General features: G+C 59.5%; 92 protein-coding genes, 1 tRNA gene and 2 pseudogenes (1 of these 95 running past the window's edge). 40 read left to right on the forward strand and 55 right to left on the reverse strand.

Annotated elements, in window-relative coordinates:
• From HDE80_RS16220 to HDE80_RS16245, 6 genes and pseudogenes are all read right to left on the reverse strand, one after another.
• Window positions 1-212 (reverse strand): annotated as a pseudogene (locus tag HDE80_RS16220) (hypothetical protein); the annotation flags it as partial.
• A gap of 1,090 nt (window positions 213-1,302) precedes the next feature.
• Window positions 1,303-1,389, reverse strand: a tRNA-Leu gene (locus tag HDE80_RS16225).
• 96 nt (window positions 1,390-1,485) lie between these two features.
• Complete coding sequence (locus tag HDE80_RS16230) at window positions 1,486-2,733, reverse strand: TraB/GumN family protein (RefSeq protein ID WP_184672643.1); 1,248 nt, start codon at window positions 2,731-2,733, stop codon at window positions 1,486-1,488.
• A gap of 80 nt (window positions 2,734-2,813) precedes the next feature.
• Complete coding sequence (locus HDE80_RS16235; protein ID WP_184672645.1) at window positions 2,814-3,704, reverse strand: carbon-nitrogen hydrolase; 891 nt, start codon at window positions 3,702-3,704, stop codon at window positions 2,814-2,816.
• 120 nt (window positions 3,705-3,824) lie between these two features.
• On the reverse strand, window positions 3,825-4,859 hold the full coding sequence (locus HDE80_RS16240; RefSeq protein ID WP_184672646.1) for an agmatine deiminase family protein: 1,035 nt from the start codon (window positions 4,857-4,859) through the stop codon (window positions 3,825-3,827).
• A gap of 131 nt (window positions 4,860-4,990) precedes the next feature.
• A complete protein-coding gene (locus tag HDE80_RS16245; RefSeq protein ID WP_184672648.1) occupies window positions 4,991-5,359 on the reverse strand; it encodes a hypothetical protein in 369 nt (122 codons plus the stop codon).
• A gap of 317 nt (window positions 5,360-5,676) precedes the next feature.
• On the opposite strand from HDE80_RS16245, the gene abc-f reads away from it, so the two are divergent.
• The 5 genes from abc-f (at window position 5,677) to asnB (ending at window position 12,866) form a co-directional block, all read left to right on the forward strand.
• Window positions 5,677-7,596 carry a ribosomal protection-like ABC-F family protein gene (gene abc-f, locus HDE80_RS16250; protein ID WP_184672650.1) on the forward strand — a complete coding sequence of 640 codons (1,920 nt, stop codon included), beginning with the start codon at window positions 5,677-5,679 and terminating at the stop codon, window positions 7,594-7,596.
• 9 nt (window positions 7,597-7,605) lie between these two features.
• Window positions 7,606-8,538, forward strand: a complete 933-nt coding sequence (locus tag HDE80_RS16255) for a phosphoglycerate mutase (protein ID WP_184672651.1) — start codon at window positions 7,606-7,608, stop codon at window positions 8,536-8,538.
• Window positions 8,499-10,319 (forward strand): single-stranded-DNA-specific exonuclease RecJ, encoded by a 1,821-nt coding sequence (gene recJ / locus HDE80_RS16260; RefSeq protein ID WP_184672652.1) that lies wholly within the window; start codon window positions 8,499-8,501, stop codon window positions 10,317-10,319. Before HDE80_RS16255 ends, recJ begins: the two co-directional genes overlap by 40 nt.
• Window positions 10,320-10,409: 90 nt before the next feature.
• Window positions 10,410-10,787 carry an STAS/SEC14 domain-containing protein gene (locus HDE80_RS16265; protein ID WP_184604165.1) on the forward strand — a complete coding sequence of 126 codons (378 nt, stop codon included), beginning with the start codon at window positions 10,410-10,412 and terminating at the stop codon, window positions 10,785-10,787.
• A 396-nt stretch (window positions 10,788-11,183) separates the two neighbouring features.
• Complete coding sequence (gene asnB, locus HDE80_RS16270; RefSeq protein ID WP_184672653.1) at window positions 11,184-12,866, forward strand: asparagine synthase B; 1,683 nt, start codon at window positions 11,184-11,186, stop codon at window positions 12,864-12,866.
• A gap of 145 nt (window positions 12,867-13,011) precedes the next feature.
• Here the strand turns inward: asnB and HDE80_RS16275 are convergent, their stop codons facing one another.
• Both HDE80_RS16275 and HDE80_RS16280 read right to left on the reverse strand, forming a co-directional pair.
• Complete coding sequence (locus tag HDE80_RS16275) at window positions 13,012-14,808, reverse strand: IlvD/Edd family dehydratase (protein ID WP_184672654.1); 1,797 nt, start codon at window positions 14,806-14,808, stop codon at window positions 13,012-13,014.
• Window positions 14,809-14,826: 18 nt separating this feature from the next.
• The gene (locus tag HDE80_RS16280) at window positions 14,827-15,972 is read right to left on the reverse strand and encodes an aldose epimerase family protein (protein WP_184672655.1); all 1,146 of its coding nucleotides are present in this window, start codon (window positions 15,970-15,972) and stop codon (window positions 14,827-14,829) included.
• Window positions 15,973-16,489: 517 nt separating this feature from the next.
• On the opposite strand from HDE80_RS16280, the gene chvE reads away from it, so the two are divergent.
• The 3 genes from chvE (at window position 16,490) to mmsB (ending at window position 20,319) form a co-directional block, all read left to right on the forward strand.
• Entirely contained in the window at window positions 16,490-17,479 is a 990-nt protein-coding gene (gene chvE / locus HDE80_RS16285; protein ID WP_304625918.1) for a multiple monosaccharide ABC transporter substrate-binding protein, read from the forward strand.
• Between the two features lie 94 nt (window positions 17,480-17,573).
• A complete protein-coding gene (mmsA, locus tag HDE80_RS16290; RefSeq protein WP_184604298.1) occupies window positions 17,574-19,127 on the forward strand; it encodes a multiple monosaccharide ABC transporter ATP-binding protein in 1,554 nt (517 codons plus the stop codon).
• Window positions 19,114-20,319: a multiple monosaccharide ABC transporter permease gene (mmsB, locus tag HDE80_RS16295; protein ID WP_345776469.1), complete on the forward strand. Its 1,206-nt coding sequence runs from the start codon at window positions 19,114-19,116 to the stop codon at window positions 20,317-20,319. The genes mmsA and mmsB overlap by 14 nt, the downstream gene beginning before the upstream one ends.
• Window positions 20,320-20,343: 24 nt before the next feature.
• On the opposite strand, the gene HDE80_RS16300 is transcribed toward mmsB, so the two are convergent.
• Window positions 20,344-21,093, reverse strand: coding sequence for a FadR/GntR family transcriptional regulator (locus HDE80_RS16300; protein ID WP_184604300.1), 750 nt, complete (start codon window positions 21,091-21,093; stop codon window positions 20,344-20,346).
• A 126-nt stretch (window positions 21,094-21,219) separates the two neighbouring features.
• Here HDE80_RS16300 and HDE80_RS16305 point away from each other — a divergent pair, with 126 nt between their 5' ends.
• The 6 genes from HDE80_RS16305 to lysS all read left to right on the forward strand — a co-directional run bounded on the left by HDE80_RS16305 (window position 21,220) and on the right by lysS (window position 28,028).
• Window positions 21,220-22,779, forward strand: coding sequence for an aldehyde dehydrogenase (NADP(+)) (locus HDE80_RS16305; RefSeq protein WP_184672656.1), 1,560 nt, complete (start codon window positions 21,220-21,222; stop codon window positions 22,777-22,779).
• 78 nt (window positions 22,780-22,857) lie between these two features.
• The gene (gene araD1 / locus HDE80_RS16310) at window positions 22,858-23,850 is read left to right on the forward strand and encodes an AraD1 family protein (RefSeq protein WP_184672658.1); all 993 of its coding nucleotides are present in this window, start codon (window positions 22,858-22,860) and stop codon (window positions 23,848-23,850) included.
• 2 nt (window positions 23,851-23,852) lie between these two features.
• On the forward strand, window positions 23,853-24,779 hold the full coding sequence (locus tag HDE80_RS16315; protein WP_184672660.1) for a Gfo/Idh/MocA family oxidoreductase: 927 nt from the start codon (window positions 23,853-23,855) through the stop codon (window positions 24,777-24,779).
• A 157-nt stretch (window positions 24,780-24,936) separates the two neighbouring features.
• A protein-coding gene (gene prfB, locus HDE80_RS16320) for a peptide chain release factor 2 (protein ID WP_184672662.1) occupies window positions 24,937-26,062 on the forward strand; the annotation gives its coding sequence in 2 pieces (ribosomal slippage) (window positions 24,937-25,011 and window positions 25,013-26,062; 1,125 coding nt in all).
• A 46-nt stretch (window positions 26,063-26,108) separates the two neighbouring features.
• Entirely contained in the window at window positions 26,109-26,402 is a 294-nt protein-coding gene (locus HDE80_RS16325) for a hypothetical protein (protein ID WP_184672664.1), read from the forward strand.
• Between the two features lie 108 nt (window positions 26,403-26,510).
• The gene (gene lysS / locus HDE80_RS16330; RefSeq protein ID WP_184672666.1) at window positions 26,511-28,028 is read left to right on the forward strand and encodes a lysine--tRNA ligase; all 1,518 of its coding nucleotides are present in this window, start codon (window positions 26,511-26,513) and stop codon (window positions 28,026-28,028) included.
• A 94-nt stretch (window positions 28,029-28,122) separates the two neighbouring features.
• On the opposite strand, the gene HDE80_RS16335 is transcribed toward lysS, so the two are convergent.
• Window positions 28,123-29,250, reverse strand: coding sequence for an acyltransferase (locus tag HDE80_RS16335; protein WP_184672668.1), 1,128 nt, complete (start codon window positions 29,248-29,250; stop codon window positions 28,123-28,125).
• Window positions 29,251-29,350: 100 nt separating this feature from the next.
• Between HDE80_RS16335 and HDE80_RS16340 the strand changes: the two genes are divergently transcribed.
• The 5 genes from HDE80_RS16340 (at window position 29,351) to zipA (ending at window position 36,197) form a co-directional block, all read left to right on the forward strand.
• A complete protein-coding gene (locus tag HDE80_RS16340) occupies window positions 29,351-29,650 on the forward strand; it encodes a YciI family protein (RefSeq protein WP_184672670.1) in 300 nt (99 codons plus the stop codon).
• Window positions 29,647-29,910 carry a BolA family protein gene (locus HDE80_RS22235; RefSeq protein WP_184672672.1) on the forward strand — a complete coding sequence of 88 codons (264 nt, stop codon included), beginning with the start codon at window positions 29,647-29,649 and terminating at the stop codon, window positions 29,908-29,910. Before HDE80_RS16340 ends, HDE80_RS22235 begins: the two co-directional genes overlap by 4 nt.
• 9 nt (window positions 29,911-29,919) lie before the next feature.
• Entirely contained in the window at window positions 29,920-31,542 is a 1,623-nt protein-coding gene (locus tag HDE80_RS16350) for a hypothetical protein (RefSeq protein WP_184672674.1), read from the forward strand.
• Between the two features lie 157 nt (window positions 31,543-31,699).
• A complete protein-coding gene (gene smc, locus HDE80_RS16355) occupies window positions 31,700-35,200 on the forward strand; it encodes a chromosome segregation protein SMC (RefSeq protein WP_184672676.1) in 3,501 nt (1,166 codons plus the stop codon).
• Window positions 35,201-35,210: 10 nt separating this feature from the next.
• Window positions 35,211-36,197: a cell division protein ZipA gene (zipA, locus tag HDE80_RS16360; protein ID WP_184672678.1), complete on the forward strand. Its 987-nt coding sequence runs from the start codon at window positions 35,211-35,213 to the stop codon at window positions 36,195-36,197.
• Between the two features lie 35 nt (window positions 36,198-36,232).
• Here zipA and HDE80_RS16365 read toward each other — a convergent pair whose 3' ends face one another.
• Window positions 36,233-39,493 carry a PAS domain S-box protein gene (locus tag HDE80_RS16365; protein WP_184672680.1) on the reverse strand — a complete coding sequence of 1,087 codons (3,261 nt, stop codon included), beginning with the start codon at window positions 39,491-39,493 and terminating at the stop codon, window positions 36,233-36,235.
• Window positions 39,494-39,759: 266 nt separating this feature from the next.
• Here HDE80_RS16365 and HDE80_RS16370 point away from each other — a divergent pair, with 266 nt between their 5' ends.
• On the forward strand, window positions 39,760-40,488 hold the full coding sequence (locus HDE80_RS16370; RefSeq protein WP_184672682.1) for a YoaK family protein: 729 nt from the start codon (window positions 39,760-39,762) through the stop codon (window positions 40,486-40,488).
• 31 nt (window positions 40,489-40,519) lie between these two features.
• Here HDE80_RS16370 and HDE80_RS16375 read toward each other — a convergent pair whose 3' ends face one another.
• Window positions 40,520-41,587, reverse strand: coding sequence for an aldose epimerase family protein (locus HDE80_RS16375; protein ID WP_184672684.1), 1,068 nt, complete (start codon window positions 41,585-41,587; stop codon window positions 40,520-40,522).
• Complete coding sequence (locus HDE80_RS16380) at window positions 41,584-42,795, reverse strand: DNA-binding transcriptional regulator (protein WP_184672686.1); 1,212 nt, start codon at window positions 42,793-42,795, stop codon at window positions 41,584-41,586. Before HDE80_RS16380 ends, HDE80_RS16375 begins: the two co-directional genes overlap by 4 nt.
• 275 nt (window positions 42,796-43,070) lie before the next feature.
• On the opposite strand from HDE80_RS16380, the gene xylA reads away from it, so the two are divergent.
• The 6 genes from xylA (at window position 43,071) to HDE80_RS16410 (ending at window position 51,238) form a co-directional block, all read left to right on the forward strand.
• The gene (gene xylA, locus HDE80_RS16385; protein ID WP_184672688.1) at window positions 43,071-44,387 is read left to right on the forward strand and encodes a xylose isomerase; all 1,317 of its coding nucleotides are present in this window, start codon (window positions 43,071-43,073) and stop codon (window positions 44,385-44,387) included.
• A 42-nt stretch (window positions 44,388-44,429) separates the two neighbouring features.
• Window positions 44,430-45,932: a xylulokinase gene (xylB, locus tag HDE80_RS16390; protein WP_184672690.1), complete on the forward strand. Its 1,503-nt coding sequence runs from the start codon at window positions 44,430-44,432 to the stop codon at window positions 45,930-45,932.
• Window positions 45,933-45,961: 29 nt separating this feature from the next.
• On the forward strand, window positions 45,962-46,981 hold the full coding sequence (xylF, locus tag HDE80_RS16395) for a D-xylose ABC transporter substrate-binding protein (protein WP_184672692.1): 1,020 nt from the start codon (window positions 45,962-45,964) through the stop codon (window positions 46,979-46,981).
• A gap of 119 nt (window positions 46,982-47,100) precedes the next feature.
• Window positions 47,101-48,636 (forward strand): xylose ABC transporter ATP-binding protein, encoded by a 1,536-nt coding sequence (locus tag HDE80_RS16400; RefSeq protein WP_184604199.1) that lies wholly within the window; start codon window positions 47,101-47,103, stop codon window positions 48,634-48,636.
• A 91-nt stretch (window positions 48,637-48,727) separates the two neighbouring features.
• Window positions 48,728-49,870: a sugar ABC transporter permease gene (locus HDE80_RS16405; protein WP_184604201.1), complete on the forward strand. Its 1,143-nt coding sequence runs from the start codon at window positions 48,728-48,730 to the stop codon at window positions 49,868-49,870.
• Between the two features lie 306 nt (window positions 49,871-50,176).
• Window positions 50,177-51,238, forward strand: coding sequence for a tetratricopeptide repeat protein (locus tag HDE80_RS16410; RefSeq protein WP_184672694.1), 1,062 nt, complete (start codon window positions 50,177-50,179; stop codon window positions 51,236-51,238).
• Window positions 51,239-51,416: 178 nt separating this feature from the next.
• On the opposite strand, the gene rbsB is transcribed toward HDE80_RS16410, so the two are convergent.
• The 14 genes from rbsB to HDE80_RS16480 form a co-directional block, all read right to left on the reverse strand.
• Window positions 51,417-52,367: a ribose ABC transporter substrate-binding protein RbsB gene (gene rbsB / locus HDE80_RS16415; RefSeq protein WP_184672696.1), complete on the reverse strand. Its 951-nt coding sequence runs from the start codon at window positions 52,365-52,367 to the stop codon at window positions 51,417-51,419.
• A gap of 80 nt (window positions 52,368-52,447) precedes the next feature.
• Window positions 52,448-53,392, reverse strand: a complete 945-nt coding sequence (locus HDE80_RS16420) for a ribose ABC transporter permease (RefSeq protein WP_184672698.1) — start codon at window positions 53,390-53,392, stop codon at window positions 52,448-52,450.
• Window positions 53,393-53,412: 20 nt separating this feature from the next.
• Window positions 53,413-54,921 (reverse strand): sugar ABC transporter ATP-binding protein, encoded by a 1,509-nt coding sequence (locus HDE80_RS16425; RefSeq protein ID WP_255483867.1) that lies wholly within the window; start codon window positions 54,919-54,921, stop codon window positions 53,413-53,415.
• Window positions 54,918-55,316: a D-ribose pyranase gene (gene rbsD / locus HDE80_RS16430; RefSeq protein ID WP_184672700.1), complete on the reverse strand. Its 399-nt coding sequence runs from the start codon at window positions 55,314-55,316 to the stop codon at window positions 54,918-54,920. The genes HDE80_RS16425 and rbsD overlap by 4 nt, the downstream gene beginning before the upstream one ends.
• Entirely contained in the window at window positions 55,313-56,206 is an 894-nt protein-coding gene (gene rbsK / locus HDE80_RS16435) for a ribokinase (protein ID WP_184672702.1), read from the reverse strand. The genes rbsD and rbsK overlap by 4 nt, the downstream gene beginning before the upstream one ends.
• A 230-nt stretch (window positions 56,207-56,436) precedes the next feature.
• Window positions 56,437-57,765: a carbohydrate porin gene (locus HDE80_RS16440; RefSeq protein ID WP_184672704.1), complete on the reverse strand. Its 1,329-nt coding sequence runs from the start codon at window positions 57,763-57,765 to the stop codon at window positions 56,437-56,439.
• Between the two features lie 245 nt (window positions 57,766-58,010).
• On the reverse strand, window positions 58,011-59,534 hold the full coding sequence (locus HDE80_RS16445) for a CoA-acylating methylmalonate-semialdehyde dehydrogenase (protein ID WP_184672706.1): 1,524 nt from the start codon (window positions 59,532-59,534) through the stop codon (window positions 58,011-58,013).
• A gap of 60 nt (window positions 59,535-59,594) precedes the next feature.
• On the reverse strand, window positions 59,595-60,392 hold the full coding sequence (gene iolB, locus HDE80_RS16450; RefSeq protein ID WP_184672708.1) for a 5-deoxy-glucuronate isomerase: 798 nt from the start codon (window positions 60,390-60,392) through the stop codon (window positions 59,595-59,597).
• A complete protein-coding gene (gene iolE, locus HDE80_RS16455; RefSeq protein WP_184672709.1) occupies window positions 60,389-61,300 on the reverse strand; it encodes a myo-inosose-2 dehydratase in 912 nt (303 codons plus the stop codon). The genes iolB and iolE overlap by 4 nt, the downstream gene beginning before the upstream one ends.
• Window positions 61,293-63,200 (reverse strand): 3D-(3,5/4)-trihydroxycyclohexane-1,2-dione acylhydrolase (decyclizing), encoded by a 1,908-nt coding sequence (gene iolD / locus HDE80_RS16460; RefSeq protein ID WP_184672711.1) that lies wholly within the window; start codon window positions 63,198-63,200, stop codon window positions 61,293-61,295. The genes iolE and iolD overlap by 8 nt, the downstream gene beginning before the upstream one ends.
• A complete protein-coding gene (gene iolC / locus HDE80_RS16465; RefSeq protein ID WP_184672713.1) occupies window positions 63,197-65,170 on the reverse strand; it encodes a 5-dehydro-2-deoxygluconokinase in 1,974 nt (657 codons plus the stop codon). The genes iolD and iolC overlap by 4 nt, the downstream gene beginning before the upstream one ends.
• 52 nt (window positions 65,171-65,222) lie before the next feature.
• On the reverse strand, window positions 65,223-66,029 hold the full coding sequence (locus HDE80_RS16470) for an ATP-binding cassette domain-containing protein (RefSeq protein ID WP_221437664.1): 807 nt from the start codon (window positions 66,027-66,029) through the stop codon (window positions 65,223-65,225).
• 22 nt (window positions 66,030-66,051) lie between these two features.
• Entirely contained in the window at window positions 66,052-67,248 is a 1,197-nt protein-coding gene (locus HDE80_RS16475) for an ABC transporter permease (RefSeq protein ID WP_221437665.1), read from the reverse strand.
• Between the two features lie 84 nt (window positions 67,249-67,332).
• Window positions 67,333-68,376: a sugar ABC transporter substrate-binding protein gene (locus HDE80_RS16480; RefSeq protein ID WP_184672717.1), complete on the reverse strand. Its 1,044-nt coding sequence runs from the start codon at window positions 68,374-68,376 to the stop codon at window positions 67,333-67,335.
• 172 nt (window positions 68,377-68,548) lie between these two features.
• Between HDE80_RS16480 and HDE80_RS16485 the strand changes: the two genes are divergently transcribed.
• The 3 genes from HDE80_RS16485 to HDE80_RS16495 all read left to right on the forward strand — a co-directional run bounded on the left by HDE80_RS16485 (window position 68,549) and on the right by HDE80_RS16495 (window position 71,637).
• Window positions 68,549-69,475 carry a MurR/RpiR family transcriptional regulator gene (locus HDE80_RS16485; protein WP_255483868.1) on the forward strand — a complete coding sequence of 309 codons (927 nt, stop codon included), beginning with the start codon at window positions 68,549-68,551 and terminating at the stop codon, window positions 69,473-69,475.
• Window positions 69,468-70,460: an inositol 2-dehydrogenase gene (gene iolG / locus HDE80_RS16490; protein ID WP_184672719.1), complete on the forward strand. Its 993-nt coding sequence runs from the start codon at window positions 69,468-69,470 to the stop codon at window positions 70,458-70,460. The genes HDE80_RS16485 and iolG overlap by 8 nt, the downstream gene beginning before the upstream one ends.
• Window positions 70,461-70,614: 154 nt before the next feature.
• Complete coding sequence (locus HDE80_RS16495) at window positions 70,615-71,637, forward strand: Gfo/Idh/MocA family oxidoreductase (RefSeq protein WP_184672721.1); 1,023 nt, start codon at window positions 70,615-70,617, stop codon at window positions 71,635-71,637.
• Window positions 71,638-71,690: 53 nt separating this feature from the next.
• On the opposite strand, the gene HDE80_RS16500 is transcribed toward HDE80_RS16495, so the two are convergent.
• The 13 genes from HDE80_RS16500 to HDE80_RS16560 form a co-directional block, all read right to left on the reverse strand.
• Window positions 71,691-73,268: a DUF5597 domain-containing protein gene (locus HDE80_RS16500; protein WP_255483869.1), complete on the reverse strand. Its 1,578-nt coding sequence runs from the start codon at window positions 73,266-73,268 to the stop codon at window positions 71,691-71,693.
• 75 nt (window positions 73,269-73,343) lie between these two features.
• Window positions 73,344-76,226: a TonB-dependent receptor gene (locus HDE80_RS16505; RefSeq protein ID WP_184672725.1), complete on the reverse strand. Its 2,883-nt coding sequence runs from the start codon at window positions 76,224-76,226 to the stop codon at window positions 73,344-73,346.
• A 277-nt stretch (window positions 76,227-76,503) separates the two neighbouring features.
• On the reverse strand, window positions 76,504-78,411 hold the full coding sequence (locus HDE80_RS16510; protein WP_184672727.1) for a glycoside hydrolase family 127 protein: 1,908 nt from the start codon (window positions 78,409-78,411) through the stop codon (window positions 76,504-76,506).
• 445 nt (window positions 78,412-78,856) lie between these two features.
• Window positions 78,857-81,226 (reverse strand): twin-arginine translocation signal domain-containing protein, encoded by a 2,370-nt coding sequence (locus HDE80_RS16515; protein ID WP_184672729.1) that lies wholly within the window; start codon window positions 81,224-81,226, stop codon window positions 78,857-78,859.
• A 303-nt stretch (window positions 81,227-81,529) separates the two neighbouring features.
• A complete protein-coding gene (locus HDE80_RS16520) occupies window positions 81,530-83,101 on the reverse strand; it encodes an APC family permease (RefSeq protein ID WP_184672731.1) in 1,572 nt (523 codons plus the stop codon).
• A 33-nt stretch (window positions 83,102-83,134) separates the two neighbouring features.
• The gene (locus tag HDE80_RS16525) at window positions 83,135-84,898 is read right to left on the reverse strand and encodes a DUF885 family protein (RefSeq protein ID WP_255483890.1); all 1,764 of its coding nucleotides are present in this window, start codon (window positions 84,896-84,898) and stop codon (window positions 83,135-83,137) included.
• Between the two features lie 220 nt (window positions 84,899-85,118).
• Window positions 85,119-86,345 (reverse strand): Xaa-Pro peptidase family protein, encoded by a 1,227-nt coding sequence (locus HDE80_RS16530; RefSeq protein WP_184672732.1) that lies wholly within the window; start codon window positions 86,343-86,345, stop codon window positions 85,119-85,121.
• A complete protein-coding gene (locus HDE80_RS16535) occupies window positions 86,342-87,937 on the reverse strand; it encodes an aldehyde dehydrogenase family protein (protein WP_184672734.1) in 1,596 nt (531 codons plus the stop codon). The genes HDE80_RS16530 and HDE80_RS16535 overlap by 4 nt, the downstream gene beginning before the upstream one ends.
• 1 nt (window position 87,938) lies before the next feature.
• Complete coding sequence (locus HDE80_RS16540) at window positions 87,939-88,841, reverse strand: dihydrodipicolinate synthase family protein (protein ID WP_184672736.1); 903 nt, start codon at window positions 88,839-88,841, stop codon at window positions 87,939-87,941.
• A gap of 10 nt (window positions 88,842-88,851) precedes the next feature.
• Window positions 88,852-90,135, reverse strand: a complete 1,284-nt coding sequence (locus tag HDE80_RS16545; RefSeq protein ID WP_184672738.1) for an FAD/NAD(P)-binding oxidoreductase — start codon at window positions 90,133-90,135, stop codon at window positions 88,852-88,854.
• Window positions 90,128-90,376, reverse strand: a complete 249-nt coding sequence (locus HDE80_RS16550) for a (2Fe-2S)-binding protein (RefSeq protein ID WP_184604252.1) — start codon at window positions 90,374-90,376, stop codon at window positions 90,128-90,130. The genes HDE80_RS16545 and HDE80_RS16550 overlap by 8 nt, the downstream gene beginning before the upstream one ends.
• Window positions 90,373-91,488 (reverse strand): FAD-dependent oxidoreductase, encoded by a 1,116-nt coding sequence (locus HDE80_RS16555; RefSeq protein ID WP_221437681.1) that lies wholly within the window; start codon window positions 91,486-91,488, stop codon window positions 90,373-90,375. The genes HDE80_RS16550 and HDE80_RS16555 overlap by 4 nt, the downstream gene beginning before the upstream one ends.
• A complete protein-coding gene (locus HDE80_RS16560) occupies window positions 91,467-92,408 on the reverse strand; it encodes a 4-hydroxyproline epimerase (RefSeq protein WP_184672742.1) in 942 nt (313 codons plus the stop codon). The genes HDE80_RS16555 and HDE80_RS16560 overlap by 22 nt, the downstream gene beginning before the upstream one ends.
• Window positions 92,409-92,619: 211 nt before the next feature.
• Here HDE80_RS16560 and HDE80_RS16565 point away from each other — a divergent pair, with 211 nt between their 5' ends.
• On the forward strand, window positions 92,620-93,366 hold the full coding sequence (locus HDE80_RS16565) for an AraC family transcriptional regulator (RefSeq protein ID WP_184672958.1): 747 nt from the start codon (window positions 92,620-92,622) through the stop codon (window positions 93,364-93,366).
• A 198-nt stretch (window positions 93,367-93,564) separates the two neighbouring features.
• Here the strand turns inward: HDE80_RS16565 and HDE80_RS16570 are convergent, their stop codons facing one another.
• Window positions 93,565-94,974 (reverse strand): serine hydrolase domain-containing protein, encoded by a 1,410-nt coding sequence (locus HDE80_RS16570; protein ID WP_184672744.1) that lies wholly within the window; start codon window positions 94,972-94,974, stop codon window positions 93,565-93,567.
• Between the two features lie 349 nt (window positions 94,975-95,323).
• Here HDE80_RS16570 and HDE80_RS16575 point away from each other — a divergent pair, with 349 nt between their 5' ends.
• Window positions 95,324-97,963 (forward strand): phospholipase C, phosphocholine-specific, encoded by a 2,640-nt coding sequence (locus HDE80_RS16575; protein WP_184672746.1) that lies wholly within the window; start codon window positions 95,324-95,326, stop codon window positions 97,961-97,963.
• Window positions 97,964-98,125: 162 nt separating this feature from the next.
• Here HDE80_RS16575 and HDE80_RS16580 read toward each other — a convergent pair whose 3' ends face one another.
• The 9 genes from HDE80_RS16580 to HDE80_RS16620 form a co-directional block, all read right to left on the reverse strand.
• A complete protein-coding gene (locus HDE80_RS16580; RefSeq protein WP_184672748.1) occupies window positions 98,126-98,425 on the reverse strand; it encodes a hypothetical protein in 300 nt (99 codons plus the stop codon).
• Between the two features lie 2 nt (window positions 98,426-98,427).
• Entirely contained in the window at window positions 98,428-98,760 is a 333-nt protein-coding gene (locus HDE80_RS16585) for a hypothetical protein (protein WP_184604263.1), read from the reverse strand.
• A gap of 13 nt (window positions 98,761-98,773) precedes the next feature.
• The gene (locus tag HDE80_RS16590; protein WP_184672750.1) at window positions 98,774-99,181 is read right to left on the reverse strand and encodes a hypothetical protein; all 408 of its coding nucleotides are present in this window, start codon (window positions 99,179-99,181) and stop codon (window positions 98,774-98,776) included.
• Between the two features lie 21 nt (window positions 99,182-99,202).
• The gene (locus HDE80_RS16595; RefSeq protein WP_184672752.1) at window positions 99,203-99,385 is read right to left on the reverse strand and encodes a hypothetical protein; all 183 of its coding nucleotides are present in this window, start codon (window positions 99,383-99,385) and stop codon (window positions 99,203-99,205) included.
• A gap of 3 nt (window positions 99,386-99,388) precedes the next feature.
• On the reverse strand, window positions 99,389-99,853 hold the full coding sequence (locus HDE80_RS16600; protein ID WP_184672754.1) for a hypothetical protein: 465 nt from the start codon (window positions 99,851-99,853) through the stop codon (window positions 99,389-99,391).
• Window positions 99,850-100,122: a hypothetical protein gene (locus tag HDE80_RS16605; protein WP_184672756.1), complete on the reverse strand. Its 273-nt coding sequence runs from the start codon at window positions 100,120-100,122 to the stop codon at window positions 99,850-99,852. Before HDE80_RS16605 ends, HDE80_RS16600 begins: the two co-directional genes overlap by 4 nt.
• A 65-nt stretch (window positions 100,123-100,187) precedes the next feature.
• Window positions 100,188-100,817, reverse strand: coding sequence for a DUF2589 domain-containing protein (locus tag HDE80_RS16610; protein ID WP_184672758.1), 630 nt, complete (start codon window positions 100,815-100,817; stop codon window positions 100,188-100,190).
• 78 nt (window positions 100,818-100,895) lie between these two features.
• Window positions 100,896-101,435: a DUF2589 domain-containing protein gene (locus HDE80_RS16615; RefSeq protein WP_184672760.1), complete on the reverse strand. Its 540-nt coding sequence runs from the start codon at window positions 101,433-101,435 to the stop codon at window positions 100,896-100,898.
• A gap of 42 nt (window positions 101,436-101,477) precedes the next feature.
• Window positions 101,478-102,020 (reverse strand): glycosyl hydrolase 108 family protein, encoded by a 543-nt coding sequence (locus HDE80_RS16620; RefSeq protein ID WP_184672762.1) that lies wholly within the window; start codon window positions 102,018-102,020, stop codon window positions 101,478-101,480.
• A gap of 123 nt (window positions 102,021-102,143) precedes the next feature.
• On the opposite strand from HDE80_RS16620, the gene HDE80_RS16625 reads away from it, so the two are divergent.
• Entirely contained in the window at window positions 102,144-102,533 is a 390-nt protein-coding gene (locus HDE80_RS16625) for a hypothetical protein (protein WP_184672764.1), read from the forward strand.
• Between the two features lie 48 nt (window positions 102,534-102,581).
• On the opposite strand, the gene HDE80_RS16630 is transcribed toward HDE80_RS16625, so the two are convergent.
• Both HDE80_RS16630 and HDE80_RS16635 read right to left on the reverse strand, forming a co-directional pair.
• Window positions 102,582-103,235 (reverse strand): response regulator transcription factor, encoded by a 654-nt coding sequence (locus HDE80_RS16630; RefSeq protein ID WP_184672766.1) that lies wholly within the window; start codon window positions 103,233-103,235, stop codon window positions 102,582-102,584.
• Entirely contained in the window at window positions 103,232-103,828 is a 597-nt protein-coding gene (locus HDE80_RS16635; RefSeq protein WP_184672768.1) for an ATP-binding protein, read from the reverse strand. Before HDE80_RS16635 ends, HDE80_RS16630 begins: the two co-directional genes overlap by 4 nt.
• 141 nt (window positions 103,829-103,969) lie before the next feature.
• Here HDE80_RS16635 and HDE80_RS22240 point away from each other — a divergent pair, with 141 nt between their 5' ends.
• The 5 genes and pseudogenes from HDE80_RS22240 to HDE80_RS16655 all read left to right on the forward strand — a co-directional run bounded on the left by HDE80_RS22240 (window position 103,970) and on the right by HDE80_RS16655 (window position 108,904).
• Complete coding sequence (locus HDE80_RS22240) at window positions 103,970-104,095, forward strand: hypothetical protein (protein WP_255483871.1); 126 nt, start codon at window positions 103,970-103,972, stop codon at window positions 104,093-104,095.
• 63 nt (window positions 104,096-104,158) lie between these two features.
• Entirely contained in the window at window positions 104,159-107,461 is a 3,303-nt protein-coding gene (locus tag HDE80_RS16640; protein WP_184672770.1) for a winged helix-turn-helix domain-containing protein, read from the forward strand.
• 5 nt (window positions 107,462-107,466) lie between these two features.
• Complete coding sequence (locus tag HDE80_RS16645; RefSeq protein ID WP_184672772.1) at window positions 107,467-107,850, forward strand: hypothetical protein; 384 nt, start codon at window positions 107,467-107,469, stop codon at window positions 107,848-107,850.
• Window positions 107,851-107,906: 56 nt separating this feature from the next.
• Window positions 107,907-108,131, forward strand: a pseudogene (locus HDE80_RS16650) (transposase); the annotation flags it as partial.
• Window positions 108,132-108,367: 236 nt separating this feature from the next.
• A complete protein-coding gene (locus tag HDE80_RS16655; protein WP_255483872.1) occupies window positions 108,368-108,904 on the forward strand; it encodes an energy transducer TonB in 537 nt (178 codons plus the stop codon).
• 454 nt (window positions 108,905-109,358) lie between these two features.
• Here the strand turns inward: HDE80_RS16655 and HDE80_RS16660 are convergent, their stop codons facing one another.
• A complete protein-coding gene (locus tag HDE80_RS16660) occupies window positions 109,359-110,399 on the reverse strand; it encodes a hypothetical protein (RefSeq protein WP_255483873.1) in 1,041 nt (346 codons plus the stop codon).
• 319 nt (window positions 110,400-110,718) lie between these two features.
• On the opposite strand from HDE80_RS16660, the gene HDE80_RS16665 reads away from it, so the two are divergent.
• Window positions 110,719-112,386 carry a methyl-accepting chemotaxis protein gene (locus HDE80_RS16665; protein WP_184672774.1) on the forward strand — a complete coding sequence of 556 codons (1,668 nt, stop codon included), beginning with the start codon at window positions 110,719-110,721 and terminating at the stop codon, window positions 112,384-112,386.
• A gap of 76 nt (window positions 112,387-112,462) precedes the next feature.
• Here the strand turns inward: HDE80_RS16665 and HDE80_RS16670 are convergent, their stop codons facing one another.
• Complete coding sequence (locus tag HDE80_RS16670) at window positions 112,463-112,747, reverse strand: helix-turn-helix domain-containing protein (protein ID WP_221437666.1); 285 nt, start codon at window positions 112,745-112,747, stop codon at window positions 112,463-112,465.
• Between the two features lie 457 nt (window positions 112,748-113,204).
• On the opposite strand from HDE80_RS16670, the gene HDE80_RS22050 reads away from it, so the two are divergent.
• Window positions 113,205-113,504 carry a glutathione S-transferase C-terminal domain-containing protein gene (locus HDE80_RS22050; protein ID WP_221437667.1) on the forward strand — a complete coding sequence of 100 codons (300 nt, stop codon included), beginning with the start codon at window positions 113,205-113,207 and terminating at the stop codon, window positions 113,502-113,504.
• Window positions 113,505-114,166: 662 nt separating this feature from the next.
• Window positions 114,167-115,213 carry an AraC family transcriptional regulator ligand-binding domain-containing protein gene (locus HDE80_RS16680; protein WP_184672776.1) on the forward strand — a complete coding sequence of 349 codons (1,047 nt, stop codon included), beginning with the start codon at window positions 114,167-114,169 and terminating at the stop codon, window positions 115,211-115,213.
• A gap of 2 nt (window positions 115,214-115,215) precedes the next feature.
• Here the strand turns inward: HDE80_RS16680 and HDE80_RS16685 are convergent, their stop codons facing one another.
• A protein-coding gene (locus tag HDE80_RS16685) for an ATP/GTP-binding protein (protein ID WP_184672778.1) crosses the window boundary here: on the reverse strand, window positions 115,216-115,343 show its end. Its footprint extends 400 nt past the window's final position; only the last 128 of its 528 coding nucleotides appear in the window; its start codon lies off the right edge, out of view — the gene reads right to left on this strand; the stop codon is at window positions 115,216-115,218.

Below are 115,343 nucleotides of genomic sequence, written 5' to 3' on the forward strand. Positions count from 1 at the left end.
AGCCCCATCTGCTCCGCCAGCAATTCCAGGCAGATCGCCACTTCGCCCACGCGAATCTCGGGGATCCATTCCTGCGCCACGTCCGCCGTGCGCGGCTGCGCTATATGCGAAAGGAACTCGGCGTACTCGCGCAGTTTCTGCAGCCGGAGCTGGCTGTCCTCCGGCAGAAAATAACCCATCGTGTCCCGATCATCCGCATCGAACGTCGACATGGCCGCCTCCTGATTCCATCGCAGTGTCCGTCCACGGCATGACGCCGGACGGGAAGTCGGGAGGTTCGAAACCGCTAACAGACGGCGGGCTTATTTCCCTTGCGGGTGTTGTATTAGCCGCCCTCCCGACGCAGGAATTACGTCGGCTTGCACCTGCAAACAGGTACAAAAAACCCACCAGTTTGTCGGAGGTGGGTACCGCTGTTAGGGGAGTTTCGACGCTCCTTGAAATCGAGTCTGCTATCGCAGGTCGGTGGTGTCAACCGCCGCGCGCGATCGACGCAACGGGTACTGACCTACTTACTGCTTACAACACCGACGGTACGGTGTCGCAAGTGGCTAGCTATGGACGTCCATCCACCGACTGGCAGCGCGCCGCCATCATGACGGTCAACTATCAGGACTGACCTTATCCCCGTATTTGTAGTGGCCTAAGTTACAGATAAGGTCAAAAAGTTTTCTGTCTTGACAGTGTGAAATTAATGGGATCAGCATTAGGCGCTCCAAGTCGACTGCCTTTGCGGCTCAGATGAGAGATCACCGTTTAGCCCGAGCAATCTGAGGAACGGACCGTGCGCCCAAGTAATGATCGCGATTCTCGATTTCGCACTCTGTCGAAGATCGGCCTGCTTTGCATGGCCCTTGCTCTAGGATGCTGGAGTATGGATATCGACTTTGGGCTCAAGCCCGTACCACTCCACTTTTTGCGCGGCGCACTTCTCGGCTTCGGCTTTGCCGCTCAAATGCCCGTCTTGTGGCGGCTTCGTCAGCGATCGTAATGCCCATGGGGGATGGTGTTGTAGGAAAAGTGCTACGGCTCAGAGTCAGCGGAAAACGGGACGGGGTAGTTAAGTTCGGAAAAGGGGAAGGAGATAGTTAATTAGTGGCGCAGACCGCAACCTCTCAGGTCGCCATCGCCACCGCCCCCAACATTCAGAGCTGCAGGTTCACTTAACGTCCTCCCGCTTTGAGTAGCAGTCTGCTTTAGAATCCGGCTGTTACTGCCACAAGGTGAATTACGGCCCGTTTCTATAATTGAATTGCGGACCAGTGTTCATGGTGAGAAATACTTGAAAAGCGTGGGTGTTCATGGTGCCCAGAGCGGGGATCGAACCCGCAAGACCGTGAGGTCGAGGGATTTTAAGTCCCTTGCGTCTACCAGTTTCGCCATCTGGGCGGATGTGTGCGAGGCGCTGCGCCGGAGGCCGCAGGCGGTGCGAATCGTAACACGCGTGAAGCGATTAGCCGCGCGTTACTCGATCAATACAAACCCTCAGAGCAGGCTTTTGAAGATATGGATGCCGGCGGTGTATTCGCCGATGATGGTGCCGAGGCTGACCAGAAAGAAATTCAGCAGGGTGCGGGCTACACGGTTTTTCCACCAGCCGCTCCAGTGGCCGATATCGTCGCGCAAGGTGTCGAAGTCGATCACGCGCGGGCGGCGTACCCAGGCCTCGGCCATGGCGCTGATACCGCCGGAAGGGATGCCGGGCCGAAACGGTTTGATCGGCCCGGCGATGAACGCGGCGAGGATGCTCAGCGGGTGACCACCGGCGATCAAGGCACCGAGCGCGGAGAAACCTGCGGTGTAGAGCACCCAGTCACGCAGTGCCTGCGCGCCCAGAGCGGTGTTGCGATGGAACGCATAGCCAATCGCGGCGAACACGGCCAACACCAGAATCAAGGCCACCCATTTCGGCCAGCGTGCCTTCGGTGGCGTGCTGGCGAGATTGGCGACGATGGTCGCGGGGTCGTCCTGCTGCTCGCGTAGCAATCCGGTCAAACCTTTGAGATGGCCTGCGCCGATGACGACCAGTACGCGACGTGGTTCTGCGGTGGCCGTGCGCGCAGCTTCTTCGCGCAGTCGTGCAGCCATGAAGGCATCGCGTTCGCCGATCAGGCTTTGATAAAGCGGCTTGGATTCGCTGGCGAATTCACTGAAGGCACTTTCCAGCAGGTCGCCCTGTTTCAGCTTTTCGATTTCTTCCTGCTCGATCGCCTCGCGCTCGAACACGCTGGCGAGCAGGCCGCCGAGCAAGCCGAAGCGTTGCCAGAAACCAACGCTGTGCCACGCGCGTTTCAGCGTGGTGCCGACTTCGCGATCGACCAGCCACAGCGGCAGTGCACGTTTATCGGCGCCGTCCATCGCGGCCTTCATTTCGGCGCCTGGCTGGATGCCGGACTGGTCGGCCAGACGCTTCTGGAAGGTGGACAGCACCAGGCTGGCGGCGACCATGCCGGCCTTGCCCTGGCGGATCACCTTGAACAGGTCCATCTGCTTGAACGCTTCCGGATCGCGCATGCTTTGCGCGCGGCTGTCGCATAGTTCGATGGCGACGGCGTCGAAGTGCTCGTTTGCCAGCAGCGCATCGACGGCGTCCACACTGACTTTTGATACGTGCGCGGTGCCCAGCACCACGTATTCCACACCGTCGCGCTGCACGCGTTCGATCGGCTGGCCTTGCAGCGCTGGCAATAGAGCGCTGCCGGTTTCGGGAGAGCTGGTTTCGGGAAAACTCATGCGATCAGCGTGCCAGTCGTGGGATTAGGGCAGTCATGGGGATGACGGCGGCAGGGAACAAGCGACGCTGGTGCGTCGCTTCAGTCACGGAAGCGCTTGAGCAGATCGTCATACGCATCGATACGGCGGTCGCGCAGGAACGGCCAGATGCGCCGCACGTGCTCGCTGCGGGCCAGGTCGATATCGGCGATCAGCAGCACGCGACCTTCGGTTTCGGCCTGTGCCAGGAACTCGCCCTGCGGGCCGGCGACAAAGCTGCTGCCCCAGAAGGTGATGCCGGCACCCACGCCCGAGGGGTCGGATTCGTGGCCGGTGCGATTGCACGCCAGCAGCGGCAGGCCATTGGCAACGGCGTGACCACGCTGCACGGTGATCCACGCGTCGCGCTGGCGATCCTTTTCGGCTTGGTCATCGTTGGGATCCCAGCCTATTGCCGTGGGATACAGCAGCAGGTCCGCACCGGCCAGCGCCATCAGGCGCGCGGCTTCGGGATACCACTGATCCCAGCACACCAGCACACCGAGCCGACCGACCGAGGTATTGATCGGCTCGAAGCCGAGATCGCCGGGCGTGAAATAGAATTTTTCGTAGAAGGCCGGATCGTCCGGAATATGCATCTTGCGGTACTTGCCTGCGATCGCCGCCGAGCGATCGAACACCACGGCCGTGTTGTGATACAGGCCGGTGGCGCGTCTCTCGAACAGCGAAGCTACGATCACCAGCTTCAGTTCCGCCGCCAGCTGACCGATCCGCTCGGTGCCGGGGCCGGGAATGCTCTCCGCCTGGTCGAATTCCTCCACCGATTCGCGCTGGCAGAAATACGGCCCGTTGTGCAGCTCCTGCAGCAACACCAGTTCGACGCCTACTGTCGCCGCCTCGCGCAGACCTGCTTCGATCGCATCGAGATTCGCATCGCGGCTGCCGCGATGGGTTTCCTGCAGCAGGGCGACCTTCAGGGTCTTGCGGGTCATGGGCTCAATCCTCGGGCTACAGCTTTTTGAGTGGCTAGCCGTCAAGTTTAGCCGATGCGGAAAATCCCAGGACCTGTTCACATTCTGCCTGCGGACTACGTGGAGAGCGTGAACAGGCTCTCAGGCCAAGCCGGAAGGCAACTGCATGGTGATGCAGTGCAGGCTGCCGTTCTGCCAGATCAGCGGGCGGCAGGGCACCTGCACGATCTCGCGACCGGGATGGGCTGAGCCGACGATGCGGGCGGCTTCATCATCGGCCGGATCGCCGTAGGCCGGTACCAGCACGGCACCGTTGACGATCAGGTAGTTGGCGTACGAGGCAGCGAGCCGGCGGCCTTCATCAAGAATCGGTTGCGCCCACGGCAGCGGATAGAGCTGATACGGACGACCATCGCTGGTGCGCAAGGCGGCCAGTTCGTCGGCCATGCGTTGAAGTTCGTCGTGATGAGGATCGCTGGCATCGTTGCAGGCCTGGAACACGATGCGCGCGCCTGGCGCGAAGCGGGCCAAGGTGTCGATGTGCGCGTCGGTGTCATCGCCTTCGAGGTAGCCGTAATCTAGCCATAGCACGCGCTCGGCGTGCAGGCCGTCGCTCAATATCGCGCTCATTTCCTCGCGCGACTGCTCGGGGTGGCGCTGCACCAGGCAGCGCCAGGTAGTGAGCACGGTACCTTCGCCATCGCTCTCGATCGCACCGCCTTCCAGCGCCCAGTCGATACGTCGATGCGTTGCTTTGCCAAACACGCCGGCCTCGACCAGCCCGGCGACGAGGGCGTCGTCCTGCGTCGAACTGAACTTGCCACCCCAGCCGGTAAAGCGGAAATCGGTGAGCTGATAGCTGTCGTCGCACGCACTCAGGGTGATCGGGCCGGAATCACGCAGCCAGGTGTCGTCGTAAGGCAGTTCGACAAAGCGCACAGGCTTCAGGTCAACGCCATGCTCGCGCAGCAGTGTTTCGACATGCGCGTGCAGGTCCGCATCGGGCACCACGATGATCAGCGGCTGGAAGCGGGTGACGGCTGCCGCCAGCGCGGTATAGGTCGTTTCAACGCTGTCCAGGCGTTCGGCCCAATCAGTGCCAGCGTGTGGCCAGGCGATCAGCACCGCGGACTGCGGCTCCCATTCCGCCGGCAGGCGCAAGGTGTGGTCGGTCATGCGAAGAGTTCTCAAGCGTAGATGGAGAGCAATAGCTTTCCATTGTACGACGGGGGTTTTACAGCCACATACATACGCGGCCTGTGTCGCCACAGGCCGCGTTCCTGGAGGGCCCAATCAATTGACGCTGTTCAGTTGACGGCAGCGGGGTTGGTGTTATTGCCCGCCGGCGTGTTCAGCACCGAGTGGATGACGTGGCTGCGCTCGAAATACACGATGAAGTTGGCGTAGTCCCAACGGTTGATCACCGGATGCTTGCTGCTATCACCGCCGCGTGGCGACAGCTTGCTCTGCGGCGCGCCGTAGGCCTTTTCAACCTGCGCCATGCTCATGCCGCGGCTAGGCAGGTTCATGCCGTTTTCCTGCTGCACGCGATGCACCAGCAGGTTGTCGCCGTGCGTCTGCGTCTGTGGAGCAGCGCTGACACCTGACGAGGCAGCGAAACTGCCGATAGCTGCCAGCACGACGATGACCGGCAAACGGCGGATGAACTTGACCATGGCTCCCCCTATCCCTAACTAAGGCTGTGTACGCACAAGATTTTATGCACGCAAGACTCTATGAAACCAAGACTCTATGAAACATGTTGTAGCAAAACCCGTGATGCCGCGCTACATAGTGGCGAGCACAGTATCGACGACGCCACTTGTGGCAAACATATTTGTAAGTTACGCCATGTCGATGTGGTGCGATTGCGACCGGATCGGCATTCCCTCTCACCTCGGCGCAGCACTCCGATTGGGCGAGAATACCTTGATCCCCGCTATCATGGGCGGCTGCGGGTCACAGCCTGCCCGATTCGGACACCAGCGACACCATGATTGCTTTTCGACACTTTGCCTTGCGCCGCGGCAGCCGTTTGCTGCTTTCCGATATCGATCTGGTGATCCAGACCGGCTGGCGCCTGGGCGTGATCGGCCGCAATGGCTGCGGCAAATCCAGCCTGTTCGCGGCTTTGCAGGGCAAGCTGGACGGCGATGCCGGCCAGTTGGATATCCCGGCCAAGCTGCGGCTGGCCTCGGTGGCGCAGGAAACCCCGGCGCTGCCCGACGCCGCCATCGACTATGTATTGGGCGGCGATGAAGAGCTTGCTGCCGTGCTGCAGGAAGAGAGTGACGCCGCCGAAAGCGGCGATACCGAGGCGATGGCGCGTGCGCATCAGCGTATCGAGGAACTGCATGGTTATGACGGCCGCGCTCGTGCCGGCAAGCTGTTGCACGGCCTGGGCTTTCCGCCGGAAACCCATGAGCGCGCGGTGCAGGAGTTCTCGGGTGGCTGGCGCGTGCGGCTCAATCTGGCGCGGGCACTGATGGCGCCGTCGGAGCTGCTGCTGCTCGACGAGCCCACCAACCATCTCGATCTGGATGCAGTGCTGTGGCTGGAGGAGTGGCTGCGCCGCTATCAGGGTACCTTGCTGATCATTTCGCACGATCGTGAATTTCTCGATGGCGTGATTACCCACACCATGCATCTGCATGACGGTAAGGCAAAGATGTACACCGGCAACTACAGCGCCTTCGAGCGTCTGCGTGCCGAGCAGTTGCGCCAGCAGCAGATCACCCACGAGCGCGAGCAGGCCGAGCGCGCGCACCTGCAATCCTTTGTCGATCGCTTCAAGGCCAAGGCCAGCAAGGCCAAGCAGGCGCAGTCGCGCATGAAACGGTTGGAGAAACTGGCGGGTACCGAGGCAGTACGTGCGGATCGCTCTTTCCATTTTCAGTTCGCCAAACCGGATCGTTTGCCGGACTCGATGCTGCAACTTGAAGAGATCGTCACCGGTTATGCCGACGAGAAGGGCGGCCCGGACAACATCATCCTGGACAACGTGCGCTTTAGCCTGGAAGCGGGTGACCGCATCGGTCTGCTCGGTCCGAACGGTGCGGGTAAATCGACCCTGGTGAAGACGTTGGTCGGCGAACTCGATCCGTTCAGCGGCGAGCGTAAGGCGCACAAGGACCTGAAGATCGGCTACTTCGCCCAGCACACCGTCGAGAGCCTGCGCGAAGGCGCCAGTCCGCTGGAACATCTGATGGACAAGGCGCCGGGCGTGGCGACCCAGGTGATGCGCGATTTCCTCGGCACCTGGAATTTTGCGGGTGATCGCGCGTTCGAGTCGGTGGACGGTTTCTCCGGTGGCGAGCGTGCGCGTTTAGCGCTCGCCCTGATCGCGTGGGACAAGCCCAATCTGCTGCTGCTCGACGAACCGACCAACCATCTCGATCTGGACATGCGCGAGGCACTGGCCGACGCGTTGTCCGACTTCGACGGCGCGCTGGTGCTGGTGTCGCACGATCGCCATTTGCTTGGTCTGGTCTGTGACAGCTTCTGGCGCGTAGCTGACGGTGTGGTGGAAGGCTTCGACGGCGACCTGGACGATTATGCGAAGTGGCTGCGCTCGCGCGGCTCAGCCAATAAGAAGGCGGCCAAGGCTGGCGCGGCAGCCAAGCCGGAAGCGCCGGTGATCAAGATCGAATCGTCGGAAGAGCGTAAGCGCAATCATGCGGCTCAGCGTGAGAACGAAAAAGTTTCGCGGCAGCGTGTGAAAAAGATCGAATCGCGCACCGCCTCTATCGACGCTGAACTGGCAACGCTGGAAACGACGTTGGCCGATCCGGCCACGTATAACGGCCCGACCGGCGAAATGATGCGTCTGGGCCAGCGACAGACCGAATTGCGCAAGGAAAAGGAAGCGCTGGAAACCGAGTGGCTGGAAATCCACGAGCAGTTGGAAGCTTAAGGTGCGGGCATGACAGCGAAGCCGGAGCCAACGGTACATGTGTGGTTACCGGCGCTGCCGCCGGTTAGCTCTGGCGCTGCGCTGCGTGATTTGCGTGATTTGCTGGTTCGCGCCGATCGACTCACCGATGGACGCGCCGGCTATCTGGCCGGCCTGGGCGATTACTTTGTCGGCGCCGATAGCGCGTTGGCCGCTGCTGCTACAACCCGTGATTACATTGCACACGATACTGGTGCATATACTTGGCTGTCCGCCGATCCGGCCTGGGTACAGCCCGAGATGAATGGCGTAAGGCTGCTTGCCTGTGGGCAGCTACAGCTGACAATGGACGAAGCGCTCGCGTTTGCTGAAGCGCTGCGCCCCGCATTTGATGACGCTGGCATTGAACTGAAAATCACCACGCCCGATCGCTGGCATGTGCGTCTGCCATCGAACACGCCGCTGCCAGATTTTGCCGCGCCAGAGCAGGCGCTGGGCGAAGATCTTTCGCAGCACTTGCCGCAGGGTGTTGAGGGTCGCCGCTGGCGCGTGCTGCTCAACGACATCCAGGTGCTGCTGCATCAGCATCCGTTGAACACCGATCGTCGCGCACGTGGGCTCGCACCAGTGAACAGCATTTGGCTATGGGGCGGTGGCTCTTTGCCATCGCCGCTGGCTAGCGAGTTGAATGGCGTGATCAGCGACGACTTACTGCTCACCGCACTGGCGGCACAAGCCGGCATCAAGGTTCTGGCACGAACACCACAAAACGTCGCTGCCGCATCGAATGGATGGCTGATTGATTTACAGGATTTGCCGATCAGAAAAATCGAGTCGGAGTGGCTGGTTATCCTTCAGCCGCTGCTGCGTCGACAATCGGTGCGATTGCATTTCGCCAGCGCCGAACGTTGGCAGAGCCAGCCATGGCATCGCTGGCGCGTGTGGCGGAGGGCAGGGCGTTGATCGTGCCGCAGCTGCGCCGTCGCACCGCCTTGGGAAAGCCCAGCGGTTGGCCTGATTCAGTGCACGCCGTACTGCAACAGGTTTATGCGGCGCGTGGCGTGCTGACACCGGATCAAGTGGAGCATCGACTGGCGCGCATGTTGTCGCCACAAACATTGGGCGGCATGGCGCAGGCGATCGAGATTCTGCTCGAGGCGATTCGTGACGACTGGACCATCGTGATTGCCGGTGACTACGACTGCGATGGCGCCACTGGTACTGCCGTTGCCGTGCGTGGGCTGCGGCTGCTGGGTGCGAAGCGGGTGAGTTATGCAGTGCCGCATCGTTTCATCCACGGCTACGGGCTCAGTGCGGCGCTGGTCGAATCGATGCAGCCGACACCGCAGCTGATCGTCACCGTCGACAACGGCGTGGCCAGCGTGGCTGGCGTGGCGGCGGCCAGAGCGCGCGGTATCAAGGTCATCATTACCGATCACCATCTACCGGGCGAACACTTGCCTGCCGCAGATGCGATGGTCAATCCGAATCTGGTTTACCTTGAAAAGTGCGGGCATGGAAGCCCACCTTGTGATGTTTGCGCGCACGACGCGTCCTTGAATAAAGCCTTCCCGAGCAAAGCATTGGCTGGCGTGGGTGTGATGTTTTACTTGTTGCTGGCTCTGCGTGCGCGGATGTATCCCAGCGATGGCGCTGATCACCAAAACGGTCAACGCCCCGATCTTTCGGTGCTGCTTGATCTGGTCGCCCTGGGTACGGTGGCTGATCTGGTGCCGCTGGATTTCAACAACCGCGTGCTGATCGAAGCGGGGCTCAAGCGTATTCGCAGCGGTCGTGGCTGTGCCGGCATCATTGCGCTAATCGAGTCGGGCAAGCGCAGCATCGCCACGCTTTGCGCCAGTGATCTGGGTTATGTCGTTGGCCCGCGCTTGAATGCAGCCGGTCGGCTGGAAGATATGCGCCTCGGCATCGAGTGCCTGCTTACCGACGATGTAGGGCAGGCGTATCGTTACGCGGAACAGCTGAGCGCGATCAATATGGAGCGCCGTGACCTGCAGGCATCGATGGTGGCTGAGGCCGAACTGATGGCGGCTGGCGCTGCACATACCGATGCGATCGGCGTAACGTTGTTCGAACCGTCCTGGCATGCTGGTGTGGTGGGGCTGGTGGCTTCCAAACTGAAGGATCGATTGCATCGTCCTGTCATCGCTTTTGCGCCTGCCAGCGAAGACAATACCGATGAGTTGCGTGGCTCGGCGCGCTCGATTTCCGGTTTTCATATCCGCGATGCGCTGGCCGCCATCGATGCACGTCACCCGGGTTTGATCGAACGCTTCGGTGGCCATGCGATGGCGGCGGGCCTGAGTCTCAAAACGAGCGACTACCCGCGTTTTGCTGAGGCGTTCGATGCGATTGCGCGCGAACTGATCGATGCCGATCAGCTGCAGGCCGTGCTGCATACCGACGGCGAACTGCCAGTTGGTGCGGCATCGCTGAACCTGGCCCGGCAGCTGCGGCAGGCCGGTCCCTGGGGCCAGGCGTTTCCCGAGCCACTGTTCGACAACGCCTTCGAATGCCAAAGCTGGAAGCTGATGGGCGAGCGTCATCTGCGCCTGCAGTTGCGCGATCCCCGAGATGGCGCCATGCATGACGCGGTGATGTTCAACGCGTATCACGGCACGCCACCGCCGACGCGGTTACGCGCCGTCTACGAACTCACCATCAACGACTGGCAGGGGCGCGAAACGCCGCGGCTGTTGTTGCGACATATCGAAGCGATCTGATCGAAGTGATTGGATCAGGCTGCGCCGTTCACGCCGATTGATCCCGGCTGCTGATAGATTCGTTGCAGGCATTTATACGAGGAGCACGCGATGATCGAACAAATGCAAGGACTGCCTGCCGGTACGCTGGGCTTTCGCGCCATTGGCCAGGTCACGGCCGCCGACTATGAACGCGTGATTGTTCCTGATGTCGAGGCGGCGTTCGCGTTGAATCGCAAATTGCGGCTGATTTATCACATTGGCGAGGACTTCACTGGTTTCGATCCCGGCGCCATGTGGGACGACGCCAAACTCGGCATGCGTCATCTCAGCGGCTGGGATCGCGTGGCGCTGGTCACTGACGTCCCGTGGTTGCGCATGACGGCGACGGCAATGGGCTTTGCCGTTCCGGCAGAATTCCGGCTGTTCGGCAATGCTCAACTCGCCGAGGCCAGAAGCTGGATCAGCGAGCTGCCACGGGGTGAGTAAGCAGGGCAACAACCCAATCAATGCATCGATGGACTTGCGCCGAAGCGCTGTATCTGTTTTAGTCAGGCTATGACTTCAATGACCGCCAGCTTCTTGACCACCGATGTGCTCCCCGCACAGACGGTTGTGCTTGCGGGCAACAACAATAATCGCGCGAATAATAACGCCAACCGTTGGCGGGCCCTCGCGTAGTTCGGATTCCACGAAAGACACGCGAAGAAGGCCCGCCCAGTGCGGGCCTTCTTCGTTATGGCCATGGATGGCCGGTATGCCGGAAATGCAGGAGCAATTTCCGGCCAGCACATGGATGGCCTTATGCCGAAACGCAGGAATAAATCGCCGGGTATCCCGGTTTGTAATTGGAAAGTCTATTCAGACAAACAAAGGGGAAGTGCGATGTGTTCGATTTTTGGAATGTTTGATCTGCAGCCGGGCGATGATCTGGCACAGTTGCGTCGCCAGGCTTTGGAACTCTCGCAACGGCAGCGCCATCGCGGGCCGGACTGGAGCGGCGTATTTGTCGACGCTGGCGCGATCCTGGTGCACGAGCGCCTCGCCATCGTTGACCCAGCCAGCGGTGCGCAACCGCTGCGCTCGCGCGACGGCGCGCTGGCGCTCGCGGTGAACGGCGAGATCTACAACCACCGCGAACTGCGTGCCGGTAGTGATTACGATTTCACCACCGGTTCCGATTGTGAAGTCATCAACGCGATGTACCGCGATGGTGACGAGGATTTCATCAACAAGCTCAACGGCATCTTCGCGTTCGCGCTATGGGACGGTGAAGCGCAGCGCTACCTGATTGCCCGCGACCCGATCGGTGTGTGCCCGCTGTATTGGGGTCACGATACGCATGGCCGTCTGTGCGTGGCCTCTGAGATGAAATCGCTGGTCGGGCTGTGCGCCGATGTCACAGCGTTTCCGCCCGGCCATATCTACGACAGTGTCAGTGGTGAGCTGCGCCAGTACTACGTCAAACCATGGCGCGACTATGCGCATACACAGGGAGAGTCAGTGGAACCGGCCGATCTGAAGCTCGCTTTTGAGCAGGCTGTACATCGCCAGCTGATGACTGATGTGCCCTATGGCGTGCTGCTATCCGGTGGCCTTGATTCGTCACTGGTCGCTGCGTGCGCGGCCCGTTTTGCCCGTGAGCGCATCGAGGACGAGGATCGCAGCGAGGCTTGGTGGCCGCGGCTGCATTCGTTCGCGATCGGCCTGGACGGCTCACCCGATCTGGCCGCGGCGCAGATCGCCGCCGATGCGTTGGGCACCGTGCATCACGGTTTCGTCTACACCTTCTGGGAAGGGTTGGACGCGTTGCCCGAGGTGATTCGTCATATCGAAACGTATGACGTCACTACCATCCGCGCTGCCACACCGATGTATCTGCTGGCGCGTCGCATCAAGGCGATGGGCGTGAAGATGGTGCTATCGGGCGAGGGCTCGGACGAGCTGTTCGGCGGTTACCTGTATTTCCATAAGGCACCGTCAGCTGAGGCGTTCCACGAGGAGACTGTGCGTAAGATCGACGCGCTGCACAGCTACGACTGCCTGCGTGCCAACAAGGCGATGATGGCCTGGGGTGTCGAGGCACGGGTGCCGTTTCTCGATCTGGAGTTCATCGATGTGGCGATGGGCATGGACGCGAAACACAAGATGGTCGATAAGACCGGCGACGGCAAACGCAAGATAGAGAAATCAGTGCTGCGCGAAGCGTTCGAAGGCGCGCTGCCGGAAAAAATTCTTTGGCGCCAGAAAGAGCAGTTCAGCGATGGCGTCGGCTACGGCTGGATCGACGGGCTAAAGGCTCAGGCCGAGCAGGCCGTCAGTGATCGCGAATTTGCCGCTGCAGCAGCGCGTTATCCATTCAATACGCCAGCGACCAAGGAGGCCTATTACTATCGCCGCATCTTCGAGCAGCACTTTCCTGGTGAAGCCTGCGCGGCCACGGTGCCCGGCGGCAAGTCGATCGCCTGTTCGTCACCGGCCGCGCTGGCATGGGACCCTGCCTTTGCCAATGCCGCCGACCCATCCGGGCGCGCCGTGCGCGGCGTGCACAGCGACGCGCTGGCCTGAGCGTTCTGGAGGAGTGCCGAGGCCTGCCTGAAGGCCTCGGCACTCCTCCGCTTGTTTGAGTGTGTCCGATGCGAGCCAACATCAACGGGGTCTGCGGGCTCGCGAACTCATTGGCCATGACTCACGTCAATGCGCCCGCAATCGTCTAATGACTATCCCGCGGCAGTCCCTTCGTCTGCGCGATCTGCTGATAGTTTTCAGCACCTTCGAGAATGGCTCCGGTTTCCATCTGACCGACGATCTTGCGCTGGATTTCCTGCCACGGCGTTTGGGAGGCAGGGTAGGGATAGCCGCCCGCTTCGGTCAGTGCGCGCCGCCGCTCGGCCAGCTCCTCATCACTGATCAGTACGTTGGCGGTGCCCTTGCCGAGGTCGATGCGGACGCGATCACCGGTGCGGATCAGCGCCAGGCCACCCATCACCGCAGCCTCCGGGCTTGCGTTGAGAATCGACGGCGATCCTGAAGTGCCTGACTGGCGGCCGTCGCCAATACACGGCAGGGCGTGCACACCTTCACGAATGAGATAGTTGGGCGGGCGCATGTTCACCACTTCGGCAGAGCCCGGGTATCCGACCGGTCCCGCTCCGCGCATGAAAAGCAGGGTGTCGGTGGTGATTCCAAGCGCGGGGTCGTCGATGCGGTGGTGGTAATCCTCTGGACCGTCGAATACGACGGCCGGGCCCTCGAAGGCTTCGGGGTCCGCCGGGTTATTGAGATAACGTTCGCGAAATTGCGGGCTGATGACGCTGGTCTTCATGATCGCGCTGTCAAACAGATTGCCGCGCAAGACGATGAAGCCGGCGTTTTCTTTCAGCGGGTCGGCAAACGGGCGGATGACGCGTTCGTCCTCGATCGTCGCGTCGCGGCAATTATCGCCGATCGACTTGCCGTTCGCCGTCATGGCGTCCTCGTGAATCAGACCCTGCTTTAGCAGCTCCGCCACGACCGCCGGTACGCCGCCGGCACGATAGAAGTCCTCACCAAGGTACTCGCCCGACGGCTGCAGATTGACCATCAGCGGCACCTTGTGGCCATACGTCTGCCAGTCGTCGATCGCCAGATCCACGCCGATGTGACGGGCGATTGCCGCCAGATGAATCGGCGCATTGGTCGATCCACCGATAGCGGAATTGACCACAATCGCATTCAGGAATGCCTCGCGGGTAAGGATGTCCGAGGGCTTCAAATCCTCGGCGACCATGGCGACGATACGTTTGCCGGTGTAATAGGCGATTTCCTGTCGGTCGCGGTACGGTGCCGGGATCGCCGCCGAGCCTGGCAGCTGCATGCCGAGCGCTTCGGCCAGGCTGTTCATTGTCGTTGCCGTGCCCATCGTGTTGCAGTAGCCGGTCGACGGAGCGGAGGATGCAACCAGTTTGATGAATCCATCCTCATCGATGGCGCCGGTCGCTAACAGCTCGCGTGCTTTCCAGACAATGGTGCCTGAGCCTGTGCGTTCGCCTTTGTGCCAGCCATTGAGCATGGGCCCGACCGAAAGAGCGATGGCAGGGATATTCACCGTGGCCGCCGCCATGAGGCAGGCTGGCGTGGTCTTGTCGCAGCCGATGGTCAGTACGACGCCATCGATGGGATAGCCGTACAGCACCTCAACCAGGGACAGATAGGCAAGGTTGCGGTCGAGGCCGGCGGTGGGACGCTTGCCGGTTTCCTGGATCGGGTGCACCGGGAATTCCAGCACAATCCCGCCCGCTTCGCGTATCCCTTCGCGCACGCGATCGGCAAGCACCAGATGATGGCGATTGCATGGCGAAAGGTCGCTGCCGGTCTGGGCGATGCCGATGATCGGCTTGCCCGAACGCAGTTCTTCCATCGACAGACCGAAGTTGAGGTATCGCTCCAGATAGAGCGCAGTCATGTCGATATTGTCGGGGTTGTCGAACCAGGCGCGCGAACGAAGCTTGGGTTGGGCGGTATTTGTCATGGGCGGGCTGCAGATCACTCAGGGAAGCGTGGAAAGACGGTAAATCATGACGTGCACGTAGGGCTTGCCGGGATCGACGCGTGCCGACACAAAGCTGGGCTCGTTTGGCGCGTCGGGAAATTTCTGCGGCTCCAGCGCGACGCCGTCACCCATCCGGTAGACATGGCTGTGCTTGCCAATGAACGTGCCGTCGAGAAAGTTGCCGGTATAAAACTGCACGCCGGGCTCGGTACTCAATACCTCCAATACGCGGCCGGAGGCGGGATCTTCCAGCCGCGCGGACAGCTCAGGCGTTTTGGTGACGCCCTTGTCAAGCGCAAAATTATGGTCATAGCCGCGACCGAAAATGATTTGTTCATCGCGACCATCGCGAAGGCCTTCAGCGATGACCCTAGGGGTGCGGAAGTCGAACACCGTACCGGCGACCGGACGCAACTTGCCGGTCGGTATCAGCGTTGTATTGACCGGCGTGATGGCGCTCGCCGGAATGGTGAGGCGCTGATTCATCGCGCCATCCGGAGAGCCCTCGCCGGCAAGATTGAAGATGCCATGGTTCGTCATGTTGACGATGGTCGGCTTATCCGTTTTCGCCTCGAATTTGATGCCGAGGTCGCCCTTCTCGTCGAGCGTATAGGTCACGGTGGCATCGAGATTGCCGGGATAGCCCGAATCGCCATCCGCGCTGCGATGCGCAAGAACGACGCTGGCCACGGGGCCGCTTTTTACCGAAACGATTTTCCATAAGGCTTTATCGAAGCCATTGCCACCGCCGTGCAGGCTGTTGGTCTTGTCGTTGAGCGGCAGCTGGTAGGTCTTGCCGTCCAGCATGAATCGACCACCGGCTATGCGGTTTGCATAACGCCCGACGGTCACACCAAAGAAATTGGGATGATCGACATACGAACTCAGATCGTCGTAGCCGAGGATGACATCGGCTGGCTTGCCATTCCGGTCGGGTGCGACAAGTGACTGCAGGGTGGCGCCGTACGCGAGAATCCTCGCCTTGATGCCGTGGGAATTACTCAGTGTAATAGCGTCAACGCTGGTGCCGTCCTTCAGCTTGCCTGCTGCAGCGCGACTTGCTTCGGCTGCTAAAACGTGTTCATTCGACAGAAACAACGCGGCGAAAACGACTAAAGAGGTGATCTTAAGCTGCATGTTCATATCTACTCCTATCGGTTCGAGAGGCGGCCGTTGACGCACGTTGGTTGCGTCGATAGTCTATTACTCAGACAAGATAAGCGATGATACGCGCTGCAGTAAAGAATTTTCCCCCGTCACCGACATCCACCGAGAGGCGATCTCAATCTCCACGTGCAACGCCCCACCACAGTAAGTAAGGTGCGACGTTGAAAAGCTGTAGGACCCGAGTCTGGACGAACGCATCAGCGTACTGCCGGCTTGCAGCCCGGATCCTAAGAGTTATCCAAAAACTGGCCGTTTGTGCCCAAGATGGCGGCAGGGAGTCCGTACCCGGACAATGCGGATTCATCAACACCACACAGATGAAGATGTCCAGAAATCAACTGAAAGGTAACCTACAGTGAAGGCACGCAAACTACTGATCGGCATCGCAACGATGGGACTCGCGTTCTCGCTCGCCGCCTGCTCCGGCGGACGTGGGGGCACGGATACAACGGCCGCATCATCCGATAACAAGGGAGCTCTTGTCGGAGTAGCCATGCCGACCAAGGTTTCCGAGCGTTGGATCAAGGATGGCAACGCCGTCAAGGACGACCTCGAAAAGCTCGGCTACAAGGTCGACCTCGAGTACGCCGACAACAAGATCCCGCAGCAGGTTCTTCAGGTGAGCAATATGATCACCAAGGGCGCGAAGATCCTGATCGTCGCGTCAATCGATGGTGGTTCGCTCAGCGACCAGCTCGATGCGGCAGCAAAGGCCGGTATCAAGGTCATCTCCTATGACCGCCTGCTCACCGGAAACAAGAACGTCGACTACTACGTCTCGTTCGACAACTACAAGGTCGGCGTCGACCAGGCGACCAGCCTGCTTACCGGCCTCGGGCTCGTCGATGCTGACGGAAAGAAGACCGACAAGAAAGGGCCGTTGAATGTCGAGCTCTTCGCCGGCAGCCCGGATGACAACAACGCAACGTTCTTCTTCAACGGAGCGATGGATACCCTCAAGCCGTACATCGCCGATGGGTCCATTGTCGTCAAGAGTGGCCAGACCGGCTTCACCCAGGTCGCCACGCTGCAGTGGGATCCGGCAACCGCCAAGGCTCGCATGCAGAACCTGATCGCGAAGTCCTACTCGGACGGGGCGACCCTCGACGGCGTTCTCTCGCCGTACGACGGCCTGTCGATCGGTATCATCTCGGCTCTGCAAGGTGCCGGTTACGGAACGTCCGCCAAGCCGCTGCCGGTCATCACCGGACAGGATGCCGAGGCTGCAACGGTCAAGTCGATCATCGCCGGCCAGCAGTACTCGACCATTTACAAGGACACGCGCCAACTCGCCGACCAGGCCTCTGTCATGGCCAACGACATCCTGACCGGCAAAAAGCCGGAAACGAACGACGACAAGACCTATAACAACAAGGTCATCACCGTTCCGACTTACCTGTTCCAGCCGACCGTGGTCACAAAGGCGAACTACCAGAAAGTACTCGTCGACAGCGGTTACTACACGGCGGCGCAACTCCAGTAGTTTCGCTTATCGACCAGCGCTGGCCGGCGGCTAACCCGCCGCCAGCGCTGTTTCGTTCATCCACTCTCTTCTATCTAAGGAAGAAGCAGAAAACGTGACGACCAACATTCTCGAGATGCAGAGCATCACGAAGACGTTTCCGGGCGTCAAGGCTTTGCAAAACGTCTCGCTCGGTGTCAAACGCGGCCATATTCATGCCATCTGTGGCGAGAATGGCGCAGGTAAATCAACCCTCATGAAGGTGCTCAGCGGCGTGTATCCCGCGGGCAGCTTCGACGGCCAGATCGTTTTCGAAGACGCGAGGGTCGATTTCAAGAACATCAACGATTCCGAGGCCGCTGGCGTCGTTATCATTCACCAGGAACTCGCGCTCAGTCCGTACCTCTCCATTGCTGAGAACATCTTTCTCGGCAATGAGCAACAGACGAATGGCTGGATCGACTGGAACAAGACCAACCTGGAGGCATCCAAACTGCTCGCGCGGGTGGGCCTCAAAGACAATCCGATCACCAAGATCACCGACATCGGCGTTGGCAAGCAGCAACTTGTCGAGATCGCAAAGGCGCTTTCCAAGCGAGTGAAGCTGCTTATTCTCGATGAGCCGACGGCCGCTCTCAACGACGAGGACTCGGCGCATTTGCTCGAGCTGATCAAACAGCTTCAGAGTCAAGGCATTACGTCGATCATCATTAGCCACAAATTGAATGAGATCAAGGCGATCGCCGACGAGGTGACGATCATCCGGGATGGACGCACGATCGAGACCCTCGACATGCACGCGGACGAAATCACCGAAGAGCGGATCATCAAGGGAATGGTCGGGCGCGAGCTCGAAAGTCGATACCCGGATCACACTCCGACGATTGGCGAGGAACTGTTGCGCGTCGAACACTGGAACGTGTTCCATCCGATCGATACGTCCCGCCAGATCGTCAAGGACGCCTCGATCTCCGTCCGTGCCGGCGAAATCGTCGGTATTGCTGGGCTTATGGGGGCAGGGCGCACCGAGCTTGCGATGAGCCTGTTCGGCAAGAGCTACGGCGTGAAGATCAGCGGAAAGGTCTTCAAGCGTGGCGTCGAAATCGATACGGGCACCGTGTCGAAGGCGATCCAGCATGGCATTGCCTATGCGACGGAAGACCGCAAACGCTACGGACTCAACCTCATCGACGACATCACCCGTAACGTGTCGGGATCGGCGCTCGGCAAGCTCGCGGGAATGTTTGGTTTCGTCGACGACCACAAGGAAGCAACCGTTGCCGGCAAGTACCTCAAGAGTTTGAACATCAAGGCGCCGAGTGTCGACTCGATCACCGGAAAACTGTCGGGTGGAAACCAGCAGAAAGTCGTGCTGTCGAAGTGGATGTACGCTGACCCCGAGGTGCTCATTCTCGATGAGCCGACGCGCGGTATCGACGTCGGCGCCAAGTACGAGATTTACACCATCATCAATCGGCTCGCCGATGAGGGCAAAGGCGTGATCATGATCTCGTCGGAGCTCCCAGAGCTCCTCGGCGTGTGCGACCGCATCTACACCCTCGCCGAGGGACGCATCACAGCAGATGTTCCGCGCTCGCAGGCGACCGCCGAATTCCTTATGCAGCACATGACAAGAGAGCGGGAGAAGTGCACCAGTGACAACGTCTAACGAATTGACGAAACCCGTCAGCGAGGCGAGGAGGGTACTGAACTATCTCACCGGCCAGCTTCGCCAGGTTGGCCTGTTCACCGCTCTGATCGTGATCGTGCTGTTTTTTCAGATCACGACCCACGGCATCACGCTACGCCCGATCAACGTTTCCAACCTCGTCATCCAGAACAGTTATATCCTGATCCTTGCGATCGGCATGGTGATGGTGATCATTGCCGGCCACATCGATCTCTCCGTTGGTTCGGTGGTGGCATTCGTCGGCGCCATGGCCGGGGTGATGATCACCGAGTGGCACATTGCGTGGCCGATCGCGATTGTGCTGTGCCTGATCCTCGGTGCGCTCGTGGGCGCCTGGCAGGGATTCTGGATCGCGTACTTCCGAATACCGGCCTTCATCGTCACTCTTGCCGGCATGCTGGTGTTTCGCGGGGCAGCGCAGATCGCGTTGCAAAATCAGCAGATATCGCCCTTCCCGGAGGCTTTTCGTCGGCTGGGATCCGGTTTTCTGCCAAGCTTCGGAACGAGTGGCTACGAGCCGCTTACGCTCGGTCTCGGTGTGCTCGCCTCGATCGTGCTGATCTTCGGCTCGCTTCGCCAGCGTTGGGCGCGCCACAAGTACGGGCTGGAGTCCGAGCCGCTCTGGTGGTTCATCCTCAAGCTGGCCTTTGGCGCATTCCTGATCATCTATATCGCCTTTTTGCTGGCGAGCTACAGCGGAACCCCGATCGTTCTGGTGATACTGGGCTTGCTCATCGTCGTCTATGCGGCGGTCATGGCGCGCTCCGTCTTCGGTCGTCACGTCTATGCCATCGGTGGAAACCTGCACGCGGCGGCCCTCTCCGGCGTGAAGACCAAGCGGGTCACCTTCCTGTTGTTCGTGAACATGGGCGTGATCTCGGCTCTCGCCGGGCTTGTCTTCACTGCCCAGCTGAACCTCGCGAGCCCGAGCGCCGGATCTGGTTTCGAGCTCGACTCGATCGCGGCTGTATTCATCGGAGGCGCCGCTGTCACCGGAGGCATCGGTACCGTCACGGGAGCCATCATCGGTGGACTCATTATCGGACTGCTCAACAACGGCATGTCGATTCTCGGCGTCGGCACGGAATACCAGTCCCTGATCAAGGGACTCGTCCTGCTGGCCGCCGTGGCATTCGACGTCTACAACAAGCGTCGCACCGGTGGTCGCTGAAAAGTAGGCGTGTAGCGAAGTAGCCTACGGCTGCATCGACTGGCGCGTATCTTCCAGCGCCAGTTCCACCAGCACCCGCATCGCCTCGCTGGCGGCGGCGGAGTCACTGGCGGCAATCGCATCAAGCACGCGGCGATGGTCAGGGATGGGATTGCGCGGCAGCGCTCGCTGGCGGTGTTTGAACTGCGTTGTCCAGCTCACTGCAGCGCATACGCTGGCGCTGAGTACGATGAGCGCATCGTTGCCGGTGGCAAGCAGAATGGCGTTATGAAAATCGCGATCGGCTAGTCGGCCTGCTTCGCTGGCGAGCGTGTGCCGGGTCATGCCGGCCAGTGCATCACGCATGCTTTTGAGGGCGGCCTTGTCACGTCGCTCCGCAGCAAGTGCTGCCGCGGCAGGTTCAACGATGGCACGAAGTTCGAACAGGCTGCGGACAAAGGCAATATCAGGTTGCCCCGCAAATGCCCAGCCCAGTACCTCCGGGTCGAGCAGATTCCAACGGTTTCTCGGTAGAACGCGGGTGCCAGCCTTGGGCCGACTTTCAACCAACCCTTTGGCGGCAAGAACCTGAATCGCCTCGCGGTACGCGCTTCGCGATACGTCCAGTAATTCGGAAAACACGATTTCTCCGGAGAGCACGTCACCCGGAAGATATTCGCCGGCCAGGATCGCGGCACCCAGCTTATGCGCAATCGCGCCGTACAGGCGTCGACCCGTCCCACGCGGCTCCCGGACAGGCTTGATGGGTTCTGTTGGCGCGGTCGTTTTGCTCAAGAGCTCATCCCTTCGTAACCATCAATGGCTTGCTTACCCGAGGGTCTCAGGAAAGCCGCCGGCATTGCAAAGCAAGCATACGCGACTTAATCTATTTGTCTGAGTAATTAATTGTGGTGAAACATAATGTTGAACGATGACAAGACCAAGCTGACCGGAGACACGAAAATTGAGTTTCGCTCGATAGATGCTGTAACCGGTCAGCCCTTTGGCTCAGTTTTCGAAACGGACGGAATCGCCGAGGTCAAAGCCGCTTGTTTGGCTGCGGAGGCCGCGTTCGACGCATACCGTGCGACTGATGCTGAAGCCCGGGCCGTTTTTCTCGAACGTATCGGTGCCGAAATTCTAGCATTGGGTGACGATCTGATAGTGACTGCGATACGGGAAAGTGGCCTTACACGTATGCGTCTTGAAGGAGAGCGCGGCCGCACCGTAGCGCAGCTGAAGCTGTTTGCCGGAGTGCTGAGGCGTGGCGACTGGATGGGTTTGCGCATTGACCCGGTTGCGAGTGGGCCAACACCCTCGGCACGAACCGATCTGCGGTTGCGGAGGATTCCGCTCGGGCCGGTCGCGGTGTTTGGTGCGTCGAATTTTCCGCTCGCTTTCTCCACGGCCGGTGGCGACACCGCTTCGGCGCTTGCGGCAGGTTGCACGGTCATCGTCAAGGGCCATCCCGCCCATCCTGCCACCGGCGCGATGGTCGCCGGTGCCATACATGACGCGGTGAAGGCCTGCGGCCTGCCGTCGGGTGTGTTTTCGCATCTCGTTGGCCCGGGCATCGAACTGGGCGCTGCGCTGGTCAAGGATCCCGCCATAGCCGCGGTGGGCTTTACCGGATCGCGTGCCGGTGGGCTGGCGCTGGTCAAACTGGCGCAATTGCGTGATGTCCCCATTCCCGTTTACGCGGAGATGTCGAGCATCAATCCCGTGCTGCTGTTGCCAAAAGCACTGCGCGCGCGCGGTGCTGAGCTTGGTGCGGCCTTTGTAGGATCGTTGACCATGGGCGCAGGGCAGTTTTGTACCAATCCAGGCCTGTTGCTGGCGATCGAGGGCGACGGACTTGAGGCTTTCGTATCGGCTGCCACTGAAGCTATTTCCGCAGTTGCTGCGCAGACGATGTTGACCGGTGCCATTCACTCCGCCTACGAACAATCCATCAATACGCTTCAGCACCATGACAAGGTACGGGCCATAGCCCAGGGACCCGCCGGGGGGGGCGTCAATGACGGTCGCGCCACGTTCTTTTCGACCAGCGGTCAGTCGTTTTTGTCCGACAAGGCGCTTGGGCAAGAGATATTCGGCGCGTCTTCATTGCTGGTTTGCTGCGCTGATGAAGCGGAACTGCGGTCGGTATTGGCGGCGGCGGAGGGACAGCTGACAACGACGCTGCAGATGGATGACGGCGATACCGAAATGGCCGCAGCGCTGATTCCGTTGCTGGAGAGAAAAAGCGGACGCATTGTGGTCAACGGCTGGCCAACCGGTGTGGAGGTTACCCATGCGATGGTGCACGGCGGACCGTATCCGGCGACCTCCGATGGACGTTCCACCTCAGTGGGCAGTCTCGCCATCGACCGCTTTCTGCGGCCGGTTTCCTATCAGAACTTCTCGCCCCGATTGCTGCCCAGCGTGCTACGCGATGACGCCGGCTCACCGCGACTGCTGGACGGGATCCCGACTCACTAGATTACCCGCTCCGTATCCCATGCCTTACCGCGCTCCGGAAACCTGCGAGTGCCGCAACCCTATGAAGAGAGAAACGACATGACCTTGCGCCTTTTGCAACATTGTGACGCAGGCGGCAATCGCTCTGTGATCGCCTCCACCGGCAACGGCGACGCTTTCGTGGTCGGCGTCGATAGCGTGAGATCGCTGGCGAACCTGGCGATCGCCATGGGCACCGATCTCGCTGGCGCGGTGGCGGATTGCGGTTTCGGGGAAACCGTGCACATCGCCGCCGAACTGGCCGGTGGCCGGCTGCTGGCGCCGATCGATCACCCGGACGCAGCGCATCTGTTCATGACCGGCACGGGCCTCACCCACCTGGGCTCCGCCGAAGGACGCGACAAGATGCACCGTGAGGCTGCTGCGGCTCAGACGCAAACGGATTCGATGCGGATATTTCTCGAAGGTGTCGAGGGCGGCAAGCCTGCTCCCGGCCAGCTCGGGTGCCAGCCGGAATGGTTCTACAAAGGCAACGGAACTGGCCTCGTCGGCCCGGGCGAGCCACTGACATCACCATCTTTCGCGAAAGATGGTGGTGAAGAGCCTGAATTGGCGGGTATTTACCTGATTGGCGAAGACGGGACGCCTTTTCGCCTCGGCGTTTGCCTCGCCAATGAGTTCAGTGATCATGTCACCGAACGCCACAATTACCTCTGGCTAGCGCACTCCAAGCTGAGGCAGGCGGCACTGGGACCCGAATTGCTTGTCGGTCCGCTGCCGGCGCAGATAAAAGGCACCAGCCGCATCCGTCGTGGCGGCGCGGTTCTTTGGGAAAAGCCGTTCCTGTCCGGCGAGGAAAACATGTCGCACAGTTTCGCCAACTTGGAGGCGCATCATTTCAAGTACGACGTGTTTAGACAGCCAGGCGATATCCATGTCCATTTTTTTGGTACCGCCACACTGTCGTTCTCCGAAGGAATAAAAACGCAAGTGGGCGATCAGTTCGAGATCGAGGCTGCACCTTTCACCCTGCCGCTATGCAATAGGCTGGCGCTCGCTTCTGCGCAAACTTTCATCATCAAGGCGCTCTGAGCATGGGCCCGATACGTGTTGCGGTGGTTGGCATGGGCAAGATCGCTTGCGATCAACACCTTCCTGCCATCGCAGGCAATGCGGCTTTTCGTCTTACGGCAGTGGTTAGCCCTGGCGCTCCGGGCATCGAAGGCGTCGCTTGTTGCGAGAGCCTTGAAGCATTATTCAGGGACGGCCCAGCGGTCGACGCCGTTGTCATTTGCACCCCGCCGCAAGTTCGTTACGAGCTGGCTCGGGAAGCACTGGTGCAGGGTGTTCACGTCTTTCTCGAAAAGCCTCCAGGCGCGACACTGGCCGAAGTTGCGGCACTGGAGGAACAGGCAAGCGCAAACGGCTTGACCCTGTTTGCCGGCTGGCATTCGCGTTATGCCGCCGGGGTGGAGCCGGCGCGTGCGTGGCTCGCCGATCGGCGTATCGACAACGTTTCGATTAGCTGGCGAGAGAACGTTCGTGTCTGGCATCCGGGACAGGCTTGGATCTGGGAACCGGGTGGTCTGGGAGTGTTCGATCCCGGCATCAATGCGTTGTCGATCGTCACGCGTATCCTGCCGCGAGCGTTCTTCCTTCGCTCCGCGGTCCTCTCGACGCCGGTCAATCGCGCTGCGCCGATCGCCGCCAAGATGAGGTTCAACGATACCGCCGGTGTCGAGATATCGATGGATCTCGACTGGCGTCAGACGGGTCCGCAGAGTTGGGATATCGTGGTCGAGACCGATGCGGGCAGGCTAAAACTCACCAAAGGTGGGGCCGTTTTGGAGCTGCCCAGTAGCATCGAGCATGGTGAGGATGGTGAATACCCGGGGTTGTATGCGCGCTTTGCGACGCTGATTCACAGCGGTTGCAGCGATGTTGATACGACTCCGCTGCGCCTGGTCGCCGACGCCTTCCTGCGTGGGCATCGCGAAACCGTCGAGGCGTTCGACGACTGACATTCGGGTCTTGCACATCTGCTACACGTAACTGGGCAAGCAGTATCCCGAAACACCACGGTAAGCTGTGCGCCAGACCATGGATGCAATTGCCGCGACCGACCGTTGATTTTCCTCTGCTATTATTGGCGGTCGTAAACCCGGTATGAGCCAACCCATGATCGAGACCAATCCTATCCTTGCGCAGATTGCGGACCTCAGCGGCCGCGTCGAGTCGCTTCGGGGGTATCTTTGACTACGCCACCAAGCGTGAGCGTCTCGAAGAAGTAACCCGCGAGCTGGAAAGCCCCACCGTGTGGGACGATCCGGCACGCGCACAGGAGCTTGGCCGCGAGCGTGCCCGGCTCGATACCATCGTCAGCGGCATCGACACCTTGACGGCCGGCCTCACTGACGGCAACGAACTGCTGCAGATGGCGATCGCCGACAACGACGAGGAAACCGCGCAGTCAGTGGTGACCGACGTCGCCAGGCTCGACGGACAGATCAGCAAGCTGGAATTCCAGCGCATGTTCTCCGGCAAGATGGATGCGACCAATGCATTCGTCGACATCCAGGCCGGTGCCGGCGGCACCGAGGCGCAGGACTGGGCCGAGATGCTGCTGCGCATGTACCTGCGCTGGTGCGAATCGCGCGGCTGGCAGACCGAATTGATGGAAGTTTCCGGTGGCGACGTCGCCGGCATCAAGTCCGCCACGTTTCGCGTGGAGGGCGATTACGCCTACGGCTGGCTGAAGACCGAAATCGGTGTCCACCGTCTGGTGCGCAAGTCGCCTTTCGATTCGGACAATCGCCGCCATACCAGTTTCACCTCGGTGTTCGTGTCGCCCGAAGTCGATGACGACATCGATATCGACATCAACCCAGCCGATCTGCGCACGGACGTTTATCGTTCATCCGGCGCTGGCGGCCAGCACGTCAACAAGACGGAGTCGGCCGTGCGTATCACGCATATCCCGACCAATACGGTAGTGGCCTGCCAGACCGGCCGCAGTCAGCACGCTAACCGCGCCACGGCGATGAAGATGTTGGCTGCCAAGTTGTACGAACTGGAAGTGCAGAAGCGCAACGTCGAACGCGATGCACTGGAAGCAACCAAGTCCGACATCGGCTGGGGCAGCCAGATTCGCAACTATGTGCTCGACCAGAGTCGCATCAAGGATCTGCGCACTGGCATCGAACGCACCGATACGCAGAAGGTACTGGACGGCGATCTGGACGAATTTATCGAGGCCAGCCTGAAATCCGGCCTTGAAGCGGGTTCGAAACGCAGCGATGCGTAAGTACTGACCCGTTGAATCGGCCCGATCACCATCAAGGAGCCCCAGCATGAACAGCAAGAAGATCTGCGGGATCCTTGTTGCCTGCACGGTGTTTGCGACATTCAGCCATGCGGTAAACGCACAGCAGGGTACCGCCGGCCAGGATATCAAGCATGATGCGAGGGCTACCGGGAAAGGCATTGGCAATGGCGCTCGTGACATCGGGCACGCGACCAAGCACGTGACCACATCGGTCGGGCATGGTGCGAAAGAAGCCGGAATCGGTATCGGTCATGGAGCGCGCGACGGCTGGAATGCGACCAGGCATGCGGTCAAGCACGTGTTTCACAAGGGCGATTGACGGGCGATGTCGTTCTGAAGAAAAAGCTCCCCATTTTTGTTTGCAACCCAACCATAAACAGAGAAATGTCCGCCGCTCGGCGTGCGCGCCGGCAGCAAGGGAATCCCCATGAGTGAACCGACTGACACCCCACCTATCGATGAAAACAAGCTGATCGCCGAGCGTCGCGAGAAACTGACCGCGCTGCGCGGGCAGGGCATCGCGTTTCCGAACGATTTCAAGATCGACAGCTTTACCGGTGACCTGCAGACCGAGTTTGCGGATAAGGACGTCCAGACGGCCGAAGTGATCGAGGCGGCAGCGCGGCGGGTGAAGGTGGCGGGCCGTATCGTGCTCAAGCGCGTGCAGGGCAAGGTCAGCTTCGTGCAGCTGCAGGATTATACTGGCCGCATCCAGCTGTTCATCCACCAGGGCACGGTGGGCGAGACTTACGAAGCGTTCAAGGGCTGGGACGTCGGCGACATCATCGGCGCCGAAGGTGTACTGATGCGCACCAAGACCGGCGAACTTTCCGTGCGTGCCGACAGCATCCGCCTGCTGACCAAGAGCTTGCGTCCGTTGCCGGACAAGTTTCATGGCCTGGCCGACGTGGAACAGCGCTATCGCCAGCGTTACGTCGATCTGATCGTCACCGAAGAAGCGCGACGCACCTTCGTGACGCGCTCGAAGATCATCGGTTTCATGCGCCAGTGGCTGGAGGCCGCGCCGCGTCGCTTCATGGAAGTCGAGACGCCGATGATGCACGTGATTCCCGGCGGCGCCACGGCGAAGCCATTCATCACGCATCACAACGCATTGGATATGGATCTGTATCTGCGCGTGGCGCCGGAGCTTTACCTGAAGCGGCTGGTGGTCGGTGGATTCGACCGCGTCTACGAGATCAATCGCAATTTCCGCAACGAGGGCGTGTCGACCCGGCACAATCCCGAGTTCACCATGCTGGAGCTGTACCAGGCGTACGCCACGTACCACGAGATCATGGATATCACCGAGTCGGTGATCCGCGATACCGCACGGAGCGTGCTCGGTACCACTCAGCTGACCTGGGATGGCGCCGAGATCGACGTCGGCCCGGCATTCCGCCGTTGGCGCATGGAAGACGCGGTGCTCGAGCACAACCCCGAGATCAGGCGTGAAGAGCTGCGCGATCGCGAAGCGATGGCAGCGCACGCGAAGCGGCTGCACGTGCAGGTGAAGCCCGGTTACGGCTGGGGCAAGCTGCTGCTGGAGATTTTCGAGAAGACCGTCGAACACACGCTGATCCAGCCGACCTTCATCACCGATCACCCGGTCGAGGTGTCGCCGCTGGCGCGCGAGAGCGACACCGACAAGGGCATCACCGACCGCTTCGAGTTGTTCGTCAACGGCAAGGAGCTGGCGAACGGTTTCTCCGAGTTGAACGATCCGGAAGATCAGGCCGCACGCTTCCAAGCGCAGGTCGACGCCAAGGATTCAGGCGACGATGAAGCCATGCACTTCGACGCCGACTACATTCGCGCGCTCGAAGTTGGCCTGCCGCCCACCGGCGGCCTGGGCATCGGCATCGACCGATTGGTGATGCTACTGACCGGATCCGCATCCATCCGCGATGTGCTGCTGTTCCCGTACATGCGCCCGGAGGCCTGAGCGCCATTCCCAGAGCCATCGCCGTGCGTCTCTGCGGGCACCGCGATGTGCGCCGGTTCGGAGATATGCTGCCGCACGGTGGCCATGCGGTGTGTTACATAGCGTCCTCGCGTACCTGGCCAATCCGCAGGAACCTGTTGCGCTTCAGTCGCAGGAACGGCTTCTCGACCAGTTGATAGGTCGTCGCCGAAACCAGCAACGTGGCGCCTGCCATGTAGATGAACAGCATGAAGTTGGGCAGATACTCAGCCAGCTGTGTATCGGACGGCTGAATGTTCAGTCGCAGCACGAGCATAACGATAAACACGGCGTGCCATAGATAGATCGAATACGACCACAGGCCGATCCGATGCAGCAGCGGATTGACTACCAACTTGCGGAAAGCCGGTTGCAGGTCGATCACCGCGATCAGGAATACCGCCCATAGGATCGACAGATACAGGTAATGCTTGTACCAGTGCACGAACTGCGATACGCCAAATAGGCGCAGGCCGCGAAGCGTGATCGCATCGAGCAGCACCAGTGCGCCAAGCGCAGCGAGCGTGCCCAGCCAGAGGCGCCTTTTCCCATCCATGCCGCGCAACGCGGCGCCATGACGGTGGTGCAACCAAGCCGCGGCGATGCCCACGGCAAACTGTGGCCAACGGCCTAGTAGGGAGTTGCGCTGGGCGGCCCAGAAGCCGGCTGCTGTCGGAGAGGCGATTTTCAGATAGCAGAAGCACAAGCATGCCAGTACGGCTACGATCACCATGCGCCCCCATCGCTGGCGGGCCAGCCAGACCAGGATTGGCAATGCCAGGTAGAACTGGACTTCGACGACCAGGCTCCACCAGACGATGCCGAACGAGCCCATGGCAGCGAGGCCGATGTTTTGGAACACGGCTGCATGCAGCGCTGTCTGCCAGCCCCCACCCCAGGCCGCGCCGACCAATACAACGAGGTAGTACATAGGCAGGATGCGCAGCGCGCGATTCCCGAAAAACTGCCCGAGCGCAAGCGGGCTTCCGCGAAAAAAAGGCAGCGACAACAGAAAGCCGCTCAGGACGAAAAACAGATCCACGCCGGTGCTGCCGCCGAACAGCAGGGCCGTGGCGAAATGAGCGTGTGGGTCAGGCGCATAACCGCGCAGTGAGCCGAGGAAGTGGTAGAAGAAAACCAGGGTGATGGCGATGCCGCGCAGCGATTCGCACTCGCTCAGCCGATCGTGCCGATCATCGGTCATGTTCAAGCAATTCCTTCATGCAAGGTCGGGCGATGGGCTTACGCTGGGGCGATTTCATCTAGAATCCGCAGATTCTACCTGCTACGCGAGTCTGTCCATCATGTGGTACGCGATCATCGCGGAAGATCATTCCGGCTCGCTGGAGCAGCGCTTGGCCGCACGCCCGGCGCATCTCGACCGCCTCAACGCCCTGCAGGACCAAGGCCGCATGCTGCTGGCAGGCCCGTTTCCGGCGATCGAATCGGAGAACCCCGGCCCGGCAGGCTTCACCGGCAGTCTGATCGTCGCCGAGTTCCCATCGCAGGACGAAGCAGAAGCTTGGGCAGGAGCCGATCCCTACGTGGCTGCCGGCGTCTACGCTCGTGTGACGGTCAAGCCATTCCGCAAGACGCTGCCGTGAGCGCGGCCGTGGTCGAAGAGATCCGTAGGCGGCTTGCGGAGGCATTGCTTCCCGTCGTGCTGGAGGTGTTCGACGAAGGCCACAAGCACGCCGGGCATGCGAACGCGGGCAAGGGTCACTACCACGTGCGCATAGTCAGTGCTGCGTTTGCCGGCATGCTACCGCTCAAGCGCCATCGCACGGTCTATGCAGCGCTCGATGGGTTGATGGACAACGGCATTCACGCGTTGTCGATCGATGCCTTTGCGCCATCGGAGTGAGCGCATGTCATGTCGCCCGTAGCTGGTCGCATGCAAGGTGACGGCTATCCAAGTATTGCGCACATGAATCCGCCGGCCGCACTTGCGCCGGCATGGTGGCAGCCATCCTCCAGGCAGGTTCGCTGGCTCGCGTGGCTGACGACGTGCTGCTTCATCGCTTTCTATGCCCGGTACGTCGTTGCCCACAGCGACTTCGACAACGAGGACCTCAACAATTTCCTGCTGATGCGGACGTCGGGTTTCTGGCAGTTCCTGCTGACGTCGACCAATGTGCATTTTGTGCCTGGACACCGGCTGCTGACCTGGTTGTCCTATTCGATCGCGCCGATGAACTTCGTGTTCGCCGTCGGCCTGCTGATGCTTTTTCAGCTGGGTTCGGCGACCTACCTGTACCGCATTCTCGGCTTCATGCGAATCGGCAGCGGCCAACCGTTGTGGCTGGCGATCTACTGCTGCTCCAACTTGGTGGCGTTCGGACTGATCTGGTGGGCGCATGCGCAGCATCGCGCCCCTTACGTGTTCCTGGATTTATGCGCGATCCATTACTACCTGGTCTGGTTGCGTCAGGGCGGCCGGTGCCAGCTGGTGTGGCTCGGGCTTGCCTATCTCGGCGCATTGTGTTTTTACGAGAAGGCCGTATTCATCCCACTGCATATGTTGGCTTTCGGCCTGCTGCTGCACGAGGGTGACTTCTTCAGGCCACTGTTGCGCAAGGTCTGGCCACCGCTGATTCTGCTGGCGCTGTCTGCCGTTTATGTCGTCGTCTATCTGGCCACTCACCAGCCGCATCTGCCGGAGGACTCTCGCAAGCTGATTGGGACACTACCCGAAGCCGCTGTGCGCGCACATCTCGCCAGCCTGGCTCCCGCGGGCAATCAGGCCGAACTGGCGCAGCGGGCCTTCAGCAGCGAATGCGGGTTTCTGAAGATGTTGGCCTCGTCGGTGACCGGGCTCAGCGTTGAAGGCGACTGGGACGTTCCCAGGCACGGCCTTTCGGTGCGGCTGGTCCTGATCTCCGCACTTTACCTGTCACTGGCCGGCTGGACTGCATGGCGGGTACGTGACGGCTGGAAGCTGATGCTGGGCATGTTGGTTGTTGCTGGTGCGGATTTCCTGCCGTTGGCGCTGTCCGATCGTGGCACGATCTGGGGCGGCGTGATCCTACATCAGTACCGCTACTACTATGAAGAGCTGCACCTGCTCGTGATCTTTGGCGGCCTGTGGACGATGCGCGTGCTGGCCAATTGCCCCTTGCCGCAGGAAAAGTCCCGGCTGCGGTTGCTCGCCAGTCTTGCGCTGCTGTGCTACGCGTCCTTGAATGTGATGAACCTGTGGCACGCGGGGCAGCGCTCGTCCGGTTCGATGCTGTCGTACTACCGGGCGACTCATTTGTACATGGCGCATTTGCGGCACGACCTGTCGCGCCTCCAAGAACCGGCTCCCGTCTTCGAGAACAGCGCGGTGCCTGGCCACCTGTCGGTGTTCGGCCTGATCCGCGATACCCGCGTGCTGGTGCCGCTGTTCGTTCCGGGCAGCCGCTTCGACGTGGATGCGCCGGTGCGCTATCGCGTTAGCGGCGACGGCCACGTGGAACGGCTTGAGCGGAATAAACCGTCACCGGGCAGTGGCTGAGTCGAGGGTCGCCGGGTTCCGGCAACCTGATCAGGGAGGTTCCCGCCTATCTATAGGCATGCCCTGCAAGCGGATGCCGGTCGGATCGTTGGCGGCCCCGAAATGTGGGAAATCCACCGTGCCTTATACTGTCGCAATCTGTTGACCGAAGCCTCGTATGCGCCTGAGCACCATCAAACTTGCCGGTTTCAAGTCCTTCGTGGACCCGACCACCCTGCACCTGCCGAGCAACATGATCGGTGTGGTTGGTCCGAACGGCTGCGGCAAATCCAATATCATCGACGCGATCCGCTGGGTGATGGGCGAGAGTGCAGCCAGCCGTCTACGTGGCGATTCGCTGACCGACGTGATCTTCTCCGGCTCCAACACGCGCAAGCCGGTCGGTCAGGCGACGGTCGAGCTGATCTTCGACAACAGCGATGGCTCGGTCCAGGGCGAGTACGGCCAGTACGCAGAGATCTCGGTAAAACGTCAGGTCACCCGCGATGGGCAGTCCGCTTACTACTTGAACGGCACACGCTGCCGCCGCCGCGATATCACGGATCTGTTCCTCGGCACGGGCCTCGGTCCGCGCAGCTACTCGATCATCGAGCAGGGCATGATCAGCCAGATCATCGAGGCGCATCCGGAAGAACTGCGTACGCATCTGGAAGAGGCCGCCGGCATCTCCAAGTACAAGGAGCGCCGGAAGGAAACCGAGAGCCGCATCAAGGCCACCCGCGAAAATCTCGATCGTGTGCGTGATGTGCGCGACGAGGTGGACAAGCAGCTCGATCACCTCAACCGCCAGGCCCGCGCGGCCGAGCGCTGGAAGGCGCTGAAGGAAGAGCAGACGCGCAAGGAAGCCGAGCTGCGTGCGCTGGAATACCGTGGCCTGAAAAGTCAGCACGACGGCGAAGGCGCCGACTTGTCGGCCGCCGAAACCGAAATCGAAAAGCAGCTCGCCGGCCAGCGCCAGATCGAAGCGCAGTTGGAAACCGTGCGCGAGCGCCACACTGGCGCCAGCGAACATTTGAACAGCGTCCAGGCCGAGGTCTACAAGGTCGGCGCCGAGATCGCGCGCGTCGAGCAGCAGGTTCGCTACAGTCGTGAAACCGCCGATCGTCTGCAGCGCGCGCATGTCGATGCCGAGCGCGAGCATGACGAGCTGGCCACACATATCAGCACCGATCGTGCACAGGTCGAAATCCTGCGCACCGCACTGGCCGAAGGCGAACCGAAACTCGAGGCGCTGCAGCAGCTGCAGGACGATACCGCCGAAGCCCAGCGTGATACAGAAACCAAGCTGGCCGACTGGCAGCAGCGCTGGGACAGCCACACGCGCCATGCCGGTGAGTCCAGTCGCGCAGCCGAAGTCGAACGGACCAAGCTCAATTATCTGGACCGGCAGGGGATCGATCTTTCCAAGCGTCGCGAAGCGCTGGAAGCCGAGCAGAAGGCGACCGATGTCGCTGCTCTCGATGTGGCCGGCGAGCAGTTGCATGCCGATCATGACACCCAGCGCGAACGCGTCGAAACGCTAGGCAGCCTGCTCGATCAGCACAAGCTTAGCCACGAAAAAGTGCTCGACGAAGAACGCCAGGTGCAGTCGAGCCTCAATGAAGCACGGCAGCAGCTGCAGTCGGCCCGCGGTCGCCACGCCTCGCTCGAAGCGCTACAGCATGCGGCGCTGGGGCAGGAAGAAAGTGCCGCCAGTGGATGGCTGGCTCGCTTGGGATTGAACAAGTCGCGTCGATTGGGCGAAGCGCTGCAGGTCGATGCGGGTTGGGAGTCCGCCGTCGAAACCGTGCTCGCTGGCTTGCTTGATGGTGTACTGGTCGAAAGCCCGCTCGGTCTGGTCTCGGAATTCGGCAGCCTCGGTGAGGCCGATATCGCGCTTCTTGCTTCTGCCGATGGCGGGCAGGGCGTAGCCGATACGTTGGCTGCCCGCGTACATGGTCCCGTGGCGGCGCTTCAGCTGCTTGCCAACGTACAGACAGCTGAAACGCTGGAAGAGGCCAGTCGGCTCGTTGCTACGCTGAGCCCACATCAATCCATCATCACCCGCGACGGCGACTGGTTGGCGCCGCACTGGGTGCGCGTGCGTCGTGCGCAAGGTAATCAGGTCGGCGTGCTGGCACGCGAGCGCGAATTGCGCCTGCTGACCGAACAGATTGCGACACTCGAAGCGCAGCTTGAGGAAGATGGCGAACGGCTGGAAACATTGCGCACCGGCAAATTCGAAGTCGAGCGCGCCCGTGACGATGCCCAGCGTGAGCTGTACAACGCGCATCGCAAGCAGTCGGAGCTGGCCGGTCAGCTGCAGAGCCATCGCGGCAAGCTGGAAACCGCCCGGGCTCGCGCTGCCAAGGTCAACGACGAACTGAACGACTTGGCGAACCAGATCGACGAATTGCAGGACCAGACACGCGAGGCACGCGCACGGCTGGATGAATCCGTCGGCCTGATGGGCGATCTGGAAGACCAGCGGCGTGAGCTGGAGAACGAGCGTCGCACGCTGCTTGAAGCACGCGAGGAAGCACGAATGAATGCGCGCGAGGCGGCGGACCAGTCGCACGCGCTTGCCCTGGGGCTGGAATCGCGTCGTTCGGCGCTGGCCTCGCTGGAACAATCGTTGGGCCGCATGGACACGCAGCTGGCACAGATCGCCTCGCGTCGTGCTGACATCATCGAACAGCTGGCGGCGGGTTCCGACCCGATCGCGGAGCTCGAAGCCGAGCGTCAGACCTACCTCGATCAGCGCCTGCTGGTCGACAAGCAACTGGTGGAAGCCCGCCGCGCGCTGGAAGATTGCGATAGCGAGTTTCGTCGTCTCGAACAGGAGCGCCAACGCGCCGAGCATGGGCTGAGCGCATTGCGCGAAGGCCTGTCGCAGAAGCGACTTGCTGCGCAGGCGTTGCAGATGCGCGCCGAGCAACTGGCCGAAGCGATCCGTGAATCCGGCCTTGAACTGGAAACGCTGCTGGCCGAACTGGCCGACGACATCGACGCGAATCAGTGGCGCCAGCAGCTCGGCGAACTGAGCCAGAAGATCGTGCGGCTGGAACCGGTCAACCTCGCCGCCATCCAGGAACATGCGGAACAGAGCGAGCGCAAGACCTATCTTGATAACCAGCTCGCCGACCTGGTCAGCGCGATGGAAACGCTGGAAGGCGCAATCAAGAAGATCGATCGCGAAACCCGCCAGCGCTTCAAGGAAACCTTCGACAAGGTCAATGCCGGCGTGCAAGAGCTGTTCCCGCGGCTGTTCGGCGGCGGGCACGCCTATCTGGAGCTGACCGGCGACGACCTGCTCAATACTGGCGTGGCGATCATGGCGCGGCCACCGGGCAAGCGCGTCTCCAATATCACCCTGCTGTCAGGTGGCGAGAAAGCACTGACAGCAGTTGCGCTGGTGTTTGCCATCTTCGGCCTCAACCCGGCACCGTTCTGCCTGCTGGACGAGGTCGACGCGCCGCTGGACGAAGCCAACGTGGGTCGCTTCTCCAGCCTGGTGCGCGAGATGAGCGAAAAAGTGCAGTTCATCTTCATCAGCCACAACAAGGCCACCATGGAAGCCGCCACCCAGCTCTGCGGCGTGACTATGCGCGAACCGGGCGTGTCGCGATTGGTGCAGGTGGATCTCGCGGAAGCAGCTAAACTCGCAGGCGCTGCCTGAGGACATTCTGATGACCATGCAACCCGTGCTCGCCTTTGCCTGGAACCCCGCTGTCGGCATTCCGCTGCTGATCGTCGGCATCATCGTACTGGTCCTGATCTGGCTGTTCGGTCAGCCGAAGAAGGAGCAGGGCAAGCGACGTGTGATGCCGACGCCGCACGCCGGAGAACGACGCGAACCCACGCTTGGCGATGACGCCGACGGTAACGAGCCCTCGTTCAGTGCGCGCGACTCGTCCTATGACGACGCCTTCAATACCCCGATCAAGCCGAAGCAGGGCGAGCTGGATGTCGGCATGCGCGAGGAACTGGAGCGTCTGGGCGCTACGTTGTCGGGCGAGCGCCCAAGCGCCAAGTCGGCATCGCGGCTGGTGGGGCACGCGGCCTCGATTGTCGATGCGCTGCGCGCGCCCAGCACTCCCGATGAAGCGAAGCATGCCGTGACGCAGCCTGAAGCGGCTGCGCCGGAACCGGTATCGGCACCACCCGTAGCAGCACCGACGCCGAAAATCCCGCCCCGCTCCGACCTTGGCCGACGTCCGGCGCAGCTGGCGGTCGAACGCATCGTTACCTTGTTCGTGGTGGCACGCGAAGGTGAGCATTTCAACGGGCCGAACATGGTTGTTGCTGCTGAAAAGGCCGGCCTCGAGTTCGGTGATATGGGCATCTACCATCGGCTGCTTGATGGCAAGCGTGAGCTTGGTCCGATCTTCAGCGTGGCCAATATGCTTAAGCCGGGCAATTTTGATCTGGGCCGACTCGATGCACTGCGTACGCCAGGCGTGAGTTTCTTTATGACCTTGCCGGGCCCGTTGTCCGCGCTGGATGCATGGGATGCGATGTTGCCGACCGCGCAGCGCCTGGCCGAGTTGCTCGATGGCCATGTGCTGGACGAGGAGCGCAACGCGCTCGGTCGTCAGCGGATAGCGCATATCCGCGATCAACTGCGTGGCTGGGACCGCGATCACGAAGGCAAGGAAATCATCTTCGGTCGCTGAGTTTCGCCAGGCACGGTGGGCCGCCAGCGGATCGACTAGCCAGATACTGACAAGGCGTCGATGGCACCAAGCAGCGCATCTGCTCCATAGGGCTTGAGTATGGATGCCGTGCGCGAATCTTTCTGGATGTCGCCGATATCCAGGCGTCCCGTAGCGAACAACACAGGCAGGTTGGGCGATAGCGCCCTCAGCCGATGTACCAGTTCGATACCCGAGGCATCCGGCAAGCCGATATCCGTCAGCAGCAAATCGATGCGCTGCTCGCCATGAATCCGAACAGCCTGGGCGGCATTATCGGCTTCCAGCACGCTATGGCCGCGGGATTCAAGCATCTCGGCAACGCTCATGCGAATCAATTCGTCATCCTCGCATAGCAGAATCTGTAGCGGCCGGGCGACCTGTGGCTGCAATCTGCGAGTGGCAGTATTTCCCGGGTGTGGCGAGCCAGGCGCCGCCGCCGCGTTGCGCTTCTGCTGGCTGTCCAGTACCTGGCGAAGCTTTCGCGCCAAAGCTTCGTGCGTGTAGGGCTTGCTCAGCAGCTCGACGCCCTCGTCCAGGCGGCCACCGTGCACGATGGAATTTTCCGCATAACCCGAGGTGAAAAGTATCGCCAGATGCGGCAGGCGGTGGCGTATCTGGCGCGCCAGCTCAGGGCTCTTCAGCTCACCCGGCATCACCACGTCGGTAAACAGCAGATCGATGGTGACGCCGCTATCGATGATGGTAAGCGCGCTTTCGGCATCCTTCGCCTTCAGCACGCGATAGCCAAGCTCATCCAGCAACGCAACCACGGTATTGCGTACTGCCTCATCGTCTTCGGCCACCAGAATCGTTTCCCTGCCACCAGTGATCGGGCCGGATTCCTGGTCGATGCCCCGATCCTCCGACTGCGTCGAACGCGGCAGATACATCTTGATCGTGGTGCCATGATCCGGTTCGCTGTATATCTTGACGTGGCCACCGGACTGCTTCACGAAGCCGTATACCATCGACAGGCCCAGACCGGTACCGCGGCCCTCCGGCTTGGTAGTGAAGAAAGGTTCGAAGACTTTTTCGACGATGTCAGATGTCATGCCGCAGCCGGTGTCGCTGACCGCAATCATCACGTACTGGCCGGGGCCGGCTTCAGAATGCTGGTACGAGTAGCCTTCATCGAGTGACGCGTTTCCCGCTTCGATAGTCAGACGTCCTTGGCCATCCATCGCATCGCGCGCGTTGAGTGCGAGATTCAGCAGTGCGTTTTCAACATTGCCCGGATCAATCAGCGTGTTCCAGAGTCCGTCCGCAATCAACGTTTCCAGCTCGATGCCTTCGCCCAATGATCGCCGTAGCAGATCGTCGAGATCGCGAATAAAGCGGGCGACGTTGACTACCTTCGGCGCCAATGGTTGGCGTCGTCCAAACGCCAGCAACTGCGAGGCGAGCTTCGAGCCGCGCGTCACGCCGGCCATCGCATTCTGTACGCAGCGCTCAGCCCGCTCGTTACCGGCTACATCGTTGCCGAGCAGCTGCAGATTGCCGCTGATGACCTGTAGAAGATTATTGAAGTCGTGCGCAATGCCACCGGTGAGGTTGCCGATCGATTCCATTTTCTGGCTCTGGCGCAGCGCGTCTTGGGTCTTGATCAATTCGGCCGTACGCTCGATGACGCGCTCTTCCAGCGTGGCGGCAAGATTGCCAAGCGCCGCTTCCGCCACCTTCTGATCATCGATGTCGGTGCTGCTGCCAATCCAGCGTTCGATTTCGCCATCGCGATTGGTGATGGGAACGGCGCGCGCGAGGTGCCAGCGATACATCCCATCGTGGCGACGCAGCCGAAGTTCAGTCTGGTAGTTCTCGCCCGTGGTGCGTGCCTTGAGCATGGCCTGCATCGTCGGATTGACGTCTTCCGGGTGAACGATGCGGAACCAATCTTCACCCTCCAGTGAACCCCACTCAACCCCTGCGTAGGCATAGACGCGATCGTTGAACCATTCAATCTTGCCATCGTCGGACGTGGTCCAGACGTGATTGGGCATCGACTGGGCGAGCGTGCGGAAGTGGGTTTCACTTTCACGCATGGCATCTTCGGCGGCTTTACGTTCGGAGATTTCCACAAACAGCACGGCGAAGCGCTGATCATCCACCTTGCGCGCACGCGCTTCAAACCAGCGATTTTCCAAAGTGGGTATATGGACTTCCATCTGCGTGGATTCGCCCGACTCAAGCACCAGCGCGTAGGCGTCGATCACCGATTCGGGAAGGTTGGGAACAAGTGCACGGATGGATTGACCCATGGAAGACCGGATATTCAGCCCGGACTGTTTTTCGAAGGCGGGGTTGAGTTCGGTGATGAGGAAATCGACCATACGTCCGGCAGCATCGCGCACAGCCTCGCCGACAAAAAAACCCTCCTGCATTTCCTCGAACAGGTTGCGCCAACGGACTTCGCTCTCGACCACCGCCTCTTCGGCTTTTTTGCGGTCGGTAATATCCATCGCGATACCGATGTAATGCAGTCGATCCGAGCCATCCAGCACCAGCGTTTCACCCCGACGCGCAATCCAGCGGATCTCGCCGGTTTTCGGATCGACGCGTCGGAATTCGGAATAGCTGAGTGGGTTGGGCAAATCCAGGCGGTTTGGGCCTATCGCATGACGGTCATCGGGATGCACCAGGCTGATCAATAACGTATCAGTGACATCTTCGTTCGGACTCAGGCCCCACACCCGCCGATACTGATCGGAAACCTCCAGACGACCGGCTTCCGGATACCACTCGAACGTACCCACACCGCCGGCTTCCTGCGCAATGCGAAGGCGCTGTTCAGCCTGAAACTGCTGGGTGGCATCCCTGATCAGCGCCAGCACGCCGGCTGGCACCCCATCGGCGCCGACCACTGGGCTGTAGAGAATGTCTAGCCACAGATCCGACGGTTCGTCGGGGTGCATCAGCACCATGTGCTGATTGCGGTAAGTAAGGTTGATGCCGGTCAGCACTTGCTCCATCGCATTCGCGGTGAAGTCAGCCACTTCCGGCCAGCCATCCCGCACGGTCTTGCCCAGTAACGCAGGATGCCGGGTGCTGACGATCTTGCTGTAGGCATCGTTGTAGAGCAGGTAACCCTGTTTACCCCACATGAGAGTCATCGGTAAATCACAGCGCAGGATCAGCGCCGTCGCCATCTTCAGCGACTCGGGCCAGTGTTCGATTTTGCCCAGCGCGGTTTTGCTCCAGTCGAACGTGCGAATCAAGCCAGCCGTTTCGGAGCCTTCGCCAAGAAACGGAAAATGATCGATAGCAGTGATATCAGTCATAAGGGCCAAATCACAAAATGATGATGCTGAAAGGAAACAAGTGATCGAATTTTAACGGGGTGGTCCGCACTAATGGCGCAATGGGCATTGCTCGCCCCCAAGTATCGCTTCTCATAGTTGCAGAGAAAGACGCCGCTGTGCCTGCCTTGCATTTGATCATGCGCCAATCCGACGCAAAAAAAGCCTTGGCGTTGAGCGTCACGTATTTGATGTGTCAGTCTTGTTTCATTAGCTTTTATTTCGCGCCGCATCAGTGAGCCATTACCGTGAAGACCTCGATCCAGGCACTTGTTCGCAAGCTCAGAGTCCACCGTGGTGCGGCGGTTTCGAACCCTAGGGAAACCATCGGCGTAGCGATGCTGCTGAGCGGGGCAGGCGGCTTTCTGGATGCATTTACCTGGCTCGGTCACGGCGGCGTATTCGCTAATGCGCAAAGCGGCAATGTAGTGCTTCTCGGTATTTACGCTGCGTCGGGTCAGTGGGATAAATCGCTGCGTCATGTGCCGCCGATCGTCGCGTTTTTTGTGGGTGTATTCGTGGCCTTTCGACTGCGCGCGCACGAGTCGCGCAGCGCCCGGCAGCGCTCGGCGCTATTAAGTCTTTCGATTGAAATCGTCTTTCTGCTGGTGGTGGCCGCGTTGCCACGCAATTTTCCGGATATTCCCATCGTGCTTGGCGTGGCCTTTGTGGCCGCACTGCAAAGTACCAGCTTCGCCAAGGTCGAAGGATCGCCATACAGTTCGGTGATGACGACAGGCAACCTGCGCCGAACCGCGGAATTATTGTTTGCCGGAATTTTTCCGCCGCGCGACGCGGTGGCACTGCATCAGTCGCGCATTTTCATGATGGTCTGCTCGAGCTTTGCCATTGGCGCCTGCGCAGGCGGGTTGGCCACTGCCAAACTCGGCAACCTTTCGGTATTGCTGCCGGCATTGGCGCTTTTGCTGGCACTTGTTCGCTGTATCGATAAACGTCGCGATGAATCGAGCGGCTGAAAGTTCCGATCGCTGTCGTCACCAGCGGTGGTTAAACCGCGTCCAACTGATATGCGGTGTGCTGGCGATACACGGTGCCTGGGCGCAGTACGGCACGTTCGGCAGTGGCGCTGTTGATCTGGTCGGGAAATGCCTGTGCCTCCAGACATAAACCGTCGAAAGCTTGGTAAAAGCCGCCGCTGCGCTTGGGTGACGCAGCCAGATATTGACCAGTGTAAAGCTGTAGGCCCGGCTGATCCGTGGTTACCGTAAGTCGGCGACCGCTGGCCGGATCGATTACCTGCGCGACCTTGCGTGGCTGGCCGTGCGATTCGCCCAAGCAGTAGCAGTGATCGAAACCACCGGCGACGGACAACTGCGGGTGCGGCCAGCTGAGGCGTGAACCCAGTGGCGCGGAATGACGAAAGTCGAAGGCACTCCCAGCCACGCTTTCCTGGCCTGCAGGAATCAGCCCGGCATCGACGGCCAGAAAATCTTCAGCATCGATCCACAGCAGATGATCGCGAATATTCCCACGCGCACCACCAAGGTTGAAGTAAGGATGTGCGGTGAGGTTGATCGGTGTGGGCTGATCACTGCGCGCCTGATAGTCGAGATTTAGCGTGCCGTCGTCGTGTAGTGTGTAACGAACCTGCACATCAAGATTGCCGGGGAAACCGCCTTCGCCATCAGCTGAGTGCAGGGTCAGCAGCAGGCTGTCGCCATCCGTATCGACTTGCCAGACGGCTTGATGAAACCCTTCGTGGCCACCGTGCAAGTGGTGACCGTTATTATTGCGGTCGAGTCGATACGTGACGCCGTCCAGTTCGAAGCTGCCGTTGCGGATGCGGTTGGCCCAACGACCGATCAGGGCGCCGAGATACCCAAGCCCTTCCGCGTAAGCGAGCGGATCGGCATGGCCAAGCACCACGCCTTCAATGCGGCCGTGACGATCCGGCGTGTGCCAGCTCAACAGGCTGCCGCCGAGGTCGCTGATATCGACGCGCATGTCCTGCGCGTTACGCAGCGTCCAGCGATGCACCTTGCGGCCATCGGCCAGCGTGCCCCAGCGCACGGCATGGGGAACGTGGGCCGCATTTGGATACGTCAGGGAGGTCATGCAGAGCTGCCGGTGGAGTCGGTGATTTCGGCGCCGCGGTGCTGCGCCTGAAACTGTTTGGGAGTGAGGTTGTATTCGCGGCGGAACACCGCGTACATGTATTGCAGCGAGGTGAAACCGCAACGCACGGCGATATCGGCCAGCGGCAGCGATGAACTGATCAGCAACTCGCCAGCGTGTTCCAGCTTGTGCTGCAGCAACGCCTGATGCACGGTCTGTTTCAGCTCGCGGCGAAAGTGTTCTTCGAGTGCGGTGCGCGATACGCCGACATAATCGGCTACCTGTTCGGTCTTGACACCGAGGCAGCCGTACTGGCGAATGTAGTGGCGAGCGCGCATCACCAGCGGACTGCGCAGTGGCTGATGCCGACTCGACGATTGCACGTTGATACCGACCGGCGGCACGATAATACGGGTCTGCGAATGGTCGGCGCCACGTAGCATCTGATGCAGCAGATGCGCCGCCGTGCGGCCCATTTCCTCGGTGCCTTGCATCACTGACGTCAGCGGTATGCGCGTCAGCATTTGGGTCAGCGGATCGTTGTCGATGCCGACGACTGCCACCTGTTCGGGCACGGAAATTTTCGCCAATTGGCAAGCCTGAACCAACTGGCGTGCGCGCGCATCGGTGACGCAGAGAATGCCGATCGGTTTGGGTAATTCCTGCAGCCATTCGACCAGTTGCTCGGACGCATTGTCCCAGCCACCGGCGCTGGTCGGTTGGCCGCGAAAAATCGTTATCGGCAGTTCGTCCGTCAGCAGTTGCTGGGCGTAGGCGGCTTCGCGTTCGGCGGCCCATGCATTGCCAGGAGCTGGTGGCAGGCCGTAGTACGCAAAGCTGGAAAGGCCTTGATCGATCAGATGGCGATAACCCAGCTGCACGAGTTTGGCGTTGTCGGTGGCGATATAGGGAATGTGTTCGGGATACCGCGCGGCATTTGCATACGAACCACCGACAGCCACCACGGGCAGAGCAGATTTGCTCAATGCCTCGACCACCTGCGGGTCATCAAAGTCGGCGATGATGCCGTCACCGTGCCAGCGTTCGATGCCCTGTACGCGGCTGCGGAAATCCTCTTCCAGATAGAGATCCCACTCGACCCGGGTCGAGTTGAGGTATTGGCCGATGCCCGCGATCACCTCACGGTCATAGCCTTTATTTGCGTTGAACAGCAGCGCGATGCGATGCGGTGGCGGGGAGAGTCCCATAGGCGTTTCGATAGTCCGGTACGGTATGGCGAATGGGTCAGAATTTCGCGCTGCCAGAAGCTCGCCGCGAAGCGTTGATCACTCGGCAAGTGTAGACGCTATCACGCGCCAAGCCCGCTAGCATGCCGCATTGCCACAGTGAAAATGATCATCGCCACAACAAATTTCGCAATTGCCTGCAAGGGTAAGGACTGTGCAGCATTCGAGGATTACTGGGATCTGCTGACTGGATCTCTGTCAACCCGATCTCAATGCAGCATTCAGTGGAGTTTCCCATGTCTTATTTCGACCCCATTGCACCGATCAGCTACGAAGGTGCCAATGGTGACAATCCACTGGCCTTTCATCACTACGATGCCAAGCGCCAGATTCTCGGCAAGAGCATGGCCGAGCACCTGCGTCTGGCCGCTTGCTACTGGCATACCTTTGTTTGGCCGGGCAGTGATGTATTCGGTGCCGGCACGTTTGATCGGCCGTGGCACAAGCCCGGCGATCCGATGCAGCAGGCAAAAGCGAAGGCTGATGCCGCCTTCGATTTTTTCAGTCGCCTAGGCATTCCGTTCTACACCTTCCACGACACCGACGTGGCGCCGGAAGGCAGCAACCTGACCGAGTACGCCAACAACTTTGCCGCGATGGTCGAGGTGCTGGAAGCCAAGCAGGCGCAGACCGGCATGAAGCTGTTGTGGGGCACGGCCAACGTGTTCAGCCATCCGCGCTATGCCGCGGGCGCGGCCAGTAATCCTCAGCCGGAAGTGTTTGCCTATGCCGCCACGCAGGTGTTCCACGCGATGGGCGCGACCAAGCGTCTCGGCGGTGCCAACTACGTGCTGTGGGGCGGTCGCGAAGGTTATGACACGCTGCTCAACACCGATCTGAAACGCGAGCGTGCGCAGCTGGGTCGTTTCTTCCAGATGGTGATCGAGCACAAACACAAGATCGGTTTCAACGGCACCATCCTGATCGAGCCCAAGCCGCAGGAGCCGACCAAGCACCAGTACGACTATGACACCGCCACGGTGTATGGCTTCCTCAAGGACTTCGGGTTGGAGCATGAGGTGAAGGTCAACCTCGAGGCCAACCACGCGACGCTGGCCGGCCATTCGTTCCAGCACGAGGTTGCCACGTCGATCGCATTGGGCGTGTTCGGCAGCATCGACGCCAATCGTGGCGACATGCAGAATGGCTGGGACACCGACCAGTTCCCCAACAGCGTCGAAGAGATGACCCTGGTGGTTTACGAGATTCTTCGCGCCGGTGGCTTCGTCAACGGTGGCTTCAACTTCGATACCAAGGTGCGCCGCCAGAGCAGCGATCCGGCCGATCTGTTCCATGGCCATATCGGTGCGATCGACGTACTGGCGCTGGCGCTGGAACGGGCTGCCAAGATGATCGAGCGCGACACCTTGGCGACGATGAAGGCTGCACGCTACGCGGGCTGGGATGGCGAGTTCGGTCAACAGGTGCTCACCGGCAACTTCACGCTGGAGGCTTTGGCCGCCGAAGCGGCCAAACGAAATCTGCAGCCGCAACATGTGTCAGGCCAGCAGGAAGCGCTGGAGAATCTGGTGAATCGCTATGTCTACGGTTGATCGTTTGCTGATGTCGGCAAGGTCGCCGGAGTAACGCGGCCCATGTTCATCGGTATCGATCTGGGCACGTCGTCAGTCAAGGCGGTGCTGCTCGACCGCAAGGGTGAGGTGCGTGCCAGCGCATCCACCGCGTTGATCTTGTCGCATCCGCAGCCGGGTTGGTCCGAGCAAGATCCCGCGGCATGGTGGCAGGCTACGCTGGCATCGGTGGATGCGCTGCTTGCCGATGCGAAAAAGCACGGCATCGCTGCCAATGAGATCGCCGGCATCGGCCTTTCCGGCCAGATGCACGGCGCCACATTGCTTGATGCAAACGATGAGGTGCTGCGACCGGCGATCCTGTGGAACGACGGCCGCTGCGATCTCGAATGCACGGAACTGGAGCAGGTACCGAACTTCCGCGCGATCACCGGCAATCTCGCGATGCCGGGTTTCACCGCGCCGAAATTGCTCTGGATACGCAAGCATGAGCCTCAAATTTTCGAGCGCATCGCCAAGGTGTTGCTGCCGAAGGATTATCTGCGGCTGAAACTCACCGGCGACTATGCCAGCGATATGTCTGATGCCGCTGGCACGCTGTGGCTCGACGTCGGCAAGCGTGCCTGGGACGATGAAATGCTGCGCGCTTGCGGGCTTGATCGTTCACAAATGCCATCGCTACATGAAGGGAATCAAGTCACCGGGCAACTTCGTGCGGAATTGGCCGAACGCTGGGGCGTTCCCCGCGTGCCGGTCGCAGCAGGTGGTGGCGACAACGCCGCCGGTGCGGTCGGCGTAGGTATTGTCAAGCCAGGGCAGGCGATGCTGTCGTTGGGAACCTCTGGCGTGTTCTTTGCTGTTTCCGATGGTTTTTTGTCGCGGCCCGGACAGGCCGTTCACAGCTTTTGCCACGCTTTACCGAATACATGGCATCTGATGAGCGTCATGCTCAACGCCGCCAGCTGTCTGGATTTCACCGCACGATTGGTCGCTTACGAGGGTGTACCGGGGTTGCTCGGTGATGCCGAGGCGTCGAACGGAATCCATGCCAAAAGCCCCTGGTTTCTGCCCTACCTCAGCGGTGAACGCACGCCGTACAATGACAGTCATGCGCGCGGCGCATTCGTGGGTTTGAGTAGTGATACACAGCGCGCCGATCTGGCTAATGCCACGCTGGAAGGCGTGGGTTTCGGTTTGCTCGATGGTTTGCTTGCCGTGGAGGCCGCCGGACTGAGATCCGACGACATTACGGTGATCGGCGGCGGTTCGCGCAGTGCCTACTGGATACAGATGCTCGCCGACATTCTCGGCAAGCCGCTGCAACAGCGTGTGGGCGGTGACGTGGGCCCTGCGCTGGGCGCTGCGCGGCTCGCCCATCTGGCGGCAGAGCAGGGCGCCGTTGTGGCCGACGTTTGCCCGTCACCACCCTTGATTTCGCGATTCGATCCTGTTGCGTCGCGTCATGCGTTTTATCGCGAACAAAGGTATCCGTTGTTTGGAAAGTTGTATTCGCAGTTGCAGCCACTTTTCACTGGTGCCGAAGCTGGCGCTGATTCTGTCCACTAAAGACGCACGTCACTTGCATGGGGAATTTCATGAAAAATAAAACGCTCCGCACTCTTACACTTTCCGCTGCCGTTGCTCTGGCCGGTGGCTTCGCGGCCATGCCTGCGCATGCCAGCAAGGAAAAACCGGTTATTGGCTTTTCAATCGATGATTTGCGCGTCGAGCGCTGGACGCGTGACCGTGACTATTTCACCGCCGCGGCTACCAAGCTGGGGGCGAAGGTCTACGTACAGTCCGCCGATGCCAGTGAAGAGCGCCAGATCGCGCAGATCGAGAACCTGATCTCGCGCAATGTCGACGTGCTGGTGATCGTGCCGTTCAACGGCAAAGTCCTCGGCAACGTCATTGCCGAAGCCAAGCGCGCTGGTATCAAAGTGGTGGCTTATGATCGCCTGATCCTGAATGCCGATGTCGATGCCTATATTTCGTTCGACAACGAGAGGGTGGGTGAGATGCAGGCACAGGCGTTGGTCAACGCGGTTCCCAAAGGCAATTATTTCCTGCTCGGCGGTTCGGCCACCGACAACAACGCCAAGGTTTTTCGTGATGGCCAGTTGAAGGTGCTGCAGCCGCTGGTGGCAAAGGGCGATATCAAGATCGTCGGTCAGCAATGGACGCCGGAATGGGATCCGACCAACGCACTGAAAATCACTGAGGATGCGCTGACCGCCAACCACAACAACATTCAGGCCATCGTGGCTTCCAACGACGGCACGGCCGGTGGTGCGATTCAGGCACTCGCTGCGCAGAAGCTGGCAGGTAAAGTGGCGGTATCCGGACAGGATGCGGATCTCGCCGGCGTGAAACGCGTTATCTCGGGCACCCAGACCATGACGGTATACAAGCCGCTGAACAACCTCGCCTCGCAGGCGGCACAGCTGTCAGTCGATCTGGTTCGGGGTGTTGCGCCCAAATTCACCGACAAGATGAATAACGGCACCAAGGACGTCAACACCGAGCTGCTGACGCCAACCCTGCTGACCAAGCAGAATGTCGACCTGGTGATCAAGGACGGTTTCTACACGCATGCGCAGGTGTACGGTAATTAATTGAAGTTCGGGCAGGAGGCGCATCGGTCATCGGTGCGCCTCCTGTGTTTCAATGCTTGATGTAGTGATCGACGCCGCGACTCTCGCGGCAGTTTGTGTGGAAGCAGTGGAGTGAGCGTGTGAGTGAATATCTGTTCGAGATGCGCAATATCGTCAAGGAATTCTCTGGCGTGCGGGCGCTCAACGGCGTGAGTCTGGCGGTGCGACCTGGCGAGTGTGTCGGCCTGTGTGGCGAGAACGGCGCCGGCAAATCTACCTTGATGAAGGTACTGTCCGGTGTGTATCCCTATGGCAGTTTCGAAGGCGAAATCCTGTGGGAAGGCCAGCCGCTGAAGGCCTATTCGGTACGCGACAGCGAGAAGGCTGGCATCGTCATCATCCATCAGGAGCTGATGCTGGTGCCGCAGCTGTCGGTTGCCGAGAATATTTTCCTGGGCAACGAAATCACCAAGCCCGGCGGGCGCATGGATTATGACGCCATGTATCGTCAGGCCGACGCGTTGTTGGCGCGTCTGAAACTGAAAGGCGTCAACGTCGCCGCGCCGGTGATGAACTACGGTGGCGGCTATCAGCAATTGTTCGAAATCGCCAAGGCACTGGCCAAGAACGCGCGCCTGCTGATTCTGGACGAGCCCTCCTCATCACTGACCTCCAGCGAGATCGACGTACTGCTGTCCATTATCGAGGACCTCAAGCGCGAGGGTGTGGCCTGCGTCTACATCTCACACAAGCTGGAAGAGGTCGCCAAGGTATGCGACACCGTCACCGTGATTCGCGACGGCGAGCACGTCGCAACCAAGCCGATGGCCGAACTGAATACCGATGGCATCATCGCCATGATGGTCGGTCGCGAGATCAAGAATCTCTATCCGCGCAGCGAACATGCCATCGGTGAAGTGATCTTCGAGGCGCGGCACGTCACCTGTTGGGATATCACCAATACCAGTCGCAAGCGCGTTGACGATGTGTCGTTCGAATTGCGCAAAGGCGAGATCCTCGGTGTTGCCGGACTGGTCGGCGCCGGTCGCACCGAGCTAGTGTCAGCGATCTTCGGAGCCTATGCCGGCAAGTCGACTGCCGAGCTCTTCATGGACGGCAAGCCGATCAAGGTGAAGACACCCGAGCAGGCGATTCGCGCCGGCCTGTCGCTGGTGCCGGAAGACCGCAAGCGTCAGGGCATCGTGCCGATGCTCGGCGTCGGCGACAACATCACGCTGGCAACGCTGCAGCATTATTCGCATGGCGGTCATATCGACAAGAATGCCGAGCTGGCCACGGTCGACCGCGAGATCAAGCGCTTGCGCGTAAAGACCGCCAGCCCCGCGCTGGCAATTGCGGGTCTATCCGGCGGCAACCAGCAGAAAGCGGTGCTGACCAAGATGCTGCTGCCGGCGCCTAAGGTGCTGATTCTCGACGAGCCCACGCGCGGTGTCGACGTCGGCTCCAAATACGACATCTACCAGCTGATGTTCGAGCTGGCCGCTAAGGGGGTGTCGATCATCATGGTGTCGTCCGAGCTGAGTGAAGTGTTGGGTGTCAGCGATCGTGTGCTGGTGATCGGCGAGGGTCATTTGCGCGGTGATTTCGTCAACAAGGATCTGACCCAGGAACGTGTGCTGGCCGCGGCGATCGACGCGAAGCCGCAAGCAGCCTGATTTACCGGGTTTCAATCTAGACCGGCTTTCGATCAAACTACTCCATCCGATTTTTGCAAGGCAGACCTTTCGGCCTCTTTGGGAACCAGATATGCAAGCTCAGCAAGTGCAGCAGTTTTTCGTACGCTACAAGATCATCGCGCTGCTGCTGGCGGTGGCCGCGATCTGGATTTTCTTCCACATCGGCACGGACGGCGACTTCATTACGCCGCGCAATGTCGCGAACCTGCTGCGGCAGATGTCGATCACCGGCATGCTCGCCTGCGGCATGGTCTTCATCATCATCTCCGGTGAAATCGATCTGTCGGTAGGCTCGCTGTCGGGACTGCTTGGCGGTGTGGTGGCGATACTCACCGTCAACATGCACTGGGGTACGCCAGCGGCCATCGCCGCCGCGCTGGTCGTGGGCCTTGGCATAGGCCTATTCAACGGTTTCTGGGTCACCAAGCTGCGCGTGCCTTCCTTCATCGTTGGTCTGGGCGGCATGCTGGCATTTCGCGGCATCCTGCTGGGCATTACCCACAGCGCCACGATTGCGCCGGTGCCGGATGACCTGATCTATCTGGGACAGGGCCTGGTACCGATTGGCCTGTCGCGCGTGCTGGGTGGCGTGATTTTTCTATTGCTGCTGGCCATCACGGTGATGCGCCGTCGCCGTCGCAACAAGCTCGAATTGAAGCAGATGCCGGTGTGGATGGATGTTGTCAAGCTGGTGGTCATCGGTGCGGTGATCATCGGTTCGTTGCGCATGCTCAACGATGCCGGCGGCGTGCCGGTGCCGGTGATGATCCTGTTGGGGTTGCTTGGCATTTTCTCGTATATCTCGACCCAGACCGTATTCGGCCGACACATCTATGCGGTCGGCGGCAATATGGAAGCGACGCGCTTGTCAGGCGTCAACGTGGCACGGGTCAAGCTGGCTGTGTTCGCCATGATGGGGGTGATGTGCGCCTTCGCTGGCGTCATCAATACCGCGCGCCTCGCCGCGGGCTCACCCTCGGCCGGTACCAGTGGCGAACTCGATGCCATCGCCGCCTGCTTCATCGGTGGTACCTCGATGCGCGGCGGCTCCGGAACCGTGCACGGCGCGTTGATCGGTGCGCTGGTCATGGCCAGCCTCGACAACGGCATGTCGATGATGGACGTCGACACCTTCTGGCAGATGATCGTCAAAGGCAGCATCCTGGTGCTGGCCGTTTGGGTCGACGTGCTGTCGGGCTCCAACCGCGGTTAATCCAATATCCGAGTGGGCAGGATCGCTGGAATCCATCATCGCGAGCTTTGGCCCATCCTTACGTAGACTGCCTTGGCACAGGCTCGCCAGCAGCGAGTTGGGGCGTTGACAGCGTGGCGCTAAGACCGGCTGGCGCTGGCTTCCGCGCCGGGGCAGTTGGGGTGGAGCGATACGCAGGTGCGCTGAAACGCCTGTGACTATCCAAGTACGCCATGACCGGTACATATCGCCGTCAAGCGGACGTTTCGGAAAGAAAGGATGCTCATCGAGTTGGATCACCATCGCCCACGGTTACGGAGAACGCGAATGAAGACATTAGGCTTGGTACTCGTACTGATGATTCTTTGCATGGGCGCGGCACAGGCTCAGCAAGCGACACCTACGCGTATGGCGTTCGCTCCCGGGGAGCTCAATGCGGTTTCCTTGTATGGCCGCGCGCAAGCCTTTCATGACATTGTTCAGGTACAGCATTGTGAACAAATCAACGCGCAAGCCGTGACTGCGATCAATCAGCGATTTGAGTACGTGCGTGCGCAATTGGCGGATCGCTTCGGCGAAAAAGCGGTGCCGGTAGATCACCCGCTGCCACCTCAAATCGCGGGTCAATCCTGCGATTCGTTGACGATCGATTCCTACAGCCGTCATGTGAAGGAGCTCGAACAGTATTTATCGAACTTGGGGGCCTCCGGGCAGGCGACACCCAGCACACCTTTGCCCGAAGCCTCGAGCCGTGCACCGGTCGACGATAGCGCTCTCGACCAGCTTTTGCAGCAGGCTGAGGCCCAAATCAAGGCAGGCAGGAATACAGATGCCATCAATGGTCCGCTGGCACAGGTTATTCATGCCTATGAAGCAGCCTATGCGCATAGCCAGAAGCGGCTCTATTGCGCCGAATCCTTGACGGAAAGTCTGCTCTATCTGGCTACTGCTGCCAACCATCATCAAGAGGCCCAAGTCTTGAGCAAGCCCGCTTGGGCATTGGCCTATTACCTTCGCGGATACGCTTACGGCGCACTCAGCGACACCACAAATGCCGAAGCTAGCCTTAAGCAAGCGTTAGAGCTTTCGCCGTCCAATGCACAATTTTTGTCTGAACTTGGGAATGTTTACGAAAATCAGAAGAACTGGTCGGCTGCGCTGAAAACATTTCAGAGTGCGGACGAAGCGGCCGACGTAGCTCGACCCGAGCAAAAGATTTCTCTCCGCTGTCGTGCCCTGCGTGGTCAAGGCTATGTGCTGGTGGAGCTTCACCAGCTAGAGGATGCGGCGCAAAAATATCAGAACTGCCTCAACATCCATCCCGGGGATCAGTCGTCCATCAATGAACTGAATTACGTCAGGGGACTACAGAGCAAAGCAGCTCAGTGATTATTGTTCACGACAAGGGCAGCGCAGCGGAAGCGCCCGCTGCCAAGCTCTAGCAGCAGGTGAGCAGGATCCAGTGCGAGTCGATGTTGGGTTGGCCTTACCAGAGGCCGTGTCACGCATAGGAATACGGCAGGCCGCAAGGCCTGCCGTATTCCTGTCGGAAAGAACGCGTGATGGTTTACTGGGCGTTGTCCTTGGTGACCAGCTTCAGTGGTACCGAGATTTTCGCTTCAACTGTCTGACCATCGATCACGCTCTTGGCGCTCTTGACGCCGAGCTGACCGATCAGCTGCGGCTGTTGCGCGACGATGGCGGCGATCTTGCCGTCCTTGACGGCCTGTATACCGTCAGGTGTGCCGTCGAAGCCGACAACGAGTACATTGGCGCGCTTGGCACCATCGAGCGCACGCACAGCGCCGAGTGCCATCTCGTCATTCTGCGCAAAGATCGCCTGTACATCGGGATGACCCTGCAGCAGGTTTTCAGTGACGCTTAGGCCCTGCGCACGATCGAAGTTGGCCGGCTGCTGGGCGATGATCTTCAGACCAGAGCCTTTGATCCCGTCGTCGAAGCCCTCGCCGCGGTCACGCGCGGCGGAGGTGCCGGGCACGCCTTGCAGTTCGATCACATTGCCCTTGTTGTCGAGTGCCTTGATCAGGAACTTGGCCGCATCGTCACCGCCCGCCACGTTGTCCGAGGCAATGTGGGTGACGACCTGGCCGCCGTCGACGGAGCGATCCAGCGTGATCACCGGGATGTGCGCGTTGTTGGCCTCTTTGACTGCACCGGCAAGGGCAGAGGAGTCGGTTGGGTTAAGCAGGATCACCGATACCTTTTTTTGGATCAGATCCTCGACGCTGGAGATCTGCTTGGCCGGATCGTCCTGCGCGTCGACGACGGTCAGGGTGTAGCCGTCTACTGCAGCTTCTTTCTGCGCGCCGTCTTTCAGCGCCACGAAGAACGGATTGTTCTGGGTCGAGAGGGCGAGGCCGATCGTCTTGCCAGCGGCGGCAGCCGGGGCGCTGCTGGAAGCCGCTGACGGAGCCGAGGAATCCGTCGGACCTTGCTGGCTGCAGGCAGCGGCGAGAAGGGTGAGGGCCGAGACAGCGAGTAATTCGAATTTACGCATGTGATGTGCTCCGATGGATGTTCGAGAAACGATCGATGGAAAAGCGGCGGCCGCGGGAAACGCTGGTCGTCATTGAAAATTTACTTGCGACGATCCAGCAATACGGCGATAAGAATCACCGCACCCTTGACCACCTGCTGGTAGAAGGACGACACGCCGAGCAGGTTGAGGCCGTTGTTCAAGAAGCCGATCAGCAGTGCGCCGACCAGCGTACCGAACAGCCATCCGCGTCCACCGGCCAGGCTTGTGCCGCCAAGCACCACGGCGGCGATTGCATCCAGTTCGTAACCGCTGCCGGCGGTGGCCTGTGCCGAGTAGAGGCGCGAGGTGAGCACGATGCCGGCGAATGCGGAAAGCAGGCCCGACAGGCCATACACACCCAGCTTCATCGCGTTGATACGTACGCCAGACAGCCGCGCAGCTTCTTCGTTACCGCCCAATGCAAACACGTGGCGGCCGAATACGGTGCCGCGCAGCAGGAACGCGCAGAGCAGAAACACGCCGAACATCCACACTACCGGGTTGGGAATCAGATGCGCGATATAGCCATCGCCGAGCAATGCAAAGCTGTTGTTGGACACGCCAATCGGCTGGCCCTGCGTATACGAAAGCGTCAGACCACGCAACAAGGTCATCGTGCCCAGCGTGGCGATGAAGGGCGCCACGCGTCCCCAAGAGACCAGCACGCCGTTGATCACGCCCAGCAGCAGACCAAGGCCCAGGCCGGCGCCAATAGCCAGTAACATGCCGTGGCCGGACGCCATCACACCGGCGGTGATCGCGCCGGTAAAGGCGAGGATCGCGCCGACCGACAAATCGATGCCGCCGGCCAGAATCACGAAGGTCATGCCGAAGGCGATCAACGCATTGATCGATACCTGGCGCAGCACGGTGAGCAGATTGCCGGCATTGAGAAAGTCAGGGCTAAGTACGCTGAGTGCGATCAGCAGCAATAGCAGGCCGATCACCGAACCCAGTCGTTGCAACAGCGCAGCGCCGTTGCCAAAAGAAAATCTGTTGGTCATTACATTCGTACTCATCATGTTCAATGGCCGCCGGTGGCGGCGAGCATTACGGTTTCCTGGGTGGCCGTGGCGGCATCAAGCAGGGCGGTGGCATGCCCCTCATGCATGACCAGGATGCGATCGCTCATCGCCAGTACCTCGGGCAGCTCGGAGGAGATCATCAGGATCGCCACGCCGTTCTTCACCAGCTGATTGATGATCTGGTAAATCTCGGCCTTGCCGCCGACATCCACGCCACGGGTCGGCTCGTCGAGAATCAGCACGCGTGGTTTCAGTGCCAGCCATTTGGCCAGCACCACTTTCTGCTGATTGCCGCCGGATAGCGCTCGCACCGGCAACTCCATATCGCGGGTGCGGATTTTCAGCTGTTCGATCAGGCCCTGGGTCTGTCGCTTTTCCGTCGCGCGATCAATGATGCCGGCACGCGATGGAACGCGCGGCAGGCTGATGTTTTCACGCAAGCTGAGATCCAGCACCAGTCCCTGGGCTTTGCGATCCTCGGTGACAAAACCGAGGCCGGCGTGAATCGCCTGTACTGGTGTGCGGGTATGAATCGGCTGGCCGTCCAGCAACACGCGGCCATGAGTCGCCTTGTCCAGACCGAACAGCAACCGGGCCAACTCGGTGCGACCCGCCCCCATCAATCCGGCAACTCCAAGCACCTCGCCGGCGCGCAGATCGAAGCTGATGTCATGCACATGCTTGTCGCCGAGTTGTTCGACCTTGAGCAGGATCTCGCCAGGCGTGACTTCACGGGTGGGAAATCGTGCCTCGAGGCTGCGGCCGACCATCATCTGCACGACCTCATCCAGGCTCAGGCCTGGGATTGGGCGACTGCCGACGAAATGACCATCGCGCAGCACCGAAATGCGATCGCACAGCACGAAGATCTCCTCCATGCGATGCGATACATAGACGATGCCGGTGCCCTTGCTGCGCAGCTCGCGGATCAAGGCGAACAGCGTATCGGTTTCGCGTTCGCTAAGCGCAGCGGTCGGCTCGTCCATGATCAGTACGCGCGCGTTCTGGCCCAGCGCCTTGGCGATCTCGATCATCTGCTGCTGACCGATCGAGAATCGCGCAACAGGAAGGTCGGGATCGATCGACTGCATGCCTACGTGAGCCAACCATTCGCGCGCACGCTGGCGCATCGCGCGCCGATGCAGCAAGCCTAGGGTGTTCAGCTCGCGACCCAGAAAAAGATTCTCGGTCACGCTCAGATGGGGAATCAGGTTGAGTTCCTGATGGATGATCGCGATACCGTGTTTCTCGGCATCCGTGGTCGAACCCATCGATACCGTTTGGCCATCTACTTCGATTTCGCCGGCGTCTGCCTTATGTACACCGGTGAGTACTTTCATCAGTGTGGATTTTCCAGCGCCATTCTCGCCCATCAGCGCATGCACTTCGCCAGGCAGCAGCTCGAAGTCAACGCCTTCCAGCACCTTGACCGGACCGAAGGCTTTGCGGATGCCGCGCATGGTGACGAGAGGCGTACTGATGGCAGTGCTGGGGACGGGTGAATTCAAAACGTGACACCCGCATGCAGGATGACATTGGCATATGGTGCGGTTTCGCCGGTACGCACTACCGCCCGCGCTTGCGCACAGCGCTGCTTGAACGATTCGTGGCTGGTTTCCTCCACCGTCGTGCCTTCGCTTTTCAGTTGATCACTCAAGCGCACCAGCGCCGGGTTGTGCTGATGGATTTCACTGGCAAACGTCACCGCTTCCACGGCAAGCTCTGCGTGGATGGCGTCGAACACCTGCGCAAAGCTTGGTATGCCCGGTAGCACGGCCAGATCGATGCAAGTTACGCCCGGTGGAACGGGCAGGCCGACATCGGCAATGACCAGGGTGTCGGTATGGCCCATCGCGGCAATCAGCCGGTTGAGTTCGGCGTGCAGAAGCCCCGATCGCCTCATGGCTGCTGTTCCAATAGTGCTTCGACCTCGGACAATCGCGGCATACCGCCTTGTGCACCAAGTCGTGACACGGACAGTGCAGCTGCGGCGCAAGCTTTTTTCACCGCGATGGCCAGACCTTCGTGCAGAAAAACTGCCAACGCGGCATTGAAGGTGTCGCCAGCGCCCGTGGTATCGACGACATCGACATGAAAACCGCGCTGACGCGTCGGTTCTCCGTCTTCGCGGTACCAGGCACCTTCAGCGCCCCGCGTCAGCACGATGGGGCAGGGCACGCGCCGCATCAGCGCTCGAAAGTCTTCGTTCGAATCGGCGTCTAACAGCGTCGCCAGCTCATGTTGGTTGGGTGTGACGTAGCGAACGAGCTTCAGCCACTCGGGCGACAATGGCTGGGCGGGAGCGGGATTGAGGATCACCGGCACGCCGAGCTGGTGACCGAGTCGTACGGTGGCTTCCACTGTCTCAACGGGAATCTCCATCTGCACCAGTACCGCATCAGCGCGTTCGATCAGCGCTTTCGCGCGCTCGACTTGCTCGGGTGTAACTCTGGCATTGGCGGCAGGTACCACGAGGATATGGTTGTCGCCCTGCGCCACGGTGATGGAGGCGGTACCACTGGCGCAGTTGTCGATCGAACAGACGTGTTCCAGATCGATGCCTTCATCCGTGAGTCCTAGCCGTAGTTGGCCACCGAACGCATCATCACCGAGTGCCCCGATGAGTGCCACCTGTGCCCCGAGTCGAGCGGCTGCCACGGCCTGATTGGCGCCTTTGCCGCCGTGTACGGTGAGAAAGTGATCAGCCGTCAAGGTTTCGCCTGGTGCCGGAAAGCGTGGTGCCAGCGTGACCAAATCCATATTGATGCTACCGACAACGACGATGCGTGTCATAAGGAGAAACCGTAGCGACGAAACGAAAGGGGAATAAGCATAAACGTAGGCATGTTATGTCGATGGAATCCAAGGCGATCTCTGTAGAGACGATATCAAAGGACGCGTGTGTCTGCCGTCGACAGCGCCGTACGTCAGTTGTGCGATAAATGATTGGCCGTAAAAAAGCATCCCGGCACGGGCCGGGATGCTTTTTGTCGGCGACACAACGACACCGTCGAACGATGAACTCAGAACGTGAAGCCCATCTTCAGGCCGAGCACGAACGCGTTGCTGTTCTCGCTGGTGCCACCCGGGTGCAGGATGTATTGCAGGTTGGGGCGCAGGTAGACCGATGGAATCGGCGACCAGCTGTAGAACAACTCGGTGACGTACTCATTGCCGTCGCCGACGATGACGTTTTCACCGGTGCGGATGTTGTTCTCCTGGACGTACTCGGCATAACGACTGTTGGCATTCGTGGCGCCCACCGCGAAGCCGATCATGTCATTGGCACGTGCAAACGGGCCCTTGTATTCCATGCCCAGCGAAATCTGGCGATCGGTAGCTGCCGTATTGCGATCCGCCTGCGATACGTTGAGGAAGATCGACGTGCCAGTGCCGCCCGCGTCACCGCTGACCTGCTGGATGAAGTTGATATAGGCGCCGTACTCGCCATCACGTTGCAGCGCCGGCAGGCCGGTTTCGCCAGCCGGATCGTGATTGATGTCGTAATAGAGGTCCGAGCCCTTCGACGTGTTGTACCAGACACCGAACTTGTAACTGCCCGGCAGGCCGCCGGCCGTCGGTGCCCAGCCGAATTCCAATGGAATCAGGGCGCCGGTGGTGCCGCCGGGGAAGTCCGGAATCAGGCCCTTGCTCTCGGCGTACTGGTTGTTCACGTAGTTCGGATTGACCTGATACGCACCCAACATCACATAGGTTTCTTTGGTGGTATTGAGCTTGATGTTGACGGCCCACTGGCTGGTCGGCCAGTTGACCCAGTAATTACCGACAATATTGCCCGGCTGTGCGCCGCAGAAGGTAAGGTTCTGGAAGTCGCAGGAGAAAGCGGCGAAATCTGAGCCGACTGGGAGACGACCGGCCTTCACTACCAGCGCGCCGTCGAAGAATTTCTGTTCCAGTGAGAATTCGGTCAGGTGCCAGGTCTGACCGCGACCATAGACTTCCTGGATCAGCTGGTTGTTGCCGATATCGGCGTCGGCGCCGAGATTGCGACCGTTACGATCGGTGATCATCATGCGGAAGGTGGCGCCGTGCCAGCCCCACAGCTTGTCCAGATCCAGCGCTACGCCACCCTTCCACTGGTCCGTGTAACGGGTCAGGTGGGCGTCGCCGCCGGTAAAGTTGTGTGCCGCTTCACCACCGTAGCCGAGATCGAAGGTAATACCTTCGTCGGCGAGACGAGTTCGCTCGCCATTCCAGTCACCGAAAAGATAAGGGCTGGTGGTGAGATCATCAGCCGCGCGCGCCTGCGGAGCGACGAGACCCATGGCCAGACCCAGGCCAGCGAATGCTACTGCCCAAGCGAGCGGTTTTTTGCGTAGTGTTGAAGCCATGATGCCATCTCTCCCAATGGTGATGTGCCGAATGGTGAAGCGATTTGTTGCGTTGTTGCGTTGTGAATTTTTCAACAGACAAAAGTGAAAATTCGTCTGTCACTTTTAATGTTTATTATTTTTTTGTTACCGGCATTTTCGAACGAATAATCACTGCGCTCAATGAGCAAGTACGTGATGCCTATTGTGTTTTTTCATGTTGCGTTGCAGGAAAAATAATCGCCACCATGCGCAGCAATCACGACTCAATGCGTCGGCATGGCAAATTCGGCGCCAACAATCTCTTTATCTGCCAACCAGCGCTGTGTCACCGCCTTCTGACGCGTGTAGAAGCGCACTGCCTCGGGGCCATGCGCATGGTGATCGCCCATCAGGCTCTTTTTCCAGCCACCGAAACTGTGAAACGCCATCGGTACAGGAATAGGTACGTTGATGCCAATCATGCCAACTTGCACTCGATGCGCAAATTCGCGTGCGACGTGGCCATCACGGGTGAAGATCGCTGTGCCGTTGCCGTATTCATGCTGATCAACCAGCGTCAGTGCGCTGGCGAAATCGGGCACGCGCACCACGCACAGCACGGGACCAAATATCTCTTCCTTGTAAATGCGCATCGATGACGTGACGTGATCGAACAGCGTTCCACCTAGAAAGAAACCCTGCTCGCAGCCGGCGACGCGATGGCCGCGACCATCAACCACCAATTCCGCACCAGCCGCTTCACCGTCATCGATATAACCGGTGATCTTGTCGCGGTGCTGGCTGGTCACGACGGGCCCCATCTCGATCGTCTCGTCCATGCCGTCGCCGATGCGCAATGCACGAACCTTGGGTGCCAATTTTTCAACCAGCGTATTGGCAGTCGTTTCACCAACGGCAACAGCCACAGAAATAGCCATGCAGCGTTCGCCGGCGGCGCCATAACCGGCGCCCATCAGTGCATCAACGGTTTTATCCATGTCCGCATCGGGCATTACGATCATGTGGTTCTTGGCGCCGCCGAGCGCCTGCACGCGCTTGCCGTTGGAAGTGCCACGTGCATAGATGTATTCGGCGATGGGCGTCGAGCCAACGAAACTGATGGCTCGAATATCCTTGTGATCAAGCAGCGCGTCGACGGCGCCCTTGTCACCCTGCACGACATTGAATACGCCATCGGGCAGACCGGCTTCGGTAAGCAGCGCCGCGAGCAACAGTGCCGTTGAAGGATCGCGCTCGGACGGCTTGAGCACGAAGGTGTTGCCGCAGGCGATGGCCATCGGGAACATCCACATCGGCACCATGGCAGGGAAGTTGAATGGTGTGATGCCAGCACATACGCCGAGCGCCTGGCGCATGGTCCAAGCGTCGATGCCGTTGGCGATCTGCTCGGTGTAGTCGCCCTTGAGCAGTTCGGGAATGCCGCAAGCGTATTCCACCACCTCCAAGCCGCGCACCAGCTCACCTTTGGCATCGGACATCACCTTGCCGTGTTCACGGGTGATCGCAGCGGCGAGTTTGTCCATGTCACGCTCGATCAGCTCTTTGAACCGGAACATCACGCGTGCGCGCTTCAGCGGCGGTGTTTGTGACCATGCGGGAAAGGCGGTCAGGGCGGATTGCACGGCGACATCCACTTCATGCGCATCGGCCAGCGCCACAGCACCGATCACTTCACCGCTGGCCGGGTTGTAGCTCGGGACGGTCGAACCTTTGCCGGCCTGATGACGGCCGCTGATGTAGTGGCCGATATGGATGGGAGCAGGGGAGGGGGAGAGTTGGGCAGACATAATGGGTGGTTCCATGAAAGGCGTTGTTGGATCAAGACGGTCTGGCTTGTTACAAAACAATCAGCGCGGCATCAGCCAGTCGTGCGCCGGATCATTCTTGAAATGCCACTCGCGATGCGGGCCAGCCATTACGTTGAGGTAATAGCCGCGGTAACCGTGCGGCATCACCACCGGGTGGTAGCCGCGTGGCACCATCACCACGTCGTGATCGCCTACGGCCATCGATTCATCGAGATCGCGTTCATCGGTATAGACGCGCTGAAAGGCAAAACCTTGCGGCGGATCGATCCGGTGGTAATAGGTTTCCTCCAGCGAGCTTTCCACCGGCAGGTTATCGGTATCGTGCTTGTGCGGTGGATAGCTGGATGAGTTGGCGGCCGGAGTGACTACCTCGACCACGAGCAATGATTCGGCTGCTTCGGTTTCGGGCAGCACGTCGCATACGTAACGGGTGTTGCTGCCCTGGCCGCGCACCATGCGTTTCATGCTTGCCGCAGGGATCAATCGTGCTGGATGTTTTCCCGTTGCCGGTGCGCTCGCAAGGGCAAGCTCGGCCGCGTCGTGCGCATGAATCACAAACGTCGAACCGGGCGGCGCGTAGACCGCATCGGTCGAGCGATCCTCGAATACGCTGGTGCGGCCGCCCAGATTCGTCCAGTTCTCTTCACCTACGGAAACGTCGATGCTGCCAGTAAGCACGACCAGGCAGCCTTCGCGGTCGGATGGCAAATCGAGATTCAGCGATTCGCCTGCAGCGAGTCGGACGCCTTCGAAGCCGACGTGCTTCCATCCAGCCGATTCCGGTGTGACCTTGACGATAGCGCGACCGTTAGGCGTCGATTTTACCAGCAGGCTCATGCGGCCTCCTTCGTGCGGATGCCGTCAACCAGTCCGCGCAGCGTGCGATAACCCAGACTGGCGTAGGCGTAGCTTGGGGCGACGGCAGGGTCTTGCTCGGCCTCGACGATCAGCCAACCCTTGTAATGATTTTTGCGCAGCAGTTCGATGATGCCGGCGAAATCGATGGCGCCATCACCCGGTACGGTGAATACGCCGTTCAACACGGAGTCCAGAAAGCTCCACTGACGATTGCGCGCATGACGGATGATCGCCGGGCGCACGTCCTTGCAGTGAACGTGGCATACGCGGCCGATGTGCTTGCCCAGAATGGTCAATGGATCACCACCGCCGAAATACGCATGGCCGGAATCGAACAGCAGGCCAACGTCCTCGCCGGTGTAAGCCATCACACGATCGATATCGTCCGGTGATTCAACATAGGCGCCCATGTGATGGTGATAGCCCAGTCGTACACCGCGCGTCAGCAAGTGTTTGCCGAACGCGGTGAGTCGCTCGCCGTAGCGCTTGAACGCGTCATCGTCAAAATGCGGACGCTTGTATAGCGGCACCTTGCGCTCGCCCTGGATCGCGTTGGCGACCTCGCCGTAGACCATCACCTTGCAGCCATTCTCAGCGAGCAGGTTGAGATGCGATTCCACGGCTGCGATTTCTTCCTCCACCGATTGCGTGGCCAGACGGCCGGAGTACCAGCCGGAGACCACGTCCAACTGATAGCCGGCCATCAGCTCGCGCAGCGCAGCGGGGTCCTTGGGAAACTTGTTGCCCAGTTCGAAGCCCTGGTAGCCGATCTCGCGGCCTTCGCTCAACGCAGTCGACAAGGGTATTTCACCGCCCAGCGAGGGCAGGTCGTCGTTGCTCCAGCTGATCGGATTGATGCCGATCTTTACTTCCAGAATCTCAGACATCGGATTTCACCTGCGTTGTTTTTTCTTGCACGGCATGGGGCCGCTGCTGTTGTTTGGCTAGTTCGTAATTGCGGCGCGCGTCAAGCACCACCGTGCGCGTGGATATTTCAGGTACCGCCACTTCCCACCAAGTGCCACCCTGTTCGGTGGTGCGGCGGTGATCGGTATTGATCGAGATCAGATAAGTCCGCTTGGCCGCACGGGCTCGCGTCAATGCCTGCTCAAGTTCGGCGATGCTGCCGACGTGCTCGGCCTCGGCACCCATCGCGCGCGCGTGAGCGGCAAAGTCGATGGCAGGTGCACCTTCTTCGCCTTGCAGGCAGTCGTCCCACATATTGTTGAACGGTGCTCCGCCACAGGCCTGCTGCAAACGATTGATGCAGCCGTAGCCACGATTGTCGAGCACCACGACGATCAGCTTCATGCCAAGCATCACCGAGGTGGCGATTTCGGCATTCAGCATCAGGTAGCTGCCATCGCCCAGCATCACGATGACCTCGTGGTCGGGTTTGGCCATCTTTACGCCCAGACCGCCGGCAATCTCATAGCCCATGCAGGAGTAGCCGTACTCCATGTGATAGCCGCCGGGAGTTGTCGTGCGCCAGAGTTTTTCAAGCTCCGCGGGCAGCGTGCCCGCCGCGCAGACCACGATGTCGTTCTGCATCGACTGCGGATGTGAGCGCTGCACGGCACCGATGATTTCACCGTCGTAGGGGAGAGTGCCATCCGGCAACTCGCGCTGTTCGGTGATGGTGCAGACGATATCGCGCCAGCCGTCGGCTTCATGCTTGGCGTTACCGTTCCACTGGCTGTCGGTACGCCAGCCGTTCAATGCGCTGGAAAGCGCGTCCAGGCCAAGCCGCGCATCGGCAAGGATTTCCAACCCACCGCCCTTGAGCGTGTCGTAGCCGTTGACGTTGAGCGTGATGATGTGGGCACCAGCAAACAGCGCGTTGGAGCCGGTAGTGAAATCCTGCAGCCGCGTGCCTACGGCGAGCACGACATCGGCATTGGCCAGTAAAGCATTGGCTGCGGTGGAGCCGCATACGCCGGCCGGCCCCAACTGCAGCGGATGATCCCAGGCCAGCGCGCCCTTGCCCGCCTGCGTCTCGGCGACCGGGACGCCGTGGCTTTCGGCGAAGCTCAGCAATGACGCGCTGGCCTTGCTATAGAGCACACCTCCGCCGGCGATGAGCACGGGACGCTTGGCTGCACGGAGGGCAGCTGTCGCAGCGGCAATTTCGTCAGGTGTTGCGGGCAACGCGCGGAATGCATGGATGCGCGGTGCGAAAAAACTTTCCGGCCAGTCGTAGGCTTCGGTCTGCACGTCCTGCGGCAGCGCCAGCGTCACCGGACCGCACAGAGCTGGATCGGTCAGTACGCGCAGGGCACGCGGCAACGCGGTGAGCAGTTGCTCGGGCTTCACGATGCGATCGAAATAGCGCGATACCGGACGCAGGCAGTCGTTGACGCTGACCGTGCCATCGGAGAAATCTTCCAGCTGCTGCAGAACCGGGTCGGGTGCGCGCGACACAAAGATGTCGCCGGGCAGCAATAAAACAGGGAGCCGATTGACGTGAGCCAACGCGGCCGACGTCACCAGATTGGTGGCGCCCGGTCCGATCGAGCTGGTGACCGCCATCATGCGGCGGCGCATGTGCGCCTTGGCAAAGGCGATGGCGGCATTGGCCATGCCTTGTTCGTTGTGCGCGCGATAAGTTGGCAGGACCTCGCGCTGCTGATGGAGTGCCTCGCCAAGCCCAGCGACGTTACCGTGGCCAAAGATCGCGAACACACCGCCGAACAACGATACGATCTGGCCATCGTCATCGCGTACCTGTTGCGCGGCGAGATAGCGTACGAGCGCCTGCGCCATGGTCAGTCGAACGGTGTCACTCATGCGGTGGCCTCCACCCCATGTGCCTTTTCAACCGAAGATGTGGATATCGCACGTTCTCCCCGAGACTGTCGCCACAACGCTGCCAGTTCGGCAAAGTTGTTGCTTGCCCGTTCGATCAGCGCAGCATCATCAATGTCACCGCGCAGCCAGGCACGTGCCGGCTCCACAAAAATGCTGCGGCCCACAGCAAAGCCACGGCAACTGTGGCTGTGTGCGGCGGCGGCAAAGCCGGCGGCAAGTTCGGCAAACGGCGCGTTGAGGCCAAGCAGCAATACGCCGCGGCAGTGTGGATCGCGTTCGGCGATCAGCGCATCGAGCGCCGCCCAGTCCTGCGCCGGCAGTGGCGCCAGCTTCCACCACTCGGGGCGGATACCAAGGTTGTAGATGCGCTTGAGCGAACGCAGCACACGCTCACCCTGGCTCACCTGCACAGCGGGATTGGCTGGCGGAATCACTTCCAGCAGCAGTTCATGGCCGCTGGCGCGGGTGGCCGCATAAAGCGCGTGCAGCTGGGTTTCCTGCTCCAACCGCTGTTCCGGCGTGCCATCGGGATCGAACGGCACCAGGCACTTGACCACCTGTTCGACCGGCCACTGGATCAGTTCACTGCCCAGCGCGCGGCCAGCCTCGAATTCAAGCGGCAGCGAACCAGGCAGTTCAACCGGGCGGCCAATCCACCAGCCGCGGCCGGTGGCGTCATTGAGTGCATCCTGGCCATAGCGGCCGTCGCACAGCAAACCGATGCGCTGGGTCAGTTCCAGACTTTTCTCGGTGCGCGCCACAGCCTGCACCAACAACTGTTTCAGTTTGGGGATGCGTGACTCGTCGGTGCTCGACTCGTTCGCCAGCTCAAACAGCTGGCTGCGGTGATCGAACGCAAAAATGTGCAAATCGTCCCAGTGCGGTCGTGCCACGCTGACGCGATGCAGGTGGGCGAGTTGTTCATCGCGATCCGGCTGCTGCAGGCGTTCGGCGTGAGCTAGAAAATAGTCGAGTTCAGCTCGGCTCGGCATCGCTGGCGCGCAACCGTGACGAGACACCACGATCGCACCGCAGGCATTGGCATAGGCGCAGCAGCGTTCGATCGACTCATCGCGCAACCAGCCCGAAAGAAAACCGGCGATAAAGGCATCCCCGGCTCCGAGTACGTTGAGTACGTCGACCTGCGCACCGCTGTAAGTCGGCGCGTCGTCAATAGCTACAGGAATGGCCGCCTCGATCACGCTGCAACCCTGCGAACCGCGTTTCACCACCAGCGTGGCATTGCTCACTGCTCGCACAGCTTTCAATGCCGTAATCAAATCCTTACTGCCGCCGGCGATGTGGAATTCTTCTTCGGTACCGACGATCAGGTCGAACTGACTGAGTTCACCCTGCAGGTGCGCGGTGACGCCGTCATCGGCAATGAAACGGGTTTCGCCATCGCCGCGACTGGTCAGCCCCCATAACACCGGGCGATAGTCGATATCCAGCACGGTACGCACGCCGTGCTTGCGTGCGAAGCTCAGCGCCTTGCGGCTGGCAGCCAGCGTGCCGGGTGTGGACAGGTGCGTGCCGGTAATTGCCAGTGCCTTGCTTGAGGCAATGAAGCTGTCGTCGATATCGTCTACCGACAACGCCATGTCGGCGCAGTTTTCGCGATAGAAAATCAACGGGAAGGTTTCGCGGTCCTTGATACCGAGCAGCACCATACCGGTCAGTCGGGCCGGGTCGACCACAACATGGCTGACGTCGCAGCCTTCCTTGCTCAAGGTCTCGGTGAGAAACCGCCCCATGTGGTCATTGCCCACGCGCGTCAGCATCGCCGAGCGAAGCCCGAGTCGCGCCGCACCGAAGGCGGCGTTGCCGGAAGAGCCGCCAAGATATTTGGCAAAGCTGGAGGCATCCTCCAGACGCGCGCCGTGCTGTTGGGCATAGAGATCGACAGCGAGTCGACCCAGGCAAATCAAATCGTAGCGGTGTTCAGTCATGGTGCAAAAACTCGACGTGGCAATGGGGGAAGGGCAGTGCTACTTGAACTACTCAGGCGGCCTGACGGCCCTCAAGCTCGTCGACCAGGCTCTGGATCTCGGTGCCGCCTGCCATCATGTCGAGCACTTCCTCCTTGCTGATGTCGCTCTTGGCGAAGGTGCCCATCGACTGTCCGCGATTGAGCAGGGTGAAGCTGTCACCGATCGGGTATGCGTGATGCACGTTATGGGTGATGAAGATCACCGAGATGCCTCGCTCGCGCGCCTTGTGCACCAGCTTGAGCACGTTGCAACTCTGCTTGACACCCAGCGCTGCGGTCGGCTCATCGAGAATCAAGACTTTCGCGCCAAAATGGATCGCCCGCGCGATCGCCAGACATTGCCGTTCGCCGCCTGACATCGTGCCCACCGGCTGATGCGGCGAGCGCACGTGGATGCCCATCTCGGCCAGCTTGTCGACGGCGGTACTGGCGGCGAGTTGCATGTCGAGCACAGGGATCATGCCGAACAACTTCTTGGTCGGTTCGCGACCGGCAAAAAAATTGCGAGCCACGCTCATCAGCGGCACCAGCGCCAGATCCTGGTACACCGTGGCGATGCCGCAATCCAGCGCCTCACGCGGCGACTTGAAACTGACCTCGTTGCCTTCGACCAGATAGCGGCCTTCGCTGGGTTTATGTACCCCGGCCAGCGTCTTGATCAGCGTCGACTTGCCTGCACCGTTGTCGCCGAGCAGGCAATGCACTTCGCCACGACGCAAACGCAGCGTCACGTTCTTGAGCGAGATCACCGTGCCGAAGAATTTGCTGACGCCTTCCATCTGCAGGATGTAGTCGTCGCTACCGCTGGGAGTTTTCACTTGAGTGTCCATCAGTCGATCCTCACTTGCCGGTCGTTGCGCGCGAACGGATGTAATGGTTGAACAGCACCGCGAGCAACAGCATCGCGCCGAGCACCACGCGGTACCAATCAGAGTTGACGTTGGTATAGGAGATGCCGATCTGCACCACGCCGAAGATCAATGCGCCGAAGCAGGCGCCGAGAATCGAACCGTAGCCGCCGGTAAGCAGGGCACCGCCGATGACTGCGGCGATGATTGCCTCGAACTCTTTCTGCAGGCCTCGATCCGACGCAGCGGAACCGACATCGGAAACCTGCAGTACCGCAAACAGACAGGCGCAGAAGGCGGTGAACACGAACAGGCTGATCTTGACCCGACGCACCGGCACGCCGACATTCTTGGCCGCGTTGGCATCACCACCGACGGTGAAGATCCAGTTGCCGAAACGTGTCTTGGACAATATGAAGCCAGCGGAGCAGGCCACCAGCGCCCACCAGAGCAGCACCTTGGGTAGGCCCGCGACGACGGGTTCCCCGCTAGGCAGTTTGTCGATCACACCAACCTGTGCCAGCCAGGCAAACAGCCCCTGCAGCGTGGTGCCCTGAAACAGCGCATGGGTCACCGGGTCCTGCGCGATCTTGTCGCCTACGCCGCTGACAATGGTGCTGCCGGCAAACTGGGTCGACAGCACGATGGTGAGTCCGCGCAAAATAAACATGAAGGCGAGCGTGACAATAAAGCTGGGCAGCTTGGTACGCATCACCAGGTAGCCGTTCAACCAGCCCAGCGCCATGCATCCACCGAAGGCAAAGAGCACGGCCAGCCACATGGGCCAGCCGAAAAACATCGATGGCACGGCCAGCATCATGCCGGCAAAGCCGATCATCGAGCCCAGCGACAGATCGAACTCGCCGGCAATCATCAGCAGGCAGGCACCGACAGCGATGATGCCCAGGTAAGCAGCCACCTGCGACCAGTTCATGATGCCGTCGAGGTTGAACATGCCCGAGTCGCCGGCGAACACACCGAAGAACACGAAGACGAGAATGGTGGCTGCGATCGATCCTAGCTCGGGACGATTCAGCAGTGCACGCCATGGTGAGATGCGCCGCACGCGCTCATCACTCGGCGTAGCGGGGTTTGCGCCGGGTGGGGTGGTGTTCGGCTGCTTCAACGTGGCGTTCGACGGAAGGGTTTTGGCGAGGGTCATGGCCATATCGGAAGTCGTGGTACTCATGAAATCTCCGGCGCTTGCGCGAGGGATGGTGTGTTGGCCGTTGACCGACCGATCGCTGCAAGACGATCAGTCGGTCAACGCGCTTTAGCGGTACTGGCCGGCGTATTTCTCGACCGTGGCCACGTTGTCCTTGGTGACAAAGGCCGGGCCTGAACTGACGCCGTCGGCGTTGTAGACCGGCACCAGGCCATATTCCTTCAGGCGCATCTGGAACTTCGGATTGGCCTTCAGCGTGGCGATGATCTTGTCTTTGTCCGTCGTCTTGTCTTCATGCGCGATCACCACGGCGGCGATCGACATATAGCCCTGCAGGTACGGCTGCTGATCGATGGCGAAATTGATCGTGCCATCCTTGATCGCGTTGATGATGCCGGGCGACAGATCGAACGTGCCAAAATAGATTTTGCCGTTCAGATGCATCTGCTTCAGCGCCTGCACGGTTGGCTCGGCAGCGTTCGGGCCCAATGCAAGAATGGCCTGGGTCTTCGGATGGTTGCGCAGGTAGGCGGTGACCTTGCTATTGACCACGGTGGGGTCCATGCCGCTGTCGATCATCGAGCTCTTGAAGTCGGCACCGATGGCGTCGGCAAAGCCCTTGCAGCGCTGGAACGAGGCCTGGTTGGTGGCGTAGTGGTTCACGCAGACGAAGGACTTGATGCCCAGCGCCTTGGCGCGATCGCCGGCGGCTTTGCCTGCCGCGTATTCCGGCTGACCGATATGCATGATCGCACCGAGCTTTTTGCTTTCTTCGATCGTGCCGGAGTTGAAGGTAACTGTCGGGATGCCCTTGGCAGTGATTTTTGCAGCGGGCTTGGACAGCACGTCATAGTCGGCGATGTCATACGCGACGCCGTCGTAATTGCGCGCGGCCGCCTGTTCCAGCAGACGCGCCATATCGGCCAGGTCGCCGTTGGGCGGATTGCGGTAATCGACCTGTACACCAAAGTCTTCACCAGCCTGTTTCACCGAGTTCTTGATGGTGTTCCACCAGGAATCGGAATCGGCGCCGTGGCTGACCATGACATAGCGTTCATTTGCGTGTGGACCGTCGGCGGCCAGCAGTGTTGGCGTCAAGGTCATACCGGCCAGCAGGGTTGCCAGGCAGAGGGAAATTTTCCGAAGTTGCATGCCACTCTCCAGTCGCTTGGGCCGGGTTTGCCGGCTCGGTTCAGATCGGGCCATGCCTGTTGACAGGCTGGGCGTTTCGAAGCTGGGACGAGGATGGACCCACTTTTTGCAATTTGCAATTTGCATTGCACAATAAAAAAAACTGGAATAAATATTCCATTCGATGCATAACATGCGCCTCTCCGTCACATTTGCAGTGACCAACGCCACCGTAACGAATGGACCCGAACGCATGACCAAGAGCAGCGGTGTCGAACAGCTGATGCAACGAATTGCCGAGCAGTTCGATGCTTTGCCGCGGCAGCAGCAGAACGTGGCGCGTTATGTCGAGGAACAGCGCGCCAACATCATGCTTCAGCGCGTCAACGAGGTCGCCGAAGGGGCCGGTGTGCATGCGTCGGCGGTGGTGCGTTTCGCGCAGCGCTTCGATTTTTCCGGTTACAGCGAGATGCAGGCCGTGTTCCGCAGCGAACACACGGCGCAAGTCGCACCGGCACGCAGCTACCAGCAGCGCATTCGCCGGGTGATCGAGGATGGGCCCGAACAGATGGAGCCGGCGCAGATGGCACTGCGTTTCATCGATGCCAGCCGGGCAGGGCTCGACGATCTGGCCGGCGAGTTCGACGCGAAAAGCTTCGAGGACGCGGTGGATCTGCTGGTCAAGGCCGACACCATTTACGTGGTTGCCGTGCGCCGTGCTTTTTCCATCGCCAGCTATATCGCTTATGCCTTGCAGCACACGCACAAGCGGGTGTTGCTGGTGAACGGTCTGGGTGGCATGTATCGCGAGCAGATGCGCAGCATTGGCAAGAACGATGTGCTGATCGCTATCAGCTTTCCTCCCTATGGAAAAGAAACGCTCTACTGCGCGCGCATAGCCAGCCAGCACAAGGCGAAGGTGTTGGCGATTACCGAAAGCGGTATGGGGCCACTGGCCCGCCACGCTAGCGTATTGCTCAAAGTTCGCGAGGGTAGTGCCTTCGCCTTTCGCGCGCTAACCAGCACCATTTGCCTGTGCCAGGCGCTGTTTGTCGCGCTGGCTTACAAGCTCGAATTGACTGTTGAAGAAACCACACCCCCTGGAGAATACGATGATTGAAGTAGCCGTTTTTGGTGCCGGCCGTATCGGCAAGATCCATGCCGCCAACGTGAAGCGTCACCCGCAGGCAAAACTGAAATACGTGGTCGACACGCATGCGCCATCGGCCGACGCGCTGGCCGCCGAACTGGGCGCCAAGGTGGTGTCGGTGGAAGAGGCGTTGAATGATCCAGCCATCGGCGCCGTGGTGATCGGTTCCAGCACCGACACGCATGCCGACCTGATCCTGCGCTCTGCGGCCGCAGGCAAGGCGATCTTCTGCGAGAAGCCGGTCGATCTCGACGTGCAGCGCGCGCGCGAGTGCGAAACTGCGGTAAAGAAAGCCGGCGTAGTCTGCATGGTCGGTTTCCAGCGCCGCTTCGATCCGACGTTTGCTGCGCTGAAAGCGCGCCTGGAAGCTGGCGAGATCGGCGATGCCGAGATGTTGGTGATCACCAGCCGCGATCCGGCGCCACCGCCGGTGTCCTACATCGAGCGCTCCGGTGGCGTGTTCAAGGACATGTTGATCCATGACTTCGACATCTTCCGCTGGATTCTCGGTGGTGAGGCGGTAAGCGTGTATGCCACTGGTGGAAGCTTGGGCTTTCCCGAAGTAGCTGCGGCCGGCGATATCACGCAGGCCACCGTCACCATCCGCACCAGAAGCGGCGGTCTGTGCCAGATCAACACGTCACGCCGGGCCGCCTACGGCTACGACCAGCGCTTCGAAGTACTGGGCAGCAAGGGCTTGCTGCAGGCCGGCAACGTGCGTCCGACCCAGGTGGTGGCATGGGGTGAGCAGTCGATCAGCACCGACAAGCCGGAGCACTTTTTTCTCGAGCGCTACCGCGATGCATATGCGCTGGAAATCGCGCATTTCTTCGATGCCCTGAGCAATGGCACACCGGTGCGCACCACGATTGCCGACGGCATCAAGTCGCTGGAACTGGCCGAGCTGGCGACGCGGTCATGGAAGGAAGGCAAGGTGCTGGACTGCTCCATATAAGCGTGTGAGCGGGCATCAGGAAGTGAGGAATCCCGGAAGGTGATTCCTCGCGGTCGCGCATCGAGCGTTCCCACGACGGGTGCCTTTGCATGACGATCAAAAATCGCGGGCGCGCTTGCCTGCTCTTCATCGACATATCTCATCGAGTTCCCGCATGAATCAGAAAATTCTTACCATTGGCCTGGCTGGGCTAGGACGGCTGGGTCGGCGCTACGCGGAAAACCTGGCGCGCAATGTCCCGCGTGCAAGGTTGGCTGCGGTATGCAGCCCGCTGGAAGAAGAAATCAACTGGGCACGTGACACGCTGGGCGTGGAAAGCAGCTACAGCGATTACGCCCAGATGCTTGCCGATCCCGCGTTGGATGCCGTGTTTCTGGTGACACCAACATCACTGCATGCCAATCAGATCGAGCAGGCGCTCGATGCCGGCAAGCACGTGTTCTGCGAGAAGCCGCTGTCGCTCGAGCTGGAAGCCTGCCAGCGCACGGTGGCACACGCGGCGCGTTATCCGCAGCTGCGTGCGATGGTCGGCTTCGTCCGGCATTTCGATGCGAGCTATCGCGATGCCAAGGCACAGATCGAGGCAGGTGTCATCGGCAAACCCTTTATGGTGTATTCGCAGACTGCCGACCTGCTCGATCCCAGCGGCGCTTTCGTCAAATTCGCACCGACCAGCGGCGGCCTGTTCCTGGACTGCAGCGTGCACGACGTCGATCTGGCGCGCTGGCTATTGGGCCGTCCTAAAGCCATTCGTGCGTATGCCAGCGGTACGGTTGCCGTATACGACGAGCTGAAGGCGCTGGGTGACATCGACAACGGTGTGGCGATCTGCGAATTTGAAAACGGCTGCATGGCAATGTTCCACGCCTCGCGCACGCAGGCCCACGGACACGATACGCATACCGATATCACCGGTACTGCCGGCAAGCTCAGCATTGGCCGCAACCCGCGTATGGATCGTGTCGAAATCGCCGATGCGCGTGGAGTGCGTTCGTTATCCACGCCCAGCTTCTTCGAGCGCTTCGGTGATGCCTTCCACGCGCAGTGCCTGCATTTCGTTGATGCGGTACTGGACAGCACACCGTTCGATCTCACCCTGGAAGACGCGGCCGAGGCGACCCGAATCGCTATCGCCTTGCGGCAATCGATGCAGACGCATCAGCCCGTAGCGTTGTAACAGCAAAGCTGTTGATCATCTCGCGACGCTCAACAGTAAGGCGAGAGGCTTTTTCAGTAACTTCCCACGGTCACCCGAAGCATCGTGGGCTGTGTGCCGAAATTGAGTCCGTAGTCGGTTTCGTCACCGTTCCAGAGGCGCTTTACCTGCCATTGGCCGTTGACGAAGCTGCCTTGCTCGACCCGAAGCAGTTGACCGTGACGATGATCGTCGTCATGCCGCTCGAACTCCACACGCGCATTGATGCCGGCCACCAGAAACTCGGTGGCACTTTGTCGAATGATCAGCAGGTGGCCATCGGCGGAGGGATTGCCGGGAAGCTCGGCAGGCGCGTCTCCCCACATAGGAGCGCCAAAAGAAACCCTGGCCTGCCAGCGGCCGAGATCCAACGTCTTTTGCGGTTGGCCGGGCTGTTCTACCGCTGCAAAGAGCTGGCCGACAAAGGCCGCCTGCGCCACCTGCCGTTGCATCGCCCCGACCAGTTGGAAGTTGCGAGCATGGGCGGCGGTTGCGGCCTGCCGTTTCGACGTGTCCTCATCGTTGTCGACGCCAAAGATCGAAAAGCCGATGCCACCTTTGGCGAGCACGTGAAAGAAATACGGCGCGTTGCCCGCCTCGTAACCTGTTTCTGAAATCCACACGGGGTTGTCGGATCGCGCGTATTGATCGACCACCTTGGTGAATTCGTTGTAATCGGTGCTGTAGAGATCCGTGCCGACAAAGTCGATATGCGACGCGCTGGCCTTCCACAGATCCAGCACGTTCCAGGTCGCGCCGCCGCTGGGATAATCGTAGCCAGGCAGGTGTTTGCCCTTGTAGCGCAGCCATGCATTCACATACATCGGCAGCGGATATTCCGCCTTGCCAGCGGCGGCCACTTGATCGATATAGCGCGCTACGCCATAGGCGTTGAACATCTCATCGGCATCGGCGCTGAAGACGTCACTCCACGTGCCGGTTGGCTTGTGCAGGCTCGCTGCGAGCTGTGCCGGCAACTTGTCATTGAACAGCGCATTGGCGGCTGCACCGTGATCGCGAATGCTGCCGATCATGCCAGGCTCGTTTTCTACCTGGACCAGGATGACCGTGTGCTGCTGGCCATCTTTCTGCTTGAGATGATGCATCAATGCCGCGAATGCGGTTTTATCTGCCTGCAAGTTGGCGTCGGCATAAGGCGAGAGATCCTCCACGGGTTCACCGTGTTCGTCCTGCGCACGCGGGTAATGGACTGGGTCGTTCTTGATCCAGGTGGGCACGTAATGCATCTGCCCGTTTTTCCAGCTGCCAAACCAGAGCAAGATCAGACGCACGCCATGTTGGCGCGACTGATCGATCAAGGCATCGATATTGGTGGTATCGAAATGCCCGGATTGGGGTTCGAACTGCTCCCAGTAAACGGGTGCTTCCAAAGTATTTGCATGCAGCGCTTCCACGCTGGGCCAGATGCTTGGAAGTATCTCGGGCCATGCGCTGGAGTTGTGCAGTTGGGCGGCCATGACGGTATAGGGTGCGCCATCGACAAAAAGCGCGAAGCGCCCCTGCTGTTGCACCAGCCTGGGTTGTTCTGTGGCCCAAGCCTGTGACGCAAGCAGGATGCTAAGGCACCCTGCCCATAGTCGTACTCGAAACATGGGAGCAAAAACCATCAATAGTCCTCGATGGCCGGCGCTTGCACCGGCCATCTGGTGCAGAGTTAAAACGTAACTTTAGAACGTAACTGTGGCACGCACCCAGTAGTAACGGCCGATCTGGTCGTAGGTATAGGCATCCGTATTGGAGTTGCTGCCCCATTGATAGAACAGCGGTGGCGTCTTGTTGGCAAGATTGTCGATGCCCGCCGACAGGGTGGTGTGATACTTGGTGAAGTCGTAGCTCGCCGAAACGTTGTTGTACGTATAGGCACCGATCTTGTGTTCGACACCCGGAATGCTTTCGTCGGCGGAATAGCCCTCGGAGAGATCGTCGCTGCCTACCCGGGTACGGCCGATATAACGCATCGTCCAGCTGGCGCCCCAGTTGCCGAGTTTCCAGTTGAGCGTACCCAGGCCGCGCCAGCGAGGGAACTCGCCGTACACCGAGCAATACGAACCGGCGCAGTGAGTGACTGCCACACTGGAATCGCCCGGCGCGGTATCGACGTCGTAGCGCGCCGTGTAGGTGCTGTTGAGGCTGACCGCAAACTTGCCATAAGTATCGGTGGCGAAGCTGTACTGGATCGTTGAGTCAATACCCTTGGCGGCCGTCTGCCCAAGGTTGACGGTCGGCAGATTGATGTAGGTGATCTGCCCGTTGCCGGCGCGATGGATCAGGCTGCAGAGTTTTTCGCTGTAGTAGCACTCGTTGAGAATCGTACTGGGATCGAGGCCATCGACGATGGTGTCGTTGAGGTTGATGCGCCAGACATCGGCACTGAACGACAGACCCGGAAGCCAATGAGGATCGTAGACAAGGCCGAAGTCGAACGACTTGCCGTACTCGGGCTTGAGATCGTAGCCGGCAGCGACCGACCCCGAACTCTTGACACCTAGCTGCGCGTTGTTCTGCTGGAAGCTGCCATCGGTAGGAACGTTGGCGCATGCGGCGGCATGACCACCGGTATAGCCATCGCAGATATCGGTTGCGGCATAGGCACCACCCGACGTTCCCGAATAGAGTTCGCTGATATTGGGCGCACGGAACACTTGCGAAACCGTGCCGCGTAGCAAGAGATCAGCGACTGGGCGCCACTCGAGCGCGACCTTGCTGTTGGTGGTCGACCCCGACACGCTGTAATCGGAGTAGCGCGAACCGATATCGACGTTCAGCGAATAGAAGAACGGCTTCTGCGACAACACCGGAATCAGTGTTTCGACGTAGGCCTCCTTGACGTTGTAGCTGCCGCTGAGCACTGTGCCGCAGTCTTCCACCACGCCGCACAGGCCAGCGTAGTCGCCGTCGCTGATGGCGGTGGCAATCGGCGTGTCGGTGGTATCAGACTGCGATTCCTTGCGATACGAGAAACCTGCGGCCAGACTTACCGGGCCGGCGGGAAGATTGAACAATTCGCCGTTGGCGCTGACCTCGGCTTGCTTCATCGTATAGCTGTATTCGGTGACCGGATTGACGATCAGTTTCTTCAGCGCAGCAATTGTCGTGGGATCGTTGATGTTGAAAATATTGATCGGCGTGCAGCCGGAAATCACGTTGCCGGCGGAGCCGCACTTGACTACACCATCGGTATCCTTGAACGAGGGTCCGATCGCCTCCTCAAGACCTGCGTAATCGATAAAGCCTTCGTTTTCGGTCTTCTGCTTGACCTTGGCGTAGTTGATATCGGCATTCCACTGCCAGCTACTATCGCCAAAGTTGCCCTTGATACCAGGCGTTACCTGCAGGTTATAGGTCTGGCTGGCGAAATCGCGATTGCCTAGTGAGGTCAGGCGCGTGTTGAGATCGTTATAGCTTTCTCCAGTGCTGCGGTCGGTACCGAAATTGACACCGAAGGGATTGTAGTAGCTGTTCTTGGAGACAAAGAAATCGTCGGAGTTCGCGAAGATCGGCACCGGCGCAATGATCGAGGACGACGAGGTCTTGTTGTAGAAGACGTTGGCGTAGGCATCGACATTTGGCGTGATCTTGAAGTCGCCGACCAACGAAAGGTTGGTGCGCTCCTGCGGAGTCTCGACCAGGTTGTAAGGCTGGTAGTTGTACGAATCGGCCGAGGTATACGTGTGGTAGTCGGCCAGTGTGGTGGCGCCAGTTACGCCGCTGTTGAGAGTCACATAGGTGCCGTTGGCGTTCTCGACCAGACCCGTGGGTGTGGCTGACGAACCCAAGTGAACTACGCTGCCGTTATTCAGAGCAAGCGCATACTTGGAAAAGCTGCGGTCGCTGGAAGAAATGCTGTTCTGGCTCTGTTGACTGGCGCCGACCAGCAGGTTCCAGCGGTCGCCGGAGATGCCGCCCATCGCGCTGAAGTTGCGCCGGTTGCCATCACCATGCGAGCTGATGCCGTAGTCGCTGGTCAGCTGCACGCCCTTGTAGTGATCCTTCAGGATGAAGTTGACCACACCACCGATGGCGTCGGAGCCATATACCGACGAGGCGCCATCGCTCAGCACCTCGATACGATCGATCATGTATGAGGGAATGATGTTGACATCGTCGTACGCCAGACGGTGACCGTTGACCAGAATCAGCGTGCGATTGGAACCGAGGCCTCGCAAAGACACTGTCGATGCGCCCGTGCCGCCCCCATTGTCGATGCCTGGGTTGGTGGCATTGCCGGCGATCGACGGCAGTTGCTGAATCAAATCGCCGACGGTTGGCTTGCCACTGGCAGCGATCTGCGCGCTGTCAATCGTCACGACGGGATTGGAGGTTTCGGTATCCACTCGACGGATCAGCGAACCGGTGACCGTCACGGCGTCAAGATTCTTGGTGCCGCTCTTGGCGGCATCGCTGTTGTCCTGCGTGGTACTTGTGTCCTGAGCGTGCAGGGCGACGCTGCCCATCAATCCAACAGCGAGAGCGGTCCGCACCGCACACGTGATTAGCGAAGGGCGTCGACATGGCGGATGGTCGTTCAGGATGGTAGATACATTGAGCATGATGTCCTCACTTGAATGGGTAAATGGGTGGCTGGCTTGGGGGACGCATGCCTGGATCGGTAGATTCGGCGACACGGTTTTGCATCCATGCATGCTCCGCCGTAACGCCCCGAATTTCGGAACGACGGGCATGAAGATTTCACGTTTGCGAGCAGGCGCAGCGAGTGATCGCCAGCGATGCTCTGTCATGACGTGGACGATGAGTTGCGCATGAGCGCAGAACCTCGCCGATTTTCATTTAGCCGTCTTTATGACGACCTAAAAGATTCTTCGATCGCTAGCCGTCAGCGGTCGATATATCCTGGAATTTCCAGTAAACCGCATAGCGCTCAGCATGAATTTCATTCAGCGGCGCAACGGTCAAAGTGCCTTGACGGGTTGTTGCTTCGAAACGCAGCTCACTCGTCGAGAGCGCGCGTAGCCAGTTGATATCCTGCGTCGCGCTGGCAAAAATCTCCGGCGCAGGCTGTGCCTTCGGTTCGGGATTCGGCGCAGCGTCATAGCCGCAGTACTGCATTGCGTGCGTCAGCCCTGAACTGCCTAGTCGCGCAGCGAGTACCAGCGGTCCGTAAAGCACCGCGCGCTGATCGTCATCACCGGGCAACGCTTCGCTATGAAGTTGCATCGGTAAATCGAGCTCGATGCGATCGCCGTTTCGCCATTCGCGGCGCAAAGTCAGATAGCTTCCCGCTGAGGCGAACACGCCAAGCGTTTCGCCGTTCACGCGCACGGCGGCATCCGGCCCGATCCATTCGGGGATACGCAAATGGATCGCGCGATGTGTCGGCGCTGTCAGGCCCAGCGTAAAGCGCGTCAATGGCTCGCGCGGAAATATCGTTTCCTGGCGCAGCGTCAGCTGCTCCTGCGGCCAGCTCAATTCGGAGGCGATGAACAGGTTGACGTAAAGATCCTGCCCCTCGTGAAAATAGATGCTGTCATTGAAGCGGGCAAACTCTTCGGCACCGGAACCGGTGCAACACCAAAAGGAATCGGTGGGCGAGTTGTAGAACTTGTTGGCGCCGGGCTGCAACGGGTAGTAGTAAAGCTTCATGCCATCGGCATCTTGTGTGCCAAGGCGCGCGTTGTAGAGCGTGCGCTCGTAGTAGTCGAAGGCGCGCGGGTCACCGTTCCAGGCGTAGACGTGACGAGTGAGTTTGAGCAGGTTGTAGGCCACACAGCACTCGGCGGCGTAGAGGCCAAGCTGGCCTTTCAGATCACCGGGGCCGGTTTTCCAGAACTCATCGTTGCTGGAGCCACCGGTGGCATAGCGGCGCTGGGTGGTTACCGTCTCCCAAAAGAATTCCACTATGCGTCGATAGCGTGGGTCGCCGGTCAATTCGTAGCGGCGCGCGGCGCCGATGATCTTGGGAATCTGGGTGTTGCTGTGCAGGCCCTGTAGCTCATCGCGATGTGCCGCCAGCGGATCAAAAAGCGAGGCTTGATCGAAACGATGCGCGGCATCCATGTAGCGGCCGTTGCCGGTAATCGCATACAACTCATACATCGAGTCGTTCATGCCGCCGTACTCGGTTTTCAGGATGTGCGCGAGTTCGGCATCGGAGAAGCCGTTGAGCCAGCGCACTGTCCAATTTCCGATGCCGGTGGCCACGGCCAGCGCCTGCTGATTGCCGGCGTGCCGGTACATATCGAGCATGCCGGCCTGAATCTTGTGAATGGTGTAGAACGGTGCCCAGACTTTCTGGCCGCTGCTGAGGCGATCGAAAAAGCTTTCCGGGAAGGCGCTCAAATAACCGTTGGGCTGTTGGCACGCTGCCAGCAGCGAAACCAGCTCGTCGCCCCGCGCCTTGAGTACTTTATCGCCCTGGCTGGCGTAGGCGAGCGCTACCGCGGACAGATAGTGGCCGCCGCTGAAGTGGCCGCGCAATTCACAATCGGGTTTTTCCCAGCCGCCCAGCGCTATCGCACTGGAGGGCCGTCCGGCTTGTAGCTGAAAGCTTCGGGCGAGCCTGTCGACGGGCAGACTGTGCAGATAGTGCAAATTGACTGCTGCTGCGGTGGCGAAATCCCCGTCAAGTAGCTGCACCTGGTTCAACGGAAAGTCGTACATGCTTTGCACGGGCTTTTCGCGTGATGCTACTGCTGTCGCTGCGACGGTGGTGTTGGGGTCGGCTACATCGGGAGTGAAGGCGCGCGTCGCGGGTACGACCACAGCAGAGGCAAGCATGGCTGCGGCGCCTTTGATAAACCTCCTGCGTTGGTCGATGTTGTCGTGCATGCCACTCCCCGAATCTGCGCTGCGCCATCTGGTCAAGATGTAGCGCGTTCATTGACTACCCTCGATAGTCAATTTCATCGTGCCGTCACACAGGCGTCGCGTCTTGTGTCATTTGGGGGAGTTGAATGCGGAATTCCGCATAGTTTTCGCGAGCGGCTGTAACGATACGCTGGAGATACGTATTTCTTGCTGGCAGAAATCGTGCGGGATATGGCCGTCTGCGATGATCGTGGCGTCTGTATGTTGTGGTCATCGAAACGAGTTATCGCCAACCCGATAGGCTTGGCGACGATCTTGCTGGGAGACACGCTGTGCGGTTTTCTGAAATCGCACAATGGGAGCCGCACACTGGTGCCGCATCAGGCATGGCGACCAGGCATGGAGAGGTGATGTGTCAGACGAAGCGGGCGCGCACCTCGATGCGCTGACCGGGCTTGCCGCGTATGCGAATGGCGGCATCTCGGTGTTCGGCGGCATCTGAGGCAACGCCATCCAGATGCACTTCGATCAGACGTTTGCCAGCGGGCACGCGCAAGCTCAGCCACGTGTCTTTGGGGCTGCTGCCATCAGGCAGGGTCAATTCGCCTTCGATGACATTGCTACCCGTGCTCTGTAACCGGAAGCTGACTTTGCCCCAGCGCGTTGGCGCGCGTTCAATGCCGACAGATTTGCCACTGGCCATCCACGTGCGGGGAATCGCTCGGCCCAGATAGAGTGTTTCTCCAGCGCTGTCGTCGAACACCATGGTCCAGCGCAGCAACAACGGAATGGTCATCTGCGCAGGTATGCAGAACAGCGGCATGCCGCCGCTGATGTCGGAGACTTCACCGGCGGTCCAGCTTCCCGGCGTATGCGCATGATGGCGATGGGCGTAGAGGAAAAGCAGGTATTCGTCGATACGCCCAAGCCGCAGCAGCTGCTGCGCGTAGCCGTAGGAAATGAAACCCAGGATATCGCGACTGTCCTTGTCGACTGGGCCAATATTTGCGACGACACCGATACTGGTGGCGCCGTGGCCGCGCATGCAGTCGATCACCAGATGAGCGAGATCATCGGGTAGCACGTCGGCTTGCAGCAACTCGGCGTAGGCCCGGTGCGGCCATTGCTGTTCACTGGGATTCTCCTTGGCCAGCGATTCGCGGAAGGTCAGTTTTACCCCGGGTAGCGGCCCAACATAGGGCGGCTTCAGATCATGGCGAATATTGGCGCGCAGCGTACGTACGGTCTGTTCGCGCAAGCTGTCGGCGCGCCGCTTCCATTCGTGCGCGTCCTTCGTCTCGCCAGCAACAAAGGTCGGCCACACGTTTGCCAGATCGTGCAGTCCACGCGCAGCCATGGCACTGTTGGCGTAGTACGGTTTCCACCAAAGCGTGGGATCCGGAAACAGGCAGGCATCGGATTCGTTCCAGCCGTGGATCAGGCCGTAGCCGGGATCATTGCTGGCAAGCTTCAGACTCTCGTCGTGAAGCTCCAGCAGAATCTGCGCAGTGGCTTCGATCTTCGCCCTGTGCTTCAGAATCAGTGCACGATCACCGGTGTAGTTGAAATAGCGCGCCAGCAGCGACAGCGTCAGGCCAAATTGCGCGGTTTCAGCGCCGCGCATGTTGATCATGCCGTCAGCCTGCACGAAATCGCTGAAATATTCGTCCAGTACGGCGGCAGCCTGTTCGAAGCGACCCCATTCGAGGTTGGCGTAGAGCGAGCTGGTGAAGGTGTCCTGGAAGCCGTCGTATTCGTTGCCGTAGTAGTCGCGATCCACCGCACCGTATTTCGGATACGTGCCGTCGGGGCGCACCACCAGTTCGCGGGCAAATGCGTAATGCGCCATATCGTTCCAGCCTGGCGTGGGTATGGAAGCGACGCTGGTTCCGCTCAGTTCGGCCTGCCAGTAATCGTGAAAACGCAGCAGGGCCGCATAGAACGTTGCCGGTTCCGGTGGCAGTCGCCGTGGTGGATAGCTGGGATAGCTGTGGCCATAGGAGACTTTGCTGATCGCACCGTGTTCGACCAATGCAGTGCGATGCCAGGTCTGCATCACGAATCGATCAGTAGCATCGACATCGGCAAACACCAATACGTCGTACCAGCGCCCCTCGTCGATCGGCACCACTTTATGCACGGCCGGCATCCAACCACCCAGCAGGCCTTCGCGGCGGCGGGCGACGCGTTTTGGATCGTGCAGTTCGGCGAATATCTGGTCGGAGTGATAAGTGCGGGTACTCCCGGAGGTATACACCGGCATCGTGTCCGCGCATTGTCGCGTGCCAATGAAGGTCGTCCAGGGCAGGCGCCCGTAATAGTTCTCGGGGTTGAGCAGCGAGGCGACCGGTGGTGCAGCCAGGCGTACCTGCGTCTCGTCGGGCTCGCCGTGCGCCAGCAGGTAATCGGCCAGCAAGTCGGCTTCGGCCACCGCAATGTCAGCCAGCTTCATGCCGAAGTAGGGCACGCCGTCGGCGGCAAAGGACGGTTCCGTGCGCTTGCCCAGGACGCAGGCCACATCACCACAGACCAGCGTCAGCTCGCCATCGGGATGACTGAGGTTCTCGAATACCTGCCAGTCAAGATTGGCCTGCTTGAATGAGCCCAATGCATGGTGGCCGCTCGTTGAGATACTGGCCAAAGGGATACGTATCGGTGACGGCACGGGTTTGCCAGCGGCTGCCGGCAGCGGCGATGCGTCGGCGATCTGGTCGCGCCCGGAAACGCAAAGTCCGACCGCTGCACCGGTCGCAGCGAGGCCCTGGAGAAAGCGTCGACGATCCATGGGTTCTCAATACTCCACCGAATGATGCGGAATCATTACGTTCTTCAAAAAAAGGGGCCCGCGCATAGGAGAGTTCGCGTCTCCAAGAGGGGAGGTTGGAGGTATGAAAATGCGCGGTCCCTAAATTAATGATGCAACGCGAATGAGCGTTGCATCTTGTCGAATTCATTCGCGGGGCATGCGGATTTGTGCATAGGCCATGGTCATGGCATGTTGCCATGGACGGCCAGATGCTGAGATCCGCGGCATCGCCAGTCGGTGGCTCCGGCAGCAAACGCAGAAAGCAGGTGTCTGGCGGATTTGCTAATCGTCGTCTTCATTGCCCAGATTCAGCTGGGAAGATGGCAGGCCGGTATAGGCACCCCAGTAATAAATGAGCAGGGCAATGAGGGTGACCATCAGGGAGTCCCATGGGTGTCCGATGATGCCTTTTCCACCAAACGTGCCGAGATAAGAGGCGACGATGATCAAGGCATAGAAAGCGATCAGCCACAGCGACGAATACACCTCTCTGGCAAGCAGCTTGCGGTCGGCGCGCGCGCCGAGCTTGCAAAGAATATAAATGACGAACATGCCGAGCTGCAGTCCGAGCAGCCATGACACGGTAGTCCATCCCGACCAGTAGACAATCAACGCCGCCACGATAAATGACAGCGGACCCAGTACGGCGAAACCATGCACGAGGAAAGGACGGGGCAGTCCGGGTGCGCTTCGACGCAGCGCGGCGACCGTGATTGGCGCGACCGCATAGCTCAGCACCAGCGCGGCGGAAACGACACTGATCAGCGCTTCCCATGAGGGGAACGGCAGCGTCCAGAAAATGGACAGTCCAAAGGTCAGCCATAGCGCCGGCCGCGGTATACCCGACTGGCTGTCAATCCGCGTAAACACCTTGAAAAATGAGCCGCTGCGCGCCCAGCCATAGATAACGCGCGGCGTGGCATTCATGTAGATATTGCCGGTACCACTGGGCGAGATCATGGCATCGGACACTACCAGCACAGCCAGCCAGCCGATGCCCAGCGCCAGAGCGATATCGTGATACGGCAACGAGAATTCCGTGCCGATGGCGTTCCAGCCGTGTGCGAGCATAGCGACGGGAATGCTGCCGAGAAAAGCGATCTGCAGCAGCACATAAATGACGGTAGAAAGCACTACCGAGAGAATCAGAGCGATGGGAATCGTGCGCTGCGGATCACGTACTTCGCTGGCCACCGAGATGATCGGCGTGAGTCCGAGGTAGGCGAAGATAATGCCGCCGGCGGAAACGGCGCCTTCCACACCGGCAAAGCCAAACGGTGCAAAGCCGTGCACCTGCATGTTGTGCGGCTGAAAGTGCGTCAGCAGCACAATGATCACCAGCAGCGGAACGATGAATTTGAAGATGCTGATGATGTTGTTCGCCTTGGCGAACGTCTTCACGCTGAAGTAGTTGAGCAGAAAGAACACTGTCAGCAGGACCAACTGCACGATCCAGCCAAACGGGGTTGGATCGCCGGTGCCGCTCTTGCTCAGCGAGGGAAACCAGGCGGCGGCATACTGGCGACAAGCCACAGTCTCGATCGCGATCAAGCTGGAAAACGCGATCAGCGTGATGAATCCCATCAACGAACCAAGCAAAGCCCCGTGCGAATATCCCGGATAACGCACCACGCCTCCGGCACGAGGTAACGCAGCGCCAAGCTCGCAATAGACCAGGCCGAGCAGCAGCACGGCAGCTCCACCGATCAGCCAGGAGACGATGCCTGCCGGTCCGGCGATGGCGGAAACATGACTGGCCGAAAACAGCCAGCCAGAACCGAAGATGGCGCCAAGGCCGATAAGGGTCAGGTCGATCAGGCTGAGTTGTTTCTGAAACTTTCCCTGGCGAGGCATTAGGTCATCCGAGTGATGCGTGAGTGTTGCCGGTCAGGGCGATGGCGTGGCGTAAGGCGACTTGCCACCGCTGGCGATGAACTGGTCAATGCGTTCATTGAGTACCGGTAGCGGCACCGAGCCTGTGGACAACACAGCGTCGTGAAACGCGCGAATGTCGAACTTCTGGCCCAGCGCCTTTTCGGCACGAGTGCGGTCGTCGCGTATTGCCATTTCACCCAGGTAATAGGACAGCGCCTGCGCCGGCCAGGCGATGTAGCGGTCCACTTCGGTTTCGATCTCGTGGTCGGCCAGTGCGGTGTTCTCGCGCAGATAATCCTGCGCCTGCTGGCGTGTCCAGTGCAGGTGATGCAAGCCGGTATCGACGACCAGACGCGCCGCGCGCCACGCCTGATAGCTGAGATAGCCGAATTGTTCGTACGGCGTGTGATAGATGCCCATCTCCTGACCGAGGTATTCACAGTAAAGCGCCCAGCCTTCGCCATAGGCCGAGATATAGCTGTAGCGGCGAAAGTCGGGAAGACCGGTCGTTTCTGCAGCGAGTGGCATCTGCAGGGCATGACCTGGCGAGGACTCGTGGAGGGTCAGGGCGGGCAGCGAATACAGTGGGCGCGAGGGCAGGTTGTAGGTATTGACCAGATAGATGCCCGGACCACCGCGACCACCCGTGTAAATCGGTGCCAGATCGGGCGGTACCGGTTCGATCGCAAAGCGACGTCGCGGCAGCCGGCCGATATAGTCGCCGACCTTGCCGTCCACCTGCTTGGCAATCCACGCCGCGTCCTTCAGCAGTTCGTCCGGGGTCTTGGCATAGAACTGCGGATCGGTACGCAGGAAATGCAGGAAGTCGGGGAAGCTGTCCTTGAAGCCGGTCTGCTTGATCGTATCGAGCATCTGCTGATGGATGATGGCCATCTGCTGCAGACCCAGCGCGTGAATAGCGTCGGGACTCATGTCCAGCGTGGTGTATTCGAGGATTTGCGCCCGATAGAACGCCTTGCCGTCAGGTAGATCCTCGGCTGCGATATCGGTGCGTGCGTGCGGGATGTACTCCTTTTGCATGAAAGTAAGCAGCTTGACGTAGGCAGGAATCACCTGACCGTTGATCGTTGCCAGTGCCTCGGCACGCAGCTTCGCCTGCTCGGCGGCGGGAATGGTCGCCGGCATCTGCTTGAAAGGAGTGTAGAAAAGATTCTTCTCGCCGGGTGCATCGACGATGTCGCTGATCGACTGGGTACGCCCCTGCAGAATGATTTTCGGCTGGCTGAATCCGCGTGCAAGGCCAAGTCGCATATTGGCGGTCTGCTCGCCGAAATAGCGCGGTATGTCACGCAGCTTGCCCAGATAATCCTCGTAGCTTTGCGCGTTGGTATAGGTGGCGCGCGCGGTAAAACCCAGATCGCTCCAGAAGCCGGAGTCGCTGTTGAAAGGCATTTGCCAGGTCTTGAAGCGCTGGTCGCTCAACAGCACCTGGATCTGCTGCTTGTAGACGGCGTAATTGACCTGATCCTCGTCGGACAGTTGGCTGCGGGGAATCGCGTCGAGCGTCTTGAGCACCGTGGCCCAGTAGTTTTCGCGCATCGCCTGCGTGGCGGCATCGACTTTGGGCAGGTGGCTTGCTGCCTGGGCCGGGCCGTCCTCGTCGTCGGCGCCGGCAAATTGCAGCTGACGCCATTGCCACTCGCTGGTATAGAGGTCATGGAAGCGCTTGCCTGCATTGTCTGCCTTGCTGCCCGCATGAGCGGCATCGGACGACGGGCCGATCGGTTGCACCGATGTTTCCACCATCGCCGCCATGGCCATGTTGCTGCCCAACAGGAGCTGCAGACCGAGGCCGCAGCAGATCAATTTCAATGGCATCAAGGTATCCGGGCGGTCATGGCATGGGTATTCGGCGATATGGTGTGGCTTCCATGCTCGCCGCCAGGTGGCGCGGCGTATAGAAAACATTGTTTCCGCACTATGCGGAATTGAGCATAGTTGTGATGCCGAAGATAGCTGAAGGCTAGCTGCGTCATCAGGGTGCTGCAAAGGGTTCGTCGATGGCGGGCGAAGGCGCGGTAAACCAGGACGCCCCGTTTTCGGTCACGTAAAAGTGATCCTCCAGCCGGATGCCGAACTCCCCGGGTACCACGATCATCGGCTCGTCGCTGCAACACATGCCAGGCGCGAGCGCGGTCTCGTTGCCACGCACCAGATACGGTGTTTCGTGGATGCTGAGCCCGCAGCCATGGCCGGTTCGATGAGGTAGGCCGGGCAGCCGATAATCCGGACCCAGACCCGCTGCCTCGAGTACTCGTCGTGCGGCGGCGTCCACATCGCCGCAAGCCACGCCCGGCCTTACCGCTTCGAAGGCAGCGCGCTGCGCCGCCTGTTCCAGTGACCAGATCTGCGCCTGCGCCACACTGGGTCGGCCGAAGATGTAGGTGCGCGTGATGTCCGATTGATACCCTTCCACACTGCAGCCGGTGTCGATCAACACCAGCTCGTTTTCTTTCAGCCGCTGCTCGCCGGGTATGCCGTGCGGATAAGCGGTTGCGTGACCGAATTGCACGATGCAAAAGGTCGAGCCGCCATCGGCGCCCAGCGCACGGTGGGCGTGGTCGATGAATCGCCGGATTTCATCGGTGCTGATGTCTTCATGCATCAGCCCGGCGGTCAGTCGATGTACTTGCAAGGTCATCGCCGTGGCCTGGCTCATCAGGGCCAGTTCGGCCGACGATTTTTGCATACGACAGCCATCCACGACCGGGCTGCCGTCAACCACCTCGCAACTGCCCACGACAGCACGCAACCGCTCGTAAATCAGAAACGATGCCGCGGGATCCAGCGCCAGACGGCGAATGCCATGCGCAGCGAGAAGGTCTGCCACACATTGCTGGGGATCGTCGTGCTCTTCCCATAGCCGTGTTTGTGCCGGGATCTTCAACGCGTGTCGCAGCGAGCCCTCCTCGAACGCGGGGCACAGTACAAACGGATCACCTTTCAGGGTCAGCAGCATGGCAACCAGGCGTTCGCTTGCACCCCACGATATGCCAGTGAAGTAACGCAGTGAATGACCGGCGGTAATCAGCAACGCCTCATCACCACGCAGGCGCATCAGTCGTCGCGCCTGCTCCAGGCGGTGCTGATATTCCTCTGCGCCAATGGGGGCCGCCCGCTGTGTCCAGGGGCTGAGTGTAGTCTCAGCCTCATCGAGGGTGAGGCCGCCAATCTGTCGACCTGCTGGCAGCACTGCGTTCATGCGTGGTCACCGATATCGCGCTCGGTCCAGCGACCATCGACCCGGCGCTGAACACTTGTCACGTTGCGATCGCGCAGTTCGATCGGCAGCAGCGTATCGGGGACGTTGTCGTAGCTGTGCAGGGCGGTGAAACGATGAATCGCCGCCGGCATGCCCACCGAGGTAAAGCCCGGGTGGCTGGTACTGGGGTACGGACCACCGTGATTCATCGCGGGACTGACCGCTACGCCGGTCGGCATCTTGTTGGCAATCAACCGACCGACCTTGCCTCGCAGAACAGGCGCGATGGCTGACCAGGCAAGGTCATCACTGCCGTTCGCGGCGCGGTAGAGCGTACCTGTGAGGTTACCTTCAAAAGCGCCGGCGACGCTCGCCATGACACTGCTGTCAGCAGCACGTACGAGCAGGCTGACCGGCCCAAAAGCCTCGGTCTGCAATACATCGGCGTGCGCGATAAATACGTTTGCATCAACACTGAGCAGAGTCGGTTGATGACGATAACCATCGCCATCGCCGATGTTTCCACCGGCCAGCAGTTCGGCGCCTGCCGTCAGCAGCACAGCAACCGTGCGACTGAGTGACTCTTGCACACCGCGGGAAAACAACGGCCTGGGCGTGGCGGTGGCGAAGTGCGTCGTTGCAGCGGCAACAAACGCATCGCCATTGCCCTGTGCCGGCACCACCACGACGCCGGGGTTGGTGCAGAACTGGCCGCTGCCCATCACGCATGAGGCGAAGAATTCCTGCGCCAGTGCTTCGCCGCGTTCGGCCAGCACGCCGGGTAGCAGGAACACCGGATTGATGCTGGAAAGCTCGGCATAGACCGGTATCCCGGCCTTGTCAGCCGCAGCTTTCAGCGCCAATCCACCAGCGCGGCTGCCGGTAAAGCCGATCGCGCCCAGTCGTGCATCGCCGGCCAGTGTCAATCCGAGTGCGTTGTCGAAGTGATAGAGCATTTGCACGGCTGCTGCAGGCAGACCGCTATCGATCAGCGCCTGGTACGCCAGCTGGGCCAGCCGCTGACTTGTTGCTGGATGGGACGGATGTGCCTTGGCGATTACCGGATTGCGTGCGGCGATGGCCGATGCGAAATCGCTGCCTGCGATGGCGTTGAAGGCGAACGGAAAATTGTTGGGGCCGAAAATCAGCACGGGTTTGCCGAGCGGCGCGCGGTGCGCACGCAGCCCGGCCTGGGTATCGATAACCGGATCTGTCCAACCGTAGTGATGTGCTGCGCTGGCCGCCTGACGAAGCTGGCCGCTGGTGCGCGGCAATTCCACCGAGCGCAGTCGTGGTTCGACCGGCAGGGCGGTTTCGGCATGTGCCAATGCGACCAGCGTGTCGGCGTCGGCGTCGATCGCTGCCGCGTACGCATCGAGAAAATTGGCAATGCGGTCAGCGGGCGACGCGGCCAGTTCATCCGCAACGGCCTGCGCTGATGCGATGGTCGATTCGATATCTTCCGCACCGCTGACGGGAAAGCTCGGCCCGATGGCCGTGGCGCGCGTCGGATCTTCGGCCCGGAAACTGCCCTGCGGATCGAGCGATGCGCGCCAGCAACCGCCGACCAGCACATTTTCCGATGCACTCATTTCAGAGGCTCGGCTTGGTGGCAATGGCGTGATCGATCACCTTGAGTGCCGCTTCGCGCTCGGCACCGGCGACGGGCAGGCGCGGTGCGCGCACCGTTTCGCTGCCGGTTCCGGTTTTCTCCTGCACCAGTTTGATCAGCTGTACAAAAGTCGGCACCGTGTCCAGACGCAGCAGCGGCAAAAACCACGCATATAGCGACTCGGCGGCCTTTGCACCGCCGCTTTGGGCCAGTTCGAACAGCTTCACCGACTCAAAGGGATACGCATTGACCAGGCCTGCGACCCAGCCGACCGCGCCCATGCTGACGCCTTCGACGATGGCGTCGTCCATACCGACCAGCAACTGTAGCCGATCGCCGAGCAGCGAACGGATCGCGGCAAAGCGGCGGACGTCGCCGGAGGATTCCTTCACTGCCTGCAGGTTCGGAAATTCAGCAGCCAGTTCGGCCATTTGCGCCGGCGTGAAGTCGGTCTTGTAGGCGACCGGATTGTTGTAAAGCATGCAGGGCAGATCGGTAGCGCCGATCACGGCTTTTACGTGCGCACCCATCTCGCGCCAATCGGTGGAGTACACGTACGGCGGCAGCACCATCAGTCCGCCGCAGCCGAGGGCCTTGGCTTCCTTGGCCAACTTGACGGCTTCGTCGGTGGACAGCGAAGCGATGCCGGGAATCACCGGCGCGCGGCCAGTGAGTACCTTGACCAGCGTTTTCAGGATAGCCAGCTTCTCTTCAAAGCTCAGCGTGGCTGCCTCGCCCAGCGAGCCCAGTGGCACAATGCCTTTACAGCCTGCGTCGATCAGCTGTCGGGCATGGCTGGCCAGGAACGCGTGGTCGATTGTGCCGTCAGCGTGGAAGGGGGTGGTGATGGCAGGCAGTACGCCGTGCCAGAGGGAATTGCTCATGGGTAAATCCTCAAGGTTTATTGATGGAAGAAAGATTTGTGCCGGCCAAGGTAGACAGCCGGGCAGGGAAAAGCGGCGGTCGTTGTCCGCTGCGTGGAAAACGTCCGAGCTCAGCCAGCGCACTGCCACAGATACGGCCTTGGCAGGCGCCCATGCCGCAGCGGGTGGCGAGCTTGGCGCTGCGCGCATCCATATAGCCATCCAAAGCAGAGAGTGAAACGTCCTCGCAACGACAGACAAGAGTGTCCGGTTGTGCCAGGGCATGCACTCTTGGATCGAGTGCAAAGCACTGGTTCAGGGCGTCGGCAAAATGGCGGGCGTGCTGTCGTGACTGAAGCAGGCGATCGGCATCGGCCGTCTTGCCAGCTGCCGCATGCCCGGCGATGGCGCCCTCGATGCGTGCCGTGTCGCGTCCACCGATGCCGCACAACTCACCGGCCGCATAAATGCCATCGACGCTGGTGCGTTGGTATCGATCGGTATCGACATAGGCATGGGCACCTTGCAGTTGCAGGGTGCAGCCGAGCGACTGAGCGAGTTCTACATTCGCCAGCAAGCCGTAGCCGACCGCGAGCTGATCGCAGGCAATATGTTCGATTCCGCGTGGGCCATCCACATCGACAGCATGCAGTTCGGTTTCGCCGTGAGCGCGACGTACGACGCTGCCACAGCGATAGGGCACACCGGCAAGCTGGGCTCGTAAACCCATGGCTTGAACTGCCTTGGCCGGCCAGCGCCACAGGCTTCGTGCAAAGCGCTGGATATTTTCAGTGGAGGATTGTTCGTAGATGCCGAGTACGTGGGCGCCATGCCGTTTTGCCGTCGCCGCGGCCGCCAGCAAAAGCGGGCCGCTGCCGGCGATTACGACGCGCCGTCCGGCCAGCGGCCAGCCTTGCTTGGCCAGCGCCTGCAATCCACCGGCACCGGTTATTCCAGGCAGCGTCCAGCCGGGAAACGGCAACAACAATTCACGTGCGCCAGTCGCCAAAACGAGAGTCTGGTAGTGCAATCGCCGCGCACGTCGGGGATCTTCCACCAGCAAACCGCCATCTTCGACGGTCACCACGCGCGTCTGCGCCAGCCAATCGATCGCAGGATGATCGAGCGTCCTGCCGATGCTTCGCCGAGCCAGCGCAGGCGAAGCATGCTGCACATCCTGACGCCAGACCTGGCCACCGGCGGTCATCTGTTCATCGATCAGGCCCACGCGTGCACCATGACTGGCAGCAGCATGCGCGGCAGCAAGACCCGCGGGTCCGGCACCGACGACCAGCACGTCATAGCGATCAGTCATCGCACGATACCTGCATGCCTTCGCGTACCGGCACCATGCATGCACGCCGCTGGCCAATGCCATCAATCGCGACGCGACATTCGAAGCACACGCCCATGCCGCAGAACGCAGCGCGCGGTTGTCCCGTCGTCGATCGGCGAAAAATCAACGAGTGTTGAGCGATGGCCGCGGCCACGCTGGTGCCAGCTCGTGCCTCGACCGTACAGCCGTTGATCTGGAGACGTATCAGCGGCGCATTCATGCAGCCACCCGCATCGGGTCATACGGACGTGGGTCGATCGCTGTGGCGCGTCCGAGCAGCTGATCGATCAGTATGCGCGCGCTTCCCAGCGAAGTGGTGACACCGAGGCCTTCGTGGCCGGCTGCCACCCATACGTTGGCGTGTTGCGGAGCTCTTCCCAGGTAAGGCAGGCCGTCCACACTGACTGGACGAAAACCGGTCCAGATGCGAATGGCATCAAGTTCGCTCAAACCGGGAAGGAACTGGAGAGTGCGCGCCAGCATGCGTCGCACCATCGTCATCGAGATATCCGCGGTCTCGCTGCCGTACTCACGGGATGATCCAATAAGAATCTGCCCGGTCGGCCGTGGTTGCACATTGAAGGCCACGCTGCTGTCGTCGCTGCCGTGCGCGCTGTCGGCATAACCCAGTTCAAGCAGCTGGTGATGCACGAGACCAGGATGGCGATCGGTGATCACCAAGTGACCCTTGCGGCTGCGCATCGGCAACTGCGGCAGTAGCTGCGGCAGTGCGCAGCCGGTGGCTATCAACACGTTGCCGCTGAGCTGTGTGTTATCGCTCAGACGCACGCCGCCGCTGTTCAATTGATGAGCGCGCTGGCGGTAAAGTTGGGCGCCGCGTGCCATCGCCTGACCGATGAGGTATTGCGCTACACCGGGTGGATACACCACCGCTTCGCCCGGCACCCGCATGCCGCCCGCGAGGCCCGCGGCGAGCGCAGGCTCCAGCCGATAGAGTTGCTCGGCGTCGACTTGTTCGGCGTGCACACCCGCAGCGGCCAGGCGTGCCAGTTTGTCCGGAATGCGCGCGTAGTCAGCCTGATTACTGGCAATCCACAACGTACCGCAGCGGCTGTACTCGGCCTGTGGCAGATCGACGAAGGCTTCCCATAAACCCAGTGAATAATGTGCCAGTGCCAGTTCGGCCGGGTCGTCGTCCATCGCGACCAGATGGCCCATGGCGGCGGCGGTTGCACCACCACCGATCGGACCCGGTTCAACGATCGCCACGCGCAGGCCTTCGGCGCTGGCGTAGTCGGCACAGGCAGCGCCGACGATACCTGCACCGACGATGATCAGGTCATGACTTTTCACGTAGCGCCGATGCCCCAGACCAGCGGATCGGCCTCGTCGAGCAGCAGCTGGCCTTGTGCGGTGACGTGCGCACTGCCGGTAATCCTTGGCAGCACCCCCTGTGAGCCTGGTGTGTACTGCGCTTCAAAGACACTGCCCAGGATGCCGGCTTGACGCCAGACGCGCCCCGGTTCCAGCTTGCCGTCGGCGGCCAGGCAAGCCACTTTGGCGCTGGTGCCGGTGCCGCATGGCGAACGGTCGTAAGCCATGCCCGGGCACAGCACAAAATTGCTTGCATCGGCATCGTCCTGTGTGGACGCCGCATTGATCTCGATGTGGTCGATCTCGGCGCCGAGCGCACCGGTGATACCGGCTTGCTCGAGTGCGTCGCGAACCGCTTCGGTATAGGTGGTCAATCCACGCTGATGGGTCAGCGTCAATGGCAGCGGCGTGTCATTGGTAATGAAAAACCAGTTACCGCCCCAGGCGACGTCGCCGCGGACAATGCCATAACCGGGTACGTCCAGTGCGACGTCCTTGGCATGACGATAGCTTTCGACATTGTCGACAGCCACGCGCCCATCCGGATACAGCTCAACGCCCACCATGCCTACCGGTGTTTCGAGAAGATGCTTTCCGGGAGTGATGCGCTCCAGATGACGAAGTGTCTGGATCAGACCGATCGTACCGTGGCCGCACATGCCCAAGTAGCCGACGTTATTGAAAAAGATGACGCCGGCACAGGCGCTGGAATCCTGGGGAGGCAGCAACAAGGCGCCCACCATGGTGTCCGAACCGCGGGGTTCGCAAGCGATCGCCTGGCGCCACAGATCATAGTTTTCGCGAAACAGGCTGCGTCGCTCGGCCAAAGTGCCGTTGCCAAGATCAGGAAAGCCGGCAATCACTACACGAGTGGGTTCGCCGCCGGTGTGCGAGTCAATGAATTCGATGGTTTGCATGTCGCCATGCTCGCCTTCGGGAGCATAGGGCGTCTAGAAAGCCTTGTTGGTATTGAGTGCGGAATTCAGCATAGTCTTGATGTCGCCAGCGTGGTCAGTGATAAGCGAAAAAGCTTGCGGTTTGTCGTGTAAAACCATCTATTATGGGGCGTGCCAGGATCCGGCCCCATGGCGTATCCCTTTTGGCCTGGTTGTGGAGCGCTCGAATCGTATGAAGATTTCAGCCGATGAAATAGAACCGCTTTTCGATGCGTTACCGGACGTTGTGTTTTTTGTAAAAGACGTCGCCGGTCGTTACACGCATGCCAACCTGACCCTGGTCAGGCGACTGGGTCTCAAGCGCCGTGATCAAGTGATCGGCAAGAGCGTGACCGAGCTTTTCCCTTCGACAATGGGCGGCTCATACGCAGCCCAGGACAAGCGCGTTCTCGGCGGCGAACTCATCGAAAATCAGCTGGAGGTTCATATTTTCAGCAACCGTGCGCCGGGCTGGTGTCTGACCTGCAAGCGTCCGCTCATCGTGCGCGACGAAGTGCGTGGCGTCATCGGCATTTCGCGAGATCTGGGACAGCCTGATGGCCGGCACCCGACTTACGATCGTCTGCGTCGCGTACTGAACTACATGAATGAACACTACGCGGAAAGTCTGCGAGTGCGGGCGTTGGCCGAACTGGCAGCGCTTTCGATTGCTCAGCTGGAGCGACACTTTCGGCGGGTATTTCAACTGACTCCGCAGCAGGTGCTCACCAAGATACGCATTGAGGCGGCGATGCGCTCTCTTCAGGGCAACGACAGTGTCGCTTCGATCGGCCTGTCTTGCGGATTTGTCGACCAAAGCGCTTTTGCCCGCCAGTTCAAGGCGACCGTGGGCATGACGCCGCGCGACTATCGCACCATGGCCTCGGCGCCTGTTGAGAAAGAGGATCGAACGACAACGGTATCCTCAGCCAAACCTTGAAGATTGATGGCTGATCTTTGCATCAGTCGCCTAAATGACATGCATTGCTCGACCCAACGCAGATAGTCTTACGCTTGTCGGAGCTGGCGCCGCTGCTTGGCGCTCAGGGCGTATAGACATCAACGTACTCGTGTACCGGCATTTTTTCGAGCGTGGCCCGGTCGAGTGAAACATTAAGAATGGTTTGCTGGTCGACCATCATCCAAAGGACATGCTGGCAACCTTGCCGGCAGCATCAAGTCCGATGGCGAATTTCAGCATGCTACCTGGGCCAAACTGGATGACGTAATCGAACCATTTGAGGTTTGCTGCCGACCTTTGGCCCTTGAAGACGAACTTGCTCGGATGGCCATATGGCGCAAATTCACCCGCCAATCGTTTCGCAAGACCCGCCTTCATTTTTCCATTCAACCTGGCGGTCAGATTCGCAGAGATTTCGACTCCCTTTTGCAGCTGTGCAAAGACTGCCTTTGCGCTAGCTGTCACTGCGGCATCTTCACCCGGGCTCGCAAGCGCTGCCGTTGCGGCTATATCGGGGTACAGATCGTTGAAGATTGCCGTGGTGATCATCTCGCCCGGCTCCGGATTATCGCCGTTGTTGGTGAATGCGATGATCTGAACTTGCTGCTTCAGAAAATATTCGTTCGCCGTCGTGAAACCGAACGATCCGCCGGTGTGTCCGACGCGTGGTTGCTCGTTGATGGAATCGACGAACAAGCCCAAGCCGTAGCCTGCGTCTCCTTGCTTAGTTGTTTGGACCGATGTGCTCATTAACGCGTAGTCGGCGGGCGTCACGATCCTGCCGTTCATCAGTGCGTCGTTCCATTTTTCGAGATCGCCCACGGTCGATACAAGAAACCCCGCCGACCATCCGAATGTTTCGCTGATCGTCGGTGCACGCCCGACCACCTCGTTCTCATGTCGGTAGCCGATCGCCATGTTCGGCAAATGTGCCTCGTCACTCGTGGTGAAGGTGTGCTTCATGCCGGCAGGTTTCAGCAGATGAGTTTGCACATAGTCGCGATAGGACTCATGCGAAATGATCTCAATGATGCGGCCCAGCAAAATGTAGCCCGTGTTGGAGTACGACCACCGGCTGCCCGGCGCGAAGTCGAGCGGCTTGCCCGCGATGCGCGCCATGAGCTGGTCGAACGTGGCCGGATTGCTGGCAACCTGCTCGATATTGGGACCATCGAGATACTCTGGCAGACCGCTGGTATGCGAGAGCATTTGCCGGAGCGTGACTTCATTGGCATGCGGCGCGTCAGGCAGGTAGGTCGCCAGTTTGTCGTCGATGTGCAGTTTGCCGGCCTCCTGCAACTGCAAGATAGCTGCAGCAGTGAATTGCTTGGTAATCGAACCGATTTCAAAATAGGTGTCTACCTTTACCGGCAGGCGCTGTTCGCGATCGCGCAAACCATAGGCTTTGCTGTAGATGATGCGACCGTGCTCAGCAATGGCTATCGAGGCGCCTGGTGTGCTGGTGCGTTGAAGTATGGTTTCGACATCGGCATTGATCCGCTTTGCTTGCTCAGGCCACACCGTATCGGTAGCGGCGATAGCCATGGAGGCGGAAAGAAAGGAAACAGCGAAAGCGATACGTATCATCTGACGGTTCCGGTTGGGAATGGAATGACTCGAGGGAGAAACGCGTTCGGCCTGTGGAGCAAGATGCGTACCAGTAAAGATCCATGGGTCATTCCTTTCACAGCGGCGATTTACCTCCAAGGCTTCGTCTACGAAAGATTGTCCGCGGACATAGGGCGCGGACGATCGGACAATAGCTTGGCGTCATCACTCGAGTGCCCCAAAGTATTCGCCTGCTAAGCGATGTTCCAAACTGAGAACTGGGAACGACAATGCATCGCCTCTACACATCACTGACCTTCACCTGCAACAATCCCGGAGTGAAATAGTTAATTGACTGCATCCGTCAGCCAACGATTTGGAACCTGATATGAGCGAGATCGACGACATCAAGCGCCGGCGCTTCCTGAAGATGACGGCAGGATCGGCTGGCGGGCTGGCGGCGTTATCGATCTGGCCAGGTCTTATCGAAAAGGCCCTCGCGATCGAGCCTAACAATCCCACCGGCAATGCCAGCCTGGCGGATATCGAACACGTCATCGTTTTCATGCAGGAAAATCGCTCGTTTGATCACTATTTCGGCATGCTCCCCGGTGTGCGTGGCTACGGTGATCCCCGGCCGACACCGATGCCGAGCGGAAACTATGTGTGGTATCAGCCGGAGGGACTGAATCCGAATTCAAGAGGATTCAGCGCGAGTGTCCCCTATGCCGACTGGACCACGCCGGCTGGTTGGTACAACACCGATCGAGCGGCGCAATCGTCTAGCTATGTTCTGCCGTTCCGGCTCAATCAGCCCGGGAATGTGCAGTTCCAGTACATGACGGATTTGAACCATAGCTGGAAGGCATCCCAGGATACGTGGCGCAACTGGGACACCTGGGTACCCTTGAAGAGCAGGCAATCGATGGGCTGCCTGAACTCGGATGACTTGCCGTTCTATTACCAGTTGGCAAATGCCTTCACCGTATGTGATGCCTACCATTGTTCGATCTTTTCGGCGACGGACCCCAACCGGTTCTGCCTCTGGTCGGGTACCGTCCCGCCGCCGATGAATTTCCCCGACAACTACGGCAGCTGCGGTTACGTCTCCGATATTCAGTGCGATATCAATACCGACATCACGCCAGCGATGTATGGACAATCGCCGCAGGCGAAGAGTGCCGCCGTTGCTGCCGGTATTGCCGACTGGAAGACCTATGCAGAAACGCTGACGGACAACAGCATCACCTGGAAGATCTATCAGGAATACGACAACTACGGCGACAACTATCTGCAGTACTTCAAGAACTTTCGGATCGACAACAGTGGCACGCCGATCGACAAGTCGAGTGATCCGTATTTCCAGTCGCTGTATCAGCGAGGACGCGTTTTTGCCGCCGCTTCGGGCAAGACGGGCGATGCCATCATCGCCGAATTCGCCAAGGACGTTGCCGCAGGCATGGAGCCGGACAACCCTGCACTTGGCACGGTCAAATCCGGACTTCCGCGTGTTTCATGGATCGTGGCCCCTTACCAATTCTGTGAACACCCGAGTGCATCACCGGGTGACGGCGAAGCCTTCACCGCTCGGCTGCTCAACGTACTGGTCAACGATCATCCGGAAGTTTTCCAGAAAACCGTCTTCCTGTTGATGTACGACGAGAACGACGGTTATTTCGATCATGTGCCGGCGCCTATTCCCGCCATCAGCGCACATTACGGAGCGATGACGCTGGCCGATGCCGGCGCAGCGGAGAACTATGCGTCGGTCCCGGTTGGGCTGGGTCCACGGGTGCCTATGTTGATCGTCTCTCCGTGGACAGTGGGCGGGAAGGTGTACTCACAACTTTGCGATCACACGTCCGTACTGCAGTTTCTGGAGCAGTGGTCGATCGCAAAAGGGCTCGGAACGGAAGACGCTGCACACGGAAGCACTCGCTGCCCAGGCATTTCGAACTGGCGCAGGTCGGTCTGCGGTGACCTGACCGAAGCGTTTGACTTCATGCGAACGCCCGCAAAGCCGATCAACACGGTCACGACGTTCAAGAACGGCACGACTCAAGCTGCCGTGCCCAATCCCCAAGTGTTTCCGATACAAACGCCGCTGACACGACTGGCGTGCCGGTTAGGCTATGCCTTTTCTGCCATTAGCCAGGTAGACAAAGAGAGTCTTACGCTTTTCTTCGCCAACACGGGAAATGTCGGCGTTGCCTTGGTCGCCTATTCGAAACCGATGTCGGGCAATCAGGAGCCATTCCATTACACGATCGAGGCGGGCAAGTCATTGCTGGCGAAGCCGCCGATGTCTATCGGGGACGATGGTTTGTACGACTGGGCCGTTTACGGTCCCAACGGTTTCTTGCGTGAGTTCCGCGGTGATGTGAATACGATCGTGCCGTCCGGGCGGGCACCGGAAGTCACCACATCGCATCATGCCTTGCACGGCAATATTCTTATCAAGCTGGACAATCGAGCCAGTTCGAGTGCCAGCGTCTTTCAGCTGACGGACAACGCGTACTACGAGAACGACCCGATCCAGCTTCGGGTTGATGCAAGGTGCGAGCGAACGATCGAATGGCGGGGGTGCTCTGGCTGGTATGACGTCAGTATTCGGCTGGCAGGCGACGCGGTCTATTTCAGACGTGCTGCCGGATGTGTACAGCAGTTGTTGCGCAGCCTGACGACCGACCCGGCGATCGGTAATAGCCAAATGTTCGGGGCGTTGTTCTCGATTCAAGGCGATGCCTACAGCACGCTACGGTTCGACTATGCCGTTCCACCTTGGCACCATCGGCCGAAGAACTGGCTCGGCGTATATCCGGCAGGCGCTGAACCTACGAAGGCGAACCTGTTGCAGTGGGTCTACGCGCCACGCGGGGTAGGTTCGGTGATGTTGTCTGCATCGGGTAGCGCGCCATTGCAGCCCGGTCGATACGATGTCTGGTATTTCTTTGATGATGGATACACGACTCTCGGGACAAAACCAGTATCGCTCAGGATTCGAGAGTCTGTTCACGATCTCGCGTAGATCTTCGACGATGGTTGGACGGGGCAGGGGTTCTGCCTCGATCGATCTCTTGGTAGATTTCAGAGCCTGTTTACGATCTCCAACGGGCTTTTAGGGAAGTCATCGCGGCGAAAATATGCTGCTCACGCTAAGACAACGACCTTGTACCGGGTGTTGAAGAATTCAAACTGGATTGGGGCTTGCAACATGCCTTTGCGAGTTCAGTGTCCGCCAAGTCCAACGCATCATCAATGCCGAAGTGCCGATATTGACAATGACTTCCCCTGGCCAGATATCTCCGTAAACGAAGTTCCCGAGGTTGCATAGCGCAGCGATCATGCCCAAGGCGTTAACGCTTCCGCCGGTGGCGATCAGGGCGCAGAAGATGCGGACCAAACGAGACATGCGTCGTCCGGTCAGTATCCACAATCCGCAGGCGGTCATGATCAAGCTGCAGCCGAGATTTACGATCATCAGTGTCATGGTTATTTCCTCTCTTCAGTGCCAGCGATACGGTCGATGATGCGGTTGGCCAGGGCTTCGCCGCGGCTATCGATGAGCTTCTGCGCTAGCTCGGCGAGCTTCAGTCCGAAACAGCCGATAAAAAACGAAATGCCGGCGTTGACCTCTGGTGGAGAGGTCGAAAAGAAGTGCCGTTCCAGGGCTGGTGCAAGGAACGTTGCCATCAGGGCGCCACAGCTCACTTGAGCAAGTGCTCGCCCTCGCGATGATGCCCCGTTGCTGAGTGCAACGGGCAGAAAAGCTCCGCCGACACCGGCGAGTAGAAGCCAAAATTGCGTGAGGAGGCTTGAGTCCATGACACATCTCCGATCAATGTGAAGCCTGGGTGGACGTCAAGTTGCCGGTCCATGCAGTCTTCTTGTTTTTTAGCGACAGGGAAAGGGTGATCGCCGATGGGGCACTCACGAGTAGTTCGCCGGGATAAAGCCCCTGACAGAATTGACCACCATTGACCGAGGGCTTGAACGTGTAGTGGCTGCCGTCTTTATCCGCCTCGAGAAAGCTGGCATCGATGGCGCAGTTGAATGGTTCATCGAAATGCAAGCTGGCGAGCTTCGGGTTGAAGCTCGCGTCGACATGCACGCGAGCTGTGTCGGAACGTATAACGCCATCCCACGTGCCGGCCGGCGCCGGTGCTTGTTGCGATAACACGTTGCCGCAGACGCAAAGCAGCAGAGCGGCGACGATGGCATGGGACTTTCGATTGAAACGGAACATGGGAATCTCCTGGTGTGTTGGCTAGTGGTGGATAAAGGCCATAAGCAAGGCAGTTAAGACGACGAGTACGACAATCAGGCTGACTAACAGAGCTACCTTTGACCAATGGAAGGAGGGCTTTTGCAACTGAAGCCCGGCACCAAGGCATTCGACCAAGGCAGCTTCAAACGCTGGGGAGAGACTCAAATGTTTGAGGCGTTGCATGGCTCAGTCTCCAGTGGCTCGTGCAATGGCCGACATTCTGAGAAACTGTCCATCGATTTCTACCCGCGGCTGCCATCCATTCGCAGACAGATACGAGATGCGCACATGATGCTGCGGCCTGCGCAACAGCCAGATAAAGCGAGGTCTGTCCAGCGACATGGTTAGCTCGCGTACCGTCTGGCCGCGTCGCTTGCGAAAATGTATGGTGCAGTCGAACTCGATCGACATCATCGCGATGCTCGGGATACGCCGGTCGCGGAAAAGGTTTAGCGGTATCGTGATAGGTGAGCAAGGCGCGTTGGCAGCGGGACTTTCGGGTATGTCTACACGTAAGACATGCTCGCTCGAGTCCGGCAGTTTTCCGGTCGCTGCAAAGAGCGCTTCGCGACGCCGGCGGATAGCTGCATTGGCGCCGATAACCGCGTCTTGCACGGCATAGAGCAGCGTGTCGAACGTACATGTCGTCATGGCGTGCCCTCAGTCTCTTGTAACCAGATGGGCTTGCGTGGAAAGCCGACGTGATAGCAGAGCCATTGCAAGACGACCTGGTGTTCGCCGATCTGCAGGATCGTGAAGCTCTTTTCGATACCGACAATGGTTCCCTTCGGCGTATCGGTGAAACAGCGGTTGAGTAGCGCACGTGCTTCCTCGACCTGGGCCTCGGAGCGCATCTGGTTCGGGTTGTCGCTGCCTACTACGACACGCTTGATGTATTTGACGTCGCTGAGATCGAACATGGGGTGATCCAGGTTAGGATGAATGCGCGGCGTCGTTTCGACGCCGCGCATCAAAGGCAGAGATCTCAGGCCACAGCAACTGGGGCACTGATGCGACGCGGTACGCATGCGGTCTGGAGAATGTCCATGACGCGAGCCAGGCCTTCCGGCATGCCCTTGTCCTCGGCATGCACGGCCACGTGATACTTGGCTGAGTTGTCCGAGGTGCGCGTGTTCTCCTTGTGCGTAGCCACCGAACCAGACACGTGCACCTTGGCGGAGAATATGCCCCAGCCAATCGACATGTCAGCCGAGAACTCACCCTTCTTGTCTTCCGACTCGACTTGCGAGAACGACGACTTCACATCCATATCGAAGGTGACATCGACAGTGGTGATGCTCAGGTTCGGCACCTTCACGATGGCCAGCAATGGCACTTCGAGTTCGACCTCTTCTTCGGCAATGCCACCGGCGCCAGGCGTTGGATTGTCGACAGGACGTTTGAACTTGAAAGTTGCCGTGCGGGTACCGCCGACAGCGTTCGGATCGGTACTGCCTGCCGCGGGTGGCAGAAAGCCGATGACCTTAATGAAGTCGGCGGTGGCCTGGGCCAGTTTGACTTGCGCTTCGCAGGCAGCACTCAACGGCCCTCCGATGAGATCACCCATCGGCAGACCCTTGAACTGACTGGACATGTTGACGAGTTCGTCAGCCATGATATTTACTCCCTATTACAAGTTGATATGGCGCGACGCACGAGAAAGGAGCGTCACGGTTCATCCATAAGACGATGTTCAATCGCCCGGTTTGAACGTCTGGAAGACCCCTTGGGTCTGCGCAAGGTGGTTCATCAAACGCGCAGCTCCATCAGTGGGCTCGCTGCCCTCGACGCGGAGTACCACGTGGACCGAGCCGCCTTTGCGATTCGGCGCACCGACTGCGGTATCGACCTGAAGAGCGCGCTTGCCTGGTTGTGGTTTGACACGCCAGTCGCGTGTTTCGGTATCTGAAGGCGTACCGGCTGTGCTGCCGGTGGCCGGTTCGTCATCGACGAGGTTGCCAAGGTCTGCATCGAAAGTGATCTCGACGTCCTTGATGCGTAGCACGTTGGTCGAGACCAGCGGCAGGATCGGCGCGCGGTAAAGATCTTCATCGCCTTCGTTGGCGTTCGGATGTAACGAAGGCATTCGGATGACAACGCTTTTGGGTCGGTTGTCTTCGTCGAAGAAGTCGCTCAGGTGCGAGATCTGATGCTGCTCGATACGATCCTGCGCATCGCTCACCGCACCGGCGATGGCTTCGATCAGGTCGTTGAGAGAGGTCTGGGTTGCCATGTGCCATTTGCTCCAAAATGCGAACGTCGATGTGGCGAGGTGTCAGGCGGCCAGATCAGGGAAAGAGTCGACCCGGTTAAGCCAGCCCTTGAGGAATTTCTGCAAGGCAGGACGCTGCGCGACCAGATTGCGGTAGTAGTCCGCCCGGTATTGCTTGAAGCGCGCATACACGGCCTTCTGGTCGATGGCTCGCAAAGCTGCCAGCGTGCCGTTGCCGATGGCCCCATCCACCTGGAGCGGCGGTGTCGTGCCAAGATCGTTCAGCACTTGCTGCAGCAGTTTCGCGGAGCGATTGCCGGCGTTGACCTGGAAGTCGAACACGATATTGGCGAGCGGCTGCAAGCTGATCTGATCGCCTTTGATCGGGTCCCAGTACAGCGCCTTGTAGATCACGCCGGCCTGGTCGTCGCTCAGTGCCTTCAGTGCGTCCAGCGTCGGCGCAATATTGAGCAGCCGTTGAGCGCATCCCTTGAACGTTCCAAGCGTGACGCCTTTATTGGTTGCGCCGCCCGGGTCGGCCGGATCGTTGACGAAGCCACCTTCATGCTGCAGCAGCGTTGGAAAAAAGAGTTTGAAGTCAGCCATGGCGTGTATCCCGGAGTGCGGATTCGGAACCGGAAGCGCTATGCATCCGGTGACGTCACTATCGCCATCACTCACGCCGCGCAGCATCGGGAAAATGCTGATTGCACCGTTCCATTTCCCTGATTGATCGTTCCCGATCCGCTCTATATCGAAATCGCCACCGACCTTCAGAAGAAATGCAGCACGGCTTTTCCCCAGGTGCACGCTGATCTCATTCTTGCGGCCAAAGAGGCGTTAGCCAGCCGCCAGGACGAGCGTCGTCGTTTGGCCGTACGTGATGCATTACTGCATTTTGTCGAGGTACTGGTGGACTGGGCAGCATTTGAAATCGGCAAGGGGCCAAGCCTGAAGGTTCTACTAAGAGGAAAGGGATTGAGGAAAGGGATTCGCGAAAACTCGATTCAGGATATCGAGCGCGGGACGGCCTTCAGCCATGCAGCAGTCGATAGGGCTTTTTACAAATCGTCCAACCTGATCGCGCTGCAAGCCTGCACGCCGGAAATCCTGCACTGAAGAAAAGTGACCATCGTCCCCGTACTGCGTGGACGATGGTCTGGCATGCTAGATATCGAGTGTGGTCAGGCCCTCGCGCAAGGCGTAGCGCGTTAGTTGCGCGATGCCATGCAGGCCGAGTTTAAGCATGATGTGTTCGCGATGCGTGCCCACAGTTTTTACGCTGACATGGAGGCGCTCGGCGATGTCGCGTGTGGAATAGCCTTCGGCAAAAAGTTGCGTGATCTCGCGTTCGCGTGTGCTGAGTTCGATGCCGTCCATGACTTTCGGTCGGACTCGTGTGCGGCAGGTATCCACAAGCACATGGGCAACGTCGCGACTGACGTAATAGCGCGAACTCAATACCGTCTCCATTGCTTCGATAAGATCTGCAAAGGCGCAGCGCTTCAGCACATAGCCATGGGCGCCGGCGTCGAAAGCCGAACGAACCCAATGTGGTTCTTCGTGCATGGATACGCAAATCAATTTTGTTTGTTCATCATGAGCTGCAATGCGTCGCGCGGCCTCGATGCCGCTGAGTCCGGGCATCGAACAGTCGAAAATGACCAGGTCAGGTTGTTCGCGCAAGGCCAGGCGCACGCAGTCGCTGCCATCGCCTGTGCAGCCGATGACTTTGAATGTCGGATGCTGGGCGATCAATGCCGCGATGCCTTCGCGCAGCAATACGTGGTCGTCAGCCAGAAGAACGCTTCGCGGCTTCATGACGGGCTATACGCGAGCGAGGTGTCGATATCATGCAACGGCAAGTCCAGCGCAACGCGGGTACCGCCACCGGGCCGCGTTCGAACATTCAGATTCCCTTTTTCTCGAGCTACCTGGTGACGCAGACTGCGCAATCCGAAATGCTGGCTGTCGCTCATCGTGGCTGCACCGATGCCGTTGTCGTCGACTTGAATATGCAACGTATCGTCATCACACCACACGCTCAGCTGGATATGCGTTGCAAAGGCATGCCTTTGGGCGTTACCCACCAACTCGCAGATAGCCCGCGGTGCGAGTGGCGCCGCATGGGTGGTGAATTCTGCAAGCTTCGGATGCAGGATGCGTTCCAGTGGATATGGCGCCCAAGGACTGACGGCCAACGCATGCACTATTGTCGCGAGCAAGGAGCTGGTGCCTTGCGCTGTTTCAAGCCCCTGTGTGATCTCCCGTATCGACTGCGCGGCGCGTTCCAGGCTAGTTCGCAGTTGACTGAGCAACTCATGTAGCTCGGGTGTTGTCGCACGAATACCGTCAATTTGAAGGATGCCCAAGGCCAGCCATTGACCAGCCTCATCATGCAAACGCAAGGCCACTGGATTCAATTCCGGGTCAACGAGGGATCGTCGGGCGAGCAGATACTTCGAACACGGGCGCAATGTGGATTTTTGGCGGGTCTTGGTAGATCTGAGGCCAGACGGTAGGTGGCGCATAGGTGGCATCCGCAATCAGGAGGCATGACCGTCGCGCTTGATGCGCACCCGCGTCCTTCCGAAAACCTTACGGTTGCACTTGGCCTTGCCGATCAAAGAGTTATTGCTGTTGAATGCGAATTGCAAAGTAGTATGGATTTTCGCGATTGACGGTTTGACTGTCTTGCCTCACCGCGTTATCACTGCGCGCCGGGGTCCAGGGGTGGAATCGCGATGTCGGTCAAGGGAGATGCAGCATTTTTCAGCTTTGGCGACTGGATCGCGCGTCCGGCCCAGCGATCGCTGGAAAGGGGGAAGGAGCGCGTCGTACTCGAACCCAAATTGATGGATGTACTGACCTACCTCGCCGGTACAGGCGGTGCGGTGGTCAGTGCCGAGCAACTGCTGATCGATTGCTGGCATGGGACCTTCTACGGTGACAACCCTGTCCACAAGACCATAGCTCTGCTGCGCAAGGCACTGAAGGACGACGCAAGAACGCCGCGTTATATCTCCACGGTGCGCAAACGTGGCTACCAGGTCATCGCCGAGGTCGCTTTTGCCGATGAGCGCCTGCGCGGTTCGCCGTCAATGCATACCTGGACCGAGGGTTCCCCCTTTCGAGGCCTGCTGCCGTTCGATGCTCAGCATGCCAAGTTGTTCTTCGGACGGGCCAGGGCCACCTCGGAACTCCTGGCTGCACTGCGCGCACAGTGGAATGGTGGATGTGCCTTTGTTCTGGTGACAGGGCCAAGTGGAAGCGGCAAATCATCGTTGGTGCATGCTGGCGTTATCCCGTCACTGCTTCGAGAAGCCGGCAGTGGTGGTATCCGGGCTCTTGCTTCGACCAGCTTTGCAGCCAGATCGCAAGGCCTGTCGCCGCACGACGCACTGGCCGCCGCCATGACGCGTTGGGAAGTCTCCGGTCGCCCGATTTTTCTCGACACGGAACGAAAAGCACTCGCCATAGCATTGCGGGAGGACATATCAAGTGTTCTCGACCGTATTGCCTATAGCCTCCACCATGGCGCGCAAAAGCGCGATGGAGATGCCGCGCTTCTTGTGGTCGAGACACTCGAAGCGTTGCTGACGTCTCCGGAAGTTACCTCTCCTGAGAGCTCGGCTTTTATCCATGTACTGGCAGAACTGGCCAAAAGTGGCCATGTCATGGTTTTGGCGTTATGCCGAAATGACTTCTATCCCCGACTGATGGAAATCCCCGAGCTGCTCGCGCTCAAGCGTGGTGGTGGCCTTTACGATGTCCCGATGCCGACCGAGGGCGAAATTGCGCAGATGATTCGCCTGCCCGCGCTTGCGGCAGGGTTGTCCTTCGAGCGCGATGCGGTGACCGAACGACAACTGGATGATGCGCTGCTGGAGAGTGCCTGTCGCAGACCTGGGGCGTTGCCTTTGCTTCAATACACGTTGCAGGCTCTCTACGAGCTGCGTAAAGCCAATGGTCTGCTGACGATTACGGCCTACCAGGAACTTGGCGGGTTGGAAGGCGCTCTTGCGCGGCAAGCGGAAAGTGCGTTTACGCGACTCGATGTCAGCGCCGTTGATGCCTTTACATCTGTCTTGCAGCGTCTGGTCGCGGTGAGCAGCGACAGCGATGAGGTTACGGCCTGCACGGTACGTTGGAGCGATCTAGCCGATCAAGCGCAACGTCAGGTGGTGCAGCATCTGGTCAATATGCACCTTCTCGTCAGCCTGCTTGAGGGAGAAGAGCCGTGTTTCACGGTTGCGCACGAGGCTCTGCTGCGGCACTGGCCCCGTGTGGCAGACTGGGTCGAATCACACCGCACGATGTTGCGCTCACGTGCGCGCATCGCGGAAATGGCGCGGCGCTGGCTTAACGAAGGGCGGCGCCAGGAGCACCTTCTGCCGCGTGGTCTGCTCTTGGCCGATGCGCGGGCTCTCTATCACTCTGTTTCACCGCCGCTCATCGGTGAGCAGCGTCTTTTCGTGCGCCGCAGCCTGCGTGGCGCGCGCATAAGAACCATGCTGCTCGTCGCTACGTGCACGGTGATTGGGATGCTGGCGGCGCTTTCTTCGTTGGCTACCATCGCGGCGCGACGCGCTGAAATAAGTGCGGAGCAGCGACGTGCCGATACCGAAGATCTGCTCGACTTCATGCTGGGTGACATGCATGAACGACTTGATGCCTTAGGCAGGCTGGATCTGCTCGATGCGGTGACCGAACGTGCCATGGTAGTTCTGAGTCATGGGTGGCAAACGGGCGAGCCGGATGATGTGCTGCGGCAGGCACGTGCTCTACGCGAAGTCGGAGAAATTCGTTTCACCCGAGGGGATCTTGAGTCCGCCCAAAAAGCCTTCGGTTCTGCAGACGCCAGTCTGCATTTGTTGTCAGCACAATACCCGAAGCTTCCAGCGATTTATGCTGAACTCGGAAAACTGGATTTCTGGCGCGGTCAGGTCGCGGCGCGGAGAAATCACCCGGACGAAGCTTATGTTGCGTGGATGGCTTACCTTGCCGATGCCGAACAACGTGCAGCATTGGAACCTGCAGCACCTGACGCTTGGCTGGAACTGTCCTATGCGAATAACTGCCTCGGTACCCACGCTCTTCAAGTCGATCGACTGGACGAAGCCGTCGCGCGTTTCAATCAATCGGTCGCATTGAAAAAGCGCATCCTTTCAATTCACGCGACGGATCACAAAGCATGGCTGGAACTTGCCGATACGCTGAGTTGGCTGGCATTGGCCGAACAACAGCAGGGCAACTTGCGTCTGACGCTCGCCACACTCAAAGCCGAGAGGCAAGCTGTGTTTGCGGGGCGGGAAGCCGGTCCTCCGACAAATTTATGGCGATATCGCAATGCTCTTGCAGACCTCCATGTCGCCAAGGCAGAAGGCGACCTGGGTTTTGCGGCCCAGGCCGCCATGGACTACTCGGACGCAACGGCGAGCTTTAGCGAGCTTGTTGATGAGATTCCAGACAACCAAAGTTGGCAGCGTGATCTCGCTTATGCATTATTGCAGCAAGGCTGGCTGGCTTACGGAATGAACAATCCGCGCCTAGCATTACGCAAACTATCAGAGGCCGAGGACATATTGCGGAGGCTGCTGGCGGTTGACCCCAAGGTCGCTGATTGGCATATCTTGCTGGCCCTGGATCACAATTACGAAAGCGTTGTCCTATTGGGGCAAGGTCAAACGACCAAGGCAAGCAGGCTGATAGCTGCTGCATGGAAAGACATGCCAGCGCAAGGTAATGCGAAGGCCACAGTTTCAGCACATGTGATGGGGGCGATACTCGATGTGACATCGAGTGAAACGGCGGCAGCGAGAGGGGATCATGTTGCCATGAGTGCCTACTTGTCTGACGTGATCAAGAGCCTGGAACCGCGTGTCCTGACCAGCTACGATCCACGGTTGCTCGACCCTTACGTGCGCGCTTCTATTCTCATGGGACATCGTAACGACGCAAGCGTTTATCTACAGCGACTGAACCACTCCGGGTACCAATTACCTATGTTCGAGTCGTATCTAAAAACCAGTCAGTCGAGGCATTGAACAACATGAATTCCAGTTCTTCTCAAATCGACGTAACGCTCACTGTCAAAGATAGCCTGCTCGGTGACGGCAATACCGGCGGTGGTCGTTACAACTATACGTTTGACCCGGATTTGATCCACGTGACGGAACACGATACCGAGATCGTTTATCGGTTGGCTAAGGAAGACCAACCGCGGTTCCGCATCGCTAATTTATATTCGACCGATACAAGAGACCAGTTAGATGAATTGGAAATTCGCAAGGATGGCGCCGAGTTGAAAATTGTCCATCGAAATACCTACCAACAACTCACTGTCGTTTCGTTGCTTGTACATGACACAAAACATGATCACCCCGTCAACTGTGATCCGCAGGTAACGAACGACCCGCCACCTGTGGGTCCTTGACGACGTCCCCCCCGGTATTGAGTAGCGTCCGATCCCATAACGCAAGGAGATCGGACGTGAAGAAGCGTTTTTCGGAAGAACAGATCATCGGCTTTCTGCGCGAAGCGGAAACCGGGATGACCGTGAAGGATATTTGTCGACGTCACGGCTTCTCCGAAGCCAGTTATTGCCTGTGGCGCAGCAAGTTCGGCGGCATGACGCTGGCCGAAGCCAAGCGACTCAAGGAACTGGAAACGGAGAACGCACGGTTGAAGGAGCTGCTGGCCGAGTCGCTGTTGGAGATCTAGGTGACCGGGGAAGTGCCCAGAAAAAGTGGTGACCACACCGTTACGGCGACTGTGACGGTGCGGCAGATGATAAGTACTGGATTGTGCATCTGGCGCTGGCGAGGTGTACCTACCCCGGCTTCGTACGCCGATGCTTCATCACAATGCAACAAAGCCTAACTACTTTGTTTGACTGCCGAGGACCTCTTTAAAGAGATGCCTGAGATGCAGTCAAATTTCATGTAGGTGTCATGTCTCATATCCTTGCTAGCGACCGCCGTAAGCGAATCATTCTCTTGTCCGGCGTTTTCGTTGCTGTCGTGCTGATAGCCGGCGCCCTATGGCATCTGCATGCATCCTCTAAAGCAAGCGAGGAAAGCACCGCAACCGACGAATCGAATGGCGTTGGCGTTCTACTCGGCCTTGCCGACAGCGCATTCCATGAGCACCGGCTGGTTGCGCCGGCGGGAAGCAATGTATACGAATTCTATCTAAGCGTCCTGGAGCTCGATCCTCACAATAAGCCGGCACTCGAACGCCTTCACACCGCCTTCGAACCAGCTTGCCAGGAGGTAGAGCAGACGATCGCCAAAGGGGACTTGGATGAAGCGGAGCGCGAGTTGCGCTTGTTGCGTGATTACGGCACGCAGGAGGGTGTTGAAAGCGACAATTACAAGGTCGCACTCCTGGGCTCATATCTCTATGCCCAACGCAATGTACTGACTCGCAAACACGAGGCAGAAGCGTTACAGATTCAGGAAGGTCATACGGCAGCCTCCGCGAATTAGTTCCTGGTTCTTTGCGCCTGGCACAATCCACTCGTTTCGACGGATTACGAGAATTTGCTCTGAAATGAATGGACACGTTCAGTCATTTCACTGCCTCAGAATGACAAGGAGGGTGTCATGGCTGATTTATACGCTGGTGCTCTCGAAATCTCGGAGCTCTATCGTGTTGACGCAATATGTCCATCCTTCGAAATCTGGATTGCTGCGGATTGTTGAACATGGGCATCGATGGCGAACACTGCTTGAAGAGTGCGAAGTCGGGCGGCATGAAACCGCCGAAATGGCGCTAACCACCCTCCGTCATTGGTGGCCAGAGGCACGCCTTCCCGCATCGCTTCTGGAGTGGAGGTATCTGCCAGGGTCGAATTGGAGCTACTCACAAAAATCACCAAACATCCGCAAAGGAAAATGCTTGGCGGGCTAGGGGTACGCATGCATTTTGCACCATGACGCTCTAGTGTCTGAATATCATCAATACGATCTCCAACATGATGAGCAGAACAATCGATACCTCGAGCAATTCGGCACGACGGCTCGATGCTTCTCCGTACAGCGCGGCATACGTATCGCGAATGATCGCAAGTTTCCGGTCGACCGATTCGCTCAGGGCTGGGACACGAAACAGTCCAAGCGCAGTGCTGTATACACGCGCGAGATAAACATCTTCAGTCACCTGTAGAGCGTTATCCACGCGCTCGGTGAGCTCAGTTACCTCAGCGACCAGCGTGTACAGGCGTCGCGCCAGATGAGCGAATCGACGTGAGGCGAGCAGGGACATTGCGCCACGTGCGTTTTCCACACGCTCGTACATTCGTGGAAGTTCATCATCGAGCAGCGTGTCGTAATACCGAAACTCAACCAGCTGGGCGTTTGCCACTTCGATAACGTCAGCCACATCGGAGTCAAGTCGCGGCTCATAAATGAACGCACGGTCCCAGGTAAGGATCACCATGTCGTCCGCATAGTAGGAAAAGCTGCGCGCGAGGAGTTCCCTTCTCGATGCTGCCGACAAGGCGCGCTTCTCACCAGAAAGAAGCGCGGCAATATCCACGCGATCGCGAAGCGCTGACGCATCCAGCGGCTCGCTAAAGGCTTGCACCGTCCCGATGAGGTAATCCTCCTCGATCGACGCATCGGCTGCGGGACGATCGAGTGCAGGAAGGACGACTTCGCGAACGTGAGCAAGCAGGGTCGTCCAGAACGCAAGGGATGTGGGGCCAACCGCACGGTCCAGTGCGTCGAAATCGGCTACGAATGTATCCCACGTTTGGTCAGCCACGGCGACCCGGGCAGCCAGCGCAGCGACTCCGAAGTCATACAGTCGTACCGACAGTTCGGCGGTTACTTCGCGATTGCCCAACAACAGACGGGTCGATCCCAACGACAGTTGCAAGGGTGCCACGCCAAAGGTGAGCGCCTTGGGCGGCGTGCTGGTTAGTTGGGCCCGGCTAACCTTGCCACCTTCACGCGTAGCCCAAAGGGACTCTGCCTTCATCAGATCAATGGTGTAGGCGATATCGAAGAGCCGCAACGCGGCCAATTCGCCTGACGTGACTGCTAAGCCTAGCGAGTCCACATGGATCAAGCCTGCGAGATGGGTATATCTAGAGTCTAGCCCAACGGTGTTACAGAAGACCGTGAATATCGGGAACCATCAAGTTGCGTGCGGAGAAACATTTCTTAGATCTACCGTGCTCATTGCCATGTGGCCCAGTGGCGTGATGCCTCTCATGGATCAGTCCGTTCATTCGACGAAGTCACCTAAAGCAAGTGCTCCGACATGCCGATACCACGGTACGACCGAGGAGTTATGTATGCGTATCACCGTCAAATCAAGAATTATTGCGACCATGGCTGCGGCATTTTTCATCGCTATTGCAGTAGGCACATTTGGTCTGTGGTCTCTTGAGCGGACTCAAGCGGATTTAAGCTCGATGTACCGCGACCAGTTGATGCCTATCGTTCATCTCGGCGAGGTCAGAAATCTCATTTTCTTGGACCGCACTGCTCTGAATCAGGCATTGCTGGCCGGCACGCCCGACGCGGCTGCAGCAGCTGATGATCGCATCAAGACCCATATGGCGGAAATGGGCAAACATTGGTCTGCCTACTATCCCGCATTGGTCAACAGCGATATCGAAATGTCACAGGACAAGACATTCATCGCCAAGCGGCTGCAGACTCGCGACCTAATCGCGCAAGAGCTGAAGCTGCTTAATTCCGACCAGCATGAAAAGGCCAGTGATTTCATGTTGCATTCGGTGGAGTCGAGCTTCGACGAAGAGACGTCGCTCATCGGAAAAATCGTCAATGAGAACGTACGGCAGGCGCAGCAGGCGTCCGCCGATTCCTCAGCTCGCGGACATCGGACCGTCATCATCACGCTTCTCGTATTGGTTGTTGCCGCCTTGCTCGTACTCTTTTCGGGCTTTGCCCTGACGCGTGCGGTGATGAAGCCCCTGTTGCAGGCGTGTGGTCTGGCCGAGCGCATCAGCAAAGGGGAGCTTAACCAAGCCTTGGTTGTCACCGGACACGACGAGTTGAGCGATACACTTCGCGCGCTTAGCCAAATGGATACTCAGCTCACGGCTATCGTAGCCAAGGTTCGCGACAACGCGTCGGATGTAATGCATTCGGCCAGGGATATTTCGGCAGGAAATGATGATCTTTCCAGCCGTACCCAGGAGCAGGCGTCTTCCTTGGAGGAGACAGCCGCATCCATGGAAGAGATGACGGCAACCGTCAAGCAAAACGCCGAAGGTGCCGGACAAGCGCAAAACATTGCAACATCGCTGCGCAGTGATGCAATCGCCGGCAGAAAGATCGCGGTCGATGCCAGCAGCGCCATGGAACTTATTACGGAAGCGAGCCGAAGCATCAGCGAAATTGCCGTGCTCATTGACGAAATTGCTTTTCAGACCAACTTGCTTGCCCTCAACGCAGCGGTCGAGGCAGCACGCGCTGGCGATCAGGGCAGAGGATTTGCGGTAGTCGCCACCGAGGTTCGGTCCCTCGCTCAACGCAGCGCGAGCGCGGCGAAGAGCATCAAGTCCTTGATCAACGACACCGTGGAGCGGGTCAGCGTTGGCGCAGAGCTGGTGCGAAAAGCTGGTCATTCACTGGAAACCATACAGACCGGCGCCACTAGAGTGTGCGATATCGTGAGTGAGATCGCCGCTGCCTCGGTGCAGCAGTCCTCCGGTATCGAACAAGTCAACGATGCCGTCACGGCTCTTGATCAGGTCACGCAACAAAACGCCGCCCTGGTCGAAGAGGCAAGCGCTGCGAGTCGGCAGGCGCTTGAACTGACGCAGGAACTCGTCCAGCAGATGGCGTTCTTCAAGATTGCCGGGATAGCCGAAGAGGCTGCATCCAGAATCAAAGTCCGTGCCGTAGAGAAAGTAGCGAGGACGAACACGAATGAACCAGCACACCGACTTCAACCAGTCAAACTGGTGCTGGATACGGCCAACGAATGGTGAGAATTTCAAGTGCCGCGTGCCCAGGACTCCCTGATTCAACAGGGAAGGGGGCATCGATGCCGATGCTCGACTAGCCTCAGCGGTTCGCGTCGTATCGCAAACGATTGTCGTGAATGCTTGCGAGATGCGCGCGCGCCCACTGCGCCAGCTGCCTCACCGGTTCGGACAGCGATCGTCCGAGTGCGGTCAGCGCATAGTCCACCTGCGGTTGCGTGCTGGCTCGGACCGTGCGCTCGACCATGCCATCGCGTTCGAGCGTCTTGAGGGTGCGCGTCAACATTTGCTGCGAAATACCACCAACTTGGCGCTTGATGTCGTTGAAGCGCCGCGGCTGGTCGCGAAGCGCCACCACTACCTGCATCGTCTATTTGTCCCCGACTCGACTAAGAACCTCACTGACCCTGCGGCAATCGGCCTGTGTGTCGAGCGGCGTGGGTACATTCATATGACTTGGCCCTAAAAATATGCGTTTTGACGCGCAGCATAAAGTCACACACTTGGTGCTGGTCAACAATCCAGACTCAGCACTAAGGAAAATATCATGATCCTCTACTACGCCCCCGGCGGCTGCAGCCAAGCTTCCCACATCGCTCTTATCTAGGTGGGGATGCCCTACAAACTCGTGAAAGTGGGCCGGGACAAGCAAACCGACGACGGACGAGACTTTAAGACAGGGTTACATCCCTGCGCTGGAACTTGATGATGGAACGATCCTGACCGAAAGCGTCGCCATTCTCACTTACATCGCTGACACGTCGGGCAAACTGCTGGCAAAGGATGGCCTTGATCGCTGGCGCGCGCTGGAAGCCACAGCCTTCATGACGACCGAGGTCCATGGTAACTTCAGGCCCTTCTTCTATCCCGACGCGACCGAGGCGGAGAAGGGTAAGGCCGGGAAGATGCTGGTCATGGGCTTCGCCACGATCGAAGAGCAGCTTGGCGACAAGAAGTTCCTGGTCGGCGAGCAGATGACGATCGCCGATGCCTACCTGTTCGTCATGCTGGCGTGGGCGGCCATGATGGGGATCGCGGTGTCGGAGCGGCTCGGTGCCTACTCAGCGCGCATGAAGAGCGTGCCTTCGACTAGCAAGGCGCTCGCTGAGGAAGGGCTTGCCTGAGCCTGAAAGTTAAACGGCTGACCACAGGAGCGGTGTTTCCAATGATCTAGGGAATACCGCTTCACTCTCGGCTTTTCTCACAGGCGGTGCTGCCCTGTCTCGATCATGGGAGGAGACCGGTTTCGTGTCCGCTTCCACGCACACGAGACCTAAAAGCCGACTGCCGCGAAGGTTTTGAGCATGGCCAAGTAAAGGGGCGACCGATCGTTTAGACCGGTCCGTTGGTAAGAGTCCGTTGGTAAGAAATGTCCGCAGTTGGAAGCAGTCTCTCCCAGCTTGCCGATGACGTTGCTGGGCAGCAATAGTGGTGCGTGAATCAGTGCTGGTTACAACCAGCGGCCTGTTCAGGCCTTCGTCGGAATCGGCGTTCAGCCCGATCGGAATCCGCAGTCTCATCGGAACACCCCGATGCTGAGAACTTGGCTTATCAGGCCCCATCCAATGATGACTGGTCGAACCGAGTCGCGCGGAAGTACGGAAGGAAACTTGTGTTGTTTACATATCCTGTTGATTTAAATGGTTGTCATACCAAAAGCATGATTGCCGCATGCAAACCACATGCGCTTCTGACTCGTTCCTTTGAACATCCGCGTCGCCATGAGGGCGCACGTCATTAACCTGTGACGGTAAGCAGCTCTCGGCTCTTGTACGGGGGCAAGAACATGAACGAATGGTACCGGGCCGACGTTTCGGCAGAATATGCCATGGGGCTGCTTCAGCTTCTGGAGCAGCGGAATATATCCATCGAGTTGGCGTTGGAGGATACGGGCATTAGCACCGCGCAACTTGATGGAGGCTTGCGTCTGACCACACAACAGGATGCTGCATTGCTGGCCAATGCGGTACGTCTGACCGGCGACCTTGGCATGGGATTCGAGCTTGGGCTGTGCTGCACGCTCACCTGGCATGGACTTCTTGGACTAGGACTCATGAGCAGCCGTACCCTGCGGGATGCACTGCGGTTATGGGCGGAATATCTTGATCTGCGCACCGCGGGATTCTGCATAGATCTGCATGAGCAAGATGGACTGGCGGAGTTGAACATACAGGATCTAGCCCCGGGAGCAACCATGCGAAACTGCGCCCTCGAGCGGCTTGCAACCATGACGGCATGTCTTGGCACGCAACTGACGGAACAAGCGCTTCCAGATATCGAAATGTGGTTCAGAGGAGGTCAGCCTTCTTACACATTTGCGTATCTTGATCGTCTGGCAAAAATGCGGTTCTCGACGGGGTTATGCCAAGTGCGTATGCCAAGCAACTATCTCGACCTTGTGTTGCCAAGTGCCCAAGCACTGGTGTCGCGCCAGGTAAGACAGCAATGCGAACGCGAACGTATCATGCATGGTCAAAACAATTGCCTGGTTGCGCGCATAAAGAATCGGCTACTACTTGAAGACGGAACCTATCTCGGTATGGAGGAAATGGCTCAGACACTATGCATGTCTAGTCGGACCTTGAAACGAAAGCTGCGCTATCTTGGGTTCAATTTCCGTCAGTTGGTGGATGAGGCGCGCAAGCAGGAAGTGTTGCGTGACGTGTTGAATACGATGATGACAGTCGATGAGATTGCCAATCGTCGAGGCTATTCCGATGCGGCAAATCTGACCCGTGCTTTCCGACGTTGGACGGGCGAATCCCCCAGCCAATACCGCGCCAAGCTGCCTTACATGCTGGAGCGTAACGGCACCATGGAGATAGCGCTCTAAAGCTAAAGCAACAACAAAGCTCGAACCAGTTGCCTTACTTGTGTTGGATCACGTGGGTCAATACTGAAAATCGGTACGAACAAGCTCATGCGTCGCGTAAGAGCGTGCATGGTTGCCATTGAGAACGTGG

It is taken from the genome of Rhodanobacter sp. A1T4 (assembly GCF_014207185.1).
GTDB lineage: Bacteria > Pseudomonadota > Gammaproteobacteria > Xanthomonadales > Rhodanobacteraceae > Rhodanobacter.

Coding starts and splice junctions, on each gene's coding strand:
- HDE80_RS16230 (WP_184672643.1), bottom strand. CDS start 2,733: ATGAGTTTTCCCGAAACCAGCTCTCCCGAAACCGGCAGCGCTCTATTG.
- HDE80_RS16235 (WP_184672645.1), bottom strand. CDS start 3,704: ATGACCCGCAAGACCCTGAAGGTCGCCCTGCTGCAGGAAACCCATCGC.
- HDE80_RS16240 (WP_184672646.1), bottom strand. CDS start 4,859: ATGACCGACCACACCTTGCGCCTGCCGGCGGAATGGGAGCCGCAGTCC.
- HDE80_RS16245 (WP_184672648.1), bottom strand. CDS start 5,359: ATGGTCAAGTTCATCCGCCGTTTGCCGGTCATCGTCGTGCTGGCAGCT.
- abc-f (WP_184672650.1), top strand. CDS start 5,677: ATGATTGCTTTTCGACACTTTGCCTTGCGCCGCGGCAGCCGTTTGCTG.
- HDE80_RS16255 (WP_184672651.1), top strand. CDS start 7,606: ATGACAGCGAAGCCGGAGCCAACGGTACATGTGTGGTTACCGGCGCTG.
- recJ (WP_184672652.1), top strand. CDS start 8,499: ATGGCATCGCTGGCGCGTGTGGCGGAGGGCAGGGCGTTGATCGTGCCG.
- HDE80_RS16265 (WP_184604165.1), top strand. CDS start 10,410: ATGATCGAACAAATGCAAGGACTGCCTGCCGGTACGCTGGGCTTTCGC.
- asnB (WP_184672653.1), top strand. CDS start 11,184: ATGTGTTCGATTTTTGGAATGTTTGATCTGCAGCCGGGCGATGATCTG.
- HDE80_RS16275 (WP_184672654.1), bottom strand. CDS start 14,808: ATGACAAATACCGCCCAACCCAAGCTTCGTTCGCGCGCCTGGTTCGAC.
- HDE80_RS16280 (WP_184672655.1), bottom strand. CDS start 15,972: ATGAACATGCAGCTTAAGATCACCTCTTTAGTCGTTTTCGCCGCGTTG.
- chvE (WP_304625918.1), top strand. CDS start 16,490: ATGCCGACCAAGGTTTCCGAGCGTTGGATCAAGGATGGCAACGCCGTC.
- HDE80_RS16305 (WP_184672656.1), top strand. CDS start 21,220: ATGTTGAACGATGACAAGACCAAGCTGACCGGAGACACGAAAATTGAG.
- araD1 (WP_184672658.1), top strand. CDS start 22,858: ATGACCTTGCGCCTTTTGCAACATTGTGACGCAGGCGGCAATCGCTCT.
- HDE80_RS16315 (WP_184672660.1), top strand. CDS start 23,853: ATGGGCCCGATACGTGTTGCGGTGGTTGGCATGGGCAAGATCGCTTGC.
- HDE80_RS16325 (WP_184672664.1), top strand. CDS start 26,109: ATGAACAGCAAGAAGATCTGCGGGATCCTTGTTGCCTGCACGGTGTTT.
- lysS (WP_184672666.1), top strand. CDS start 26,511: ATGAGTGAACCGACTGACACCCCACCTATCGATGAAAACAAGCTGATC.
- HDE80_RS16335 (WP_184672668.1), bottom strand. CDS start 29,250: ATGACCGATGATCGGCACGATCGGCTGAGCGAGTGCGAATCGCTGCGC.
- HDE80_RS16340 (WP_184672670.1), top strand. CDS start 29,351: ATGTGGTACGCGATCATCGCGGAAGATCATTCCGGCTCGCTGGAGCAG.
- HDE80_RS16350 (WP_184672674.1), top strand. CDS start 29,920: ATGTCGCCCGTAGCTGGTCGCATGCAAGGTGACGGCTATCCAAGTATT.
- smc (WP_184672676.1), top strand. CDS start 31,700: ATGCGCCTGAGCACCATCAAACTTGCCGGTTTCAAGTCCTTCGTGGAC.
- zipA (WP_184672678.1), top strand. CDS start 35,211: ATGACCATGCAACCCGTGCTCGCCTTTGCCTGGAACCCCGCTGTCGGC.
- HDE80_RS16365 (WP_184672680.1), bottom strand. CDS start 39,493: ATGACTGATATCACTGCTATCGATCATTTTCCGTTTCTTGGCGAAGGC.
- HDE80_RS16375 (WP_184672684.1), bottom strand. CDS start 41,587: ATGACCTCCCTGACGTATCCAAATGCGGCCCACGTTCCCCATGCCGTG.
- HDE80_RS16380 (WP_184672686.1), bottom strand. CDS start 42,795: ATGGGACTCTCCCCGCCACCGCATCGCATCGCGCTGCTGTTCAACGCA.
- xylA (WP_184672688.1), top strand. CDS start 43,071: ATGTCTTATTTCGACCCCATTGCACCGATCAGCTACGAAGGTGCCAAT.
- xylB (WP_184672690.1), top strand. CDS start 44,430: ATGTTCATCGGTATCGATCTGGGCACGTCGTCAGTCAAGGCGGTGCTG.
- xylF (WP_184672692.1), top strand. CDS start 45,962: ATGAAAAATAAAACGCTCCGCACTCTTACACTTTCCGCTGCCGTTGCT.
- HDE80_RS16405 (WP_184604201.1), top strand. CDS start 48,728: ATGCAAGCTCAGCAAGTGCAGCAGTTTTTCGTACGCTACAAGATCATC.
- HDE80_RS16410 (WP_184672694.1), top strand. CDS start 50,177: ATGAAGACATTAGGCTTGGTACTCGTACTGATGATTCTTTGCATGGGC.
- rbsB (WP_184672696.1), bottom strand. CDS start 52,367: ATGCGTAAATTCGAATTACTCGCTGTCTCGGCCCTCACCCTTCTCGCC.
- HDE80_RS16420 (WP_184672698.1), bottom strand. CDS start 53,392: ATGACCAACAGATTTTCTTTTGGCAACGGCGCTGCGCTGTTGCAACGA.
- rbsD (WP_184672700.1), bottom strand. CDS start 55,316: ATGAGGCGATCGGGGCTTCTGCACGCCGAACTCAACCGGCTGATTGCC.
- rbsK (WP_184672702.1), bottom strand. CDS start 56,206: ATGACACGCATCGTCGTTGTCGGTAGCATCAATATGGATTTGGTCACG.
- HDE80_RS16440 (WP_184672704.1), bottom strand. CDS start 57,765: ATGGCTTCAACACTACGCAAAAAACCGCTCGCTTGGGCAGTAGCATTC.
- HDE80_RS16445 (WP_184672706.1), bottom strand. CDS start 59,534: ATGTCTGCCCAACTCTCCCCCTCCCCTGCTCCCATCCATATCGGCCAC.
- iolB (WP_184672708.1), bottom strand. CDS start 60,392: ATGAGCCTGCTGGTAAAATCGACGCCTAACGGTCGCGCTATCGTCAAG.
- iolE (WP_184672709.1), bottom strand. CDS start 61,300: ATGTCTGAGATTCTGGAAGTAAAGATCGGCATCAATCCGATCAGCTGG.
- iolD (WP_184672711.1), bottom strand. CDS start 63,200: ATGAGTGACACCGTTCGACTGACCATGGCGCAGGCGCTCGTACGCTAT.
- iolC (WP_184672713.1), bottom strand. CDS start 65,170: ATGACTGAACACCGCTACGATTTGATTTGCCTGGGTCGACTCGCTGTC.
- HDE80_RS16475 (WP_221437665.1), bottom strand. CDS start 67,248: ATGAGTACCACGACTTCCGATATGGCCATGACCCTCGCCAAAACCCTT.
- HDE80_RS16480 (WP_184672717.1), bottom strand. CDS start 68,376: ATGCAACTTCGGAAAATTTCCCTCTGCCTGGCAACCCTGCTGGCCGGT.
- HDE80_RS16485 (WP_255483868.1), top strand. CDS start 68,549: ATGCGCCTCTCCGTCACATTTGCAGTGACCAACGCCACCGTAACGAAT.
- iolG (WP_184672719.1), top strand. CDS start 69,468: ATGATTGAAGTAGCCGTTTTTGGTGCCGGCCGTATCGGCAAGATCCAT.
- HDE80_RS16495 (WP_184672721.1), top strand. CDS start 70,615: ATGAATCAGAAAATTCTTACCATTGGCCTGGCTGGGCTAGGACGGCTG.
- HDE80_RS16500 (WP_255483869.1), bottom strand. CDS start 73,268: ATGTTTCGAGTACGACTATGGGCAGGGTGCCTTAGCATCCTGCTTGCG.
- HDE80_RS16505 (WP_184672725.1), bottom strand. CDS start 76,226: ATGCTCAATGTATCTACCATCCTGAACGACCATCCGCCATGTCGACGC.
- HDE80_RS16510 (WP_184672727.1), bottom strand. CDS start 78,411: ATGCTTGCCTCTGCTGTGGTCGTACCCGCGACGCGCGCCTTCACTCCC.
- HDE80_RS16515 (WP_184672729.1), bottom strand. CDS start 81,226: ATGGATCGTCGACGCTTTCTCCAGGGCCTCGCTGCGACCGGTGCAGCG.
- HDE80_RS16520 (WP_184672731.1), bottom strand. CDS start 83,101: ATGCCTCGCCAGGGAAAGTTTCAGAAACAACTCAGCCTGATCGACCTG.
- HDE80_RS16525 (WP_255483890.1), bottom strand. CDS start 84,898: ATGGCGGCGATGGTGGAAACATCGGTGCAACCGATCGGCCCGTCGTCC.
- HDE80_RS16530 (WP_184672732.1), bottom strand. CDS start 86,345: ATGAACGCAGTGCTGCCAGCAGGTCGACAGATTGGCGGCCTCACCCTC.
- HDE80_RS16535 (WP_184672734.1), bottom strand. CDS start 87,937: ATGAGTGCATCGGAAAATGTGCTGGTCGGCGGTTGCTGGCGCGCATCG.
- HDE80_RS16540 (WP_184672736.1), bottom strand. CDS start 88,841: ATGAGCAATTCCCTCTGGCACGGCGTACTGCCTGCCATCACCACCCCC.
- HDE80_RS16545 (WP_184672738.1), bottom strand. CDS start 90,135: ATGACTGATCGCTATGACGTGCTGGTCGTCGGTGCCGGACCCGCGGGT.
- HDE80_RS16550 (WP_184604252.1), bottom strand. CDS start 90,376: ATGAATGCGCCGCTGATACGTCTCCAGATCAACGGCTGTACGGTCGAG.
- HDE80_RS16560 (WP_184672742.1), bottom strand. CDS start 92,408: ATGCAAACCATCGAATTCATTGACTCGCACACCGGCGGCGAACCCACT.
- HDE80_RS16565 (WP_184672958.1), top strand. CDS start 92,620: ATGAAGATTTCAGCCGATGAAATAGAACCGCTTTTCGATGCGTTACCG.
- HDE80_RS16570 (WP_184672744.1), bottom strand. CDS start 94,974: ATGATACGTATCGCTTTCGCTGTTTCCTTTCTTTCCGCCTCCATGGCT.
- HDE80_RS16575 (WP_184672746.1), top strand. CDS start 95,324: ATGAGCGAGATCGACGACATCAAGCGCCGGCGCTTCCTGAAGATGACG.
- HDE80_RS16580 (WP_184672748.1), bottom strand. CDS start 98,425: ATGACACTGATGATCGTAAATCTCGGCTGCAGCTTGATCATGACCGCC.
- HDE80_RS16585 (WP_184604263.1), bottom strand. CDS start 98,760: ATGGACTCAAGCCTCCTCACGCAATTTTGGCTTCTACTCGCCGGTGTC.
- HDE80_RS16590 (WP_184672750.1), bottom strand. CDS start 99,181: ATGTTCCGTTTCAATCGAAAGTCCCATGCCATCGTCGCCGCTCTGCTG.
- HDE80_RS16595 (WP_184672752.1), bottom strand. CDS start 99,385: ATGCAACGCCTCAAACATTTGAGTCTCTCCCCAGCGTTTGAAGCTGCC.
- HDE80_RS16600 (WP_184672754.1), bottom strand. CDS start 99,853: ATGACGACATGTACGTTCGACACGCTGCTCTATGCCGTGCAAGACGCG.
- HDE80_RS16605 (WP_184672756.1), bottom strand. CDS start 100,122: ATGTTCGATCTCAGCGACGTCAAATACATCAAGCGTGTCGTAGTAGGC.
- HDE80_RS16610 (WP_184672758.1), bottom strand. CDS start 100,817: ATGGCTGACGAACTCGTCAACATGTCCAGTCAGTTCAAGGGTCTGCCG.
- HDE80_RS16615 (WP_184672760.1), bottom strand. CDS start 101,435: ATGGCAACCCAGACCTCTCTCAACGACCTGATCGAAGCCATCGCCGGT.
- HDE80_RS16620 (WP_184672762.1), bottom strand. CDS start 102,020: ATGGCTGACTTCAAACTCTTTTTTCCAACGCTGCTGCAGCATGAAGGT.
- HDE80_RS16630 (WP_184672766.1), bottom strand. CDS start 103,235: ATGAAGCCGCGAAGCGTTCTTCTGGCTGACGACCACGTATTGCTGCGC.
- HDE80_RS22240 (WP_255483871.1), top strand. CDS start 103,970: ATGACCGTCGCGCTTGATGCGCACCCGCGTCCTTCCGAAAACCTTACG.
- HDE80_RS16640 (WP_184672770.1), top strand. CDS start 104,159: ATGTCGGTCAAGGGAGATGCAGCATTTTTCAGCTTTGGCGACTGGATC.
- HDE80_RS16645 (WP_184672772.1), top strand. CDS start 107,467: ATGAATTCCAGTTCTTCTCAAATCGACGTAACGCTCACTGTCAAAGAT.
- HDE80_RS16655 (WP_255483872.1), top strand. CDS start 108,368: ATGTCTCATATCCTTGCTAGCGACCGCCGTAAGCGAATCATTCTCTTG.
- HDE80_RS16660 (WP_255483873.1), bottom strand. CDS start 110,399: ATGAAGGCAGAGTCCCTTTGGGCTACGCGTGAAGGTGGCAAGGTTAGC.
- HDE80_RS16665 (WP_184672774.1), top strand. CDS start 110,719: ATGCGTATCACCGTCAAATCAAGAATTATTGCGACCATGGCTGCGGCA.
- HDE80_RS16670 (WP_221437666.1), bottom strand. CDS start 112,747: ATGCAGGTAGTGGTGGCGCTTCGCGACCAGCCGCGGCGCTTCAACGAC.
- HDE80_RS22050 (WP_221437667.1), top strand. CDS start 113,205: ATGACGACCGAGGTCCATGGTAACTTCAGGCCCTTCTTCTATCCCGAC.
- HDE80_RS16680 (WP_184672776.1), top strand. CDS start 114,167: ATGAACGAATGGTACCGGGCCGACGTTTCGGCAGAATATGCCATGGGG.